This window comes from Rhodonellum psychrophilum GCM71 = DSM 17998 (genome assembly GCF_000381545.1).
Lineage (GTDB): Bacteria > Bacteroidota > Bacteroidia > Cytophagales > Cyclobacteriaceae > Rhodonellum > Rhodonellum psychrophilum.
Genome location: NZ_KB906675.1, coordinates 57,672 through 173,014, shown reverse-complemented (window position 1 = coordinate 173,014; position 115,343 = coordinate 57,672). Strand labels below are relative to the sequence as shown.

The 115,343-nt window shown below is 41.2% G+C and carries 91 protein-coding genes and 1 riboswitch (2 of these 92 cut by a window edge); of the genes, 40 read left to right on the top strand and 51 right to left on the bottom strand.

Going from position 1 to position 115,343, the window contains the following annotated elements; translation table 11 throughout:
• The 8 genes from F824_RS0106685 to F824_RS0106635 form a co-directional block, all read right to left on the bottom strand.
• On the bottom strand, nucleotides 1–752 hold the 5' portion of the coding sequence (locus F824_RS0106685; protein ID WP_019597096.1) for a sugar porter family MFS transporter. It extends 592 nt beyond the left edge of the window; 752 of the gene's 1,344 nt are visible here — the first part of the coding sequence; it begins with the start codon at nucleotides 750–752; the stop codon falls past the left edge of the window.
• A gap of 157 nt (nucleotides 753–909) precedes the next feature.
• Entirely contained in the window at nucleotides 910–2,418 is a 1,509-nt protein-coding gene (locus F824_RS0106675) for a glycoside hydrolase family 32 protein (RefSeq protein WP_019597094.1), read from the bottom strand.
• Nucleotides 2,419–2,607: 189 nt separating this feature from the next.
• Nucleotides 2,608–4,350, bottom strand: coding sequence for a RagB/SusD family nutrient uptake outer membrane protein (locus F824_RS0106670; RefSeq protein ID WP_019597093.1), 1,743 nt, complete (start codon nucleotides 4,348–4,350; stop codon nucleotides 2,608–2,610).
• A 12-nt stretch (nucleotides 4,351–4,362) separates the two neighbouring features.
• A complete protein-coding gene (locus F824_RS0106665; protein ID WP_019597092.1) occupies nucleotides 4,363–7,512 on the bottom strand; it encodes a SusC/RagA family TonB-linked outer membrane protein in 3,150 nt (1,049 codons plus the stop codon).
• A gap of 720 nt (nucleotides 7,513–8,232) precedes the next feature.
• On the bottom strand, nucleotides 8,233–10,992 hold the full coding sequence (locus F824_RS0106655) for a hybrid sensor histidine kinase/response regulator transcription factor (RefSeq protein ID WP_019597090.1): 2,760 nt from the start codon (nucleotides 10,990–10,992) through the stop codon (nucleotides 8,233–8,235).
• Nucleotides 10,993–11,210: 218 nt separating this feature from the next.
• On the bottom strand, nucleotides 11,211–12,503 hold the full coding sequence (locus F824_RS0106645; protein WP_019597088.1) for an acetyl-CoA hydrolase/transferase family protein: 1,293 nt from the start codon (nucleotides 12,501–12,503) through the stop codon (nucleotides 11,211–11,213).
• 7 nt (nucleotides 12,504–12,510) lie between these two features.
• Entirely contained in the window at nucleotides 12,511–15,156 is a 2,646-nt protein-coding gene (locus F824_RS0106640; protein WP_019597087.1) for a cation-translocating P-type ATPase, read from the bottom strand.
• Nucleotides 15,157–15,166: 10 nt separating this feature from the next.
• On the bottom strand, nucleotides 15,167–16,252 hold the full coding sequence (locus F824_RS0106635) for a site-2 protease family protein (RefSeq protein WP_019597086.1): 1,086 nt from the start codon (nucleotides 16,250–16,252) through the stop codon (nucleotides 15,167–15,169).
• Between the two features lie 358 nt (nucleotides 16,253–16,610).
• Here F824_RS0106635 and F824_RS0106630 point away from each other — a divergent pair, with 358 nt between their 5' ends.
• The 5 genes from F824_RS0106630 to F824_RS0106610 all read left to right on the top strand — a co-directional run bounded on the left by F824_RS0106630 (nucleotide 16,611) and on the right by F824_RS0106610 (nucleotide 24,811).
• On the top strand, nucleotides 16,611–19,991 hold the full coding sequence (locus tag F824_RS0106630; RefSeq protein WP_019597085.1) for a methylmalonyl-CoA mutase family protein: 3,381 nt from the start codon (nucleotides 16,611–16,613) through the stop codon (nucleotides 19,989–19,991).
• Between the two features lie 240 nt (nucleotides 19,992–20,231).
• The gene (locus F824_RS0106625) at nucleotides 20,232–20,648 is read left to right on the top strand and encodes an OsmC family protein (RefSeq protein WP_019597084.1); all 417 of its coding nucleotides are present in this window, start codon (nucleotides 20,232–20,234) and stop codon (nucleotides 20,646–20,648) included.
• On the top strand, nucleotides 20,645–20,884 hold the full coding sequence (locus F824_RS0106620) for a hypothetical protein (RefSeq protein ID WP_019597083.1): 240 nt from the start codon (nucleotides 20,645–20,647) through the stop codon (nucleotides 20,882–20,884). Before F824_RS0106625 ends, F824_RS0106620 begins: the two co-directional genes overlap by 4 nt.
• Nucleotides 20,885–20,888: 4 nt before the next feature.
• Complete coding sequence (locus F824_RS0106615; RefSeq protein ID WP_033405178.1) at nucleotides 20,889–21,914, top strand: hypothetical protein; 1,026 nt, start codon at nucleotides 20,889–20,891, stop codon at nucleotides 21,912–21,914.
• Between the two features lie 92 nt (nucleotides 21,915–22,006).
• Nucleotides 22,007–24,811 carry a PAS domain-containing hybrid sensor histidine kinase/response regulator gene (locus tag F824_RS0106610; protein WP_236613157.1) on the top strand — a complete coding sequence of 935 codons (2,805 nt, stop codon included), beginning with the start codon at nucleotides 22,007–22,009 and terminating at the stop codon, nucleotides 24,809–24,811.
• Between the two features lie 13 nt (nucleotides 24,812–24,824).
• Here F824_RS0106610 and F824_RS0106605 read toward each other — a convergent pair whose 3' ends face one another.
• The 4 genes from F824_RS0106605 to F824_RS0106590 all read right to left on the bottom strand — a co-directional run bounded on the left by F824_RS0106605 (nucleotide 24,825) and on the right by F824_RS0106590 (nucleotide 28,915).
• Nucleotides 24,825–26,141 carry a dihydrolipoamide acetyltransferase family protein gene (locus F824_RS0106605; protein ID WP_019597080.1) on the bottom strand — a complete coding sequence of 439 codons (1,317 nt, stop codon included), beginning with the start codon at nucleotides 26,139–26,141 and terminating at the stop codon, nucleotides 24,825–24,827.
• A gap of 84 nt (nucleotides 26,142–26,225) precedes the next feature.
• Nucleotides 26,226–27,491: a competence/damage-inducible protein A gene (locus F824_RS0106600; RefSeq protein WP_019597079.1), complete on the bottom strand. Its 1,266-nt coding sequence runs from the start codon at nucleotides 27,489–27,491 to the stop codon at nucleotides 26,226–26,228.
• A 141-nt stretch (nucleotides 27,492–27,632) separates the two neighbouring features.
• Nucleotides 27,633–28,418, bottom strand: a complete 786-nt coding sequence (locus tag F824_RS0106595) for an SDR family oxidoreductase (RefSeq protein ID WP_019597078.1) — start codon at nucleotides 28,416–28,418, stop codon at nucleotides 27,633–27,635.
• A complete protein-coding gene (locus tag F824_RS0106590; protein ID WP_026333540.1) occupies nucleotides 28,415–28,915 on the bottom strand; it encodes a dihydrofolate reductase in 501 nt (166 codons plus the stop codon). The genes F824_RS0106595 and F824_RS0106590 overlap by 4 nt, the downstream gene beginning before the upstream one ends.
• A gap of 14 nt (nucleotides 28,916–28,929) precedes the next feature.
• Between F824_RS0106590 and F824_RS27430 the strand changes: the two genes are divergently transcribed.
• A complete protein-coding gene (locus F824_RS27430) occupies nucleotides 28,930–29,067 on the top strand; it encodes a hypothetical protein (protein ID WP_019597076.1) in 138 nt (45 codons plus the stop codon).
• 185 nt (nucleotides 29,068–29,252) lie between these two features.
• Here the strand turns inward: F824_RS27430 and F824_RS0106580 are convergent, their stop codons facing one another.
• The 4 genes from F824_RS0106580 to F824_RS0106565 form a co-directional block, all read right to left on the bottom strand.
• On the bottom strand, nucleotides 29,253–30,179 hold the full coding sequence (locus F824_RS0106580) for a DUF4412 domain-containing protein (RefSeq protein ID WP_019597075.1): 927 nt from the start codon (nucleotides 30,177–30,179) through the stop codon (nucleotides 29,253–29,255).
• Between the two features lie 103 nt (nucleotides 30,180–30,282).
• On the bottom strand, nucleotides 30,283–31,209 hold the full coding sequence (gene fmt / locus F824_RS0106575) for a methionyl-tRNA formyltransferase (RefSeq protein WP_026333539.1): 927 nt from the start codon (nucleotides 31,207–31,209) through the stop codon (nucleotides 30,283–30,285).
• Between the two features lie 341 nt (nucleotides 31,210–31,550).
• Complete coding sequence (locus tag F824_RS0106570; protein WP_019597073.1) at nucleotides 31,551–34,493, bottom strand: S9 family peptidase; 2,943 nt, start codon at nucleotides 34,491–34,493, stop codon at nucleotides 31,551–31,553.
• Nucleotides 34,494–34,545: 52 nt separating this feature from the next.
• Entirely contained in the window at nucleotides 34,546–36,705 is a 2,160-nt protein-coding gene (locus F824_RS0106565; RefSeq protein ID WP_019597072.1) for a S9 family peptidase, read from the bottom strand.
• A gap of 151 nt (nucleotides 36,706–36,856) precedes the next feature.
• Between F824_RS0106565 and F824_RS0106560 the strand changes: the two genes are divergently transcribed.
• Nucleotides 36,857–41,182, top strand: coding sequence for a PAS domain S-box protein (locus tag F824_RS0106560; RefSeq protein ID WP_019597071.1), 4,326 nt, complete (start codon nucleotides 36,857–36,859; stop codon nucleotides 41,180–41,182).
• A 64-nt stretch (nucleotides 41,183–41,246) separates the two neighbouring features.
• Nucleotides 41,247–42,554 (top strand): hypothetical protein, encoded by a 1,308-nt coding sequence (locus F824_RS0106555; RefSeq protein WP_019597070.1) that lies wholly within the window; start codon nucleotides 41,247–41,249, stop codon nucleotides 42,552–42,554.
• Nucleotides 42,555–42,619: 65 nt separating this feature from the next.
• Here F824_RS0106555 and F824_RS0106550 read toward each other — a convergent pair whose 3' ends face one another.
• The gene (locus F824_RS0106550) at nucleotides 42,620–43,180 is read right to left on the bottom strand and encodes a RidA family protein (RefSeq protein ID WP_019597069.1); all 561 of its coding nucleotides are present in this window, start codon (nucleotides 43,178–43,180) and stop codon (nucleotides 42,620–42,622) included.
• Between the two features lie 231 nt (nucleotides 43,181–43,411).
• A riboswitch (SAM riboswitch) is annotated at nucleotides 43,412–43,513 on the top strand.
• A 66-nt stretch (nucleotides 43,514–43,579) separates the two neighbouring features.
• Here F824_RS0106550 and F824_RS0106540 point away from each other — a divergent pair.
• The 6 genes from F824_RS0106540 to F824_RS0106510 all read left to right on the top strand — a co-directional run bounded on the left by F824_RS0106540 (nucleotide 43,580) and on the right by F824_RS0106510 (nucleotide 51,716).
• Nucleotides 43,580–44,623: a homocysteine S-methyltransferase family protein gene (locus F824_RS0106540; protein WP_019597067.1), complete on the top strand. Its 1,044-nt coding sequence runs from the start codon at nucleotides 43,580–43,582 to the stop codon at nucleotides 44,621–44,623.
• Nucleotides 44,616–47,330: a methionine synthase gene (metH, locus tag F824_RS0106535; protein WP_019597066.1), complete on the top strand. Its 2,715-nt coding sequence runs from the start codon at nucleotides 44,616–44,618 to the stop codon at nucleotides 47,328–47,330. The genes F824_RS0106540 and metH overlap by 8 nt, the downstream gene beginning before the upstream one ends.
• Nucleotides 47,327–48,280, top strand: a complete 954-nt coding sequence (metF, locus tag F824_RS0106530) for a methylenetetrahydrofolate reductase [NAD(P)H] (protein WP_019597065.1) — start codon at nucleotides 47,327–47,329, stop codon at nucleotides 48,278–48,280. Before metH ends, metF begins: the two co-directional genes overlap by 4 nt.
• A gap of 178 nt (nucleotides 48,281–48,458) precedes the next feature.
• Complete coding sequence (locus F824_RS0106520; RefSeq protein WP_019597063.1) at nucleotides 48,459–49,313, top strand: hydroxymethylglutaryl-CoA lyase; 855 nt, start codon at nucleotides 48,459–48,461, stop codon at nucleotides 49,311–49,313.
• 79 nt (nucleotides 49,314–49,392) lie between these two features.
• The gene (locus F824_RS0106515) at nucleotides 49,393–49,956 is read left to right on the top strand and encodes a PepSY-associated TM helix domain-containing protein (protein WP_031326975.1); all 564 of its coding nucleotides are present in this window, start codon (nucleotides 49,393–49,395) and stop codon (nucleotides 49,954–49,956) included.
• A gap of 65 nt (nucleotides 49,957–50,021) precedes the next feature.
• Nucleotides 50,022–51,716 (top strand): Na/Pi cotransporter family protein, encoded by a 1,695-nt coding sequence (locus tag F824_RS0106510; protein ID WP_019597061.1) that lies wholly within the window; start codon nucleotides 50,022–50,024, stop codon nucleotides 51,714–51,716.
• 252 nt (nucleotides 51,717–51,968) lie between these two features.
• On the opposite strand, the gene F824_RS0106505 is transcribed toward F824_RS0106510, so the two are convergent.
• On the bottom strand, nucleotides 51,969–52,796 hold the full coding sequence (locus F824_RS0106505; protein ID WP_019597060.1) for a universal stress protein: 828 nt from the start codon (nucleotides 52,794–52,796) through the stop codon (nucleotides 51,969–51,971).
• A 146-nt stretch (nucleotides 52,797–52,942) separates the two neighbouring features.
• On the opposite strand from F824_RS0106505, the gene F824_RS0106495 reads away from it, so the two are divergent.
• Together F824_RS0106495 and F824_RS0106490 are read left to right on the top strand one after the other, a co-directional pair.
• Nucleotides 52,943–53,707, top strand: coding sequence for an SDR family NAD(P)-dependent oxidoreductase (locus F824_RS0106495; RefSeq protein ID WP_019597059.1), 765 nt, complete (start codon nucleotides 52,943–52,945; stop codon nucleotides 53,705–53,707).
• Between the two features lie 114 nt (nucleotides 53,708–53,821).
• Nucleotides 53,822–54,478, top strand: a complete 657-nt coding sequence (locus F824_RS0106490) for a Crp/Fnr family transcriptional regulator (protein ID WP_019597058.1) — start codon at nucleotides 53,822–53,824, stop codon at nucleotides 54,476–54,478.
• A gap of 122 nt (nucleotides 54,479–54,600) precedes the next feature.
• Here F824_RS0106490 and F824_RS0106485 read toward each other — a convergent pair whose 3' ends face one another.
• A complete protein-coding gene (locus F824_RS0106485; RefSeq protein WP_019597057.1) occupies nucleotides 54,601–55,218 on the bottom strand; it encodes a carbonic anhydrase in 618 nt (205 codons plus the stop codon).
• A complete protein-coding gene (locus F824_RS0106480; protein ID WP_019597056.1) occupies nucleotides 55,218–56,969 on the bottom strand; it encodes a SulP family inorganic anion transporter in 1,752 nt (583 codons plus the stop codon). Before F824_RS0106480 ends, F824_RS0106485 begins: the two co-directional genes overlap by 1 nt.
• 384 nt (nucleotides 56,970–57,353) lie before the next feature.
• On the opposite strand from F824_RS0106480, the gene F824_RS27935 reads away from it, so the two are divergent.
• The 4 genes from F824_RS27935 (at nucleotide 57,354) to F824_RS26625 (ending at nucleotide 62,354) form a co-directional block, all read left to right on the top strand.
• Nucleotides 57,354–58,196, top strand: coding sequence for a carboxypeptidase regulatory-like domain-containing protein (locus F824_RS27935; protein WP_022582122.1), 843 nt, complete (start codon nucleotides 57,354–57,356; stop codon nucleotides 58,194–58,196).
• Entirely contained in the window at nucleotides 58,127–60,562 is a 2,436-nt protein-coding gene (locus F824_RS26630) for an outer membrane beta-barrel protein (protein ID WP_236613155.1), read from the top strand. Before F824_RS27935 ends, F824_RS26630 begins: the two co-directional genes overlap by 70 nt.
• A 272-nt stretch (nucleotides 60,563–60,834) precedes the next feature.
• The gene (locus F824_RS25615; protein ID WP_019597054.1) at nucleotides 60,835–61,482 is read left to right on the top strand and encodes a Crp/Fnr family transcriptional regulator; all 648 of its coding nucleotides are present in this window, start codon (nucleotides 60,835–60,837) and stop codon (nucleotides 61,480–61,482) included.
• A complete protein-coding gene (locus F824_RS26625) occupies nucleotides 61,479–62,354 on the top strand; it encodes an alkaline phosphatase D family protein (protein ID WP_019597053.1) in 876 nt (291 codons plus the stop codon). Before F824_RS25615 ends, F824_RS26625 begins: the two co-directional genes overlap by 4 nt.
• Before the next feature lie 512 nt (nucleotides 62,355–62,866).
• Here F824_RS26625 and F824_RS0106445 read toward each other — a convergent pair.
• The 3 genes from F824_RS0106445 to F824_RS0106435 form a co-directional block, all read right to left on the bottom strand.
• The gene (locus F824_RS0106445) at nucleotides 62,867–63,319 is read right to left on the bottom strand and encodes a hypothetical protein (protein WP_139189647.1); all 453 of its coding nucleotides are present in this window, start codon (nucleotides 63,317–63,319) and stop codon (nucleotides 62,867–62,869) included.
• Between the two features lie 46 nt (nucleotides 63,320–63,365).
• Nucleotides 63,366–63,650 carry a YtxH domain-containing protein gene (locus F824_RS0106440; RefSeq protein ID WP_019597049.1) on the bottom strand — a complete coding sequence of 95 codons (285 nt, stop codon included), beginning with the start codon at nucleotides 63,648–63,650 and terminating at the stop codon, nucleotides 63,366–63,368.
• A 221-nt stretch (nucleotides 63,651–63,871) separates the two neighbouring features.
• Nucleotides 63,872–64,258 (bottom strand): hypothetical protein, encoded by a 387-nt coding sequence (locus F824_RS0106435; RefSeq protein WP_019597048.1) that lies wholly within the window; start codon nucleotides 64,256–64,258, stop codon nucleotides 63,872–63,874.
• A gap of 236 nt (nucleotides 64,259–64,494) precedes the next feature.
• Between F824_RS0106435 and F824_RS0106430 the strand changes: the two genes are divergently transcribed.
• Entirely contained in the window at nucleotides 64,495–65,205 is a 711-nt protein-coding gene (locus tag F824_RS0106430) for a galactosamine-6-phosphate isomerase (RefSeq protein WP_026333537.1), read from the top strand.
• A gap of 211 nt (nucleotides 65,206–65,416) precedes the next feature.
• Here F824_RS0106430 and F824_RS0106425 read toward each other — a convergent pair whose 3' ends face one another.
• The 8 genes from F824_RS0106425 to F824_RS0106380 form a co-directional block, all read right to left on the bottom strand.
• Nucleotides 65,417–67,879 (bottom strand): S9 family peptidase, encoded by a 2,463-nt coding sequence (locus tag F824_RS0106425; RefSeq protein WP_033405173.1) that lies wholly within the window; start codon nucleotides 67,877–67,879, stop codon nucleotides 65,417–65,419.
• A 230-nt stretch (nucleotides 67,880–68,109) separates the two neighbouring features.
• A complete protein-coding gene (locus F824_RS0106420) occupies nucleotides 68,110–69,309 on the bottom strand; it encodes a hypothetical protein (RefSeq protein WP_019597045.1) in 1,200 nt (399 codons plus the stop codon).
• A 48-nt stretch (nucleotides 69,310–69,357) separates the two neighbouring features.
• Nucleotides 69,358–69,489, bottom strand: coding sequence for a hypothetical protein (locus F824_RS28075; protein ID WP_019597044.1), 132 nt, complete (start codon nucleotides 69,487–69,489; stop codon nucleotides 69,358–69,360).
• 188 nt (nucleotides 69,490–69,677) lie between these two features.
• Nucleotides 69,678–69,935, bottom strand: a complete 258-nt coding sequence (locus F824_RS27425) for a hypothetical protein (protein ID WP_139189645.1) — start codon at nucleotides 69,933–69,935, stop codon at nucleotides 69,678–69,680.
• A gap of 568 nt (nucleotides 69,936–70,503) precedes the next feature.
• Nucleotides 70,504–71,184 (bottom strand): carbonic anhydrase family protein, encoded by a 681-nt coding sequence (locus F824_RS0106395; protein WP_022582388.1) that lies wholly within the window; start codon nucleotides 71,182–71,184, stop codon nucleotides 70,504–70,506.
• Nucleotides 71,185–71,186: 2 nt separating this feature from the next.
• Nucleotides 71,187–72,761 carry a SulP family inorganic anion transporter gene (locus tag F824_RS0106390; RefSeq protein WP_019597040.1) on the bottom strand — a complete coding sequence of 525 codons (1,575 nt, stop codon included), beginning with the start codon at nucleotides 72,759–72,761 and terminating at the stop codon, nucleotides 71,187–71,189.
• Between the two features lie 72 nt (nucleotides 72,762–72,833).
• Nucleotides 72,834–74,198, bottom strand: a complete 1,365-nt coding sequence (locus F824_RS0106385; protein WP_019597039.1) for a sensor histidine kinase — start codon at nucleotides 74,196–74,198, stop codon at nucleotides 72,834–72,836.
• Between the two features lie 229 nt (nucleotides 74,199–74,427).
• Nucleotides 74,428–75,171, bottom strand: a complete 744-nt coding sequence (locus tag F824_RS0106380; RefSeq protein WP_019597038.1) for a response regulator transcription factor — start codon at nucleotides 75,169–75,171, stop codon at nucleotides 74,428–74,430.
• 232 nt (nucleotides 75,172–75,403) lie between these two features.
• Between F824_RS0106380 and F824_RS0106370 the strand changes: the two genes are divergently transcribed.
• The gene (locus F824_RS0106370) at nucleotides 75,404–76,441 is read left to right on the top strand and encodes a zinc-dependent alcohol dehydrogenase family protein (protein ID WP_026333536.1); all 1,038 of its coding nucleotides are present in this window, start codon (nucleotides 75,404–75,406) and stop codon (nucleotides 76,439–76,441) included.
• A gap of 94 nt (nucleotides 76,442–76,535) precedes the next feature.
• Nucleotides 76,536–77,195: a DUF6629 family protein gene (locus tag F824_RS0106365; protein ID WP_019597034.1), complete on the top strand. Its 660-nt coding sequence runs from the start codon at nucleotides 76,536–76,538 to the stop codon at nucleotides 77,193–77,195.
• Between the two features lie 73 nt (nucleotides 77,196–77,268).
• On the opposite strand, the gene F824_RS0106360 is transcribed toward F824_RS0106365, so the two are convergent.
• Complete coding sequence (locus F824_RS0106360; protein WP_019597033.1) at nucleotides 77,269–78,498, bottom strand: DEAD/DEAH box helicase; 1,230 nt, start codon at nucleotides 78,496–78,498, stop codon at nucleotides 77,269–77,271.
• Nucleotides 78,499–78,723: 225 nt separating this feature from the next.
• A complete protein-coding gene (glgP, locus tag F824_RS0106350) occupies nucleotides 78,724–81,267 on the bottom strand; it encodes an alpha-glucan family phosphorylase (RefSeq protein WP_026333535.1) in 2,544 nt (847 codons plus the stop codon).
• Nucleotides 81,268–82,188: 921 nt separating this feature from the next.
• Here glgP and F824_RS27420 point away from each other — a divergent pair.
• A complete protein-coding gene (locus F824_RS27420; protein WP_139189644.1) occupies nucleotides 82,189–82,581 on the top strand; it encodes a hypothetical protein in 393 nt (130 codons plus the stop codon).
• A 244-nt stretch (nucleotides 82,582–82,825) separates the two neighbouring features.
• Here F824_RS27420 and F824_RS0106335 read toward each other — a convergent pair whose 3' ends face one another.
• The 8 genes from F824_RS0106335 to F824_RS0106290 form a co-directional block, all read right to left on the bottom strand.
• Nucleotides 82,826–83,983 (bottom strand): methionine adenosyltransferase, encoded by a 1,158-nt coding sequence (locus F824_RS0106335; RefSeq protein ID WP_019597028.1) that lies wholly within the window; start codon nucleotides 83,981–83,983, stop codon nucleotides 82,826–82,828.
• A 29-nt stretch (nucleotides 83,984–84,012) separates the two neighbouring features.
• The gene (locus F824_RS0106330; RefSeq protein ID WP_019597027.1) at nucleotides 84,013–84,459 is read right to left on the bottom strand and encodes a hypothetical protein; all 447 of its coding nucleotides are present in this window, start codon (nucleotides 84,457–84,459) and stop codon (nucleotides 84,013–84,015) included.
• A gap of 198 nt (nucleotides 84,460–84,657) precedes the next feature.
• Nucleotides 84,658–85,092, bottom strand: a complete 435-nt coding sequence (locus F824_RS0106325; protein WP_437438301.1) for a pentapeptide repeat-containing protein — start codon at nucleotides 85,090–85,092, stop codon at nucleotides 84,658–84,660.
• A gap of 138 nt (nucleotides 85,093–85,230) precedes the next feature.
• Nucleotides 85,231–85,698 (bottom strand): hemerythrin domain-containing protein, encoded by a 468-nt coding sequence (locus F824_RS0106320; RefSeq protein ID WP_019597025.1) that lies wholly within the window; start codon nucleotides 85,696–85,698, stop codon nucleotides 85,231–85,233.
• Nucleotides 85,699–86,052: 354 nt separating this feature from the next.
• Complete coding sequence (gene ric / locus F824_RS0106315) at nucleotides 86,053–86,778, bottom strand: iron-sulfur cluster repair di-iron protein (RefSeq protein WP_026333534.1); 726 nt, start codon at nucleotides 86,776–86,778, stop codon at nucleotides 86,053–86,055.
• Between the two features lie 224 nt (nucleotides 86,779–87,002).
• Nucleotides 87,003–87,437, bottom strand: a complete 435-nt coding sequence (locus F824_RS0106310; protein ID WP_019597023.1) for an RrF2 family transcriptional regulator — start codon at nucleotides 87,435–87,437, stop codon at nucleotides 87,003–87,005.
• Nucleotides 87,438–88,291: 854 nt separating this feature from the next.
• Complete coding sequence (locus F824_RS0106295; RefSeq protein ID WP_019597020.1) at nucleotides 88,292–89,110, bottom strand: universal stress protein; 819 nt, start codon at nucleotides 89,108–89,110, stop codon at nucleotides 88,292–88,294.
• Nucleotides 89,111–89,114: 4 nt separating this feature from the next.
• On the bottom strand, nucleotides 89,115–90,596 hold the full coding sequence (locus F824_RS0106290; protein WP_019597019.1) for a potassium/proton antiporter: 1,482 nt from the start codon (nucleotides 90,594–90,596) through the stop codon (nucleotides 89,115–89,117).
• A gap of 173 nt (nucleotides 90,597–90,769) precedes the next feature.
• Between F824_RS0106290 and F824_RS0106285 the strand changes: the two genes are divergently transcribed.
• A complete protein-coding gene (locus tag F824_RS0106285) occupies nucleotides 90,770–92,146 on the top strand; it encodes an MATE family efflux transporter (protein WP_019597018.1) in 1,377 nt (458 codons plus the stop codon).
• Between the two features lie 58 nt (nucleotides 92,147–92,204).
• Here the strand turns inward: F824_RS0106285 and F824_RS0106280 are convergent, their stop codons facing one another.
• Both F824_RS0106280 and F824_RS0106275 read right to left on the bottom strand, forming a co-directional pair.
• Entirely contained in the window at nucleotides 92,205–93,284 is a 1,080-nt protein-coding gene (locus F824_RS0106280; protein ID WP_019597017.1) for an MBL fold metallo-hydrolase, read from the bottom strand.
• 39 nt (nucleotides 93,285–93,323) lie between these two features.
• Complete coding sequence (locus F824_RS0106275) at nucleotides 93,324–93,557, bottom strand: hypothetical protein (RefSeq protein WP_019597016.1); 234 nt, start codon at nucleotides 93,555–93,557, stop codon at nucleotides 93,324–93,326.
• Between the two features lie 1,723 nt (nucleotides 93,558–95,280).
• Here F824_RS0106275 and F824_RS0106250 point away from each other — a divergent pair.
• Nucleotides 95,281–96,399, top strand: a complete 1,119-nt coding sequence (locus F824_RS0106250) for a Gfo/Idh/MocA family protein (protein ID WP_026333533.1) — start codon at nucleotides 95,281–95,283, stop codon at nucleotides 96,397–96,399.
• A 119-nt stretch (nucleotides 96,400–96,518) separates the two neighbouring features.
• Here the strand turns inward: F824_RS0106250 and F824_RS0106245 are convergent, their stop codons facing one another.
• The 4 genes from F824_RS0106245 to F824_RS25600 form a co-directional block, all read right to left on the bottom strand.
• Complete coding sequence (locus tag F824_RS0106245) at nucleotides 96,519–97,592, bottom strand: PAS domain-containing sensor histidine kinase (RefSeq protein ID WP_019597009.1); 1,074 nt, start codon at nucleotides 97,590–97,592, stop codon at nucleotides 96,519–96,521.
• Between the two features lie 593 nt (nucleotides 97,593–98,185).
• Nucleotides 98,186–98,635 (bottom strand): hypothetical protein, encoded by a 450-nt coding sequence (locus F824_RS0106230; RefSeq protein ID WP_019597006.1) that lies wholly within the window; start codon nucleotides 98,633–98,635, stop codon nucleotides 98,186–98,188.
• A 21-nt stretch (nucleotides 98,636–98,656) separates the two neighbouring features.
• The gene (locus F824_RS0106225; RefSeq protein ID WP_019597005.1) at nucleotides 98,657–99,790 is read right to left on the bottom strand and encodes a DEAD/DEAH box helicase; all 1,134 of its coding nucleotides are present in this window, start codon (nucleotides 99,788–99,790) and stop codon (nucleotides 98,657–98,659) included.
• Nucleotides 99,791–99,898: 108 nt separating this feature from the next.
• Nucleotides 99,899–100,459, bottom strand: a complete 561-nt coding sequence (locus F824_RS25600; RefSeq protein ID WP_019597004.1) for an NAD-dependent epimerase/dehydratase family protein — start codon at nucleotides 100,457–100,459, stop codon at nucleotides 99,899–99,901.
• Nucleotides 100,460–100,873: 414 nt separating this feature from the next.
• On the opposite strand from F824_RS25600, the gene F824_RS0106215 reads away from it, so the two are divergent.
• The 8 genes from F824_RS0106215 (at nucleotide 100,874) to F824_RS0106175 (ending at nucleotide 106,091) form a co-directional block, all read left to right on the top strand.
• Entirely contained in the window at nucleotides 100,874–101,191 is a 318-nt protein-coding gene (locus tag F824_RS0106215) for a hypothetical protein (RefSeq protein ID WP_026333532.1), read from the top strand.
• A 4-nt stretch (nucleotides 101,192–101,195) separates the two neighbouring features.
• Nucleotides 101,196–101,534: a hypothetical protein gene (locus F824_RS0106210; RefSeq protein ID WP_019597002.1), complete on the top strand. Its 339-nt coding sequence runs from the start codon at nucleotides 101,196–101,198 to the stop codon at nucleotides 101,532–101,534.
• A 132-nt stretch (nucleotides 101,535–101,666) separates the two neighbouring features.
• Nucleotides 101,667–102,254: a DUF5819 family protein gene (locus F824_RS0106205; RefSeq protein WP_139189642.1), complete on the top strand. Its 588-nt coding sequence runs from the start codon at nucleotides 101,667–101,669 to the stop codon at nucleotides 102,252–102,254.
• A 1-nt stretch (nucleotide 102,255) separates the two neighbouring features.
• The gene (locus F824_RS0106200; protein WP_022582289.1) at nucleotides 102,256–103,203 is read left to right on the top strand and encodes an HTTM domain-containing protein; all 948 of its coding nucleotides are present in this window, start codon (nucleotides 102,256–102,258) and stop codon (nucleotides 103,201–103,203) included.
• Entirely contained in the window at nucleotides 103,181–103,723 is a 543-nt protein-coding gene (locus tag F824_RS0106195) for a hypothetical protein (protein ID WP_019596999.1), read from the top strand. Before F824_RS0106200 ends, F824_RS0106195 begins: the two co-directional genes overlap by 23 nt.
• Nucleotides 103,724–104,603: 880 nt before the next feature.
• Nucleotides 104,604–104,897, top strand: a complete 294-nt coding sequence (gene tnpA, locus F824_RS0106185; RefSeq protein WP_019596997.1) for an IS66 family insertion sequence element accessory protein TnpA — start codon at nucleotides 104,604–104,606, stop codon at nucleotides 104,895–104,897.
• A 32-nt stretch (nucleotides 104,898–104,929) separates the two neighbouring features.
• Nucleotides 104,930–105,244: an IS66 family insertion sequence element accessory protein TnpB gene (tnpB, locus tag F824_RS0106180; RefSeq protein WP_019596996.1), complete on the top strand. Its 315-nt coding sequence runs from the start codon at nucleotides 104,930–104,932 to the stop codon at nucleotides 105,242–105,244.
• A 73-nt stretch (nucleotides 105,245–105,317) separates the two neighbouring features.
• Nucleotides 105,318–106,091: an IS66 family transposase gene (locus tag F824_RS0106175; protein ID WP_019596995.1), complete on the top strand. Its 774-nt coding sequence runs from the start codon at nucleotides 105,318–105,320 to the stop codon at nucleotides 106,089–106,091.
• Here the strand turns inward: F824_RS0106175 and F824_RS27115 are convergent.
• Nucleotides 105,985–106,458 (bottom strand): NAD(P)H-binding protein, encoded by a 474-nt coding sequence (locus F824_RS27115; protein WP_081624977.1) that lies wholly within the window; start codon nucleotides 106,456–106,458, stop codon nucleotides 105,985–105,987. The genes F824_RS0106175 and F824_RS27115 overlap by 107 nt on opposite strands.
• Nucleotides 106,459–106,880: 422 nt before the next feature.
• On the opposite strand from F824_RS27115, the gene F824_RS0106160 reads away from it, so the two are divergent.
• The 5 genes from F824_RS0106160 (at nucleotide 106,881) to F824_RS0106135 (ending at nucleotide 111,021) form a co-directional block, all read left to right on the top strand.
• Entirely contained in the window at nucleotides 106,881–108,197 is a 1,317-nt protein-coding gene (locus F824_RS0106160; protein WP_161629746.1) for a polysaccharide deacetylase family protein, read from the top strand.
• 239 nt (nucleotides 108,198–108,436) lie between these two features.
• Nucleotides 108,437–109,159: a class I SAM-dependent methyltransferase gene (locus F824_RS0106155; protein ID WP_019596991.1), complete on the top strand. Its 723-nt coding sequence runs from the start codon at nucleotides 108,437–108,439 to the stop codon at nucleotides 109,157–109,159.
• Nucleotides 109,160–109,781: 622 nt separating this feature from the next.
• Nucleotides 109,782–110,138, top strand: a complete 357-nt coding sequence (locus F824_RS0106145) for an iron chaperone (protein ID WP_019596989.1) — start codon at nucleotides 109,782–109,784, stop codon at nucleotides 110,136–110,138.
• 2 nt (nucleotides 110,139–110,140) lie between these two features.
• On the top strand, nucleotides 110,141–110,548 hold the full coding sequence (locus F824_RS0106140; RefSeq protein WP_019596988.1) for an SRPBCC family protein: 408 nt from the start codon (nucleotides 110,141–110,143) through the stop codon (nucleotides 110,546–110,548).
• An 11-nt stretch (nucleotides 110,549–110,559) separates the two neighbouring features.
• Nucleotides 110,560–111,021: a hypothetical protein gene (locus F824_RS0106135; protein ID WP_019596987.1), complete on the top strand. Its 462-nt coding sequence runs from the start codon at nucleotides 110,560–110,562 to the stop codon at nucleotides 111,019–111,021.
• A gap of 227 nt (nucleotides 111,022–111,248) precedes the next feature.
• On the opposite strand, the gene F824_RS0106130 is transcribed toward F824_RS0106135, so the two are convergent.
• Entirely contained in the window at nucleotides 111,249–112,121 is an 873-nt protein-coding gene (locus tag F824_RS0106130; RefSeq protein ID WP_019596986.1) for a TraB/GumN family protein, read from the bottom strand.
• A 100-nt stretch (nucleotides 112,122–112,221) separates the two neighbouring features.
• Nucleotides 112,222–113,421 (bottom strand): exo-beta-N-acetylmuramidase NamZ family protein, encoded by a 1,200-nt coding sequence (locus F824_RS0106125; RefSeq protein WP_019596985.1) that lies wholly within the window; start codon nucleotides 113,419–113,421, stop codon nucleotides 112,222–112,224.
• 41 nt (nucleotides 113,422–113,462) lie between these two features.
• Between F824_RS0106125 and F824_RS0106120 the strand changes: the two genes are divergently transcribed.
• Complete coding sequence (locus F824_RS0106120) at nucleotides 113,463–114,680, top strand: ABC transporter permease (RefSeq protein WP_019596984.1); 1,218 nt, start codon at nucleotides 113,463–113,465, stop codon at nucleotides 114,678–114,680.
• Here F824_RS0106120 and F824_RS0106115 read toward each other — a convergent pair.
• Nucleotides 114,658–115,343, bottom strand: partial view of a polyprenol monophosphomannose synthase gene (locus F824_RS0106115; RefSeq protein WP_019596983.1) — the 3' portion only. The gene runs 67 nt beyond the window's last position; 686 of the gene's 753 nt are visible here — the last part of the coding sequence; its start codon lies beyond the right edge, outside the window; it ends in the stop codon at nucleotides 114,658–114,660. The genes F824_RS0106120 and F824_RS0106115 overlap by 23 nt on opposite strands.

Below are 115,343 nucleotides of genomic sequence, written 5' to 3'. Positions count from 1 at the left end.
ACCGCAAAACCACTGATTTTTTTGAATCGAGGCGTAAACAATGTTCCAAAACCCATTTTTCCTCGGATTTCCTTGCTTTCGGCAATGGCAAGCGTGATTGCTTCGTCGACCCCTTCAGGATCGGTTTTGGTCAATATGGCCCTTGCTCCTTCAAAATCCTGTTTTTTGGTGATCAACCATCTTGGGCTTTTAGGGACTTTGATAATCAATATACTGTAAATCAAGGCAGGGATCGCTTCAACCCCCAACATCCATCTCCAGGCCTCGGCCAAGTTGGCCGTGCCGATCAGGTAGTTGGAGAAATAGGCCATCAAGATACCGAAGACAATGTTGAATTGATAAAGGGCAACTAACTGTCCCCTTCTTTTTGCCGGAGCGATTTCGCTGATGTACATCGGCGCTACAACCGATGAAGCACCAACGCCCAATCCCCCAATAAACCTAAAAACCATAAATGAGTACACCTCGGGAGCGAAGGCGGAGCCAAGGGCAGAGACCAGGTAGAGCAAGCCGATCCAAATCAGAGAAGTTTTTCTCCCAAAACGGTCTGCAGGAATTCCGCCAAACAATGCGCCCAATACCGTACCATAAAGAGCCATTGCCACGGCCAAGCCGTGGCTCAAATCACTTAATCCCCATAAAGCTTGGATGTCACGCTCGGCGCCTGAAATGACAGCGGTGTCAAAGCCAAATAAAAACCCTCCAAGCGCAGCCGTGATGGAAAGGAAAAGGACGTAATGTTTACTTTGCATGAATAATGATTATTTGGGTGAATGGCTAAAACTAGGGATAAGTCATGACTTTTTTAGATTTTCCATTCAAGAATGATTTATTTTTGCGGTTTTTGATAGAGGAAGTTCGTTTAGCCATAAGTTTTGATAAAAAAGGGAATGAACTCAATTCCCTTTTTTACCATATTGATTTGAGATAATGTAATTTGCTTTCATTCTCAAATCCAATCAATGTCACTTTGTTGTAAGGTGAATTTGGGAAAAGGATTTCGGTCAATACCAGTTCGCCACCATTCACAAAAATCTCCAAAGAGGACCTGTCCAAGAATATCCTGATACTTTGGATTTTTTCATTGGCAATTGGGGCCTGGTGTATCTTTCCGAAATCCCCTGAAAAATCCATTTTACCGGATTGGCTTCTGTCAAATGTCAAGACATCACCCTTCTTGGAAATAAGGACTTTTTCATTTGCTGCATTGCTGAATTCGATGCTGAAATCATTGGCCTTGGGTATAAGTTCCAATTCCACCAATTCTTCACGCAGCGCTATGTTTTCCCCTTTAACAGTTTCAGTGGAAGATCGGAGTTTTTCCAATTCCTTTATAGGCTTGGACGCTACCAAGAAATCATTTCCTTTTTTTATCAATTCCAAAGATCTTGGGACAGTCATGGCAGATCTCCAATTTTCAGTCGGGACCACATTGGCATATAGCCAATTGCTCATCCAGCCGATCATCAATTTTCTTCCGTCCGCTTTAGGGATATTGGACCAGGTAACCCCTGCATAATTGTCTGCACCATAATCCAGCCATTTGACTTCGTTGCTTTCTACATTGAAATTGGAGCCATCAAAATCACCGATGAAGTACTGTGTCGCCGAGCCTCCATTGGGTCCGCCTGGATTGATACTTACAAAAAGCACCCATTTCACTTCTCCATCTGCTGTGGTCAGAGGAAATAAATCAGGGCATTCCCAAACGCCGCCATAAGCGCCCCAAGATGGGTTGAAATCACTCTCATGCGCCCAATCGATAAGGTTTGGTGATGAATAAAAACTGATCCTATCCAAGACAGCCAAAGCCATGATCCATTGACCTGTTCCATCATTGGATTCTACCCAGGAAACTTTTGGATCTCTGAAATCTTTGATGCCTGGGTTTTTGAGAATGGGGTTGTTTTCGTGTTTGGTCCAGGTTCTTCCCCGATCCGTGCTGTAGGCGATACCTTGAGTTTGATAATCGTCTCTTTTGGCTTTTTCTCCTTCGGGATCATGATAGGTGTAGATCGCGACCATGGCTGGGTTTTCGGATGTTCCCAATCCACTGGTATTGTTGTGGTCCACAACTGCTGATCCTGAGAATATATAGCCGAATTCATCCGGGAATAAGGCGACAGGCATATGCTCCCAATGGACCATGTCTTCAGAAATGGCATGTCCCCAATGCATCGGGCCCCAAATGGTGGAGTCGGGATAGTATTGATAAAAAAGGTGGTATTCACCGTCCAAATACACCATTCCATTCGGATCGTTCATCCATTGGGAAGGAGGTGAAAAGTGAAATTGGGGACGGTAGGCCTCGTTGAATTCCTTAGTGTTTTCATTAACCAGTTGGGAACCCTGTTGGTTACAGGAAAGAACCAAAACCAAGCAAACCAAGGTCAAAATATTGGTGAAATGTTTGATCATCTTTACGTTGTTTAAAAGTGTTGGAAAAAAAGCTGCTATCGTTATCCCCATAGGATTTCGATAGCAGCATTAAGGGATATAGGTTTGAGAATTTAGATTTTCTTTTGGATTAAGGGTTATTTAACCACCAACAAACTTTTCCGGATACATTTGAAATTGAACTGTATGGGATAAGTATAACGATTGGTTTTAATAGCCTGGATTTTGTTTATAAACTCCTTTGGTGAAATCAATTTCACGTTGGGGGATGGGATAATATTCATCCCTTCCTGCTGTAAATTTGGCATTGGCCAAGAAGTCACGTTTTATTTTTTCCTTATTCAAATAAGCATTCAATACCTCAGCGGCTTCTCCCCATCTTACCAAATCAAAGAATCTTTGACCTTCCATACCAAACTCAAGTCTTCTTTCGAATTTCAGGGCTTTCCAGGCATAATCTTTATTTGGAAATGATTCATAAAGCCCTACATTATAGATATTGGAGGCTCCTGCAGCTAAAGGGCGTTCGGCACTGGCAGCGGCTCTGGCCCTGATCTCATTGATAATCGGCAAGGCTTCATTCCAACGGTTGAGCTGGATAAGAGCCTCTGCTTTGAACAATAAAACATCGGCATACCTGATAAAATCTATATTCTTGGACGTTCCTATAAATGGTCCCTCTTTTCTGTAACAGGAACAGTCGGGAGCTTGCTGCTCTTTCATATTGCCGAAATAGCCATATACACCTGGATCTCTGGCCCAGCTGAAATTATATACCATATCACCAGACTGGTTTATGGTGTTTTTGTATTTAAATGGCCTCCCAGGAACTCCAACTGTATGGTCAAGTCTTGGGTCCACTGTCACCCCAGCAGCCAGAGGGGTGGTGCCGTTCGGTAATACCGTGTTAAAGATGTCCTGATCATTGAAATTATCCAATAAGGGTAGCCCGTTGGAACCGGTCTTGAATGCATTTACCATATTTTGGCTGGCCAAATGGAATCCACAGCAACCATACAATCCTGTTCCATGCGGAGAATTTAATCCTGTAACGTAACTTAATCTGCTTACTACAGTACCGTCATTGATGGAAAACTGAACTGCCCAAATTGATTCAGGTCCGTTGTCAAATCCATCAAAGAAATTGTTTCCAAAATCACGCTCCAAGCCACCAACGACCTGATCAGCAAAGGAAATCACCTCTTCTAGTCGAGCGGTATTGATATTGACCACGCGGTGTTGTTCATCCTGTTCATAGGCCTGATACAAGCGTAATTTAGCCAAATATGCTGCTGCTGCACTTCTGTTTGCTCTCCCTACCTCATCCTGAAACTGTGGTAAATTGTTGTAAGCAAAAAGAAAATCCTCAGCAATTTTATTCCAAAGATCATCGTTCGAAACATCATTGGTCACTTGCGCTATTTCTTCCTGGGCTAATTCCTCGGTAATATAAGGAATTTTCTTGAACAGGGTTTTGAGCATAAAGTGGGAATGTGCTCTTAGAAAGCGAAGTTCTGCCTGTCGAATTGTCTTTTCGGCATAATCTTCAGCAGGGATGGAATTGATCACTGATAATGCGAAATTAGCTCTGGAAATGGCTTTGTAATAATTGGTCCAAGTACGTGGAGCCATCCAATCCCCTTGGTCTGGAATGGTAAGGTTATATTGTTCATACCGATCGATGACATCCACATCCCCCCGGCCACCGCCTCCTTTGTAAGCGTCGTCAGAGCGGACACTGCCATAAACCCAAAGACTGGTCAAAGGCCCGATCATTTCATCATTTCCGATACCTGCATAAGCGGCAATTACCAATGACTCCGCATTTTGGGGAGTTGCTACATTTTCACTCGAAAGCACACCTCTTGGCTCATATTCCAGAAAGTCACCTGAACATGATCCCAAGACCGCGGCCGCCAAAAGCGCTATATTTTTTAATATGTTGTTTTTCATGATTTTTGGAAATTAGAAGTTTACATTAAGTCCCATTGAAAACACCGTAGGTACAGGTATCCTGTCCACATTTGTTCGCTCAGGATCAGAACCGATGTAGTTTTTGGGAGTAAACCAAATTAAATTTTCTCCCTGTAGGTATACCCTAGCGCCGCTCACAGCTCCCCATTTGGAGATAATTGATTCAGAAAGGGAATAACCGATCTGTAAATTCCTGATTTTGAAATAGGAATTGTTTCTATAAAGATAATCTGATGTTCTTGTGTCATTGAATGCCAATGATGTAGAAGGGATATCTGTATTGGTGTTGTTTGGCGTCCAGGCGTTCAATACCCCCAAACCTGCATTTTCACGACCGGACACGAAATTGTTCCAGAAAATATAGGGGTCGAGCCCAATCCTTCCAGCTACCCCTGATCCAAATACAGCGAAATCAAAGTTTTTATAGCCCAAATTAATACCTATTCCGTATTCCAATCCTGGCAATGTGTTTCCTATAAAATCCCGGTCGTCTGCATCGATTACCCCGTCATTGTTTAAATCCATAAATTTTATTCCTCCTGGTCTGGCTCCAACCTGGGTTGGGCTTGAATTCACTTCTTCCTGACTTTGGAACAAACCATCGGTTTTAAAGCCAAATATTGAAAATTGTGATTGGCCGATGATCGAGTTTTCTGCAGTACCAGGGAAAGCAGCCCTGACTTCCTCAGGCAAAAAGGTGATCCTATCTTTGAATGCGCCGAAGTTAGTGCTTACGCTTAAGGAAAGTCCGTTTTCATAGGTCTTGGCATAGTTCAATGCCAATTCCCATCCCTTGGTTGAGGTGGAGGCGCCATTTAAAACCCTTTGTTGGCCCTCTCCTATGGCAGAAGCAATGGGAGGTCTTGTCAAAATGTCGCTGGTATTTCTAGTGAAAAAATCAAAAGAACCTGTCAGCGCAAAATTAAAAAGACTAAAATCAAGTCCTAAATTCCATTCCTTGGTTGTTTCCCATTTTAAATCAGGGTTTTCAGCCTGAACGGACACAAAGCCTGAAGGGAGATTTCCTGTGCCATTTCCATTGATGTCATAAGCCGTTCCCACGTTGTAATAGTATTCGAAAAATCCCCCGATAAATTGGGATTGATTGGAACCATATCTGGATTCGTACAAACCAAAACGTGCCAGATCGCCGATTTCTTGGTTTCCGACCTCACCATAACCTGCCCTAAATTTTAAGTCAGAAAGTTTTTTGATGTTTTTCAGAAATGCTTCCTCACTAAGTCTCCAACCAATGGTGGCCGCTGGAAAAACACCATATCTGTTGTTTTTTCCAAATCGTGAAGAGCCATCTCTTCGAATCGTAAACGAGGCAAGATACTTGTCTTCCAAAGCATAATTCAATTTCCCAAATTGGGATAGTAGTCTGCTTCCTGTCACTCGACCAGTATTGGTTTTGGCTCCAGTGGCTGCGTCAAGAACAAAATAGGATTCTGTTTCCACGGCAAACCCATCAGCCATTGACATGATGCTTGAAAAGTCATCCTTTATGGACTCGGTACCCAATAAGGCATCAAACCGATGTTTACCCACACTCAGTTTGTAATTCAGGATATTGGAAAACACCAAACTTGAAAACTCATTGGTATCATGAATCAATCTGTTGTTGTTCCTTGTGATAAATCCATTGTTGACTTTCGGTTCGATGTCTTTCCTATGAAAAGCATTGTAATCTATCCCTAAACTGGATTTAAAACTCAGGTTTTCCAATATTTCCCACTCCGCAAATACATTTCCATAGAAGTTGTTTTTACGGTTGTTGTCCCATCTATTGAGGTATTGCATCAATACAGGGTTATTTCTGTCCGAATATCCTGCCCCAATTGGGCCTGCAAATTCGCCATTGTTGTCCCGAAGAGGTATGGTGGGCGCTAGGGTAATCGCTAATCCGGGAGTTGGCGCATTTCCAACATCCCCTGAAGCCAATGTTTCTTCAGAAGTTGAAAACTGGGAATTTACACCAAACCTCACTTTATCATTGAACAACCAGGTGTTCGCATTCAACCTTCCGGTATACCGCTCGTAACCTGTGTGTTTTAATACGCCCGTATTTTTTAAATGGCCAAGATTGATCATCAATGATGATTTTTCTGAATTGGTGGACACTGTCACTTCATTATTGAATACATAGCCTGTCTTGTAGGTTTCCTTCTGCCAGTCGGTATTACCAGAAGGAACATTTGGATTTCCTCCCACAAATGGTCTGGCGGAAACACTGTTGAGCACAGGGTTGTTGAAATCCCCATTCCAATCAAAATCATAGATCTCGCCATATCCACTTGTAGGGTCTGCTCCATCATTGACAGATGCCCTCCACAATACTTCCCCGCGCTGCAAAGAATTTAACATGTCATACCGTTGGTTTTTTTCGGAAAGCATGGAGACATTTGAGTTCACAGTTACCGTAAGCCGATCTGCCCCGGAGGCTTTGTTTTTGGTGGTCACTACTATTACCCCATTTGCAGCCCTTGAGCCGTAGATGGAGGAAGCAGAGGCATCTTTGAGTATTTGGATCGACTCAATTGCCTCAGGATTTAAGCTTGCAAACACTTCCTGACGCTTTGTCGGTACACCATCAATGACATATAAAGGATCATTGTTACCTAAAGTAGAAGTACCTCGGATCAGGACCCTACTGCTCGTCCCGGAAGGGTCACCGGATTTTTCTATCAACAGGCCAGGTACCCGGCCCTGAAGGGCTTGCATGGGATTACCAGAGCTCATGCTTTGGCCTTTGATGGGTTCCAGATTTACTGCGACTATGGCGCCGGTCATGTCTGCTTTTCGCTGAGTACCATATCCGACGACAACTATTGCTTCCATTTCCGAGATATCCTCTCCAATCGAAACATTAATAATGCTTCTGTTCCCCACATTTTCCGTCAGTGTTTCATATCCAATGAAGGAAAACAGGAGCGATTCTGTAGGCTCAGCAGCAATGGAATATGTTCCATCAATGTCTGTTACCGTCCCTCGGACAGTTCCCCGAACTTGGACGGTTACTCCTGGGATGACTTCCCCGGTGGTTTTGTCAGTCACCGTTCCTGACACCATTGCCTGCTGGGAAAAAGCAGGGACAGTGACCATCAAGGCGATGATGATTAGTAAAATTTGTCTTTTCATGATTTTAAGGGGTTTATCATTGTGGAAAATTGGTTTTTATGTTCAATAGATTTGGAATGAGTACAGTAGTTGAATTTTTTTTGGATAAGGTGTGATTGTCCACTTGCCGTGTATCTGTCTTGAAATATTTCGAATGGGATTACCCCTACTGGGGTGCAAATGGAAATTAAAAAAAAGGATAAGGTGAAGACCGGTGAAATTTGGATAAGTAAGATTTCAGTGATCAGAAATAGGTGTGATAAACAGCCAAATGATACAATCAGCATCAAAAATCTTTTTCCAGTTTTACCATTTAGGAAATCACACCAAATTCCGAAAATGAAATTGGAACAGCCAAACAATGTTGTTCCAAAAAATGATTCTTTACTTAAGGAGACCACCCCTTTGATGTAAAAGTCGTGGAATGCATTGAGTGTTCCCGCAAGTGCGTTTATGAGTCTGATTGGACCCGAAATCACAAGGGTACTTAAGCAGATTAAAAATCCGCTAAGTGAATATATTGTAGAATAATATATGGTTTTTTGGCTCATGGTTTATTGTTACCTCTAAACTATGAGCTTTTAAAAAAATTAAATTTTAAACCCGTTTCCAATTTTTATAAAATCGTTCCAGGGATCTATTTTAAAATAAAAAAGGCTGTTTAAGCGCAATGCAAACGTTATAAAAGATTTTAAATCGTCATTTATATTTTCATTTTTGTTTCAGTGTTTCAAAATTGTTTCATTTTTTTCCTTGGGTTTGGTTTTCGCGATATTCGGATGGGGTTATTCCAAATGCATTTTTGAATACGGTGGAAAAATATGCAGCAGTACTGAAGCCCACTTTAAACGAAATATCAGCGATGCTTCCGGAATCATTGATCAATAAATACTTCGCTTTTTTGAGTCGAACCTTGGTGATGTAGTCGTTTACACTGTAGCCTAAGACAGTTTTTGTCTTCCTATACAGTTGGCCTCTGGATAACCCAATTTCTTTGCAGATTTCATTGACACCAAAATGGGGATTGCTTAAGTTCTCCTCAACCAACGATGTAAAAGCTTTATTGAATTTCTTGTCACTGTTCAAAGGATTTGTTTCCCTTGGCAATTCGTGCAGGAAATGTTCCTTCAATTGGTTTCGATTGGATAGGATTGTTTTAATACGCTCCATGACAAAGGAAATACTGAAGGGCTTGGTGATATAATCATCAATTCCTGTCTTAATTCCTTTTAACATATCCTCTTCGCTGGATTTGGCAGAGATTACGATGATGGGAATTGAGGAAGTTTGGGGTGTTGCTTTCAGTTTTTTTATCAGTTCCAATCCATTCCCGTTTTTGAGCATGAGATCACAAGTGATTAAATCTGGAATTTCATCTAAAGCAATTAGAAAAGCTGATGAAGTATCCTCAGCTTCCAAAATCCTGTAGGACGTTTGGAGTTTATTTTTGAGGTAGTTTCTGATTTCCAAGTCATCCTCAATGATCAAAACAGTATTTTTCAAGTCCGGTGGCTCATTTTCAATGGGGAATGAGTCGTCTTGTTCAGGCAAAAATGATTCAAAATCAAGAATTTGATCTTGAATCAGGTCCGAGAACAATTCCTCAGGTTCAAAATGGCTTTTACCCATTTTGAACCTGAGTAGGAATACCGTTTTTTCACCCATTTCTGATTTGAGGTCAATGGTCCCATGTTGAAGTTCTACGAGCTCTTTGGATAAAGCGAGACCCAGACCGGAACCGGTTATTCTCGTCCCGGATTTCCCTTGGTAAAACCTGTCAAAAGCATGTTCGGTTTCTTCTTTGTTCATTCCGGGTCCGGTATCTTCCACTGTAATCAAAACTTCATGTTTCAAGGGATCTTCTTCTACATTTACCAAGATTGTCCCTTTTTTTGGAGTGAATTTGAACGCATTTGAAAGAAGATTGAACATTACTTTGTCCATCATGCTTGGATCAAACCACAATTTGATTTTTGGATTTTCGCACACCAGACGGAAATGTATCTGATTGTCTTTTGCAGATTTATTGAACACAGACATGATTTCCTCCAAAAACGGGGGCAATACCTGCTCTGAAACCTTTAATTGTAATTTCCCAGAATCGATTTTCCGAAAATCCATCAATTGATTTACCAGTCTGAGCAACCGGAAGGTGTTTTTACGCACCATCAATAAATCGTTTCTAAAGGGCGCGGCATCTTTGCGATGGATCAATTCCTCTATCGGCCCTTGGATGAGGGTAAGTGGCGTCCTGAAATCATGGGAAATATTGGTGAAGAATTCCAATTTGTATCGGGTAGCCTCTTCGGCTTTTTTGGAAAAAGACAAGACTTTTTCCTTCTGCTCATTGACTTCCTTGTTTTTTCGCTGCAATTCTCTGTTTATTTTTTGTTTATCCTTAAGGGATTTGAAAACATATGCCAATGATACGATGGCAATAAATAGGGTTATTCCAAACACAATCAGCAATCCTCTTTGACTTTTGTAAATTTTCAATTGACTTTCGATCATTTCCATTTGCCTGAAAATGCTGGATTGTTGATTGATGATCCGATCCGTCTGCTGTTTCATGATCCGGATGTTGGAGGCATCTACTGCGGCGGTTTGAAGAATATTCTCTTTTTCAAAGGAATCTCCAGCCAGTATTTTTGCGGCAACTTCAATGGCTTTATCCCCACCGGTTGGATAAAAAAAAGTGGCATCCAATACCCCGTCGGTAATGGCCTGAATTCCTCCGTAGGGCCCGGGAAGTGCATCGACCCCCACAAATATTTTGCTCGGTAAATTCAGTTCCCGCGCAATTTCATTGGCTCCAATCGTCATGACGTCATTGTGCCCGAAGACCAAGTCAAAACCAGGGGCATTGGCCTGAAGCAAATATTCCTTTAGTCGTATCCTTGCCGTGTCCTTTTCCCACTCGCCATCTATTTGGGAAACGATTTTGATTTCTGATCCTTCAAGGGATTCCATCAATCCCCTGTGCCTCTCTTTGGCAGGGGAACTTCCTCTTAATCCCCAGATTTCAAGAATACTGCCTTTTCCATTGAGCAGGTTTTTGATGTACTGCCCTGCTGTAATCCCGATTTCGTAATTATCACCGCCTATGTAAGCTGAATATAAGTTTGAGTTTATTTTTCTGTCTACGACAATCACCGGAATACCGGATTGATACATTTCCTCTACAATAGGTGTAATTGGACTGGACTCATTGGGGGAGACTATCAGCAAATCCACACCTTGCCTCTGAAATTCTAGGATTTGTTCGATTTGTAACGCATTGTTGCCTTGGGCATCCTTGATCTCCAAACTTAAATCAGGATAAAATGACAGTTCCCGGAACATTTCTTCCTGCATGGTCTTTCTCCAAGCATCATTGGTTACACATTGTGAAAAGCCTATTTTAAATTTTTTTTCTTGTGGATTTTCACAGGAGCAAAATCCAACAATCAACAAAAACTGAAGAAAAAGCATTGGGAAATGTTTTGCCAAGGATTTTTTCATTTAATATTTTGGGTTTTTATGCATTTTCATCAATTCCATTTCAAGTTCCTGAAAAATTTCCGTTAAAAAAAAATGGCCTTTGAAGAAAAGATCTTCGAAGGCCATTCAAAATGGATTAAAATTAATATTGCTTATTCCGAGTTTGAAGTGAATCGAGCGCTCGAGTTTGAAAAACCCAACTTTCCCTTCAAACAAGAGGTGCTCATCCCGTTATTTAGTTACCTCACAGGGTAAAGAAAACTGCCAAACCTTTCTACAATTGATCTTTCGAGACTTTCGCGGTGGTCTGGATGTGCGATGCGCATCAGTTCGTAGGCACGCTGGCGGAGATTTTTACCGTAGAGGTAAGCGACTCCATATTCAGTGACCACATATTGGAGGTGGGCTCTTGTGGTGACGACGCCCGCACCTTGTTTGAGATAGGGGACGATCTTGGTGTCGCCTCTTTTGGTTGTGGAGGATAGCGCCATGATGGGTTTTCCACCTACAGATAAGGATGCCCCACGCATAAAGTCCATCTGTCCGCCTACGCCGGAATAATGATAACTTCCAATCGAATCCGCACAGACTTGGCCGGTCAAATCCATTTCAAGACAACTGTTGATGGAAATCACCTTTGGATTTTTTCTGATAACTGCGGTATCGTTGACATAAGCTGCCTCATGGAAGGAGAATTCCGGGTTGTCATGGATGGTCTTGTACATTTCCTTCGTGCCTATGGCAAAGGAGGAGACAATTTTTCCAGGATGTTTCTTTTTGTAGGAATTGGTGACCGCTCCTGAAAGCATCAATTCAATCAAGCCATTTGAGAACATTTCTGTATGGATACCCAAGTCTTTGTGTCCTTTAAGTCCCTTCAATACAGCATCGGGAATGGCGCCAATCCCCATTTGTAGGGTAGACCGGTCTTCAATTAGTTCGGCAATGTACTGACCGATCTTGAGCTCTTTTTCAGTGATTTTGTCGGCATAATTTACTTCTGGTAAATCCTCGTCAACAGCCACTGCGGCATTGAAGCGGCTAAAATGGATATGCCCGTCACCATGGGTACGCGGCATCTGTTTGTTGACTTGGGCGATGATGATCTTCGCTGTCTCTATGGCTGGCTTGGCAATGTCTACGGATACGCCCAAGGAGCAATAGCCATGGCCGTCGGGTTCGGAAACATTGATGATGGCTACATCCAGAGGGAGGATATTGTTTCTGAACAAGTGCCCGATTTCACTTAGGAAAATCGGGACATAGCCTCCTTGCTCTCCGTTGACCGCCTGTCTCACATTCTCTGAAACGAAAAGTGAATTCATAAAGAAACTTCCCCTACAATCCGGAGTGGCAATCGGCATGGCGCCCAAGGTGGAAATGGAAACCACTTCTACATTTTCCAATTCTCCTTTTCTTGCGGCTAGCGCATGCAGTAAATAAGTGGGGGTAGCGGCACTTCCGTGGATAAATACTCTTTGGTGACTTTTTACTAGTTTGACAGCTTCTTCGGCTGTGGTGTATTCGTACATGGTATGATTATTTTTTGATTTGAATCAGTTTATAAGTTTCTACTACCCAAAATGTCATGGATCCAAGGGAAGCCCAAAGGATGAATTCCACAGCCCTTACGGGGCGAAAATCAAATAATTGAGAAAGAACAGGCGTTTGGATAATCAGGATTTGGATGAGAACAGAAAGCAGAAAGGCCAAATTTACCCATTTATTGCTGAATAGGCCAATTTTGAAAGTAGAACCTCTTAAGTTCCGCATATTGAAAACATTAAACAATTGTGAAAAACTCATGACGATAAATACGATCGTTCTGGCTTTTTCAATTCCTTCTGGTAGGTACCATTTGAATGCGGTAATGGCCAATCCAGTCATTAACAAAATATTGATCACGAGTAATGGGAAAATCCTCTTACTAAGAATATTTTCTTTAGGATTGATTGGCGGCGAAGTCAGTTCGTTTCCCTGGCCTTTTTCTGTTGCCAGCGCTTTGTCACACAAACCATCCGTGACCAGGTTGATCCATAAAATTTGCGTGGCGGTCAGGGGCATTGACAATCCTAGGCTTACTGCCGAAATCAAAGTGAAGATTTCAGCTAAACTGGTTGTTACCAAATAAAAACTCGTTCTCCTTGCATTATTGAAGACAATTCGGCCCTGCTCGATCGCATGGACGATTGTTGAGAAATTGTCATCCGCCAAAACCATTACCGATGCATCTCTTGCAACATCTGTCCCCATAATACCCATGGAGACACCTACATTGGCTTGCTTAAGCGCTGGTGCATCGTTGACGCCATCTCCTGTCATGGCGATCAGTTCCCCTTGTTTTTGAAGGGACTGGGCGATTTTAAGTTTCATTATCGGACTTAGTCTTGAAAACACATCCGCTTCCATAACGGCCTTGTCTAGCTGTTCTTCATCCATTTGTTGAAGCTCCGTATCCGTATAGACTTTTTCTCTTCCCGGCAGTACAATGCCAACCTTTTTGCCAATTGCCAAAGCTGTCGCGGAATGGTCTCCAGTAGCCATGATGACCCTTATTCCGGCCTGATGGCAGGAGTTCACTGCTTCCAGTACTCCGGGTCTTGGTGGGTCAAGCATTCCCGCCAATCCAACAAATTCAAAATTATTGTGGTGATCTTGGTTGAGGTGCTCTGATTGTTGTGCCATTGCCAGCACCCTAAAGCTCTCTTTCGACCATTTTTCAAATTTATCCTGGATGGGCTTGATGGTAATGTCATTCAATTTTTGCAGACTTCCCCAACTGTCATGAAAGGAATTGCATTTGGCCAAGATGGCTTCCGGGGCACCAATTATGAACCGCGTTTCAGTTCCGTTTTTCTCGACTATCGTAGACCGGTATTTCAGTTCAGCATCAAAGGCAATATCTTCTTTTATGGGCAATTGCTTTTTTTGGCCAACTTTATTGGCCAATACCAAAAATGCAGCCTCTGTGGGATCCCCAGTCACTTGGTATTGTCCACTTTCTTTTTTGGAAACAGCTGTTTGGTGACAATGGGCAGCAATTTCAAAAAGTTTGTAAAATGACTTGACGTCTTCATTTTTAGCCAAGAGGTCACCTTTGCTCTCCCATCCTTCCCCGGTCACCTCAGCTTCTTCCACTCCAGGAATCCATATTTTTTTGATGGTCATGGTGTTCTGGGTAAGCGTTCCTGTTTTGTCCGTGATAATTGTGCTCACGGAACCAAGACTTTCTGTGGCAGAAATTTCGCGGATAATGGCATTCTTGTGGGACATGCGATAGGAGCCAACAGCCAGTACAATTGACAATACGGCTGGCAACCCCTCAGGGATGGCGGATACCAATGCTGCAATGGAAATCAACAATACCTCACTGACCTCTACCTCCAGAAAAAAATAACCAGCCAAAAATAGCAGGATTGCACTTGAAATGGCGATATAAGCCATTTGTTTGGCGAGTTGATCTGTTTTTATCTGAAAATTTGTCTTTTTGGGAGTGATGGTTTTAAGGGAACTGGCAATATCACCGATCTGGGTTCTTAGGCCTGTACCCGTGACAATTGCTCTTACAGAGCCGCTTGCCAGATAGGTGCTTTTCCAGACCATATTGGTTTTTTCACCCAGCGAGATGTTTTCAGGAAGTTTTTTATTTGTTTTTTGCACCGGAAGGGCTTCTCCCGTAAGGGAAGCTTCGGTGGTTCTCGCATTTTTAAACAGCCAAACCCTCGCATCAGCTGGAATAATATCTCCCTCCTCCAAGGCGATGAGATCACCTGGGACCAATTCCTTTGAGTCTATGGTCTGTAATTCTCCTTCTCTTACCACCTTGCACTTTGGAACAAGAAGACTTCTCAAAGCTGCCACTGCACCTTCCGCTTTGTATTCCTGTACAAAGCCAATGACCGCATTGATGAGTATTATTCCCAGAATGACATAAACATCCAAATAATGCTCCGTGAAATAGGATATCGCGGCAGCCAGCAATAAAATATACACCATCAAATTGGTGAATTGCTTGAGGATTATTTTCCAAAGCGGTCTTCCTGCCTGATCAGGGATTTCGTTTTTCCCAAACACCTTCTGCTTTTCTTGAACATCCGCAGGACTTAGCCCTTGATCTGATGTGTTCAATTCTTCAAGCAAATCCTGGATGTCAAGGGTATGGGGTTTTGTTTGAAAAGGTTTCATTTCAATTTTTTCATTTTAAAAGTGCGGATTTTACCAAAATAAACTCCGAGATGTTTTCTTGATCCAAAATCGCTAAAAAGTGTCCGTTTTCAATTACAAATACCACTTTTTGGTTTTGAGTTGCCATTTTTCTCCATGCTTCGTCAAGGTCTTCCTCGGTTTCGATTTTCAAAGGGGATTGATTGGCGACTGACCCAACGTGGGTGTTTTCATTTCCTGCCTGAAGTCCTCGGATTATCTCATCCTTGCTGAGGGTCCCTACGGCAACATCGTCTTTGACGACCACAAAATGGGTGGCTTGGCTACCTAATAATTTTTCGATGGCCTTAGATAGCGGAGCATCAAAACCAACCAACTGAAAGTTCATCATCATTGCATCCTTGACCTTGAATCCCTTTAAAATACTTTCCTGGGTGGTGTGGCTTACTTCTGCCGCAGCTCCCAAGAAGATAAAGATGCCAATGAAAACCAAAATAGGATTGTTGAACAAGCCATAGAAAACAAAAACGATGGCAATCATCTGTCCAATAGTTCCAGCGATTTGTGTGGCTTTTGCCCGCGGGAGACGAATCGCCAAAAATGCACGGAGAACCCTTCCACCATCCATAGGAAAGGCCGGCAAAAGATTGAACAAAGCCAATATCAAATTGGCAGAAGCAACAAAGAGAACGAAAGTATTGGCATTGATTTTCAGTTCCTCCATATTCAGTTGCTCCAAATTGAAGCCGGTAATGCTGAGGATAATGGTAAGGACCAAGAAAATTCCAATATTGACCAAAGGTCCGGCAATTGCAACCCAGAGCTCTTGTTTGGGGTCTTCAGGGAGTTTTTCAAGCCTTGCCAATCCACCAATAGGCAATAGCGTGATGTCTTTGGTGGAAATCCCAAAGCGCTGAGCTGCCAAGGCATGGCCGAATTCATGAAGGGTGACGCAAAAAAACAGTGTCAAGACAAAGCCGATTGTCCATGCAATGTCCACAGCAGGAGCACCCATCCTCACATTCGAGATCACAATCCACAGCAGCAAAAGAGAAAAAGTCCAGTGGATAAAAACCTTGACATTTCTGTACGTTCCCAAGTAAAGTGAAAGCTTCATAACTTAAAAATTAGGATTTTGAAATTAATAGATTCAATATAAGTCTTTTACTGCTTTTGTACTGCAAATTTAAGCCCTTATTTCCCCCCATAATATGATAAAAGTCAGCTAAGAAGTTGATTGAATGTTTTCACTCCGCATTGTGTCATCTATTAATTTTTTCAACCATTCCCGTATTTATTTTTAAGATGGGATGGAATTTTGCTGAATTTCAAAGCATTGTTTTGAAATCCGTAAGGAATGACTTTACCCAAACGTTTGATTTTTCTTATATTCGCAACCCTAAACAAAGATTTAATTCTGGGCGTTGTTCCAGAATAAGTCCATTTTCATTGTGCCAAATTAACCCAAGTATAAAATGTCAGTGTCTCAAGAGATTTATAAACCCAAAAACCACATCCGATTAGTCACTGCAGCATCCCTATTTGACGGGCATGATGCGGCGATCAATATCATGCGCAGAATCATTCAATCCACCGGTTGTGAGGTGATTCATTTGGGCCATAATCGATCTGTACAGGAAATTGTGGACTGTGCCATTCAGGAAGATGTCCAGGCCATCGCCATTACATCCTACCAAGGTGGGCACGTTGAATTTTTCAAATACATGCACGATCTCTTGAAAGAAAGGGGTGCTGAACGGATCAAGATTTTTGGAGGTGGTGGAGGAACTATCCTTCCCGAAGAAATTCGGGAATTGCACGAATATGGCATCACCAGAATATATGCACCCGATGATGGAAGATCCATGGGACTTCAGGGCATGATCAATGACCTGGTGGAACAATCCGATTTTCCGGTCGGCCAGGACCTGCCTGAAAGTTTGGAACTTAATAGCAATGACAAACAGGCGATCGCCAAAATTATTTCCGCAGCAGAGAATTTTCCGGAACAAAGCAAGGAAATGCTCCACTCTATCAGGGAAAAAGCTGCCAAAAGCAAGACACCGGTTCTAGGAATTACCGGTACGGGAGGATCAGGGAAATCCTCCTTGGTAGATGAGTTGGTCAGGAGATTTTTGATTGACTTTAAGGGAAAAAATATTGCCATCATTTCTGTGGATCCATCCAAAAGGAAAACAGGTGGGGCACTATTAGGCGATAGGATTCGGATGAATGCGATCCATCATCCAAATGTCTACATGCGTTCCCTGGCCACGCGCCAATCCAATCTGGCGCTTTCCAAATATGTGCAGGATGCAGTGGACATCGTCAAGGCTGCAGATTTTGATTTGATCATCTTGGAGACTTCCGGAATCGGCCAATCCGATACAGAAATCATCGAACACTCTGACATGTCTCTTTATGTAATGACACCGGAGTATGGGGCCGCGACGCAGCTGGAGAAAATAGACATGTTGGATTTTGCAGACATCATCGCGCTGAACAAATTTGACAAAAGGGGAGCCCAGGACGCCCTTAGAGATGTAAAAAAACAATACAAACGCAACCACAATCTTTGGGACATCGCGGATGAAGCGCTTCCTGTGTTTGGAACCATCGCTTCTCAGTTCAATGATCCGGGCATGAACAACCTCTACAAGGCGATCATCCATGAATTGGTTGCCAAAACAGGGGTTGATTTGCAGACTTCCTTTGAGGTTTCCCTAGAGATGTCAGAAAAAATCTACATTATTCCCCCCGCTCGAACCCGCTACCTTTCGGAAATTTCTGAAAGCAACAGGGGGTATAAAAAATGGGTGGAGACGCAAAAGGAGGTTGCCCAAAAACTGTTCAGCATCAAGAAATCGATGGAAGCCATCGAGAATACCTCCGTGGCGGATAAGGACCGTTTGATCAAGGAACTTGCGGAAGTTTATGCCGAGGTAGAACTGGAACTCGATCCTAAAAACAAAAAATGGCTGGAAGAGTGGCCTGCCAAAGCCAAAAAATACAGCGAAGAATATTACACTTTCAAGGTTCGAGACAAAGAAATAAAAATCGCATCCTATTATACTTCGCTTTCGGGATCCCATATCCCCAAAGTCTCCCTTCCCAAATACGAAGCTTGGGGAGATTTGTTGAAATGGGGATTGACGGAAAATGTTCCAGGTGAATTTCCATTTACCGCAGGGGTATTTCCTTTCAAAAGAGAAGGCGAAGATCCTACCCGGATGTTTGCAGGAGAAGGCGGGCCAGAGCGGACCAACAAACGTTTTCACTATGTATCCAAGGGGATGCCTGCCAAAAGGCTTTCCACCGCCTTTGACTCGGTCACGCTTTATGGCGAGGACCCGGATTATAGACCTGACATTTACGGGAAAATCGGAAATTCAGGAGTCAATATCTGTTGCCTCGATGATGCAAAGAAATTGTATTCAGGCTTCAATCTTTCCGATCCGATGACGTCTGTTTCCATGACCATCAATGGACCAGCCGCCACGATGACTGCATTTTTCATGAATGCGGCCATTGACCAGCAATGTGAGGTTTATATCAAGGCAAATGGCTTGGAAGAGGAAGTCAATGCAAAAATCGAGAGTATTTACCGCCAAAAGGAAACTCCAATACCTCACTACAACGGTACCATTCCAGAAGGAAATGATGGATTGGGCCTGATGTTGCTCGGCGTTACGGGTGACGAAGTATTGCCCAAGGAAGTCTATGAAGAAATAAAAACTTCCACGCTGATGAAGGTGAGGGGAACGGTTCAGGCAGATATCCTCAAAGAAGACCAGGCTCAGAATACCTGTATATTTTCGACCGAGTTCTCTCTCCGGCTGATGGGAGATGTACAGCAATATTTCATTGACCAAAAAATCAGGAATTTCTATTCGGTATCCATTTCGGGTTATCACATTGCGGAAGCAGGAGCCAATCCGATCACCCAATTGGCCCTGACTTTGTCAAACGGTTTTACCTACGTGGAGTATTATGTCTCCAGGGGAATGGATATCAATAAATTTGCACCGAATCTATCTTTCTTCTTTTCCAATGGCATTGATCCTGAATATTCTGTCATCGGAAGGGTGGCAAGGAAAATTTGGGCCAAAGCGATGAAGATGAAATATGGAGCTGATGAAAGATCCCAAATGCTGAAATACCATATTCAGACCTCAGGAAGATCCCTGCATGCGCAGGAAATTGATTTCAATGACATCAGGACCACTCTTCAGGCTTTGTATGCGATCTATGACAATTGCAATTCATTGCATACCAATGCGTATGACGAGGCGATCACCACGCCAACCGAAGCTTCAGTAAGAAGGGCAATGGCGATCCAGTTGATTATCAACAAAGAACTTGGTTTGGCAAAAAACGAAAATCCACTGCAAGGAGCATTTATCATAGATGACCTCACCGAATTGGTGGAGGAAGCTGTTTATACAGAATTTGACCGGATCACCGAAAGGGGAGGAGTGCTGGGAGCGATGGAGACCATGTACCAAAGAGGGAAAATCCAGGAGGAAAGTCTTTATTATGAAACCTTAAAACATACGGGTGAATATCCAATCATCGGTGTGAACACTTTCTTGTCTGCTGATGGCTCTCCGACCGTTACTCCGGGGGAAGTCATCAGAGCCACTAATGAAGAGAAAGAAACCCAGATCGAAACCCTTAAAAAGCTTCATAAAAAGAACGAAGACAAGGCGGAACCCCACATGGAAAAACTCCGCGTTGCTGCCGTTCAAAATCAAAATATCTTTGAAAAATTAATGGAAGCATCCAAATACTGTTCCCTGGGTCAAATCACCCAAGCCCTCTACGAAGTGGGTGGACAATACAGGAGAAATATGTGATCAGACAAGGGAAACCCTTAGGGGAATTGGCATTTGCAAATTATGAATCCAAGAGAATTCATGAAAAGAAATTTCGAATAGGATTGTGAACACCTGGGTATTAAATCCGTTTTGAAATGGATATTACTTTTGGAAGTTTAAATTGAAATACAAAAGGGGGATAGATTGAAAATCTCCCCCTTTTTTCTATCTGTTATTATTAAATCATCAACAACATACTTATAAAAAATCAACGATACGATGTCAAAAAGAAACGTTACTGTCCGAATGAAAGCGGACTATGAATATGAATCCGTCAACCAACAGGGGAATAAGGTTAGTATCGATATGTATGATGCTCCACAAAAACAAGCTCAGTCTCCAATGGATCTATTGCTGTCGGCTTTGGGAAGCTGTGCCTCTGTAGATGCGGTGCTGATGATGAAAAAGAAAAGAAGGACACTTGTTGATTTTCATGTTGAAGTAGAGGGAGTACGGAATGAGGGGATACCCTCTTATTACACCAAAATTCATTTGAAATTTGTATTGGTTTCACCTGATGCCACCGATGAGGAATTTGCAAAAGTAGTGGCTTTGTCTGTTGAGAAATATTGTTCCGTAGCTTCTTCTCTCAAATCAGAAATTACATTTTCTGCACATGTTGAAAGGCCATTATGAGGGTTATAAAAGAATTCAGTAAAGCAGAAACCAGAATTTCTGTTTTTTCCTGGAACAACAAATATATTGTCAAATATGAACAAGGGGCCCTGGAACAAACCTTCAAAGTATCCGAAATGGATATTTTGGAGGAGTCCGATCTTGATCATTTTTTTGAAGGAAATTTCTTTGACTTGGTTTTAGAAAGGTTTAAAGAAATGGGAGAAACTCTTCGGAATGAAATCGAAAATTTTTAGCTTTATGAAAAAGCATTTTAAGATGAAAAAATGTCCTTATTTTATATTGATTGTTACTCAATTTATATTTTTTTCATGTGGATTTTCCTCCAATAATAAGGAGGAATTCAGTCACAGGGATGTGGATTCATTTATAGCACTATTGGAATTCGATTTAAAGGTTTTAGAAGATGAGATCATCGCGCTTGCCCGCGAAACTGAACAGCTTTATGAACACAAAGAGGAAATCATCAGCAAGTCAAAGAAAAACCCATTAACCATAGAAAATGGTATTGCAAATGCGGCACCCAATGGGGACCCCAAGAGGAGTACGCTTTATATTTCAACTATGGCAAAGGACAAGGAAGGCCTTGAGGATTTGATTTTTTTAACAGATTCACTGGATTATAATTTTAGGGAGATTGTCAGGAGGCACCAGGTAGTTTCCCAAGTTTACTTCAACAGCCATTTGCAATTAAATCGATTGTTTCCACCCTTTGATCCAGCCAGTTTGATTTTACCAGATTTGGATATTACCTCTTTTAATTTCTATTATAGGGCAGATTTGACCCACAACCCTGATAAAGGTCCTGTCTGGCTGGAAGAAATTTACTTGGATCCAGCAGGCAAAGGTTGGATGATTTCGTTGCTTCATCCTGTTTATTATCAAGGAGAATTGCAGATGGTTTTGGGATTTGACATCACGGTAAATGACATTTTGGAATTTTACCTAAACAGGTATTCCAATCAGATTGTGATTATCGATGAAGCAGGGACAGTAGTAGCAGGAAAATCTAAGGCCATTGAAGCATTGTCTTTGCCCCCATTGATCAATCACACCTACATCCAAACCATCACCTCCAATAATTTCAGGATGGAGGATTTCAATCTTTTCAAAAGCAAAAATAAGGAAGTGAGGAAAATGGCTACCCATATTATATTGACAAAAGGAAGCGATTTTTTGCTTAAAGAGGGGAAAGAAAGTGTTGATATTCGGGCAAAAAAAATGAATTTGTTTAATTGGTATGTGCTGGATCTTCAGTTGAAATGAGGGATCAATCCATTTCTATAGCGCAAAGAATTTCAGGACCTTTTAAATGGTTCGTGGCACTCGCTTTTTTCGTAGTTTTTTTAATTGTTTTTTTGGGGTATAGTTTTTTCCAGGCACTTTCTGAAAATCAATTGGAATCCAGAAATGAATTCCTTGCCAAACAAGTGGAATTTGCCTCAAGAGACATTCAGAAAACCTTCAGATCTATGGATCAAGACATGGTTTTCTTCGTTGAAAATCTTGAGGCATGGACGTATGAGAGAACATCCAATGAGCAATTGGCTTTTGAGAAAAGAGCAAGACGAATTTTTAATAATCACAGGAATTTGGTCGACTCGATCATTGTTGTTTTCCCAAATCATGTCCTATCATTCCATTTCGACAAAGGAAATAATTTCGTAAGAACCTTTCACAGCGGATTGGAAGAAATCCCCCTGAATCATGGAAATGAAATCAGATTCAAATCCCAAAAGAACAATCTTCAAATAATTACCAAAGTCAATACCAACAGGTTTTTGAGTTCCGAACTCAGCAATTTTTATTTGGGAGCTTCGGCCGAAAAATTGGTGTACATCGATGGTAAACTATTGGGTTTTTCTGAAATGAATCTAAGTCCGGGTTTTATTTTGGATGATTTAAGTCTAGAAAAAATCACCAATGATATACGGGAGGGGATAAAGGGAGAGTATGAGGGAGAGTTTAACAATAGCTTGACGGGCAAAAACTATAGAGCGGTCATTCATCAATATCCTTTTGATTTCCATCCTTTTGACAAGGATTTCGCAGTCATTTTTATCCAAGATAAAAAACTAATTACCTCAGGGATTTACGTTACCTATATCTCTCTTTTTTCCGGTCTTCTCCTTCTTCTGATTTTTGTCATCGCCATTCTTTTCCAGTTCAACAGGAATACACAGGTGGCCAATAAAATTCTTTCGCAGAAAGCCGATGAAATCAATGAACTGTTTAGAAGGCAAACCTTTCTCCTCCAAGAATCCAAAGGGTTTATTTATTTTCAAGATGCAAAGGGGGAAATGACCAGTGTGGGAAAGGAAGTAGAGGGTGTATTGGGATACCAGCAAAAGGAGTTTATCAAGAATTTTAAGGACAAAATTTCCCCAAATTATATCCAAGAGCTCAATCTGCTTATTGATGAATCCATAAAAAACCTTAAAGAAGTCATTGCTTTTGAATTTGAAATTCAAAAGAAAAACGGAGATTGGATTCGGGTAAAGATTTTTGAAAAACTCCTTTATGATGAAAAGGGCGCTTTTTTGGGGAATGTTGGTATCCTTACGGATATCCAGGAAAAGTATCTGGCAGAACAGGAGCTCATTAAAAGTGAAAATAGATTGAGGGCAGTGCTAAAGAGTTTACCTGATATCATTTTCATTTATAACAACTCCGGAATTTTTCTGGATTACTACATACAAGACCAAAGTGTTCTTTTTTCCCCAGCACCTGAATCCTTAGGAAAAAGCATCCTAGAGGTTTTACCGACTCCATTGAATACCCATTTTATGGGATTCTTTGAAAAAACCGTTCAAACGGGTAAGATTCAAACCGCAGAGTTTGAAATCATGACCAAACTGGGAAAAAAAATGTTTGAAACCCGGTTGTTTAAACTGGATGATGACAGGGTCATGTCCATTGCAAGAGATATCACGGGGCAGAAACTTTGGGAAAAAGGATTGAAGGATGCTATCAAAGCTGCAGATCAGGCCAATAAGGCCAAATCTGAATTTCTTGCCAATATGAGCCATGAAATCAGGACGCCACTGAATGGGCTCTTGGGTATCATTGGTTTATTTGAAAATACCCCCTTGACCAAAGATCAGAAGGATTTTATTCAAATCATCAAAGATTCAGGGGATTCACTTTCCAAAATCATCAACGATATTTTGGATTATTCCAAAATAGAGGCTGGGATGATGGAATTGAAAATGAGTGTTTTCCATTTCAAAGATGAAATCCAGAAAATAATAAAGGTTTTTTCAGGACTATCTATCAAAAAAGACATTGAATTGACGTATCAATATGAGGGGTTGATTCCTACCTTCATCGAATTGGATAAGGAGAAAATCGATCAAATCTTATACAATTTGATTGGAAACGCACTGAAATTTACCCCTCAAGGAGGGAAAATTCATGTTTTGATCACTGGAGAGCCATTTTTGGAAAGCAATATTATACTCCATTTTGACATAAAGGATTCTGGAATAGGGATTCCCAAAGACAAACTTCAAATTCTGGCGCGACCATTTGTCCAAGTGGATGGAAGCAATACCCGGGAATTTACCGGAACAGGGTTGGGACTGGCCATCTCCAAAAATTTCATCGAACTGATGGGAGGGGAGTTGAAGGTAGACAGTGAGGAAAATGTTGGCTCTACTTTTTCCTTTAATATTTTGGGGAAAATCTTCACGAAAGAATCACTCATCATTTCTGTAAAATCCTTTGCAGGAAATACCCCGGACTTGGATTGGAAAAACATGGCCGCAAAATATCCACTAAAAATTCTTTTGGTGGAAGACAATGCGATCAACCTTCAATTCATGCAAATGCTCATGAATCAATTGGGCTATGACATTGAAATAGCCAAAGATGGATATGAAGCCATCGAAAAAGTAGAGAAATCGCCGCTTGATCTCATCTTCATGGACATCCAAATGCCTAGACTAAACGGCTTGAAGGCCACGCAAATCATCAGGAAAAAGGCGGGAGGAGAGGCATTTAAAATAGTCGGTCTTTCAGCAAATGCTTTTCAGGAAGACATCGCGGAGGCCTTGGCTTCTGGGATGAATGAATATTTGACAAAGCCCGTGAAAATCCCTGAGATTGCCAAAGTGATACAATCTTGCTTTTTCGAGCTTAAAAAAACAAAGGGGGTCATTTGACCCCCTTTCTCGATTATAGTTCAGTGTTCAAATCAAAAGCTTCCAGATAATCCGCAACTCTTCTCACAAACATTCCGCCCAGAGAACCATCGACAACACGGTGGTCATAGGAATGGGAAAGGAACATTTTATGTCTAATGGCGATCACGTCACCAGTAGGGGTTTCTACCACTGCCGGTTTTTTGGTGATGGCACCTACGGCAAGGATAGCGACCTGAGGCTGCATGATAATCGGAGTGCCCATGACGTTGCCAAAGGACCCTACGTTCGAAACGGTGTATGTACCACCGGATAGCTCGTCTGGAGAAAGTTTGTTGTTTCTGGCACGTAGTGCCAAATCATTGATTTTTTTGGAAAGTCCCGTCAGGTTATACTGATCGGAATTTCTGATGACTGGGACAATGAGATTTCCGGAAGGCAAAGCCACAGCTACCCCAACATTGATGTCTTTTTTCTTGATGATTTTCTCTCCGTCCACCGATATATTGATCATTGGAAAATCCTTGATGGCTCGGGCAACTGCTTGGATGAAAAATGGCGTGAATGTGAGGGCCTCACCTTCCTTTTTCTTATAGGCATCCTTGACCTTGTTTCTCCACAAGACGATATTGGTCACATCCGCCTCTACAAAAGAAGTGACATGCGCAGAAATACGCTTGGAATCGATCATTCTCTGCGAAATCATTTTTCGCATCCTGTCCATTTCGATGATTTCATCCCCCGCAGAAATACCCACCTCTACCCTTGGCATTGGCGCACTCGCAGAAGGCTTGACGACTTGGGTGATTGCAGGGATTTTTATGTCTTCCCTTGTCCTCAAGTATTCTAGAATATCCTGTTTGGTGACACGGCCTGATTTACCAGTTCCTGAAATGGAAGAAAGCTCCATTTGGGAAATTTTTTCATTCTTGGCTATACTCAGAACCAATGGGGAATAGAACCTGTCATCTCCAAAATTATTCGGCTCTGGATTTTCTTGTGACAAAATTGCGGCTGTATGGGAAGGTGCCGCAGCGATCAATTCCGATTTTTCCACTGAAGATTCGGTTGGCGTGGAGGTTGTCGGAGTCGTACCTGCGCTTCCGTTTGCCTCGGTTTCAATGACTGCAATGGGAACACCCACAGCCACTACTTCTCCTTCTTTGGCCAAAATCTTCTTTAGAATACCTCCTGCAATTGCTGGGACTTCTGTGTCAACCTTGTCTGTGGCCACTTCCAAAACGGATTCATCCTGTTCGATAAGATCCCCTTCTTTTTTTAGCCAGGTAAGGATTGTCCCCTCTATGATGCTTTCTCCCATTTTGGGCATTACCATTTCTACAAGTGCCATAATACTTTTATTTAATTGGGTTTATTTCCGACTTTTAAAATTAAATTTTATTTTATGCATTACAAAATCCTTCAAATAAAATTTTTATTCTGTTTTTTCCAAAATGCATGTTCTGAATAAGTTGAGCAAAGCCACTCCAGTCAATTGGATGTTGAGCATTCTGTCTTGGGTGAGTTGGAGTTTTTTGGTCACTGTCCTTCCCTCAAATGCACAAGCTATCCAAACTGTCCCCACCGGTTTTTCGGCCCAGCCTCCACCGGGACCTGCTATGCCACTACTCGCCAATCCATAATCCGCTTGGAACAAAGTACGGATGTTTTCCGCCATTTCGATGATGGTCTGCTCACTCACAGCGCCGAATTCTTCCAGTACCTTTTCATTCACACCCAAGATCTGATTCTTAAACGTATTGTGGTAGGGCACCACAGCACCTTGGAAATAAGCGCTGGATCCTGGGATGCTCGTAATCAAATGGGAGATGTAGCCGCCGGAACAGCTTTCGGCCAAGGCTATTTTTTTGTTTTCCTGTTTTAAAAGTCTTCCAATTGCCTCTTCAAGTGATTCCTGGTCATACCCGTAAATGTACTTGTCGATAAGTGGTTTTACTGTTTCTATTTGAAGATCAACTTCGTTTTGTAAAGTTCTCAAATCATCCCCAAAAGCGGTTAAGCGCATTCTTACCTGGCCCAAGGAAGGCAAATATGCCAGTCGTATGTGGGAGGGCAAGGATTCTTCCCAATTTTTGATCAAGTCGGCAAGCCAGCTTTCTCCTATTCCCACAGTTCTGATGACCCTATGGAAGATGGTCGGCAATTCAAAAAGTGATTTGACTTTTGGAAGAACAAAATCCGTCATGAGTTTTTTCATTTCGTGAGGGACTCCGGGCATGGACATCCATACACATCCATTTTCCTCAAACCACATTCCCGGCGCAGTACCGACTTCATTGGGTACATACTGGCATTTGGTCGGAAGGTAGGCTTGCATTTGGTTGGTGAGGGTCAATTCCCTACCCCTTTTTTCGAAAAATGTGCGAACAGCTTCCAATGCCTCTGGCACAAGTTCAGTCCCGCATTTGAAATACTCCGCCAAGAGGGGCTTGGTCAGGTCGTCATTGGTAGGTCCCAGTCCTCCAGTCATCAGAATGATGTCTGCCCTTTGTTCCGCCTGTTGAAAAGCAGATAAAATATCCGTTCTGTTGTCGCCTACCGTCGTTCTTCTGACAACCCGTACTCCGATCAAATCCAGTTCTTGACTGATCCAATGACTGTTGGTGTCGATGATTTGTCCGTAAAGCAATTCATCACCGATGGCTATTATTTCTGCTTTTATTTCTCTTTTTGGAGACATATTGTTTGGCTTTTAAGGAGCGGTTATTTGGGATTTATTCTGCGCAAAATAGTGCGTAAAGATGCAGCAACTTGCTTTTGGATGATTCAAGAACAATTGGTTTAGACTGGGAAAGGAGTAAGCTTTACATTTCGAACTCTTTTACCTCACTTTTGCTTTTTTGATCAATTTGGAAAAGAGCGCAGGGAAAAAGCGTTTGAGATGAATGGCCAAAGTTTCCTTTCCTCCTATGTACACCTCTTGCTTTTTATTGTCAATGGCATTTTTGATAGCTTTTGCACAGGCTTCGGGGGACATTCCGTTTTTTTGTGCCTCATCCATTTGGTTGAGAGCCGTTCCATTGCCCGTCAGGGCGTTGAGAGAGACATTGGTCCTGATAAAGCCGGGACAAATCATCGTCACAGCGATGTTATCTTTGAAATGTTCGGCCCTCAAGGAATCAAAAAAACCATGAAGTGCATGCTTGGAAGCCGCATAGGAGGATCTAAACGGGGAGCCGAATTTCCCCACGAGACTTGTTACCACTGCAAAATGCCCTTTTTTGTTTTCGACAAAATGGGGTAAAAGTGCCTTACTCAAGCCAATCGTTCCAAAATAATTCACTTCCATGATTTTTCTGTCCACTTCCATTTGGGTTTCCAAAACCAGGGATCTTTGGCTTATGCCGCCATTGTTGACCAGTACATCGACGCTTCCAAACGCCTCAATAGCCAACCGGCAAGCTTCCCCAAATGTTTCGGGAGCAGTCAGGTCCAATGGCAACACAAATATATTTTCGGGTGTAGGGCAATCGTTTTTTAACTTCTCCAATAATTCCTTCTTTCTGGAGGAAATGATCAAACGGTTTCCATCTTTTGCATATTTTTTCACCAAAGCTTCTCCTATACCGGAAGAGGCGCCGGTAATCCAAACGACGGAAGTATTCATGATTGAATTTTTTTATAGGTCACAAAATCGAAATCATAGTCATTTTTCTCGTCTTTCTGGAAGTGTACTTCCGAAATCCTTTCCCATATTTCGGAGTCAATTTCCGGAAAAAAAGCATCCCCTTGCAGTTCGACATTGATTTCGGTGACCAAGAGCTCATCGCACAAGGGCAATGCCTGCTGATAAATTTCGGCACCTCCAATGATGAATACCTGGTCAAATTTTCTTGAAATACAGAGTTGAATGGCCTCCTCTAGGCTGTGTACCACAAAATGCCCTTCGGGCAATTGATATTCCTTGTTTCGGGTGATTACGATGGAAATTCTATTGGGAAGCGGTTTTCCCATGGATTCGTAGGTCTTTCTGCCCATGATGATGGGAAAACCAGTGGTTTTGCCTTTAAACAGCTTCATGTCCGAAGACAATCTCCAGATAAGCTGGTTGTCTTTTCCGATCACGTTATTCAGTGATTTGGCAACGATGATTGATATTTTCAAAATAAGATTGCTTTTTGGCGACAAGATACCAAGGTTTTCCAACTCATAAAATCAAAACCTTAAGATTGGGCGTAAAAAAAGCCAAAATCAATGAATCGAAATCCATCGCTTTCCTGAGTTATCAGTTGTGGGAATTGGCAGGAAGTGAATAGGCCTATAAATTCGAAATATGCATTGCGTTTCATGTAGGGGTTGAAACTGTAAGAGAATCAGACAATTTGGAGGATAAGGCGAAGTGCCAATTTGATGAAGCCAAAAACAGTGCGCTACTGACCGGTTATTTAACCATTTCAGGCTGTAATGGAATTGGCAAGGCATATCACGGGTTATCATCTGCTTATTGATATGCGGAGCCAAAAACACTGGGATATTCATCCATATTAAAAACCAAAGGGGCATTATCGTCCAGTGCAAGAACCTTCATGGTAGAAACCGTTTTGTCTTTTTTACTTAGGAAATGCATTTCCAACATATTTCCCTCGGGTAGGTCTTTGAAATATCTGTCATTTTGACTTTTCATTCTTTTGGTCAAATAAGGATTTTTCCCTCCCCAAAAAGCGGTGGTTCCATGAACAGGTTTTTCTGTAATCCAAAAATCAGCGGTTCCGTCCTCATTTTCCATTTGGTATTCCGCGCAGCTATGGCCAAGAATTACCTTGGACCTCCCGGTTTTTTTGAACGAATAATCTTCCAGGGCTGTGGTATCTGCCAATGTTCCTTCTGGCAGACCCGCACTCATTTTCTCAAAATCAAAGCCATAGGCCATCCTTGATCTTTGTCCCTCGCTTTCGATAAGGATGATGGTGGCATTTCGGTTGAAATCGTAAATCATCACCGAATTCCCCTCACCCTTTTTCTTTTCCGGATTTTCTATTTCCATTCCCATGAAAGCCTCATTGGTAGAAAAAAAGGATTTGATCTGGACCGGATCGATATCCCTGCCTTTTTCGTCTTTTCCTGTGATTTCCATCAAGCTATATCCTGTAAAGGAATAGGAGGGTTCTACCTCCACATCCGCCTTGATCCCGCTGAGGATTTTGCCAAAATCCATTCCGCTGACGCTGTCTTCCGGGTACATGTCCCTAAAGACTTTTTCCATCTGCCTCATGGCCATTTTTTCTGCCTCAGTTTCCACTTTTTTTTCAACAGCTCTGCTTACTCCTCTATTGGCAGCATCCTTGATCTTTCTGAGAATCTGGGCAGAGGATGAAAAAGGTGTGACAAGAAAAAAAGCAAAAATGAAAAAAATTGAAAGAGTTCTCATATCCAATTGATATCTAGTTTCTTAAAGTTAGAGAATCTAAATATAAAAAGCCACCCTCATTTCGGTTAATTCATAAAAAATTGGATGTTTTCGATTCGTCCGTCTATTGAAGTTTGTTTCCCCTTAAGAAATCCTCTATAGCCATCCTTTTTTTTCCTTCCAGCTGAAGCTCCTTGATCTCCAGACAGCCTTCACCGGTTTTGAATACCAAATGGTGTTTGCCATCGGTTTTGAATTGTCCTGGTTGGAGATCTTGGAAATCCGTGGACGCTACATTGGAACGGAAGATCTTACAGTTTTTCCCCTCAAGGAGGGTCCAAGCGGCTGGGTAAGGGGAAAGTCCCCTGATCAGATTGTGGAGATCAATGGCCGATTTGGTCCAATCGATTTGGCAGGTTTCCTTGAAGATTTTTGGAGCATGATGAAGCGCAAGGGATTCGTCCTGTATTTTTGGGAAAATACTGTCCTCTGCTACGGCTTGAATGGTTTTGAGAACCAATTTTGCCCCTTTGTGCATGAGCCTTTCGTAAAGTGTTCCAATATTGTCCTCGGGCAAAATCGGTTCTTTTTCCTGAAAAATGATGCTCCCTGTGTCGATTTCATGTTTCAGGAAAAAGGTGGTGACTCCTGTTTCCTTTTCTCCATTGATGATCGCCCAGTTGATGGGCGCAGCTCCTCGGTAATCGGGCAGTAATGATGCGTGGAGGTTGAATGTGCCTTTTGGAGGCATGTTCCAAACTACTTCTGGCAGCATTCTGAAGGCAACTACCACTTGAATATCAGACTGATAGCTTTTTAACAGTTCCAGGAATTCAGGGGATTTAAGGTTAGTTGGTTGCAGGACAGGGACTCCATGATGGACGGCAGCTTCCTTGACGGGGGAAGGAATCATTTTTTGGCCCCTTCCTTTGGGTTTGTCGGGAGCTGTAATTACGGCAACTACATTCCAACCATTGTTTATCAATATTTCCAAGGGGGGCACCGCAAACTCTGGTGTTCCCATATAGATGATGCGAAGATTTTGATTCATTTTTTTGATGCTTGATTGAAATCCCCACAAGAATAGGAACAATTATTCAGGAAGGAAAATAGGGAGGTGATTTCATTTCTTCCAGAGTGAAAACAAAAAAGCCCCTGAAAAAAACAGGGGCATTTTCATTTGGGTTTTACCCTCTTTAGAACTTAAACACTCAATGGAGAATTTCCATTAAAAGTGTTCAAACTTATGCATTTTAAGGTCAACAAAAAATACCCACAACAGGGTATTTTTCAATGTGTAAAATGTGTTTTATTTTATTTTTACAGTGAATAATGACAAATTCGAAAACCCAATTCCAAAATTTGGTTTCAATTTTTAATTGGAGAGGGCATTTAGAAGGCTCTATCTTCAAGGTGGCTCTCTAATTTCAGTCTTTCGATACCTTTTTCCATCCAATTGGGAAGGACAGCTCCTTTGAGATGGAAATCGAAAAATTCCATCATCCTCACACTATAATCTTTTCTGTTTTCGAGCTTGGCGAGGCCGTGGTTTTCACCTTTATATTGGATAAGGATGACTGGTTTTTTCAGTCTTCTCAATGCGTTGTAGTATTCAATGCCTTGGGTGAAATCTACTGCGCCATCTTTGTCATTGTGTAGCATCAACAAAGGCGTGTTTACATTTTTGACATGATATACAGGTGAATTCCGAAGATAAGAATCCCAGTTTTCCCATGGTGCACCTTTGAATCGGCCTTGGGAAGCCTCAAAGATGGACATGTTTCCACCACCCGAATTCCAATAAATGAGGTCATACATGGAAACCATGTTCGTCAGTGGAGCACCTGCCGCTGCCGCCTTGAACATGTCTGTCTGAGTGATCAGGAAAGAAGTCTGATATCCGCCCCACGAATGTCCATGGATACCGATATTGGTTTCATCAATGATTCCGGTTTTGATGGCCTCTTTGACCGCGGGAAGGACACACCAAACGGCAGACATTCCGGGGTCATCCAATTCATACACGATATCCGGGACAAAAACCGCATAGCCATTGCTCGTGTATACATTGGGATTCCAACCTGTACCACTAAATCCAGGATTGGAATAGGAATGCAGGTTTTGGGATAGTTTTTCGTAATAATAAATCAAGGTCGGATATTTCTTCCCCTCTTCATACCCGGCTGGAAGGTACAAGGCTCCCTGTAAACTGTCCCCTTTGTCTGTGACGTAATCAATTAATCTAACACCAGAGGACCATTTGAATTTGGAAGCTTCCGGTGCATTTTCCGTCGTGATTTTCGGATTTGACAACGCAGCATCCGTCACATAAAATTCTGTAGGTAGGGTGAAGGTTTCCTTGCTGAAAAGATACACATCAGCGGACTTCGCCTTGGACAGCCTGTTGATGTTGGCATCTTCCCAAATCAGGGATTTGGTACCGGCAAGGAGCTTGGACTTTCCGGCTTCCAATCGAACAATTCCACTTTTCTTGGTCCGTTCTCCATACATTCTCAGGTATTGGGCTTTGGAAAGGTCAATCCCTTTTTCTTCCGGATCCAGCACAAATCTAGATTGGTATCTGATTTTCTCTCGCCTTCCGTTTTGGGTGAGATTGATGGCTTTTTCCTTTGGGGACAAGGGGACCTGCCAAATATCCCAGCCATCCCTCAACAATACATATTTGCTGTCTGCACTCCAGCCCAATGGGGAAACCAATGGTTTGACCACATTGTGATCATCCTCCGTATCCACAAAGGTTACCGCGATATTCTCCGTCAGGTTGCTTTGCATACCCGTTTTCAGATCATAGCTGTAGAAGTGTCCATCTTTTCCGAAAAGAAGCTGTGTGCCATCTGGGGAAGATCTTGGGTAAGATGCATAATTGGGGAGGTAGAATTTTTCGAAAATCGCTTTTCGTTCTCCAGTTTTCAAATCCACAACATAAAAATCCCTGTAATTTTGTCCATCAAGATTGATGTCCAGTTCATAGGCTTGCAAATCTTCGCCCAAAGCAAAATTATGCTTGGGAAGGATATTCAAATCCTTTAAGCTGCTGTCTTGAAGGATAAGATTTTTGGCACTTGCCAAATCATACAAGGCCCACAAACTGTAATTCTTGTCTTGGTTTTCCAGAACCTGCTGTCTCGATTGCAGGCGACTGTCCTGCCAATGCCAGATCGTCATGTCTGGTTTGGTGGGGTCATCCTTGGAAACCATTGGTTTTGACTTTGTCGAATCCATTTTGGCAATAGCCTTTTGAAGGTCCGCTACCGATTTGATCGTTGTGTCACCTTTGATCAATGCGATTTTTTTATCTTCAGACAAAGCAAGGGTATCCTTTGCTTCAGATTTCTTTTCTTCTTCTTTTTTGGCAAGTTCCAAGCGATGTACGCCATACATCAATCTGGTCAAGTCCTCAGTCCAAAGCGGTTTTCTGTTGGGGCTGATCGTGTATTCCTTTGGGAAATCCAAGGAATCCTTCTTGGGGTCATAGACAGTGATCTGAGGATTGGCAAGGTTTTTAACACCGATTACCTTACCATGGTCCTGCTTGTATTTCTTATCTTTTACCAATTTGAGAAGGGCAAAGGCATCTCCTTTTTCGGTCCAGCTAAGTGAACGGTAGGTGGCTGTGTCACTTTCCAAAACTTGTGTGTTTCCTGTGGAAATGTTCAGCAGGTACAATCCGTTTCCGGACTTGTTCTCGGCATCAATTGTATACGCCAAATGACTTCCCGGTTTGTTGAAGCCAAACTCCAAAACGTTTCCTATATTTTGTCTTTTCCCACTTGCCAAATGCACCATCAGCAAATCGGAACCTTTGGCATCACCGTTTGCGCCTTCTTTGCCGAGATTAATGGCCAAATGCGTGGAGGATTTACCGTTGAAAGAAAAACTACTCACCTTCTCGATCACGGTTTTTTTATCCATCAACAAATCGATCAAGATTAGTTTTTCGCCTAGGGGTTTGCCCTTGCTTTTTTCATTGGCTTTCTTCTCTTTGTCTTTTGGAGATTCTTTGAAAGCGATCCATCGTCCATCATCAGAGAATGAAATGCTCGGGTTGCTGGAGGATCCGATGGGATACCTCTTTTTGCTTTCAGGATCGCCTGCTTTCTGGAGCAACAGTTCTCCGTCACCTTCTACAGGAGAGAGAATGTAGGCCAACCATTTCCCATCAGGGGACAGTTCCACTGAATTCGGAGACATGGATTTCCAACTTGGGATGTCCTTCCAGGCAATGGGTTTGGGATCTTGATTGGTCTTTTCCTGTGCGAAGGTGGAAATGGTCACGAAACACAAGATGAGTGGCAATAATAGATGTCTTCTCATGGATTTTTATAATTGGGTTTCATTGAAAGTAGCCATTTTTTTTGGGTGGATTTTATGGATGCTGAACATATCGCTCAAAGAATTCAACAATTCTTCCGATACGGTCGATTCTTCTATGAACCGCCCCTGTCCTTGATAATTCATGTCCTTCGCCGGGGTAGCGCACGTATTCCACAGGTCTACCGAGTATTTTAAGGCTTTTGTATAACAATTCAGATTGCCTGACACCTGTTCGCAAATCCGCATCGGAGTGCTTGATAAGCAAGGGTGTCTTGATGTTTTGGACGTATGTCTGCGGACTGTTGTAGTCCAATATTTCTTTGACACCCTCTTCCCAAGGATAACCGAAATGATTGGGAACCAATCTCCATGCATTTCCTTCGCCCATGAAGAAAGTCAACTCATAAACACCTCTTTGGGAAAATGCTGCCTTGAATCTGTGGTCATGGCTCACGATCCAAGCAGTCAAATAGCCCGCATAAGATCCGCCGGTAAGGAAAAGTTGATCCTTATCGATCCAGTTGAATTGTGCTTGTGAAGCTTCCAAGGCGCCCAGAACATCTGCTGCAGGGCCATCTCCCCAATTTCTATAATTTCCCTTTTGGAATTCCTTTCCGTATCCACCACTTCCTCTTGGATTGGCATAAACCACTCCATATCCTTTGGCAGTCATCACTTGGAATTCATGCCACATGGAAGCTTCTCCAGGTCCCCACATTGCGGAAGGACCCCCATGCATTTCCAATACGGTAGGGTAGAGGACTCCCTCTTTTTTGTCAATGGGTTCCATTACCCAATAGTCGATCACAAAACCATCTTCGGTATTGAGTTTGTGCGCAGAAGGCTTTGATATTTTTTTGCCTGCAAGCCAACCCTCATTGAATTTTGTGATTTGGGTTGCATTTTTATTCAAGAGATCCGAAGTAAACATTTCGGATGGGTTTTCTATTTTGGTGAGAGAATACACCAATTTCTGTCCCTTGAGGTCAAAACTGGTCACGCCAACAGGACCAGAGATGATTGGAGCGATTTTGGAATTTTTTATTTCCACATTCCACAGAGAAAAACCTCCTGAATTCGATCCGGTGAAATAGATTGATTGGCTGTCATCGGCCCAAGCACCATTGGAAATACTTCTGTCAAGGGATTCGGTCAACCATTTGAAACCGGTTCCATCTGGCTTGATGATGCCGAGCATGCCCATGTTGTAACTTGGTTCATCCAAATTTTGGCCTCCAAAGAGGATCCATTTACCATCAGGAGAAAAAGTGGGGTTTCCAACCCTGTGGTTTTCCAAAGTGAAAAGCACGGAAGTGGTTTTGTCCGAAGGGTTGATTTTCCAGATTTCGGTTTGGTTGGTGAGGTCGGGATGCTCGATGTTCTTCAGGGAAGAAGCGAGTACATAACTTCCATCAGGGGCCCAATCGGCGGCAAAGAAATTTTGGAATCCATCCGTGATTTTTTCGCTGGTGCCGCTGGCTATATCAAATATCCCCAAATGACTAAAAAGCAAATCGGGGTTCGTATCCGATTCACCTAAAAAATTTAACCTGTCAATTACTTTTGGATCATTCTTGGAGGTGTTTTTTGCCAAGTAAGCCCGGAGTTCCTCAAGGGTTCCGTCGGGATTGGCTTTGATTTCCTCCTTTGCCAATCCTGCCTCAATTGCCTTATAATTGGGCTCGTCACCATATGCTCTACCTGGCCTTTGGTTATCCCAATCGGGTTGACCTTCGAGCGCCCACATGGGGATAGTGGAGGTAAAGAGGATTTTTTTTCCATCAGGTGACCAAACAGGATTGGATGCACCATACTTTTCTTGGGAAATCACTTGGCTTTCACCGCCCTCCAAGGGCAGAATCCAGAGTTGCGATTTGTTGTCTTTGGGTCTTGAATAAGCAACCTGCTTTCCATCGGGAGACAATGCAAAAGCGGAAATGTTGTATTCGGATGAAGTCAATGGCCTGGAAACAAAGGGGGCAGTTAGGTCTGAGACCCAAAGTTGGGATTTATAGGAATACTCACCATTTCCCTTTTCCTCGACAAATTTTTTCAGGAAAAGAACCTGATTGCCTTTTGGGGTGATTTCTTGGTTTGTGGTAGTGATTATTTTGGCCAAATCTGTGATCTGGATCAAATCATTTCCTTGACCAACGGCGATATGCCAAGTCAAGAGGAAAAGAAGGAGTGAATTTGTAAATTTGTGCAACATTATTTTAATTTTAGTTATAAGGTTTTTAATACCATTGATTTCTGTAATATTGGACTTTATACCATGGATTTTATTTAGATTTGGTAGTCACCAACACAATCACTAATATAGTTCATCAAATTTAAATAGCACCTATCACCCAGAGTTGAACATGAATGTTTTTCAAAAATTTGATATTTCCAGTTTTTTTGATGAAATACAGGATCCAGTTCTGATTTTTTCTGAAAATGGGACGCTTTTTTTTAATAAATTTTACATCGAATTCATTGGGGATTCCATTTTGAAATGTGAGGCCTTTTTTGACAGTGAAGCTATATTGCTAGAGGTTTTGGAATTTTTCCGCAATGGAAAAATTCCGTCAACCGAATTTATCAAATCCATTTCCTTCAAAAGCCGAGAGGAAATCCGCTACAAATGGTTTTTCGTCAATCTTCCCTCCCATGACCAAGAGCGGATGTTCATCCTCAGGGGCAAGCGGCATTTTTCGGTTGATGAATTGATGAAAAAGGAAATGTCGAAAATTGTCCAACAAGAAAAGCCAAAAAATGACCTGGATTTTGTAAACAGTATCCTTAGATATAGCCATGATATGGTGGCTATTTTGGATGGGGAAGGAAAATTCAAGTTCATCAGTGCTGCCGTTATTGAAAAATTGTGTTATTCTCCAAGCCAGGTTATCGGGACCTCTTATTTGGATTTAGTGCAAAATGGACTCATCGAAATTGAATCGGGGAGTTTTAAGGAGGTATTGAATAGTAAGGAAGAAATTGGGGTTGATTTTTGGTTATACAAACCCAATGGACAAAAAGTATTCATTGAAAGTTTTGCCCGGAATCTGCTGGATGATCCACAGATCGAGGGAATACTTTTTAGTGCCAGAGATATTACAGACTTCAAAAAGGCTAAAAAATCACTTGAAAAGCGCTTTGAACTTGAGAACCTGATCAACCAAATTTCTGCTAAATTCGTCAATTCGAGCATTGAGGGGATCGATGCGGTTTTCAGCGAATCTCTTCGAATGCTGGGTGAATTTGAAAAGGCAGACAGGTCTTATATTTTCTTGGTTCACCATGATCTTCAGGAAATAGAAAATGTGTATGAATGGGTATCGGAGGGGATAGCTCCAGAAATCGATTATCTAAAGCGCCTTCCCATCACGTCACAGAATCTTACAATCAAATCCTTGGAAAAAGGAGGGATATTGATCATTCCGGATGTGGAATTGATGGATCAGGAATTTGCTTACGAAAGGGATATTTATATCGAACAGGGGATTAAATCTGTAATCCTTATTCCCATATTTTCAAAAAACATTTTGATTGGTTTTTTTGGACTGGATGCGGTCCGAGAAAAAAAAGCCTGGCATGAAAAAGATGAGTATGTCCTTAGGCAGCTGGGAGACATTTATGCCGGTACCTTTATCAATCGCTTGATCAACAAGCAGCTTGAGAGAAACAAAAACCTGTTGGCCTCAACCGAAATTCTAGCAAAATCAGGTTCGTGGCGGTTCAGCAACTCAAAAAAACGATTGTTTTTTTCAAAGGGACTTAACAGGATATTTGACCTGGACGAAACGCAACAATCCGCAAAGGTCTATGAGTTGGTGAAAAGGATTCACAAAAAGGACAGGTTGTCTTTGTTCCAAAACTTGAATACCGCAATCAATGGACTCAGCGCAAGTTCCGGCGAGTTTTTGTTGATCGGAGACGGAGGCAAGGAAAAATTCATCAATTACAATATTCAAGTCAGGAAAATCCAGTCATCGGAAAATGTTGAAATTTATGGGTATTGTACGGATGTGACCCACAAGAGAGGTGCGGAAAACTATCTCAAGCTTCAATCCCAAATTTTGACTCAGGTAAATGACCCGATTTTCGTGACGGACCTTTCCCTTAAAGTCATCTATCTCAACAAGGCCGCTTTCAATGAGTTTCAAATCGAAACTGACGGCAGCTTGGATCAGAAATTAACTTCCTTTTTTGAATTTTTGATTCCGGGAGAGGGAGACCTTTCGGAGGTTATTGAAAAGGTGTCTGCGGAGGTGAATTTCAGGGGAAACATGAACATCAAAACCAAAGAGGGGAAGATAGATCCGTATGAGGTTTCCATTCAGGTTTTTCTAAACGATGACCAAGAGAAGATAGGGTACTCCTATCTCTTCAGAAATCTGTCACTTGTTGTAAGACAGGAAGCTTTGGCCCAAAAGGCCAAAATGATTGTGGAAAACAGTCCCGCAGTTTTGTTTACAGTAGACCCCAGTGACCATTTCAGGATCGTCTACATTACCGAAAATATTAGCCAGTTCGGTTACAGTGCAGACTTCTTGATGCAATCGAACACCAGTATATTGGATTTGATCCATCCGGATGATGCGAGGGACATTCTTCATCATTATTCAAATGAAAACATGAATGGGGCTCCTTCATTTTCGGGTGAATACAGGATTCGAAACAAAGATGGCAAATATAGATGGGTAGAGGACAAAACCAATAAGGTGTATGATGCAGCAGGAGAAATTCTGCTGCATCAGGGATTGTTTCAGGACATTACCGAAAGGAAAAAAAGCAAGGAAGAAATCCTCAGAAGCCAACAACAATACCGTGTATTGGCTTCCAATATTCCACTGACCAATGTGTTTTTGATCGATAGGGATTTACGTTACATCGTGGCGGAAGGTACTAATTTTGCCAATTGGGGATTGAAATCCAGTGATTTTGAGGGGAAAACATTGGCTGAAGTCCATAAGAAAAAACTCAATGAAATCCAGCCTGCGGTAACAAGGGCATTGATCAAAAAGGAAATCATCCACAAAATCCTGGTGATCAAAAACAGGATCTACGAATTCACTGTCAGGCCCATTATTTATGACCAAGAAGTGGAGTATGCATTGGGTATAGTTAGGGATATCAGTGAAGAATCCAGGGCAAAGGAAGACCTTAAAAAAAGTGAAGAAAAATATAGAAATCTAGTGGAGGAATCCACCGAGATAATATTCTCCTTGTCATCGGATTTGATCTTAACGTATGTTTCGCCTAACGTTTATCAGTTTTTGGGACACCATCATCAGGATGTAATGGGGATCAGTTTAAAGGATTTCCTGCATCCAGAAGATCTCTCTGTTTTTGGTGAAAAACTCGCGACTGGCATCAATTTTTTTGAGGAAAATCAATATCTGGAATTCAGGTTGCGTCACAAAAATGAAGGCTACCGGATATTCAGTACCAATGGTAAATCCATCCAAGATGAAAAGGGGAAGTTCAGGCATTACACCGGTATTGCCAGGGATATAACCAAGCTTAAAGAAGCCCAAAAAGAGCTCTTTTTTGCCAAGGAGAGGGCCGAACAAGCCAATAAAGTCAAGTCCCAATTTTTGTCCATCATGAGTCACGAAATCCGGACTCCGATGAATGCAGTGATTGGGATGGCCCACTTGCTCATTGAGGACAACCCCAGAACTGACCAACTCGAAAACCTCAGGACCCTCCAGTTTTCTGCAGAAAACCTCCTCGGCCTGATCAATGACATCTTGGATTATAGCAAGATCGATTCCGGCAAAATCGAACTGGAAAAAGTCAACTTTGATCTCAATAATTTGATGACCAGGATTCTTCATTCCTATTCCTATCAGGTAAGGGAAAAAGATTTGGAAATCATTTTTGACGCAGACAAATCGATACCGAAAATATTGGTTGGCGATCCCGTAAGACTTGCACAGATTATCAACAATTTGGTATCCAATGCAATTAAATTCACAGAAGCTGGATTTGTCAAGATTTCCCTGGAGATGGTTTCCCAAACTGAAAATGAAATCAATGTTCGCTTTGATTTGTTGGATTCCGGAATCGGGATTCCTGTTGAAAAACTGGAATCGGTTTTTGAGGCATTTACCCAGGCAAGCGCTGAAACTACCCGTAAATACGGAGGTACTGGATTGGGATTGGCCATTGTGAAACGACTTGTTGAGCTGTTTGGATCGGAAATCAAGGTGTCAAGAAGAATGGAGGGGGGTACCCATTTTAGTTTTGAAATCAATTTTGAAAAACCAAAAAAACTCACCAAGGTTTCAAATGACATTGTCCGTGATGGGAATAAAAACCTGAAGAATGCTGTGATCATGGTGGCGGAGGACAATATCGTCAACCAGATCATGATCAGGAAATTCCTCAAAAAATGGGAAGTACAAGAAGTCGTCATGGCAAATGACGGAGTGGAAGCCATGGAGGAATTCGACAAAAAACACTTCAATTTGATTCTACTGGACTTGCAGATGCCCAATAAAGATGGGTATGAAGTGGCGGAATATATAAGGAATCACCCTGATAAAAGCAGAAGAGATACCCCGATCATTGCACTGACGGCATCTTCCCTATTGGAGGTGAGGGATCAATTGGAAAAGGTGGGCATGAATGATTATATCCCCAAACCGTTTAGTCCCGACGATCTTTATGCCAAAATTCTTAAATACCTCAAAGTTTAAAATCCTACACGAATGGCAACGTTTGTAATGGAATAAGTTTAATTTTGAGGGTAAATTGAATGGCATGAAAATGAGGTTGTTTTTGTTTTTGTTTTTTTTCTGCATTTCGTTGGCCGAGGCACAGAAGATGCCCAGCAATAGATCCAGTGTTTATTTCACTTATGGAAACACAGGTGCAAATCTTCGGGAGTTTAACCAAATGCTTGACCAAAAGGGGCTTTCTCCCATGCGGAAGGCATATCGAAATTTTGGCTTTGGGTACCAAACCCGATACAACGACTTTGTACTCGGACTCGAGCTATTTCAAAACAACGGACCGAAATCCCTTTTCAATGGCTATGAGTTGGATTATAGAACGACGAGGGTATTCTTGAATGTAGGCTATTCATTTACCGAAGAAGGTAGATTCCAGTTGATTCATTACATGTCCTTGGGGTCTGGATTCATGAATTTCCAGATGATTAGGGGGGGGGCGGAAAAAACCCTTGATGGTTTCCTCCAAAATCCCGCCCATGGTTTCATTCTCAGGGACGGGGATATCCATAAAGGAAGCCAACATTTTGCTGGATTTCTGACAGAAATCGGTTTTCAGTTGAGTTATGATATAGAAATTCCCGGAAGGGAGGAAATGGTGCAAGTTATTAGCAAGTTCGGCTATTCCTTCAGTCCGTTTGAAGATTCATGGTTGATGAAAGACATCGCTTTTGGAAATGCTCAAAGTGGGCCGTTTTTGAGATTTGGGGCAGGAATCACGCTCCCAGACCATAATTTTTTTTACAAAGATGCCTCTCTGGGACTTCACCTAAGTTATGGATTGCATTTTACGGAACCTGATGTTTTGAATGCGGCTTTGGTGGAAAATGGGTATCGCCCTTTTGAGGGAAGACCCAATAACCTGGGGTTGAAATTATTAGGGGAAAGCAAAGGCCTTCTGTATGGAATTGATTTTTATAACCTAGGCCTCAGTGGTGCGGCTACGGAATCCTCTAACCATACCTTGAACAGTGTCAGGGTTTACCTCAATGGAGGACTTAAGTTTTTCGAAAGAAGAAACCTTGAATTGGGGGGATTGGCAGGATTGGGATATGCAAATCTTCGATACACACTTACTTCCACCGACAAACCGGATTTCCCGGCATTGTTCGAAGAGCCTGATAGGGATGGCCATCTTAAAGCAAGGGGTTTGATGGGGAAACCAGAGTTATATGTTGCATATGGGATTCCCTTGACAAACAAGAATCTCTTCAGTATGATCGTATCCCTTCATGGAGGTTATGAATTGCCCTTGGGAAATTATTCCCTTGGCGGTGTGGGGATGTCAAGTTATATGGCTAACCCATATCTGCAGTTGAGCCTCGGTCTTAGGCCCTAAGTTTTTGTGTCAACAAGAAATTTAAAAAAAGCAAGTCTTCAAGATAGGCAACTTAAAATGTTTTTTTAGTCCTCAACTTCCACGATTAGCTCAACTTCCACTGCGATATTGGAGGGTAATGCATTCATGCCAACCGCGGATCGGGCGTGTTTTCCTTTTTCTCCAAAAACATCTACCATTAGGTCAGAAAAGCCATTCATTACCTTGGGCTGCTCCGTGAAATCTGATAGGCAATTGACCATTCCCAAAACTTTAACGATTCTTTTTACTTTATTCAAGTCTCCAAGCTCCGCTTTAAGGACCGCCAATTGGTTGATCCCAACAAGCCTTGCCGCTTCCCGTCCCTCTTCGATACTCAGGTCAGTCCCTACTTTTCCGGTGATGGAAGTGCCATCTGGTTTCGAAGGACCTTTACCTGACAGAAAAATCAAATTTCCAACCCGAACGGCATTCACATAATTGGCCACAGGAACTGCCGGTATGGGAAGCGTGATGCCCAATTCTTCAATGCGCTTTTCGGCATCCCAGCCATTTGAAGTCGATTTTTCAACAGTGGTGACTGCCGTGGGCTCAGGGCTACATGCGAGTAGGCAAATAAAGGAGAAAGCAACCAAAAGGTTTTTCATAAATCAAGGGGTTAGGTTTTTCAGTTTGTTGTCCATGTAATAATAAAAAAAAATATTGATCTCTTTGGCATTTGATTTTTATAGGCCATCAAACAATAGTAAAATGGATGGTTTGCAAGAGGTGATCGATGGGTTTGTGAATTTTTCAATATCGCATAAAAAAACCCTGAGTATAAAATATTTTCTCGAAAGAGATACAAAATTCAATTTTTTTTGGTTTACATTTGAGTTTACTTATCGAGAAAGACCGAGGGAAGGGCCCTATGACGTCTTAGCAACCTGAAAAAACAAGGTGCTAAATCCCTTTTCGGAATAGCCGGAAAAAGATGAGTGGTTGATAAAGTTTTTGCTTTTTTCTACCGGTTCTTGCTCGATTTAGTTTTTATATACCAGAGCAAAATGAATAAAACCGATCTATTACTTTCGCAAGCCAAAAAGAAGATATTGATTTTGGATGGTGCCATGGGCACCATGATTCAACGATATCAATTGTCCGAGGAGGATTTTAGAACTCCCGAACTGGCAGACCACCCCAAATCCCTCAAGGGAAACAACGATTTACTTTCCTTAAGCCGACCCGATATCATCAAAGCCATCCATGTCGCATACTTGGAAGTGGGTGCTGACATCATCGAAACCAATACCTTCAGTGGCACTTCCATCGCACAAGAGGACTATGGATTGCAACACCTTGCTTACCGACTCAACTATGAGTCGGCGAAAATCGCCAGTGAGGCAGCGGCGGAATTTACAGCCAAAAACCCCCGCCAGCCTAGGTTCGTCGCAGGAGCAATCGGGCCCACGAACAGGACCGCTTCTATTTCTCCTGATGTCAATGATCCTGCATACAGGGCAGTCACTTTCGATCAGCTCTCGGATGCCTACAAGGAGCAAATCAGAGGATTGCTGGATGGAGGAGCGGATATACTTTTGGTCGAAACCATCTTTGATACATTGAATGCAAAAGCGGCATTGTTTGCCATTCAGGAAGTTTTCGAGGAGCGTGGTATGCCTCTTCAACCAGAGGAAGGTGGGATTCCGGTCATGGTGTCTGGGACGATCACAGATGCTTCTGGCAGGACCCTAACAGGTCAAACCACGGAAGCTTTTTTGATTTCGGTCTCCCATGTCCCACTTTTCAGTGTGGGTTTGAACTGCGCATTGGGCGCCAAAGAATTGAGGCCCTATTTGAAAGTATTGGCTGAAAAAGCACCTTTCTATGTAAGTGCATATCCAAATGCGGGGCTTCCCAACGAATTTGGCCAATACGATCAGGGAGCTTTGGAAATGTCCGCACAAGTTGAACAATTCCTGAAAGACGGCTTGATCAATGTCCTCGGGGGTTGCTGTGGGACAACACCGGACCATATTGCCGCCATTGCCCAAATCGCCGCAAAGTATGCGCCCAGAAAATTAGAATTTTCAACGACATCAGATGAGTAATCTTAGACATCAAAATGTAATGAAGCTTTCCGGGTTGGAGCCTTTGGTCTTCACTCCCGAAATCAATTTCGTAAACATCGGAGAGCGGACCAATGTCACCGGTTCGAAAAAATTTGCCAGACTGATCCTGAATGGAAATTTCGACGAAGCCTTGGAAGTGGCGCTGGATCAGGTGAGAGGTGGTGCCCAAATTCTGGATGTCTGTATGGATGAAGGGATGTTGGATGGTGTTGCTGCCATGCAGAGATTTTTAAACTTAATCGCCTCAGAGCCCGAAATCAGCAGGATTCCCGTAATGATCGACAGTTCCCGTTGGGAGATCATCCTGGCGGGATTGAAATGTGTGCAGGGAAAAGGAATTGTCAATTCCATTAGCCTAAAAAACGGAGAAAAAGAATTTATATCTCAAGCCAAAACCATCAAGAAATTCGGTGCGGCTGTGGTGGTGATGGCCTTTGATGAAAAAGGTCAGGCCGATTCATACCAAAGGAGAATTGACATCTGCAAAAGAAGTTATGACATCCTTGTCAAGGAGGTGCGTTTCAATCCACATGACATCATCTTTGATCCGAATATTTTTCCTGTGGCCACAGGAATGGAGGAGCACAGAACCAATGCCCTCGATTTTTTCCATGCCACTCAATGGATCAAACAAAATCTTCCCGGTGCGAAGGTCAGTGGTGGAGTCAGCAACGTGAGTTTTTCTTTCAGGGGCAATGACCCAGTGAGAGAAGCCATGCATTCCGCCTTTCTCTATCATGCCATCAAGCATGGAATGGACATGGGAATTGTGAATCCGGCCATGCTGGAAATCTATGATGACATCCCAAAAGACCTGCTGCAAAAAGTGGAGGATGTACTCTTCAATCGATCCGAGGATGCTACGGAACAATTGTTGGCCTTCGCCGAGTCCGTAAAGGCAGGGGATAAAAAAGAAGTGGTCAATGAAGCATGGCGCGAAGATCCAGTAAGCAAAAGGATCGAACACGCTTTGGTGAAGGGGATTCTCGATTTTATTTTGGATGACATTGAAGAGGCAAGAATTGCCTTTGGCAATCCACTTAAAGTCATCGAAGGCCCATTGATGGATGGAATGAATGTAGTTGGAGACTTGTTTGGTGAGGGGAAAATGTTCTTGCCCCAAGTGGTCAAATCTGCCCGGGTAATGAAAAAAGCCGTAGCCTATCTCGAACCATTTATGCCCAAAGTTGGGGATTTGGATTACAATGTCGAGCAAAGTGCCGTTAAGAAGATCCTTTTGGCGACTGTAAAAGGAGATGTCCACGATATTGGGAAAAATATTGTGGGTGTAGTCTTGGCTTGCAACAGTTACCAGATCATCGATCTTGGTGTGATGGTTGATGCTCAAAAAATCATCGACGAGGCAATCAAAAACAAAGTGGATATCATTGGGCTAAGTGGTTTGATCACTCCTTCCTTGGACGAGATGGTCAACGTGGCCTCTGAATTGGAAAGGCAAGGATTGAAAATCCCCTTGCTGATCGGTGGGGCAACTACTTCCAGGATCCATACTGCGGTGAAAGTGGATCCTGTTTACAGCGGTATGGTGATCCACGTCGCTGATGCCTCCAAATCGGTACCCATTGCCGGCGAGGCGATCAGCGAAGAAACCCGTGAAGCCTTCCATCTAAAGACAAAAGAAACCTATCAGCAATTGCGGGTGGAACATGAGGCCAAACAACAGGTGAAACAAATGGTGTCCTATGAAGAAGCCAAATCCAATCCCAGTTTCATTGATTGGGAGAATTATGAACCCTTTGTGCCTGCCCATTTGGGAGAAACTGTTCTGGATAACTTGGACCTTTCCTTGCTCAGAAAATATATTGACTGGACACCTTTTTTCAGCACCTGGATGCTGGCGGGAAAATTCCCGAAAATTTTGGAGGATCCCATCGTTGGGGTGGAGGCCACAAAACTTTACGAGGAAGCCCAGAAAACATTGGATAGGATCATTGCCGAAAAATGGATTCATGCAAAAGCGGTGATCGGACTTTATCCTGTCCAAAGAAAAGAGGATGACTTGGTTTTGTTGGAAAAAGGGAATGAAACTGCGTTTACCTTTCATTTTCTTCGCCAGCAGGGCAAGAAAGGGAAAGGTGTTCCCAACCGATCGCTTGTCGATTTTATCCATCCCGATAAGGTGGATTATTTTGGGGGATTTGCCGTGACAGCAGGTTTGGGGATCGAATCCAAATTGGAAGAATTCAAAATTGAAGGCGATGATTACAATGACATCATGCTCAAAGCATTGGCAGACAGACTTGCTGAGGCAGGAGCCGAATATATTCACGAATTGGTCAGAAAAGAGCTTTGGGGATATGACAGTCAAGAAAACCTTGGTAATGACAGCCTGATCAAGGAGGAATACAAAGGGATAAGACCAGCCCCGGGATATCCAGCCTGTCCCGAACACTCGGAGAAAAAAACCCTTTTCGAACTTATGAAAGTCGAGGAAAAAATCGGGATTTCCCTTACCGATAGTTTCGCGATGTATCCGACCTCCTCGGTGAGTGGGTTTTATTTCGGACACCCGGAAAGCAAGTATTTTGGATTGGGCAAGATCGGGGAAGATCAAGTGGCGAGTTACGCCCAAAGAAAAGGGGTAAGTAAAGTGCAGGCCGAAAGATGGCTTTCCCCAAATCTCGCCTACACACCTTCATTAAAAGTTGAAATAAATAGCTTATGAAAATCAATGAATATATCCAGCAGGCAAAAGAAACCCTGTTTTCTTACGAAATACTGCCCCCTCTAAAGGGGCAAAGCTTAAAAGACCTTCTGGAAGGGATCGCCCCTTTGATGGAATTCAAGCCGCAATTTGTGGACGTGACTTACCACCGTGAAGAATTTATCTATAAAAAGCATCCCAATGGATTGTTGGAAAAGGTAAGCACCAAGAAACGACCTGGAACAGTGGGGATTTGTGCGGCTATCATGAACAGGTTTCATGTAGAAGCGGTGCCTCATTTGCTCTGTGGTGGGTTTACCAAGGAAGAGACTGAAAACGCACTGATTGACCTCAATTTTATTGGTGTTCAAAATGTATTGGCCCTCAGGGGGGATGCGCCTAAAAATGAAGGTAAATTTACACCAGAACCCAATGGACACGAATATACCACAGATCTGGTCAAGCAGATTATCGGGATGAACAATGGCAAATACCTGCATGAAGAGACTGAAACAGGTTTTCATACTGATTTTTGTGTGGGAGTAGCAGGTTATCCCGAGAAGCATTTCGAGGCACCCAGCATGAAATTTGACCTCAAACATCTGAAGGAAAAAGTGGATGCTGGTGCAGAATATATCGTGACTCAAATGTTTTTTGACAATCAGAAATTTTTTGATTTTGAAAAAAAGGCAAGAGAGGCAGGCATTACGATCCCTATTATTCCCGGGCTCAAACCCATCACTACTTTGGGCCAAATTTCCATGTTGCCGAGGACTTTTTTCCTTGATTTACCGGATGATTTGATGGATGAATTGGAGAAATGCAAGACCAATGCGGATGTTAAACAAGTGGGTATCGAATGGGCCATCCAACAAAGCAAGGAGCTTGTTGCCAATGGCACACAGGTGTTGCATTATTATACCATGAGTAAGGCGGATGCAACATACAGAATAGCTAAAGAAGTTTTTTAGATTTTTCCCCACCAAGATCAATTCTCCTGTTGACCTTTGGTAAGGAATGTTTTTGAAAAGCCTGCTTTCATTAGGAAACGAAGGAAAGCAGGCTTTTTCTCATTTTTCGCAACCCTTGGTGAGCATTAGATTTTTTGGTCCATTATGAAAAATTGTCCCAAAATCATACCTTCGGACCATGATCAAGATAATTGAATGCCCGAGGGATGCGATGCAGGGAATGCCTGGTTTTATAGATACTGCCATCAAGGCAGCTTACATCAACCAGCTCCTCCAAGTGGGTTTTGACACCATAGATTTTGGGAGTTTTGTCAGTCCCAAGGCGATTCCGCAGCTACGGGATACGGCCGAGGTATTGGACCAACTGGATCTTTTTGAATCCAAATCCAAACTTTTGGCCATTATTGCCAATCTGAGGGGAGCAGAGGAAGCGATCTTATTTGAGCAAATTGATTATTTGGGATTCCCCCTGTCCCTTTCCGAGACCTTTCAGCAAAGAAATACCAATAAATCCATTCAGGAAGCCTTAATCGAAGTTGAGAAAATCCAAAACCTTTGCGAAGTTAATGGAAAGACCTTAGTGACTTATCTGAGCATGGGATTCGGCAATCCTTACGGGGATCCTTACTCCCCAGACTTGGTTGCCGAATTTGTGGAAAAACTGAATAAATTGGACCTAAAAATCATATCCTTTGCTGATACCATAGGTGCAGCAACGCCGGATTTGATTAAGGATTTATTTTTGGTAAACAAAATGGCCTATCCAAATATTGAATTTGGAGTTCATTTGCATACAAAAGCTACAAGTCTGGCACCCAAGATTGAAGCAGCGTTAGCCGCTGGTTGCAAAAGGTTCGATGGGGCCTTGAAAGGTTACGGTGGTTGCCCGATGGCCGAAGATGATTTGGTGGGAAATGTGGCCACGGAAGTTTTGGTCGAATTGCTCGAAAAAAAGGGTTTCGATCTTGGATTGAATAAAATAGAGTTTGGGGAAGCCCTTAAGATGGCCAATGTGATTTTTCCAATAGGTTAATCTTAGAATACTGCCGTTGGTAGGAATGAATTTTTACCATGTGTTTATTTGGGATACATTTCGAATTGAAAATGTTGGAATGAACAAAACCTCAAAATTAGCTTTCAAAACAAGGATTTACAGAAATATTCACAAATGGATCAGTATCCCATTTGTGATTTTTCTTTTGGTGATAGGGACAACCGCCATCTTATTGGCTTGGAAGAAGCAGTTGGAATTGGTCCCAAAGACCCAGGGAACGAGGGTAGAAGTGCGGACACACTGGATCAGTTTGGATTCCATGATCATCATCGGACAGGAGTACATGCGGGACAGTTTAGGCAAGACAGCCGAAATCGATAGGTTAGATGTAAGGCCGGGCAAAGGGATTGCGAAAGTGGTTTTCAAAGGCCATTTTACAGAACTCCAGATCGATGGGTTTACCGGAGAGATACTTTCCGTCAAGCAAAGAAATTCGGACCTGATCGAAAAAATCCATGACGGAAGTATCATTGATTTTTTGATTGACCCAAACAGTGAAAGAGCAAAATTGATCTACAGCACGCTCACCTCACTTGTTTTGATTTTTTTGTGCATCAGTGGTTTTTATTTATGGCATAATCCAAGAAAAATAAAAAAAATTAAGGCCCAAACCACTCAATGAAACGCTGGTTTTTCAATATTATCCACCTATATTTTTATATTTGTTTGGTACTGTAACCAACAGACATGCAAGAGGAGATATTTGATTTTTGGAAGTTTTTAGCTGGAATTGGGGTATTTCTCTGGGGGATGAATCAACTTGAATCTTCCCTGAAGGAACTTGCAGGCAGATCATTTCGGAATATCCTTCAGAAATGGACTGAAACTCCCTTGAAAGGGATTTTGGTCGGAACGCTGATCACAGCCGTACTCCAAAGCAGTTCCTTGGTGACCTTGATGGTACTGGCATTTTTGGGTGCGGGTGTGTTGAATCTCCGAAATGCAATCGGGGTGATTTTTGGCGCAAACCTTGGGACGACTCTCACTGCTTGGGTAGTCGCTACTTTAGGCTTTAAACTTAGTATTGCCGCTTTTTCCATGCCTTTTTTGGGATTGGGTAGTTTGGTCTATCTGTTTTTTTCAGATCGCCCAATGCTCAAGAATATCGGAGCCTTTGCCGTGGGTTTTGGGCTTCTTTTTCTAGGCTTGGATTTTATGAAAACAGCCATTGAAGATGTGGCCGACCAGATAGACCTCAGTGAATTCGCCACCTATGGATTGTGGATTTATTTTGTGATCGGTATCGTCGTGACGGCATTGATCCAATCCAGTTCGGCTATGGTGGTTATTATCCTGAGTGGTGTCAGCGCGGGGATCATCGGACTGCCCGAGGGAGTGGCCCTGATGCTGGGGGCAAATATAGGTACAACGATTACGGTGATGATAGGGTCATTGAACGGTGCCGCCGACAAAAAAAGGCTGGCTTTGGCGCATTTTATTTTCAATATCGTTACAGGAGGAATCATTTTCTTATTTATTCCCCAACTGATTGATTTTACCTTGACCGTTTTTTCCATCGAGGATCCATTGATTGAAATCGTGCTGCTCAACACTTTTATCAATCTCTTTGGCATCTTGATTTTTTATCCTTTCATCAATAAATTCGAGTCTTGGCTGAAACAAAGGTTTAAGGAATCAGAACCGCAAGGTTATTCCACTTATATCAAGAATGTAAGTATCAAAGTGCCAGAGGCGGCCATTGCAGCCATGGAAAAGGACATTGCATTGGGTCTTGAAAAAACCATGGATTTTATTGTCAAAGTTTGGGATGGTTCCGAAAAAAACGGGTCAAATATGACCATTTGGAGGAAGATTATCCAACAGCCCTATGATTTGCTTTCCCAATACCAAGGCATCAAAAGTCTGGAAGATGAATTGACTGCTTATCATTTGGGGATTCAGGAAGAAAACTTATCCCAAGAGGATGCCAAGAAAATGACCTCTTTGATGCTTTGCCTGCGTACCTTGGTGTATTCAGCCAAAGATATCAAGGATGTGATGCACAATATCCGAGAAATGGAGGATGCGGAAGACAGGTTGGTGAAAGACCTTTATGTCGAACTAAAGACCTATAGTTTTGACTTTTTGGTAAAACTAAAAAAATATATCAAAACCGTTCCGGACTTGTCTGTCATTCCGAATTGGATTGGTGAAAATGACAAGAAATACCAGGCTTTGATCTCTAACCTATTTATTCATGTAGGGAAAAAGAAACCTGAGATCCCCATTTCTAGCCTAACCAACGTCATCAAACAAATCATCTCGAGTTTAGACAATCTGGGGAGTGCCGTCATCCATTGGAAACATTTGAAAAAAGAAGTGATCGATTCGAAAATTGAAGAGCAACCCAAAGAAACTGTTTCATCCCCATCAATTAAATAAGGAAAGAGAATTGTTTCAGGGAATGGATTCTTGATCATCGGAAGGATTAATCGCTTATGGATGATTGGTCGAAAAATCAATGCACTTCCAAAAAAATGAACACCTCCATTCTTCCTAGTGGCCGAATAGAGGTGAATCTTTATATAACAGGTCTTTTCGCAAAATCAATTCAGCGAAAAGTTTGAAGGTTAATTTTTCGTTTGGCTTACAGCCTGACCAAATGCACTGCTCCAATGGCAAAGACAAGTCGGTTTAGTTGAATTTAACACTCAAAACCGGGATTTCAGATTTGTAAAGAACGGTTTCGGTGACTCCTATCAGGTATCCAGAGGCTAATTTCCGATTGTTGGTGGCAATTCCAATAAAACCCATTTTGTTTGTGTCAGCGAATTCCACAATTCCTTTTTCGGCCTCTGTATGGTTGAAGATGTGTTTGTGGATCACGATGTCTTCCAATCCCAGGGCATATTTTTGCATCTTTAGCGACGCATCAGGCGAGTTGGAAAATTTTTCTGGGATGTTGATGTAGACAAAGTGAACGGTGCAACGCAGCTGCTTGATGAGGGGCAGCATCCGGGTAAACGCAGGTTTGGATTCCTCATTAAAATGAGAGGCAAAAACCATTTTTCGCAGATCATTCCCTGACATGGTTTTCTTCACCGCCAAGACTGGACAGTTTGCAAATCGAAGGACTTTCTGGAGGTTGGAGCCGATGAATTTTCCTTCCTGAAAACCCTTTCCATACGCACCGATGACAATAAGGTCCGCGGCTTGTTTGTCTGCAATGTCCACAATGATTTCGTGAGGAATTCCGACCTCGACCACTGCTTCTATTGGAACGCCAGGTGACTTGTGCTCCAAGATAAATGCCTTGAGCTTGTCCTTGGCTTCTGCCTCTAAATCCAGAATGTCTTCATTTTTCCTTTTCTCTTTATCTGGAAGACTCTTCCAGTCCAGGCTGGAAACAATTACATTCACGCAGGTGATGCTGCTGTTTCCCTTTGATGCAATTTTCAAGGCGCTCAAAAGTGCATACTCAGAATATGAGGAAAAATCGATTGGAACTATTATCCTTTTCATGTTATGGTTCTTTTGGTTTTTGTGTTGGTAAATTTCCTAAAAATAAATTTTGAATTTCATGATGAAAGTCATTTCAAAATGTGATATTAATTATTTGAATATAATAATATTTTTTATAAATTTAAGGGCAATTAAACTAACTATTGATGACTTTAAAAGATAAAATAGCTGTTATAACTGGTGGGGCTGGTGAGATTGGTTTGGCTACAGCTAGGAAATTTCTGGATGAGGGGATTTCCGGGATTCTTTTGGTGGATATTGAGGAGGAGAAATTGAAATCTGCAATAGAGAAATTGAATGGCAAAAGGGTTTTTTATTTCGTGGCAGATGTTAGCTGCGCAGGTTCTTCAAAAGCTTACATTGACAAAGCCATAGATAAGTTTGGAAGAATTGACATTTTGTTTTTGGATGCCGGTAAGGAGGAAGCGGTCAAATCGCTGTCCAAATACCAAGAGGAGGTTTTTGACAATGTGCTGGGGGTGCATGTCAAGGGAGTTTGGTTGGGACTGAAGTATGCATTTCCTTACATGCAAAAATACGGGGGAGGATCTGTGATTATCAATTCTTCGATCGAGGGATTGAAGGAAACCACAGAGTTAATGGCCAATACCACTAAAAAACATTCCAATTTGGGGTCAATTCGGGTAAAGGCATTGGAAGGTAAACCCAATGTAATCCGTATCAACTCGATCTTTCCAAAGCCCCTTGGGAATAAACTCATCAAGCCTTTCGATTCTGTTTTTTCCCCTAATACCTGCGGTGAAGTTAAAAAAGGGTATCAACAGCGGATTCCCTTGGAGTACTATGCCACAAACGAAGATATTGCAAGATTAGTCACTTTTTTGGGTTCTGACGATAGCAAATCCATATCTGGCGCCACCTACATGGTTGATAGGCGTTCAAGAGCCTGATTGCCAATGGGATGTTTTTAATGGGGGAGGGAAGAACTGTTTCCATTTTTTTTGTGTGACTATTATCACTAAATTGAGTTCTTGGTCGGACTTATTTTTAGATAAATTATCAATATGGAATTAGAAGATTTAAAACAAAAATTACCCAATATCACTGACCCCAACCTTCTCAAGGCCATGTTGGAAAAAGGCACTATTCATGTTTTTGAGTCTGGAAAAGTAATCTTGGCGCCAGGTCAATTCGTCAAAATGGTTCCTGTGGTGCTAGAAGGTGCCATCAAGATCATGCGGATGGATGAAGAAGGGAAAGAATTGTTTTTGTATCATCTTGAGGCTGGTGAAACCTGTGCGCTTTCCCTCACCTGCTGTACGGCCTCCAAACCGAGTGAAATCAGGGCTGTGGCCGAGGAAAGAACCGTTTTGTTGGGGATTCCCGTCCAAATTCATGAACAATGGACAGATGAATTCAAGCAATGGAAGGAATTTGTAGCCAATACCTACCAAAGACGCTTTCAGGAATTGCTGGTAGCACTGGATGCCGTCGCCTTCAAACGGATGGATGAAAGGTTGATGCGGTACATTGTGACCAAAATGAAACAGCAAAAGTCCAATGAACTGAATACCACCCACCAATTGATCGCCAATGAATTGGGAACTTCAAGAGAGGTGATCTCCAGACTTCTGAAACAATTGGAAAAGAAAAAATGGATTGAATTGGGAAGGAATGTCATCTATATTAGAGACGATTTCGAAGAGTTGATCAGTCAATAAATAATTAAAACCGAAATTTGCATTCCGTTTCCCAATAGGATTGAAACGGTATGCATATTTCGTGTTAAATCATTACCCATAAGAAAATAAAAAATCCGGTTTTGACAGACCGGATTTTTTATTTAGTGAACAGCAGGAATGATATTGTATTTTTTCTTGAGGTCATGGACGATCCCAGTGGAAAAATCAAAAACCCAGGCATGCAATCGTATCTGAAGACCTTTGTCCAAAGCATCCCTATAAACAGAGGTCTGTTTGATGTTGGCGATTTGCTCCAAGACGTTTAGCTCCACCAATCTTTTCAAACGATCCTCTTCATCTTCAATCGCTTTCAACTCTGCGTTGTAATGCCGAATGACGTCCTTAATGTTGGCTAGCCAGTTGTCAATCAATCCATTGTTTTTGTTTTCATAAGCCGCCTTGATGCCCCCGCAACCATAATGTCCATAGACGATGATGTCGCGGACCTCCAAACTCTCTACTGCATATTGCATCACGGATAGAAAATTGAGGTCAGAATGCGAAACTACATTCGCAATGTTTCTGTGGATAAAGAGCTCACCCAATTCGGTACCCAAAACGGTGGTTGGCGATACCCGGCTATCCGAACACCCGAGAAGCAAAGCCTTAGGTTGTTGGCCTTCCTTTATTTCTTGAAAATAGTCTTGATTTTCCCCCAAAACTGTTTTCACCCATTCTCGGTTGTTTGCGAAATATTTATCAACGTCAAGTTTGCACATTATTTCACATTGGTTTGAGTGGCATACGGTGTATATTTTTCCAAGACATCTTGCTCAATTGCTTTTTCAAATGCAGAGACAGCTGTGTTGTCATCGATGAAAACATGGTCTGCACCGACGGATTCCAAAATGGCCCACCTGTTCAGAACGTCTCTTACCGGGCCTTTGATTCCAGTCATACACACATCAGTCCCTATTTTTCTCCAAGACATGATCCACTCGTTGAGTTCGTGCGCACCTGTACTGTCAATGTTAGGAACACTTTCCATATTCAGGACAATCATTTTGACCTTCTCTTTTTTCTCCAGGAGCCAAAGGTTCAATTTGTCTCTTATAAATTCTACGTTGGCAAAATAAATAGGGCCATCTATCCTGGCCATCAAGACATCTTCCTTTTGCTCAAGGTTTGAAAACCGGGTAATGTTTCTAAAAACATTTGTGCCCGGCACGCGTCCCAATTGTGCCATATGTGGTCTGGATGCACGATAGATCACTACCACGAGGGAAAGGACCATTCCGGAAATAATGCCGGTTTCTATTCCCATAGTCAAGGTGATCAAAAAGGTAGCGACCAGCATGGCAAAATCCGATTTGTCCTTGTGCCATAAATGCACAGGTTCCTTGAAGTCGATCAAACCTGATACGGCCACCAATACTACCGCTGCCAAGATTGCACTGGGTAGATTGTAAAACAAACCCGTAAAGAAGAGTAGCGTCAACACGATCAATATAGCACTGAAAATCGAGGACATCGTGGTTTTTGCGCCAGCATCGTTGTTAACAGCTGTTCTGGAAAAACCACCGGTAACAGGGTAACCCTTGAAGAAAGCAGCACCAAAATTGGCCATACCTAAAGCGATCAATTCCTGATTGGAATTGAGCCTGTAATTTTTATGTTTTGCCTGAATGGTTTTCGCTACCGCAAAACTCTCGGCAAATCCGACAAGGGAAATGGTGAGCGCTATCGGCAACAAGGTTTTTAAGGTTTGTAAGTCAAAGGAAGGGGAAGAGAAGGAAGGTAATCCACCTGGAACATCCCCTACGATTTTTACGCCCTGTGCAGTCAGGTCAAATCCCCAAACCAACAAAATACCCAAAACCACCGCGACCAAGGGTGCCGGAAAACTTTTGTGGATTTTTTTGCCAAACTTGATGATAATGATCCCCAGAACACCAATTCCAAAAGTAATCCAATGGATGTCACCGATGTTTTGGTAGATGGCCACAATCATTTCCTGGACGTATTCAGTACTCGGAAGGTTGATGCGGAAAAGATGCTTGATCTGACTGAGACCAATGATGATCGCGGCTGCCGAAGTAAATCCACTTATCACGGGATGAGAAAGGAAGTTGACTACGAATCCAAGTCTGAGCACGCCCATTCCAAATTGGATCAATCCTACCAAAAATGCCAACGATAAGGCATACATCAAGTATTGTTCGGGCGAGGAAGCATTTAGACTAGCAATCCCTGCCGCAGTCAATAAGGAGACCATGGCTACTGGACCGACGGCCAACTGTCTGGAGGTCCCAAAGATCGCATATAAAATCAAGGGAACTGTGACTGCATAAAGCCCGTGAATGGGTTCTAGTCCAGCCAACATTGCATAAGCCATTCCTTGTGGGATCAGCATGATGCCCACCGTAAGACCAGCGGAAAGGTCTCCCTGCAAATCGGACTTTTTATAGCCGGGCAACCAATCTAAAATGGGTAGAAAGGTTTTGATTCTATTGAGAACTGTGTTTTTCATATTTTTTTCGGCACTATGAAGTTAATGAAAATTAGAATAGCATTATCTGTATCCTAAATTCTGATACAAAATTGAAAAGATAAACGCGCTGTTGAAGTGATATTTGTTACAAATCCGCTTTCCATCCTAATAAATGGGGAACCAAGTTAGCGGCCATGGCCGCTTTGATGTTTTTGAAGTGTAGTTTCCTTGGATCTGTTTTTCCTTCATTTGGGAATTTTCATTTTTGGAATCGGTCCTTAGTGATGGTTTACCGTGATGAAATCATTCCAAATAAAACTCCCTGTTACCAAATCTTTAACAATCCTTCACATGTTAATATTTAACATTTTTAGGAATTCAGGAAGGTGATTTTTGCTGCTGTTTTACAAACCAACCTATTTTATGAAACAGAATTTCACCTTTCTTTACCAAGTAAAATCAATGGCCAATTGGAAGGCTATCGTTTTTGCATTATGTATCATTTTTGTATTCCATGATGAAGGACTTGCACAAGCCACCAATTCCACCTTTAGCGGATTGGTTCTAGATGATGTTGGACAACCCTTGATCGGGGCATCGATCTTGGTCATAAACGAATCAACAGGATTTCAGACAGGAACGGTGACTTCCCAGGACGGACGTTTCAATTTACAGCAAATGCCATTGGGTAAACCCTATTCTCTCCAAGTGTCTTTTATCGGGTTTTCCACGCAAAGATTTACTGGATATGAATTGAATCTGGGGGATAGGATCAATGTGGAAATCAAGATGGAATCGAGCAATAGAGAACTCGAAGAAATAGTGATCACCGGAGAGGGATTTCAAAACCAAATCGAAAAATTGGGAGCTGTCACCTCCATTGATGCCAAGCAAATCAAAAATCTTCCCATCGAAGGAAGAAATTTCACCAACCTCACGGCATTATCGCCTTTGCAAGGTGGGGGAGGGCTCAACCTTGGCGGACAACGGGGGACTTCCACCAACGTCACTTTGGATGGGGTGAATGCAAGAAACCAACTTACAGCTGGTCAAATTGGACGTGGTCCCTACACCGTCTCCATTGAAGCGATCCGGGAATTTGAAGTTGCCACCAACTCCTATGATGTCACTCAGGGAAGGCAAGCGGGAGGCGCCTTGAATGCGGTCACCAAAGCAGGTACCAAGGTACCAATACGATGGAAGGATCGGCTTTTGTGTACCATAGAAATGATAATTTGGCCAGTCCAAACGACATCCGTGGAGTGAAGAGAGAAGTTACTTTCAACAATACGCAGTGGGGTTTCAGTCTTGGAGGCCCGATAATCAAGGATAAAGTTCATTTTTTCACGGTTTTTGATCGTCAGGATGCAGGAGATCCCGTGTTTATCGGCGATATCAGAGGCGAAGACGATGAGCGCAGGCTCAGGATCAGAAAAGATAGTTTGGATAAATTTGTGGACATTGCCCGAAGACTTTATGGGGTAAGCAATGATCAGCAAATCGGGGAATTTTCTCGGAAAACGGTCGCCAATACTATCTTTGCCAGGATAGATTGGCAGATCCACAATAGAAATAAATTGACGATCAGAAACAATTATACGGATTGGTCAAACCCTTTGAGTGTGAATGACAATACCGCCATCAATTTGTCAGAGGTTTATGGTGACTTTTCTTCCAAAGAAAATAGTCTTTTGGTCTCCTTGAGATCCATGGTGAATGCTTCCACCACCAATGAGCTCAAGGTCCAATTCCAACATGCCGAAAGGGCTTTCACTGCGAATACCCAATTGCCTTTTGCCAACATTCCGCGCGCCATTGTCAGGGTAGTTTCCCCTTTTCCGACAGCAGCCAATCCAAATGCTGTCCAGACCACCAATGTGCAAATCGGGGGGCAACGGTTCACTCCCGAGACCAACCTCGAAAGGCAGCTTCATTTTGTCAATACCACCTACATGCAAAGGGGTAAATTCAACATTACCTTGGGTACTGACAATATGGTGACCTATCTGGAAACTCTGCTCAGCAATGAACAAAACGGCAGGTTTTTCTACAATAGCCTTCAGGAATTCGAAAACAATACGCCTTTCCGATATGCAAGGGAAGTTCCTCTCAGGGGATTGCCAATCGTGAAGCAGACTGTGCTGGATTTGTCATTGTTCGGACAAGTGGAATTCAATCCGCACAAGGATGTCAATACGGTTTTTGGGCTCAGGTATGACGCAACCCTCTTCATGAACGATGCGGCGTATAATGAAACGCTTTTCAATGAACTGGGAATCAATACAGCAGTGAAGCCAGCCGATTTCAGGAATCTTCAACCCCGTGCACAGATGACCTGGAATATCAAGGGACAGGATAAGAACGTGATCAAATTTGGAGCAGGTTTGTTCTCTGCCCAGCCACATTATTATGCCCAAGTAAACAATATTCAGAATTCTGGAAAATTACTTGCCGCCATTGATGTTCAGGGAGATTTGGTTCCCGAGGCGGATTTTGTAGGGTACAGGAATGGTGTTCAAGCTCCGGGGATTCCCGAAGGTGCTTCCTTCATTTCCACCATCAATGCGATCAACCCGGATTTTAGGGTCCCCAATACCTTTAAAGCCAATTTGAGCTACAATAAATTCATGGGCAGCCGATTTAGGCTTGGTGCCAATGTGCTTTTCAGTCAGACCTTTAACAATTATGTTTATCTGGAAAGAAACTTGGTGGACAATCCCTATTTCAGGTTGGCCAATGAAGCAGATAGGGGAGTGTTTGTGCCCGCCAATACCATCGGAACCAATGGACAGACCAATTGGCTGAATTCAAGAAAATCTACCAATTTGGGTAGGGTGTTGGAATTGAATTCCACTGCAAAAGCCTATCAGTATGCCTTGATATTGGATGGAAGTGTCAAAATTGGGAAAGACGGTTATTTCACCGCATCCTACACCTATAACCAGGCGTTCGACAATTCTTCCTACAATTGTTGCGTGGCAAATACGTCCACCTTCCTTCCCGTAGTGGATGATTCCAGAAAGCTGAATTGGGGATACTCTGACAATCAATTCAAGAACAAATTGGTATTGAACGGCGCTTCACCGACCTGGAAAGGATTCGTGCTTGGTGCTTCATTGGTCGGGATAGGCGGTTCCAGGTATTCATTTTTGGTCGCCAACGGATCTTTGCAAGGGGACTTTCCTTTGAACAATGCCTTGGCTTATGTTTTTGATCCCAATGACCCCAACACACCCGAAAATGTACGTACCGGTATCAATGCTATTTTGGATGATCCCAACACTTCGGAAAGTACCAAAAAATACCTAAGGGACAGTTTTGGGAAAATTGCCAAAAGAAATGGTGGTGAAAACCCCTTTTTCTACACCATGGATTTGCGCTTGCTCAAGACCATCAAAACCTTCAAGTCGCAGTCACTCGAGCTATCAGGGGACATCTTCAACTTCATGAACTTGCTTGACAAGGAATGGGGTGTAAACAACAATCTGAACGGAGGAAGAAATCTCCAAAGCATCAGAGGTTTTGATCAAGCCACGCAGCGGTACAATTACAATGTGGAATCCGGGGTCGGGATTTTGCCCATCAACGGAACCCCTTGGAGAATTCAGTTGGGTTTGCGCTATTCTTTTTAAATCCCTAAAACAGAGAGCATCCTCTTTGAAAATATCATCCCAGGAAGGCGACCATCGATGATGGTAAGCTTTCTGGGATTTAAAAAATCATGATCCATGAATCAATGGGTAAGAATTGGCAATGAAAACCCCATGTTTTTAATCTTGGGGAAACCTGGGGGCACGATTGTTAATAGCAGGTTAAAGGGAGGTTAAGTTTTAGAGAAGTCCTAAAAAGAGTACTTAAAAACAAGAGAATTATGTCCAAATTTATACTGCATTCATAGGCGGAAATGGACCTGAAAAAGTACATATTGGAAGAGGTCAAACCTCAACACAGCAACGCTGTCTTGGGAGTACGAAGATTTCAAAAAGGGGAATACATCTACATGCCTCCGACAAAGCCCAATGAGGTCTTTCAAATGGTTTCGGGTGTAGTGAAGATCGGGAGTTACACCATTGATGGCGATGAAGTCTGTTATGATTTTCTTTTTCGGCAAGAGGTCTTTGGAAATTTAAGCTACTTGAATGGTCAGTTTTTTGAATTTGCAAAGGCGGTGACGGATTGTGAATTGACCACCTATGACCTCAGTTTCTACAAGAAAATTATCGTTCATGATCACCTCGTTTCGGAGTGGTTCAACAGGATGGTGGTGTCCAGGTGGTGCAAAGTGGAAACCAAACTGTTCAAGATTTGTACGCTTTCTCCAATGGATAGAATTCTTTCTCTTTTTCAGGAAATGGATCAGAAAATAGAAGATTCCAATGGGAAATTCATTCACCTGCCTTCTTTGATGACCGATTTGGAAATATCCCAACTGACCGGACTAACCCGACAGACCGTCGCCAAGCTATTGAAATCCTATCAACGGGTTTATGGAATGCCTTTGTTCAAAACCAAAAAAATAAAGTCTTTAAACAATCAATCTTTGCAAAAATGATCAAAACCACAATATTGACAATCCTTTTGATGGGTTCTTGTCTGTTCAATTTTTCCCTAGCCCAAAATCAAAAAACCAAGAAATTGAAGGTGGAAACCATCAATTTTGGTTCCTGCAACAAACATGACCTTCCGCAGCCTCTTTGGAATCCCATCCTTCGGGACAGCCCGGATGTATGGATATGGTTAGGGGACAATATCTATGGAGATACGCATGACATGGTGCTGTTGGAATCAAAATATGATGTCCAATCCAGTATTCCCGAGTATCAAAAGCTGAAGGAATCCTCCCATATCATCGGCGTTTGGGATGACCACGACTATGGAATCAATGACGGCGGTGTGCACTATATGCAGAAAAAAGAATCCCAAAAAATCATGTTGGATTTTTTGGGAGAGCCTTCGACAAGTCCAAGAAGGAATCAAGAAGGGGTATATGCTTCTTATGATTATGGGATTGGGGAAAATAAAATTAAAGTGATCCTTTTGGACACCCGATACCACCGAGATACGCTTTTGAAGGAAGATAAAATGTACATTCCCAATGAGGAAGGTTCTCTTCTTGGAGATGCGCAGTGGTCCTGGTTGGAAAATGAATTGAAGACAAGTGATGCAGCCGTCCACCTTATAGCCGGGGGCATCCAATTTATTCCTACGGAACACCCCTTCGAAAAGTGGGAAAATTTCCCCAAAGAGAGGCAAAGGCTATTGAATCTGATCGCCAGTTCAAAAACCAAAAACCCGGTTTTATTGAGTGGTGACAGGCACATCGCTGAAGTTTCTCTCCTAAAGGATGCTCGTTTTCCGGCAGGATTGTATGAAATCACTTCAAGTGGCTTGACACATACTTGGAAGGAATACCGAGAGGAATAGAATCCCTACCGAGTCGGAAATATGATTGCAAACCTTCATTATGGAACCGTGAAATTCGATTGGGAGGAAAGAAATATGGTCTTTCAAATCAAGGGGGAAGAAGGTCAGGTTTATTTGGAACAAAAAATTCAAGTGCAATAAACACTCCTGAAATTCCTTGGTCTGACAAAAATGGAACGCTGAAGAGTATTTATCAGGAAAAATTTTAGGATACATGGAATCCTTCAACCCATTTTATGCATTGTGAATGCCTTTCAATACTTTATTTGTCTGATAATTAGTCAGTTGTTGACTTTTATTGACTTCACCATATCGGTGTCAGGAATTGGTCTCCCAATTGTCTGATTTTCTTTCAATTTCAATCCCATGTGGAAACCTATTGCATATTTCGGGTCCAATTGGGTTTTAAATCTTAAAAAAATAAAAAAGGAGCGGCCAATTATTGCCGCTCCTTTTTAATAAAAAATACCCAACCAAATAATCAAAAAAAGGGTTGAATCGCTGATTTCTAATTATCTTTTGGAAATTGCAGCAATTGATTTTTCAAGTTTATCCAGATCCTGGTCTAAGCTGATTTTGAATGCTTTCAGGTTTTGACCGTTGTCTACTCTGTAATTTAGGATTTGGTTATTTATCCTTGCGTTTTCTGCCTGTAAGTTGTCCAGCTGCTTTTCGTACTCTTTTCGTACTTCCGTTTTTTGGTCTTTGGCCTTCACTTTCAATTCCGCAATTTTAAGCTCATTTTCATTGATTCTATTGTCCCATTTGGACTTAAGATCAAGGAATTCACCAGAGTCCATACGGGCTGTTTCGAGATCTTGCTTTGCTTCTGCAACATCCATTTTTTCATCCGCTAAATTCTGTTCGGCCTTTTCGATTTTTTTCTCCGTGGAGTTCTCACAGCTGATCATTGTTCCCAATGCCACTGCACCTACGAATACCATTTTGAGGAAGTTTGCTTTCATAATTATTTTTTTTGGTATAATATTAATGTGTGTATCCTTGTCCCTGTTATTTGTATTTACCTTGTTCCAACTTATCATTCACCTCGTGGGTAAATTGGTTGAAATTGGTTTTGCTTTTTTCAATGACACTTTCGGTGGTTGAAAGCAAATCATCTGCTTTCTCTTTCAAGATATCAGAGACAAAATTAGCCAGATCCTGTGCACCAACAATGACTCTTTCTCTGATCTTGTTCTTCTTGTAAGGAATAAGCATTACGCCAACAGCAGCTCCAAGAAGTCCTAAGGTAATGATGGTCCCTAGCGACTTCCCATTGTTGTTTGAGTATTTCATAGTGAATATATTTTAGGGTTGTAATAAAAAGATGTTGATTTTCAACATGACAAAGTTGAGAAAAGAAGTCACTCAAAAAGTTACAGTAAAGAGCGCTTTTTTTATATAATTCACTTGTTCTGGCTGCAGTTTTTAGCGACTACATAGAACCAAAGCAAAAATCTTGGCTTTGGGCCAAAAAAGGTCGGCAACTCTCCAATATTCAAATGCTTTATTGAAGTTTAGGTCATTGAATTTTTGACCATAAATCCCTTTTCCTTGTTTAGAAGGGGGAAATTAACCTTTTGTACCCCCAATAAATACACAATAGCTCCAATCAACAAGATAAAAAATCCGATGTTGAAGATGTTCGAATACAGATATTCGTTTTCAACCACTCTGTGTTCTTGGTTCAATTGGGATGTGCTGTGGACAGCCATTAAGTTGAACACTTTGAGCATAATGATCAGGAAGCCCAATTGTGAAATGAGGATCCCTGTTTTTTTCAGGATGTTCCTATTGAAACTGGGGAAAGCAAATTGATAAAAATATCTTGGTGAGGAAGCATTCGATTTCTCTTTTTGCACCTTCTGCTTTTTATCTGCGGAAGTAGAAAACTGATTCATCATTTTATAAAATTGGTTTTATTGTAATAGAACTGCAAAGTTCGAAAACAAAAAGAAATTTACTTTACAACTTTTTAAGAATACATTACATAAATTACTGAAAAGAGAATACGAAATACATTATTGATCAACAAAGATGATTTTGCCTTTTTAAGATGTGATTTGTGTAAATTTGGGAGTATTTAGGCCTGAAACACAGATCCATATTGGAAACAAACAATCAAAAAAATCTTAATCCTATGAAAATAACCTACTTTGATGACAGTTCAAAAATGAGTGCATTTGCATCACTTATGGTTCTCAATGAGTTGAGAAAAAAGCAGTATTTGCTGATTGCTGCTGCGACTGGAGGGTCTCCTGAAGGCCTCTATCAAATGCTGGAGAAAAGATATCAATTCGATCCGGAATTATTTGAAAAACTCAGGGTTTTGAAACTCGATGAATGGGGAGGAATTCCAATGTCTGATCCAGGATCCTGTCATTCCTACCTCAACGAGAAGGTGTTGAAACCCCTTCATGTCAGCTCAGACCGGTATTTGGCTTTTGATTCAGCTGCACCGGATCCAGCGGAAGAATGCCGGCGGATCCAAGAGGAAATTGACCATACGGGACCAATTGATTGCTGTATTCTGGGTTTGGGGAAAAACGGACATATTGGTTTCAATGAGCCTGCTTCAATCTTGCAATCCGATTGCCATGTTGCAAAGCTAAGTGCCGAGACCATTGACCATCCCTTGGTTCAAGCGATGTCCCAAACCCCAAGTTTCGGAATGACTGTAGGAATGAAAGGGATTATGCAATCCAAAAAAATACTGTTGCTCATCACGGGAAGCGGAAAACAAGAGGCGATCAAAAAGCTTATGGAAAAGGAGATTTCCACCCAATTGCCGGCCTCATTTCTTTGGCTTCATGGAGATGTAGAATGTTTGATCGACAAAACGAGTTGCTAAAGAAAACATATTTTCGAGTGTTCTCACAAGCCTGTTTTTGCGTTAGTGAAAAGTTGTTTTCTCACCAACAAAAATTGGAATCGATAACGAATTGAATCTATCCCTACTTTTTGATTGGAAAATCGGGTCAATAGATGAAATAGGATTCTATAAAGAGGGCCCTCCAAGTAAACAAAAAAATCCAGTGGTGATCACCACTGGATTTTTTTGTTTACTTAACTAGCGCTTTTTCTCTTTGGACCTCCAGCATATCCACCGGTGGGGGAGAGTTATCGCCCAATAAGTGCTGGACGAAATAATCGCCCATTCTCCAGAAGAAATATTCTGTCATGTCGCCAAATCCATGTCGCTGTCCTGGGAGGATGATGAAATCGAAGCGTTTGTTGGCCTTGATGAGTGCATTTGCCATTCGGATTGTATTGGCCGGATGGACATTGTTGTCTACATCTCCAGTGACCAATAAGAGCTTTCCTTTAAGGTTTTTGGCCAAATCAGGGTTTTTCTCGATCTGATAGACAAAGGTAGTGTCTCCTTTAGGCGAAATCTGCTCTTTCACGCCGTGGTGCTTCTCCGACCACCAACGGTTATAGATGTTGTTTTCATGGTTTCCGGCACTGGACACCGCGACCTTAAAGAAGTCTGGATAAACCAACAAGGCCGCAGTGGACATGAATCCACCTCCGGAATGTCCGTGGATACCCACTCTTGACTTGTCGATAAAAGAATGCCTGTCAGCCAATTGCTCGACACCTGCTTTTTTGTCCGCCAATCCATAATCCCGAAGGTTTCCATACCCATAATTGTGGTAGTATTTAGACCTACCTGGATGTCCACCTCTGTTGCCCAAAGTCACGACTACAAAACCAAATTGTGCCAATCGATCAACACGATCCATCCCTCTGCCAAAAGCCTTGTTGACGGCTTCCGTTTGTGGTCCCGGATACACATATTGGATGATCGGGTAGGACTTGGTGGAGTCAAAATCAAAAGGTTTGTACATCACCCCATAAAGATCCGTGATTCCATCATCGGCCTTGAATTGGAAAGGCTCTGGAAATTTGTAGCCTGCGGCAAACAATGCGGATAAATCAGTCGCTTCCAAATCCATCACCTTGCGGCCACTGGCGTCATGCAAGATGGAAACGGGTGCGGTATTGACCCTGGATGAATTGTTGACAAAATAACTTCCCTGATCGTTTAGGTTAGCGTCATGGTTGAAATTCCCGTTGTTGAGCAGCGTGACAGCACCACCGTCCAATCCGACACTGTAAAGATGGGTGTAGTAGGGGTCTTCTCCTTTTTCACGGCCATTGGCCACAAAAAATACTTTTCTGCCTTTTGTATCCACATTTTCAATGCCGTCCACATGAAAAGCACCGGTTGTCAGTTGCCTTTTAAGGCTGCCATCTGCTCCATAAAGGTACAAATGACCCCATCCATCCCTTTCTGACCAATGGATGATTTCTCTCCCGTCATTGATGATTTCTGGTTTTACGATTTCTATATAGGTGTTGCTTCTTTCTTCTACAACTACCTCTTTTTGATTTGTCGTCAGGTTCCATCTGCAGATGTCAATTTTTTTCAAGTCTCTGGAACTTAGAGAAAAGTAAAATGAATCCTTATTTCCCAACCATTTCACAGGCTTGAAGTCATCATCCCTTGCGTTTTTCGGCAAACTTTCTGACCAAAGACCCAAAGATTGGTCCTTGTAAGTGCCCACGGGCAGGACATTTAATTTCTCAGTTGTGAAAGAATAATGTGCAAGCTCTTGTACCGGCTGTTCTTTTTCTCCCGGCATGGCATATTTGTAGGTTTCCAAAGTGGGTCTGGGATTTCTGGAATTGTGCAATACCCATAGATCTTTTACTTTCCGGTTGTCTGTTCGCGAAAAAACAAACTGCTTTGCGTCTGGTCCCCATAGGATGCCGGCTCTTTTTCGTTTGTCCTTGTTTTTTTCTTCTTCCTCGTTGTCTTCTCCTCTTCCGCCACTGCCATAATCAAAATCCTTTTCCCCGTTTTCAGTAAGCTTGTGCTCCACGATGGTACTGTCTTTTTCATCTTTCACGGCTTTCAGGAAATTCTCCTTGTCCATCCAGTAGAGATTGTGGTTGCGTGCGAATACCACCTTGGAGGAATCCGGGGCAATGTTTGCCCAAGCCTGACGCTCTGGATCTTTAGCGGCATCCTTGATTTCGGTGAGTTGTCGATTGGACAGGTTGTATTGGAAAACAAAGGTCTTTTTTTCCAAGGAATCCTTGGCACTCTTGTTTTTTTCCTTGATTTCAGCCCAATCCTTTTTCAGGACCTCTTCAGTGCCTTTCACTTTAAACCTGATGGTGTTTTCATCTTCCATGAATTTCAAGTTTTCCAATTTCAGGTTTTGTCCATCAAATGGATCCTTGACGATCTTGGTGATTTCCATGGCCAGTTTATCCCTGTCAAACAATTGGGTTTTTGACTTTTGGACAGGATCTACTAAGTAATAAAATTTACCTTCTGGGGTTTCGTACTCATACCAGAATTTGTTTGATTTCTTTAGCCAATGCGGATCCACAGAGGTGGAGAAAATCATTTTTTTAAGCTTTTCGGGTGAAAATCTAGCGGCAAGCTCATAGTTGCCTTTTTCTACGTTTTCCTGTGCAAATCCCACCTGGAAAAGCAAAAGGAAACCCATAACTGTTAAACTTTTTTTCATATTCATGTCAATTTCAGACTTCGAAACTAAAACAATCATAGAATATTGGGGAACCATTGGTGTAAAAATCGCAAATTTAAGAGGGAGCCAGGTTACCTCCGGCAGGTGCTGCAACCCATGAAAAATCAATGGAAAAAAACCAATGGTATTCAACCTTAAGTATTCCGGAATTTTAACTACATGAAATTTGAATTAATGGATATTCTGGGCTATTTGAGAATCTTTCTTTTTACTTTTTTTGCCATGTTCACCAAAGCATGTGCTTTGGAAAGCAGTTTTGATTTCAGACTTAACTTCTTTTCAATTTTGCGATCCAAGGCAATATTTAAGATTTGGAGGAGCTCCAAGGAAATCATCCTGTAAATTTCTCTTTGAAAGTGCCTGGAATTTAAAGTCAATTGGGATTCGTGCGTCACTATTTTCCGCAGGTCCAAAAGGTGACAGTTTTCGGTTTTTTCCACAAAGCCGTCCAAAACACCATTCATCAATTGGTGCCGCATTTTCACATTTTTTCCCAAAGATTTAGGATTCTGGACTTCAGCGCCATTGATGAAGACGATGGGGATATGCGATGGTATTTTATTTCTTATCTGTTTTAGATTTTCAAGAAAATGATCCGGGCTGATTTGACCCAAATGCTTAAATTCAGAGGCAAAAACCCCTAAATTCTGTTCATTGATGGAATTCAATCCTCGGGGATTGACTTTTTTGACGATGTCTGGATGCGAATTAATGTCAGTCCAGTAGGAATGATAGCCCCCATAAGGCAATATCAAATTCTGCTTTTTTTGTGCATACAATTCTTGGGTAAAGTCCATGTGTAGGCTGTATACCAAGCAGTCATAACCAAGGCCAAACACCTTGGTTTTGTAGAAATCGGCATCAACAAATGGGATGTGTGCACTTTCCTCCAGATATCTTTTATCCTCGGGAGAGATAGTCAATGTATCTATCAGGACTTGGGAATGCCCCTGATGAATGGCAAGATTTTCCTTGGAAACATAATTCGTCTCCTCCTCAACCGCTATTCCATTATTTTTGAGATAAAACAGCATTTGGGTGAATTCGCAACCTCCTCTGAAAAGGATTTTGATTTTTGATTCCCCATTTTTTCTAACGGGAGGTTCTTGCTGTTCTTCCTCAGACGTGATTTCCGATATCCAGTCTGGAAAAGAGCCATCCAAAGTCTCGGCTACCTCAGGAATGATGTCCAGTGATGGGAAGTTTAGTTTTGAATACACATACTGGGCGATACCAAGGTTTAGAATTCTGCAGGAAAAAACGAAATGCTTAAGATGATGGGTTTGACGGTCTAAACTGTAAAAACCCACTACACAATAATCCCCATAATTGTCCTTTACTTGGATGACGGCTGAGGAATAATCACCGTCATTGATCAGTGCTTCCACTTCGGCTGACCCAGATCTTATTTTGGTAAAATTATGTTGGTTCGTCCGTTACAATAATTTCAAAATCCTTTCTTTTTGGTCTGTCAAATCCGTGATGAAATGAATCCTTATGTTGGAAGCTTTTAGGAATTCGATATTGCTATTGAAGGAGGTCATGGCGATGGCTTTTTCTTCAAGCAACTTGTACTGCTATAATCTTGAATCGGATTGATCATCTTTCCCTTTGAATGCAGGATGATCTAGGATTTGTTCCGTAAAGTCGGGCAGGTGGATGTTAAGATTTGGATTGTAGAATTATGCTTCTTCCAAATTCAGATGATTGTCGTCCAAAAACAAAACGTTGACATCCCGAAGCTGACATTGATGGATTACATTTTGGATAAGGACTCCTTTTGGTTGCCATTCGATAGCGGGGGAAATGAAATAATCCCAAATCCCAAATTCAGCCAGTTTTTCTTTGGCTTGCTCATAATCGTTTTTGGAAACAAGGCTGTTGAAAATCCCTCTTTCGGTGAGGGTTTTGACCAGATGTGTTTTTTTTCAATAGGGCTTACGCCTTCCTTTGAAAGCGTACCTTTCCAGAAGGTTTCATCTAGTTCCCCAATCACCAGTTTCAAATTTTCCATTGCAATGTTATTTTATCACAACAGAGACCTTGAAAAATCGCCTTTTTTCGGATGCTGAAGAATTGAATTTTCACTTTACTCAATAAGCCGGTATTTAGGCAAAAGCTTCTTTGGGTCGATCAATGGTAACTATCTGTTTTGGGAGATAGTCAAAGACCCAATTGACCTAAATCATTAAAATTATACAGTGATAGGGTAAACAATACGCTTAATCAAATTTACAGATTTGAAAAGCTATAAAAAATGAAATTTTTTTAAGGTATTGTTCCTTGTTTTTGGATCCTCGGAATTGATCGAATTGCTATTGACTCTTGCCATGGTGAAAAAAATTCAAAAAAATATACTCTTCTGAAATGCGATTTTTCTAAAAAAATCAATGATCGAATCCGATAAATCTCAAACCAATTCTAAACACAAGGCTCCAAGAAAATAATAGCATTCTTTATGCTATTATTTTCTTGGAGCCTGAATCAAAGCCAATTCTCATCAATATGATTTTTGAGTTTTCCCTATTCTCGCGAAAGAATTTTAAAAAAGAGGTTTCCCTCCCCAAACAATCAATTTTTGCCTAATCGTCTTGGCGACGGGTCGATTCAATGTTTGAATGTGTGATCAAGGTGTCCTCATAAAATTCAACCATTCCTGTGTCCAAGTCATGCATGGCCCCAATGATGGCAATTTTACCCTTTTCGATCATTTGCTCGAGGATATAACTTCTCTCGATGATGGCTTGAACCGATCTCTTTACGCTAATGGTCGCCACATTTTCTACAAAAACTGCATTGGAAGAATTCCTTTGGCTTTCGTCAAGCGTTTCTTTTTCCAGATATACAGCTGTTTGAAGCTTTGCAAGTAATTCGGTTAGGTTTCCCATTTCCACATGGTCACATGCCCCTTTTACCGCTCCACATCGGGTATGTCCCAACACCACCAATAGTTTGGAGCCGGCGAGTTTACAGGCAAATTCCATACTCCCGATAATGTCGGTATTGACGATGTTACCGGCGATCCGGATGGAAAAAATATCTCCCAAACCTTGGTCAAAAATCAACTCAGCTGAAGTCCTGCTGTCTATGCAGCTCAGGATGGTGGCGAAGGGCCATTGTCCGTTTCTGGTCTGATTGGCTTGTTGAAGCAAATCTCGGTTGGCTTTGAGGTTGTTCATAAATCGCTCATTTCCTTCCTTCAAAATTTCCAAGGCTCTCTCTGGAGTTATACTCGATTGGTATTCTTTGTCGATTGCTTTCATCATTAAACTGATAGTACGTGAGTTTGATTTTCTATTTTATAAGCATCCCTAAAACCAATGAGGGTTACCGTAATGTTTTTGTCTTTTGCGCCTATGGCAATAAAATCCTTGATCAACTGCAAAACATCAAAGTCGATATAAACCGTTTTGGAGGCGTCAATAACAATTTTACTGTTTTCTGGCAAATGTATGATGGTCTGTTTTATCGCTGCTTTGTTTAGAAAAGAGACTTCTTGTGCCAGTTCAATATATACAGTTTGCCCTTCCACATGATCTTCATTCTTGAAGAAATATGCCAATTTTAAATTGCCTTTCAAAATAAAAAAGACACTTACTACCAATCCGATTCCCACACCTTTCAATAAATCGGTGGCTACTACCGCCACAACTGTTACCAAAAAGGGGATAAATTGAAATTTTCCATTGTCCCACATGTGTTTGAATACGGTTGGACTGGCCAGTTTATAACCCACCATGATCAGCACAGCGGCAAGACTGGCCAGTGGAATCTTGTTCAGGATAAAAGGGATTGCCAATACTGCACCTGCCAGGAAAACACCATGGGTGATGGCCGCCACTTTTGTTCTTCCTCCTGATTTAACGTTGGCAGAAGATCTTACGATGACAGATGTCATGGGTAGGCCTCCGATTAGTCCGCTCAGGATGTTTCCGATTCCCTGGGCTTTCAGTTCGGTATTCGTGTTGGTAAATCGTTTCAAGGGGTCAATTTGATCGGCGGCTTCTATGCAAAGCAATGTTTCTATACTGGCCACTACGGCTATGGTTATCCCAATGATCCAAACATCAAGATTGCCGATTGCGGAAATGTCCGGAGTGGCAAATTGTCCAAGGAAATCATCCAAAGTAGCCGGGATCGGAAGATTGACCAAATGCTCCTGACTGATGTCAAAAGGAGATCCCGTTCTGATAAAAAATTCGTTCATCAAAGTTCCGACCACCACGGCCACCAAAGCACCGGGAAGAAGTTTTAATTTTTGAAGGAAACCGATCTTGTTGAAACTGATCAGGATCGCCATAGAAACCACCGTGACCATGATGGCCCCAATATGGGCAAAATTGACTGCATCTTTAATATCGGAAATCAAATGACTGGAGGAGCCGTTTTTGTCAATGAAGAAAAATTCTCTCTCGTGGATGACATCATAGCCGATCGCATGGGGAAGTTGGGTCAATATGATGATGATCCCAATGGCAGCCAACATTCCTTCGATTACATTGGAGGGGAAATAATTGGAGATGGTACCAGCTTTGGCATATCCAAGGGCAAGCTGGATAAAGCCGGCAATGATTATGGATACCAAGAGTGCTTCAAAAGACCCAAGGCCGATGATTGCCGCTAAGATGATTGCAGTAAGGCCAGCTGCTGGACCTGAAACACTTAAATTGGAATTGCTCAGAAAGCCTACGACTATACCTCCGATGACTCCCGAAATGATCCCCGAAAAAAGAGGGGCTCCACTGGCAAGCGCAATACCTAGACACAAGGGGAGGGCTATCAAAAATACAACTAGGCCTGCTAAAATGTCTGTTTTAAAATACTGGGAATTGAATTTCATTTATTTATGGTGCTGATTTGATCTTCAAAGATCCGAAAGAGCACCTTAAAATGGCCTTAAAAAGGATAAAGATTAACTTAAAGGCAGGGTGATCGTGAATTTATTTGATATCAAATCTTCATTGCTGTAGACGACTTCTCCTTGGTGCATTCTCAATATTTTCCGGATAAAAACCAAGCCCAAACCAAAGCCTCTTTTTCCTTGGCTGTTTTTCCCCCTGAAATAATGCTGATAGATATACTTTTTTTCGTCTTCATTGATTACCGGGCCCTTATTGATGAATTCAAGTTGCAAAAGTTTTGCCCGGGGAATGATGTTGATTTTAGCTTTGTAATCATCGCTGTATTGAATACAATTGATCATCAAGTTGGACAAAGCCGCTTTCAACAACCTTAAATTTGCCGGGACCGTTAGTTTTTGCTCGTCTTCAATGGTTTCGGCATACTCAATGGAAAAATGGAATTCGGGGTGAAGCACACCAAACTCCTCAGCCAAGTCAAAAATCAGTTCGTCCACCCTTATTTTGGTCAATTTTGGAATACTTCCCGATTCCGTTTTGGAAATCTCCATCAGGGAATTGATGATTTTGCTGAGGTTTTCGGTATCCTCTTTTTGGTTTTTTATGAGATATTTGATTTTCTCCAAATCGGATTCCTGTTCGATCCTTTCGAAATTTGAAACCAACACCGCAATGGGCGTTTTCAATTCATGGGAAATATGTTGGACTGCATTTTTTTGAAAGGAAAAAGCCTCGTTCATGCGTTGCATCAGTTCATTGAACCGCTGTCCCATGATGGCCACTTCATTCTTGCTTCCGGCGGTCACGATAGGATTGAATTTGACTTCAAAATTAAAATCCTTGATTTGTTTGGTCAGGGAGACGATAGGGTCCGTGATCCTTTTTGAGAGGAAATGTGACATCAGGATAATGATCACCGAAATCACGATGAAAGTGAACGAAAAAATAAACCGCAGGTAATCCAAGTAATGAAATCCAGCCAAATCATGTGCCTTACTGATGCCGTAATAGACCAAACCTTTGCTTACAATCTTAATTCCAAGGATTTCAAATTTCCCTTCTTTAAGCTCTACTTTGTCCACTTCCTGAGACAATTCACTCAGAATATTTTGGGTAAAGGTGATTTGTGACCGCTCTATGCTAGAGTAGATCAGTCGCTGGTTTGCGTCAAAGATCAATATCTTTTCATTGTAGTATTCGTCAATGGAAACACGGTCCATCGTACCGATCAGTTTTTCATCGATTTCCCTGATTTCTCTTAAAAAATTCAGTGTTGTTAGGATTTTGTCTTGCTGCTGCTGTTGGAATTCTTCCTTCCGGTAATCGTAAAAGAGCATGTAAATGAAAACCAGGGTGATTCCCACCAAAACAATGGTCACCACGGAGAAATTCCAGATTATTTTTTTCCTGATGTTCATTTAACCCGTTTTATGCATTACGAACTCCATTTAATATTTTAAATTACTGATAATCAATTAGGTGTTGACTATTTTTGACTTCACCCTATTGGTGTCAGGAATTGTTCTCCCAGTAGTCTGATTTTCTTTCAGTTTCAATCCCATTTGGAAACCTATTGCATATTCCATCTAACTTAATCAAGTTAGATGCTTTACGTTACTTTTTCGATGTCTTAGAATTCGGGTTTAATCATCCCGCTATGGTTCCGGTGTTGTCTTCAAAAAAGTAACCAAAGCCTATTTTGGTTTTGATCGAGTTTTGCCCAAAGGGTTTGTCAACTTTCTTCCGCAAAAAGTTGATGTATACCTCGATGGTGTTGGAGTTGGCATCAAATGAGGTTCCCCAAATCTCGGAGATCAGGGATTTTTTGGCCACCAATTCCCCTCTGGAAAGCACCAGCCGCAAAAGGATTTGGTATTCTCTTGGCGTGAGTTGGATCTCAATCCCCTGACGAGTCACTTTTTTGATTTCTGTTTGGATTATCAAATCTCCCATGATGATGGTTTGGGAGACCTTAGCGGCATTTATATTCGTGCTTCTTCTCTTGATCAGGGAATTGATTTTCAAGACCAATTCCTTCATAAAAAATGGCTTTGTCAGATAATCGTCTGCACCGGATTCGTATCCCAAGACCTTGTCTTCGATTTCATCAAAGGCAGTCAGCATCAACACTGGTGTTTCCTTGTTGTATTTTCTGAATTCCTGGCACAAATCATATCCGTTTTTGTAAGGCAGATTGATGTCTAACAAGACGCAGTCATAATTCGATTTGCGGAGCATTTTGGACGCCAACAATCCGTCAAAGACCGTTTCTACCTTCATCTGTTCCTCCATCAAAGCATCCTTGATATTCCTGTTCAATGCAGGGTCGTCTTCTACGAGCAAAATCCTTTTCAAGTCCTGATTCCAGTGGGTGAATTGTAAAGTTAACATTTAATTTCTGTATGCTTGGTATTTGAAAATGATCTCCTGCAGCCCGGGAACTCTCGGGAGGTTTTCGTCACCAGGAAATAGATCAACCAAAAAGGTTTGAATATTCTTAAATGGAAAAAGGAATAAGTCAGTCATTTTCGTTACCTTAAAATATTGAAAAACAATATTTTAATTCCTTTTGGCGCCGTTGAGGAGGTGATTTTTTTTCTTACTTTTGAAGATTTAAAAAAAAATGAAAGCCTGGCTTATCCAAAATATTTCGGATCTAGCACTAGAAACAAAGCCTTTGCATCTGGTGGATATTCCTTTGCCTGTTCCAAAGAAAAATCAGATACTGATTAAAGTGCGTTGCTGTGGGGTTTGTCATACGGAATTGGATGAAATTGAGGGAAGAACACCACCTGCCTATTTCCCGGTGGTTCCGGGTCATCAAGTCGTGGGAACAGTTGAAGCGTGTGGGGTAGAGACCTTTCGATTCCAAAAAGGAGATCGGGTGGGTGTCGCATGGATATTTTCCGCTTGCGGGAAGTGTGAATTTTGCTTGTCGGGATTGGAAAATCTTTGTCCTGATTTTAGGGCCACAGGAAGGGACGCCAATGGGGGATATGCGGAATATATGGTGATTGATGCTTCTTATGCTTTCAAAATCCCAACTGATTTTTCAGACCTTGAAACGGCCCCTCTTTTGTGTGCGGGTGCGATTGGGTACAGGGCATTGATGCTTGCAGGACTTTTGGATGGGCAGATACTTGGGCTATCTGGTTTTGGTGCATCTGCGCATCTGGTTTTGAAAATGGCAAGATACCTCTATCCCGAATCCAAAATATTTGTTTTTGCCAGGAATCTCCATGAGCGACAATTTGCACTTCAACTTGGTGCAAATTGGGCTGGGGACCATTCCGAAGTTCCGCCAAATAAGCTCAACGCAATCATCGATACCACTCCGGTTTGGAATACGATAGTACAGGCATTGTTTCACCTAAAACCTGGTGGAGGACTGGTCATCAATGCGATCAGGAAGGAGTCGACTGACCAGCGGGCACTCTTACAGATCCGCTACCAGGATCACTTGTGGATGGAGAAGAATATCAAAACCGTAGCAAACATCACAAGATCGGACGTTGAAAATTTTCTGGCTCTGGCGGCATCGATCCCCATCAAGCCTGTGGTGGAGACTTACCCTTTTGAAAAAGCCAATGAAGCTATCATGGATTTGAAACATAAGCACGTGAAAGGTGCTAAAGTGATTGTTTTCCCAATAGAGGACTAAAATTAAAAAGCATATTTTACCTGCGTTGGCCAATCCCCTTGTTTTTGCGCGCAATTGTTAAATAGTCCCATTTTCAAACCGAAAAAAAGAACGGATGCGTTTCTCTGCTGAAGCAAGTTTTGGAGCCATTATTGTCCTTGGAAGTATCGGTGCAATAGCGGTATCAAAGGTGAAAACACGTTCTCAATTTGCATTTGCTGCTATTCCCTTGATGTTTGCCTTTCAGCAATTGTCAGAAGGGATTTTATGGATAGCATTGTCAGCACCAGGCCATAGTTCTTGGAGCCATTGGTCCGCTTTGATTTTTCTTGTATTTGCACAGGTGGTATGGCCGGTTTGGATTCCGGTTTCAATTTTTCTACTTGAAACAAATAGGTTGAAAAAAATGGTGCTCGGTGGATTTATGGCAATGGGTTTCACCGTTGCCCTTTATTTATTGTATAGTATCCAGGAATATGGTTTCTCGGCGGAGATTAGGGGGGATCACATCAAATATACACTGGACTTTTCCAAGGTACTGGTGACTTGGAGTGCTGTTTTTTACTTCATCCCCATCGTGTTCAGTCCATTTGTTTCCAGTACCGAGGGGATGCCATTACTGGGTCTGGCAAACCTATTTTCTTTTTTGCTAGCCGAATTGTATTTCGAAGACCACTTGATTTCGGTTTGGTGTTTTTTTGCAGCGCTACTGAGTGTGATGGTTCTGGGTGTGATCATAAAGATGAATGCAAAAAAAAATAGACCGGAAGGATAAATTCCGGTCTATTTCTCAAGTTTATAAAACAATGTCTCAAAAAAGCAGACATTTTATTTTATCATTTCTCTCCCTACCTTTTTGAAGAATTGTTGTGTGCAGGTTTTGGTCTGGAATGGCCAGCATTTCCTCGGCCTTGTTGCTTGGGGGCCTTCACCGGATTGTGATCCATCAAAGGGAAAGGATGGTCCTCAATAACAGGGATTTTTTTGGCGATCAATTTTTCGGTGTCCTTGAGATAGGCTTTTTCTTCCGCATCACAGAAAGATATGGCCGTACCTTTTGCACCAGCTCTTCCTGTCCTTCCGATCCTATGTACATAGGTCTCTGCGATATTGGAAAGCTCATAATTGATGACATATTCCAATTCATCCACGTCAATTCCCCTAGCGGCGATATCCGTAGCCACCAATACACGCGTGGTTTGGTCCTTGAAATTGGTCAAAGCGCGTTGTCTTGCGTTTTGGGATTTGTTTCCGTGAATCGCTTCAGTTTTGATGTTGTGGCTGACAAGCATTTTCACCACTTTATCAGCACCATGTTTGGTGCGGGTAAAGACAAGCGCGGTTTTGATTTTTTTGTCCTTGAGCAATTCGACCAACAAGGCGTTTTTGTTTCCTTTGTCTACAAAATAAACGCATTGGTTGATGATGTCAACAGTGGAGGATACCGGTGTAACCGAAACTTCCAAAGGATTATCCAGAATGGTATTGGCAAGTTTGATGATCTCTGGTGGCATGGTGGCCGAAAAGAAAAGCGATTGTCTCTTTTTGGGTAGCACGGCCAATAATTTTTTGACATCATGGATAAATCCCATGTCCAGCATCCTGTCCGCTTCATCAAGTACAAAAATCTCCACCTCACGAAGGGAGACATATCCTTGATTCATCAAGTCCAAAAGTCTTCCAGGTGTAGCGATTAAAATATCTACGCCTGCATTCAGCTTTGCGACTTGTGGGTTTTGGTTTACGCCACCGAATATCACCATCGAGGTCAATCCAGTGTGTCTTCCGTAGGCTTTGAAACTTTCGTCAATCTGTATGGCCAATTCCCGGGTAGGAGTGACGATGAGGCTTCTTATTTTTCTTTTTTTGTTGAATGTTTTGTTGTTGGCCAAGCGCTGAAGGATTGGGATGGCAAAAGCTGCCGTTTTTCCCGTGCCTGTTTGGGCACAGCCCAAAAGGTCATTCCCTTCCAAAACGATGGGTATGGATTGCGCCTGAATCGGGGTAGGAGTAGTATAACCTTCCTCTTGAAGGGCCTTTAAAATAGGTTCAATGATGTTTAATGATTGGAATTGCATATATGATAACAAGTGTGAAATAAGATTTTGTACCGAATCCAAACAAAAGCAATCGGTAATTTCCTGCAAGTTAAGACAATTATACTTGGAATCCTTTTTTCGGTGGCGATGCCGAATCATAGGTAAAAGCATTCATGGCCAATATGACTTTGGAAAAAGAGATGATAATTGGGTTGGGGGAAGACTTCCTCGTTTTTGAAAATCATTCAAAAACGAGGAAGTCCATCACCTTTGCCAGTGAATGAGATTGATCTCTAGGGGAACCGTCAATCCCTCTAAGTTGGGGATGATTCGGGCCGTAAAGTCGTCTGCCGGTCTCGATGTGATGACCTCTGCCTGGTAATACAGCCCTTCCGACTCTGGATTCTTGGAGTTTGGTTCCATTTTTATCCTTTTGGGCGCACTCCCATCGATTCCATCGGCAAAGAGTTCCAGCATGATTTCATATGGTTTTATTTCACCCAGATAGACCTCCGCTTTAAAGAAATATCCATTTTGAATGCCGGAAGTCTCTACAATTCCAAATTTCAGCTGGTGCCATTTTTCCTCAAGTTCCTGTTTTTGCTGGATCAGTTTGATTCCCAATTTTCCATTATCGGCTGCTCGTCTCAAATATTTTTCAGCTGCGGGCAAGTAATATTTCCCGGTATATTCTCGGACGGTACGATTTGCCGAAAATCTCGGGGTCAGTTTTGCCATGCTGTTCCGCATTCGTTTGATCCATGCCGTCGGTATACCATTTGGGTCACGGTTGTAAAATGTCGGTACCACTTCCTTTTCAAGTAGATCATAAAGTTCTTCCGCTGCTTTTATATCCCAGATAGGGTCATCCCCATGATCCATCTCATCGCCTATTGCCCAACCCACATCCGGTGAGTATGCTTCCGCCCACCAGCCATCCAGTGAGGATATGTTGATGCCGCCATTGACCAATACTTTCATTCCGCTTGTTCCGGAGGCTTCCCAAGGCCGTTTTGGGGTATTGATCCAAACATCTACACCGCGGACCAGATTTTCGGTCAAGGACATGTCATAATCATCCAAAAAGACAACATGGTGATGCAAGTTGTTTTGGTTGATGAATTGGATCCATTTTCGGATCAATGCCTTTCCGACTTCGTCAAAGGGGGCTGCCTTCCCCGCCAAAACCAGTTGAACGGGTTGTGTGGGGTGGGTGAGGATCCTGATCAACCTCTCCGGGTCGTGCAAAAGCAGGTTTGGTCTCTTGTAGGGGACAAAACGTCGGGCAAAACCCAAAGTCAAGGTGTTGGGATTGAAAACCTGTCTGGCAATCTCAATCATTTCCGTCGGCCTACCGGAAATGCTCAACTGCCGTTCAAATTGATTGCGGGTAAAATTGACGAGATTGCTGCGGGATGAATTGCGCATTTGCCAAAGCGTTTCATCCGAAACGGCCACCATCTGCTCCTCCAAATTCCCAAGATTTCCTCGCCATCGGTCTTTTCCACAAGTTTGGGTCCAGATTTTATCCGAAATCTCAGAATCCCAGCTTGGCATGTGCACCCCATTGGTGACATGTCCAATCGGGACCTCTTCCACCGGCCATCGGGGGAAAAGATTCATAAACAGTTTTTTGCTTACCTTTTCGTGTAAACTGCTCACCCCATTGATGGCTCCACAACCACGGATGGCCAAGTAAGCCATCTTGAAATCCTCTGTTTGATCCTTTGGGTCCCATCTTCCGAGGGCCATCAATTCTTCGAAATCTATGGACAGTTCTTCCTGCGAATAGGACCCTAACATTTGTTGCATCAACGAGGGTTTGAAATGGTCAAAACCGGCTGGGACAGCGGTGTGGGTCGTAAATAGGTTTCCCGATCTCGTTACCATCAATGCCTCCTTAAAGGAAGTGCCTGTTTCCTTCATGTAATCATTGGCGCGCTCCAAAACCAGAAATGCAGCATGCCCTTCATTCATGTGACAAACCTCTGGTTTTATCCCCAATGCGCGGAGCAATCTCCAGCCACCAATCCCCAGAATCAGTTCCTGTTTCATCCGAAGGTCAGCCCCTCCTCCATAAAGTTCATTGGTGATTCCTCGATGGACGGGAAGGTTGGCGGCATCGTTGCTGTCCAAGAGAAAAAGCTTCACCCTTCCTGCCTGAACCTGCCAAGTTCTCAGCCAAACAGGATATCCGGCTATTGAGATCTTCAATCTCAGCCATTCGCCGTTTGGCAATCTCAAGGGGGTGATGGGCAACTGCCCAGGGTCATTGTAGGGATAACGTTCCAACTGATTGCCATTTTTGTCGATTTCTTGATGGAAATAGCCTTGTTGGTAAAAAAGTCCGATCGCCACTACGGGAACACCCAAATCACTTGCTGATTTAAGTTGGTCACCGGCTACATTTCCCAAGCCTCCTACATAAATCGGAAGCGCATCGCTAAGCATAAATTCCATGCTGAAGTAAGCAACAGCAGTAAGTTTGACATCTGGGAATTTTTTATGGAACCAAGCAGGGAGGGTATTGGCCTGTTCCTTTGCTTGTAAAATTGAATCCAGGTTTTCGCGAAAACCGGGGTCAGACAACAATTGCTCAACCCTATCCCGTGAAACTGTCTGTAAAACCACCCAGGGGTTATTGGTAAGTTCCCAAAGGTCTGGATCAAGCTGTTGCCATAATTTATCCGCTGTATGGTTCCATGACCACCTCATGTCAAGGGCAAGTGCCGCCAGGGAATTGATTCCTTCGATAGTGGATGGTAAAAAACCATACAATTGATTGGTGCTAAAAGTTTGTTCGCTCATCGGATTGGTTCTATATAAAACAGAAGATTTTTTTCCTCTTCTGTTTGGTGTTGTTTTCAAAGAAAAAATCTAGTCAATGCCAATGATTTGGCATCAAAAATAGCGGTATTGGAGGCTCCCAATTCATTGTCACCATCAAGTGGATACTATAAAGTGATTTTGGGCATTCTGAAATCAACTCAAAAACACCTTGAGTCAAATTTTACTGAAGTGATTTTAATCGATTGGGAGAGCGATTTCTTCATTTCTATTTTTCAAATTCTATATTCTCTAAGTTTAGATTTTTTATGATTACAATTAATATTGAAATAGTTATAAAAATACTACTTTAATATTTAATAGGTAATCAAAATATGAAATAAAATTTATTTTCTGTCAATTGATATGGAATGGTGGTGATTTTTGTAAGAAAAAACATGAAAATATTTTTTAAATCATTTTAAGGATAGCCGTTAAAATTTTATTTTGGTTATATTGCTTCAATTCAAAAAGTAATATTCAATCGGATAATATTGTGCCTTTGAATTTGAGTAATCAGTTAATACCAATGCTGTTGGGTGAATTTAAGAATTGAATATTGATCTGGGGGTTACATTTTTTGATCAAAAATAAATGAATATACAATTTTCGTTTCTGCCCAATGGAGGTAAATCAAATCGTGCTGCAATCGGTTTGACCCTATTGCTTTGCATAATTTTAATTTGTGGCTTATTGATAGGGAAAGCGTGGGCCAATGCGCCCTACACTACACTACTCCAGCATCCGATGACGCTCTTGGAGTCCCCCTTGTATACGGGGATTTTTTTTCGGATTGGTTGGTTCTTTTGGTCTGTGTCGATAACAATATGTTTTTTTGTATCCAAGGTTCTTTCCAGTCGGGCAGGAAGAGCCAGGATGAGTCGGTTTTTATTTGTGTCCGGTATGTTAACATTGATTTTTTTCCTGGATGATGTGTTTCTTATCCATGAACAAGTAGCAGCCTTTCTCGGTATTTTCAGGATATTCATTCTTCCAGGTTATGGGGCATTTTTGATGTTGTACCTTACCGCCTATCATTCGTTGATTCGTAGGACCGATTATAGCCTATTGGGCATCTCTATGTTTTTCTTTGCTGTTTCTTTGACGATTGATTTGATGCAGTTGGGATTTTTTGATCCAGTGCTTTTTGGAATGGTGGCAAAAATGATAGGCATTGTGAGTTGGATGGTTTATTTTTTTCGATTGGCGAAAAATGCGCTACTTACCCCCACTATCCCAATAGCGAATAAAAGGGATGGTGTTTCCAACGAAATACCACACTATCATTATAATTGAGGGGCCACTGGCCTTCATTTTATCCTCTTCAAAACGTGTTTCTTCAAGAATTGGAGGGTAAACCCGAACTATTCATTAGGATTTTTAAGGGTAGGGAAAAAAACCAGACTATTGGGAGAGTAAGTCGTCTAACCAATATGCTGAAATCAAAAAACAGAAAACACAGGAAGGTTATTGTGCAATTGCCGGCTGGAATGGAATTGTTGATCCATAAGCCGGGGTGAAATCAATTTTCTGGAAGTATTCAATCTTTGAATTCAATGATTCTTCTCCAATATCGGGGAAGTTCCAGGAGTTTCTCCTTTACAAAATCATCAAGATTGTCCGGATTTGAATTTTCGTAATCTATCTGGATATGAAGCAGTTGTGGTTCAGTGATGGGTTTTCCAATTTGCGATACTATATAGATATATGCCTGGCTCGCAAAATGATTTTCCACGAGGCTTCTGCTCAAATCCATGGCGAAATAATTGTATATTTTTCCAATATGACTGACAGGGTTTTTTCCTGAGGCAGCCTCGAGGCTCATGGGGCGATAGGGGCTGATCAATCCGTTGATGCGGTTGCCTCTGCCCACCTGGCCATCGTCTCCACTTTCCGCACTCGTCCCCGACACGGTCAGGTAAATGCTTTCCCGTTCATAATCATCGGCAGTATTGATGTCTATCGAGCATTGGCCCAGATTCAGCGTTTCCTTCAGGTAGGTTTTTACCTTTTCGATTTTTGAAATGTAATCCGATAAATCAGAAATATGTCGGTCCACCATCGCGATGGCGACAGTGAATAGTTGTTCACTTTGATTTTTGACGCCCATGACTTTAATGTCTTCTCCAATAAATGGAAATTTCACCTTTGTTAGGGGATGGTTCAATAAGCGCTCAATTTTCAGGATGTTGTTTTCCAAAAATGAAAGTGGATAGTAGCCGACTCCAAACGAGGTGTCATTGGCCAATGGGATTTCGCCTTTCCCAAACCTGTTGAACAACTCGACCAATTCAATACTTCCCTTTCTGATCTTTGAAATGATTTGGATGTCGGTTTCCACATTGAGATTCCTGATGTTTTTCGCGAGCCACTGCTTGGCGGTTTGGATGGCAATTTCTTCCACGGGAACCGATTTATCCTGTGCCTGATGGGTGGCCCGGCCGGCGATGACCAGAGAGATGGGTTGAAGGATTTTCCCACCATTAAATATAGGTTCGGATTGACCGCCGATCAGAAGGGCCTTGTCCACATTGTGGTGTTGAATACTTCCGAATTCAGTCAAGTAAAAGCGGCAAAGTGCTCTTGAGATTTGTTCGGTGATTTGATCACAAATGGTGTCAGGATGACCCAATCCTTTGGTTTCGGCCACCTCAAAGCTTTTTGAATAAAAATTCTCTCTGGAAATCAGGATGGCCATCGTATTTTCTTTAATTGACTTAGGGGAAGTTAATTTTTATTGGTTATTTCTGGATGTCTTATTACTCCTCCTGTATTTCCTGTTTGTTGGGCAAAAAACAATGTCACCAAACAAACCGCCAGGGTTACGATAGAAATCATTCTTGAAAAGGATTTCTTCTTCCAATTGGCCCACACTCCCAGAAGAGATACCGCACCTAGGCCGTAGGAAAATAAGCTGAAAGTTTCGGCAGCTTCTTCATGGATTTTAATGGATTCCTCATTTATCCCAGGCATCTCCTCCACTATTTCCTCGGCACCCTCTCCGGTTTGGAAGGCGGGAATGGTGCTCAGTGCACCCAAAACAAAAAGCAAATATGCAGTCCGCTGGACTATTTCAGAACGGACGACCAATCCACCAATCAAAACCAAAAGGCCTACTATCGGTATAATTATCGGTAAATGATTGAAAACGAGATGCAAATGGGCTTGGTTCATATTCTTAAATTTACAAAATAACCATTGATTATTGACAGGTTTAATGAATCCAATTGCTGAGATCCATTATACAAAAATAGAAGTTAAAACCTGCAGAATATTTAAGATAGTCTTAATATTGTCTTAAAAAAACTTGAAATAAGAATTGAAGAATTTGGGGATTGAGGTTGAATTTAAAATTTTTAATGCACCATTTAGTCACTCTATCTTGATATCATATTTGTGCAAAAGTCCTTCGATTCCTAGAAGGGAGAATTTTGCTTTTTTAATGGTGTTTCTTTCTGGATCGATGCTGTAATTTGACGCGGTGGTGAAGTCCACTTCTTTCAAAATTGTATTGTTAAAAATGGCATTTGTCAAATCCGTTTCGGAGAAGGAGGATTTTGACAGATCGCTTTCAAAAAAATCCACATGCCGCATGGAGCATTTTATAAATTGGGTTTTTGGTAATTTTTTTCTGGTAAAGGAACAATAATCCAACGAGCAATCTTCGAACTTTACCTCAAAAAGGAAATCCAAACATTTACTGAAATTCACGCCCAATATCTTACAGTCCTTGAAGGATACATTGTTCATTTGACAATGAGGGAGTTTGCACAGTGAAAAGTTGCAGTTTGTGAAGATACAATCCATGAACTTTGAGGATAGAAAAATCCCATTCGAAAAATCGCAATTCTTAAATAAACAGTTTTCGAATTCCCTGTTTTTGGTTTCCATTTCGGCGAAGGCCAAATTGATAAATGTGTGATCTTCGTAGATTAGTTTTTCCATTTATTTTTTCCAGAATTCATCCATCGGGTTTTCCTCGAAAGCAGTCTCAGTATGGTTTTCAATGAGAGCTTTCATTTGTTCTTCAGTGGCAGATTGCTGAATGACATTGAACAGTTCTCGCTCTTCAAAACGGATATGCTTTTCCAATTCTTCTTCGATCAAACTTAAGGACTTTTCGATTTCCTTCTCCTTGTGAAACAATCTGGCAAGTCTACGGTGTTCCCCGATCGCTTTTTTGACCAACTGATGTTCCAATCCCAGTATGGGGAAGAGGAAATCTTCCTCAATCTTGAAATGGGGTTGAAGATAATTCAAAAAAAACCAATCTGCATAGGACTTTATTCTAATTACCGGAATCTCAAGGGAAAATCCCTTTCTGATTTTCCAGCACAACAAAAGGCTGTGGTGGTGCTCCCTGCTTAAGGGTTGGAGTTCGATATTCCTTTTAAGTGGCTTTTTGTCAGTCATGATGTTTAACCCGTTTTATATACTGTGAATGCTGCTCAATACTGTATTTATCTTATAATTAGTCAGTTGTTGACTTTTGTTGACTTCACCGTATCGGTGTCAGGAATTATTATCCCAAATGTCTGATTTTCTTGCAGTTTCAACCTTCTTAGGAAGCCTAGTGCATATTTCTGGTTTAAATTAATCTTGAGTTTTCAAAATTTTCGCAAAATCAATTTTTTCAAGCCAAAGACTGACTCCTTGATGTTCCTTGACAGGTAAGCGATTATAAAACAAGAAATGATCACTCTGAAGGCAACTTTTGGTTTCTCTCCTTAGCGTCATTTCTTATTTTTATTTGAAACCCACGGTGGATTATCCGTTCAATTCTTTTTCCATTGCGATGGATTTGGGAAATAAAATATTGTTTTCCAAATGGATGTGGAGGTGCAAATCCTCTTCAAATTCCCTGAGCAAAGCATATGTCACTTGATAAGTACCGCATCCATCTTTTGGAGGGGTAAAATCATTGCTCAGCGCAGCGATTTTCCTGAAGCGGTCACCTTCCACTTCATGTTCATGCATCATCATTTGAACCGGATTGTCAATTTTTCCGAAATGGGGTTTTTCCAGTTTAGAACTGCTTTGTTTGGCCTGCATCATTTTTCGTACGAAAGGGAACAAAATGAATTCTTCTTTTTTCATGTGGGCGGTCAATTCGCCACCTGAATGTTTAAATTCCTCGGCTATTTCGAACAATTCAGGATGGACCTTTCCATGTACTTGACAGAGTTTCTCCAAATATTGGTTCAAAATGGGGATTTGGGTAGAGACATAACTGTGGTGCTTTTTCTCGATGTAATCCGCCAATAGATCCAGTGGCCATGATTTGTAATTCTCGTTTTCTTCTTTTCCCAATTCTTGCAAAGCCTCAATTTCGCGGATTACCACAGCCGGATCTACGTTTTGACTCTCGCTGGCTTCCTGAATGCTTCGGTTGCCTTTACAACAAAAATCAATATTGTGATTCTTAAAAACTTGAGCGGTTCTGTAATCCGCTGCTACCATTTCTCCGATTGTTTTTAACTGTACTGTTGTCATATTTTTATTTTTTTTTTTTGAATATTTTTGTGAATTCCAATGAAATAAATTCATGATTAAATCATCAGAATAGTCTTCACTTGAAGAAAAGAGGCTGTTCTGATTTTGAGAATTGAAAATTCCCCCAGTATTTTGACGTCCTGTTTTGGGTTGTTTTGCTGTAAATTCTCTTGATTAAATAAATAATATAAGATGCGAATATCCTTTAAAGTGGTAATTTTTTTTTAACGCTTCAGGAAAGTAAGCCCATCGTGCAGTCCAGTGGCAAAACCCAAGAGGCTGGTTGTCTCCATCATGGCTTTCAAATCCGTCCTGATCTTTGAAAATTGTTCATGTAGGGGACAAGGGAAACTTGAATTGCATTGACTCAATCCCAATCCGCATTCTACGAAAATGTGATCCCCATCTATCGCATTTACGATTTGGATTAATTTCAAGGAATCCATTTTCTCTCTCTCAATCAGAAAACCTCCCATTTGTCCCCTCACGGATATGATGATTCCTGCGTGAACAAGTTTTTGGAGAATCTTGGCCGTAAATGCCTCGGGTGAATCTATTTCCTTTGCGATGTCTTTGAGGCTTACACGATTTTCATTTATCGATTGCAAGGCAATGTAAAGCGTTGACTTGATACCGTATTGACAAGTTTTTGAAAACATTTCTCTTTAGTTTTCTCAAATGTAAGCATAAATATTTAATCGGACGTTTTTATCCGATTAAATATTTATGCTAAAATCAGTAAATGTTATAAGCTTTTTGAAAATCCTTGTAAGAAATGAATTTCAATTGCTCCTTATTTTTGCTCATCAAAAAACCCGAATTCTCAGCAGAACTCGGATAGAATCTGCCAAATCAAAAAGTGAAAGAGTAGGTTTTTTTATTTTTGGAATATAATTAGATTGCATTAAGGATTGTGTGCCATAGATTAACAAACTAAAAAAGGAAAATATGAATAATATGTTCAAAGGATTGATTGCAGGTTACGGTGCCTATAAGTTGGGCGGAGGATGTTTTGGAACCATTTTGGTTTTTGTCATCATTTACTTTTTGCTTGGCCAGTGCAGCTAAAGTTTAGCTGAGGCAATTGGGGTTGCCTTTTAATTCAACCAGGTCTTGTGAAAAAATTTTTTTTAAACTCTAATTTTTCAAGCCTTGGAAAACTTTAGGTGAGTTTTCCAAGGTTTTTTGTCCGAAAATCAACGGCTATACTCGAGTTCATACCGAAGTATCCAAAAATACCTTTCTGTTAAATCCGAAATATGCATTCCGTTTCCAAATGGGATTAAAATTGCAAGAAAATCAGACTATCTGGAGACCAATTTCTGACGCCAAATACGGTGAAGTCAAAAACAGTCAGCATCTATTGAATTATTGGTAAAATACAATCTTGATTTGAGTTCGTAATGCATAAAATGGGCTAAAATATCGAAAAAGTGCTCTTGAATATGAGGAAGCAACACAAACTTAAATTTTGTAGAATTCTATGACGGCCTCCAAAAATCTGTTTTTTTCCTTAAGGCAAAATGACCAATGGTGTTTCCCCAGCATAAACGAGTTCATTGATCATAAACTTCCGAAAAAGCTGATCTGTCCATTCTCTCGATCCTTTTTGAATGACAAGCAGTTCCTTGGTTTTGTTGTTGATCACCAATTTGATTTTTTCAAAGGCATCTGTTCCCTGATAAATTTCAAAATCCGTTATGTATTTTTCCCCAAAAAGTAAGGTCAAATCCCTCAGTTGTTTTTCCATTCCCAGCGTTTCCTCGTTGTCTTTTGCAAAATAGAAGAAAGTGATTTTTTTGGATTTTCCTCCCGTGAAATTCAGAAGTCTGTTCAATTCCAAAATATTCAAAGGATGATTTTCGCTCACTGCAACATATAAATCAATGGGCGAAAAGCTTGAAATATCTTTTGGGATCGCAACCATTAGATTATTGATGTTTTCTATAATTTGGATAGTGGTGCTTCCGAGGAAAATTTTCTTTAGAAACCCAGTGCCTTTCATTCCGGTAAAAATCAAATGTTCAAAGGGTTCTTCCAGAAAATTTTGAAGAGAAAGCAACAAATTGGTTTCGGAAACAGAATATTGAACATTGGCGTTTTCGGGCAAAGTACTTTTTGACAAAGTTTTGAGCTTGTCAAGTGCTTTTTCATTGATCATTTGCGCAATCGAATGCCGCGTCTCATTGTCAGCAAGGGCTGGGGATACTATTGTTGTTTTGTGGTAGAGCAGTAATTTTGCATCCACCAATTTTGACCAATCATAGGCATACTGGATGAGATTGGCTGAATGTTCCGAAAAATCAACTAGGACGATAAAGCGCTTTTTCATGGTTTTATAGTTTAGTGGTTAACATTGGGATTTGTAGGCAATCATAAACTTTCTCAATTCCTGCTTGCGTGTCAGAAAGCACAATCAAGGTGTCATGGTCCTCTATGACCGTCGCACCATTGGGCGTGAGGAATTTTTCACCCCTTTTGATCATGGCAATGATTGCCGTTTTGGGGAACTGCAGATCGATGATTTTTTTTCCAACGGCATATCCCAATTCAGGAATTTTAATTTCCACCATTGCTGTTTTCACCCTTTCAGATAGAAACATGTCCGTGGGGGCAATGGGCTTGACTCTTTCCGGTAAGGCCACATGCAACCATTTTGCGATGAGGGTCAAAGTGGTCCCTTGCAACAGAACCGAGGTCAGGGAAATGAAAAAGACGATGTTGAAAATCATTTCCGCCTTGTCGATTCCAGCCAAAAGGGGATAGGTGGCAAACACGATCGGCACTGCTCCCCTCAAGCCTACCCAAGATATGTAAAACCTCCTTCTGATTTTCATTCTGAAAAAAATCAGACTCAAAAACACACTGACGGGCCTTGCCACGAAAATCAGGAAAAGTGAAATGAGTAATCCAATTCCTGCAACTGGGACAATGTGTGAAGGGAAAACCAACAAACCCAAAGTGAGGAAAAGCACAATTTGCATCAGCCAAGCCAATCCGTCAAACATTTTCAGGATCGTTTTTTTATGCATCAATTCACTGTTTCCCAAATAAACCGCACACAAATAGACCGCCAAAAATCCATTTCCCCCTATGAAATCAGTTGCGGAAAAAGTGATAAACATCAAAGCGATTACGAGAACTGGATATAGCCCTTCAAAGTCGAGGTTGATTTTGTTGATAACATATTTGCTAATCCTTCCAAAAAGATATCCCGCCAATGCCCCAAAAATCATTTGTTGGAGAAACAATGGAATGATGGAAGTGATGCCGAGGTCCTGATTGATGACCAAACCCAAAAACGCGATTGTCAAAACATAGGCCATTGGATCGTTACTCCCACTTTCAAGCTCAAGGGTGGGACGTATATTTGACTTGAGAGCCAGGCTCTTGGAACGAAGTATGGAGAAAACAGCAGCGGCATCCGTGGAGGAAACGATGGCGCCCAATAGCAAACCTTCATAAATGGTGAAATCCGTAATTGCCCAGACAAATGTGCCCAATGAAACCGCAGTAAGAAGGACGCCAATGGTCGAAAGTGAAATACCCTGCCACAAAACTGGTTTTATGGATGTCCAGCTCGTATCCAATCCCCCCGAAAAAAGAATAAAATTCAGCGATACTATCCCGATGAATTGGGCTGTTGCGGGATCATTGAAATTGATTCCACCAATTCCTTCAGAGCCAGCCAAGATGCCAATCAATAAAAACAAGACCAATGTTGGGACACCGAATTTATAGGAAGTTTTGCCAGCGATGATGCTGATAAAGAGCAATAAAGAGCCAATTAATAGGATGTTTTCAATGGTTAAGGTCATCGGTCATTATTTTACTAAGGTTTTCTGCTTTTCTATTTGCATCCAATATAGGCAAAATCAATTGTTAAAATTCTAGAAAGAAGTCTTTAGGGGTCTTTAAATAGCCGGTTTAGACCTAATTTTCCGAAACCACTTTTTGAAATTTAAAGTACATTTGTGGTTCAATCACAGTTATGTTGCAGCTACTAAAAGATGCCCTAGGTGGCAAGGAGCAGGATTATACAAAAGTCAATTTGAAAACAGGCATTGTCTTGTTGGCAATACCCATGATTTTAGAGATGCTGATGGAATCACTCTTTGCGGTGGTCGATATCTTTTTTGTGGGAAGGTTGGGTGAGCATGCTGTGGCCACGGTGGGACTGACAGAGGCAGTAATTGTCTTGGTGTATGCCATCGGTATGGGGATCAGTATGGCGGCGACGGCATTGATCTCAAGAAGGGTAGGGGAAAAGGAGTATAAGGAAGCCGGAAATGCGGCCTTCCAGTTGCTTGCTTTCGGGGGTGTGGTATCGGTTATCTTGGGTTTGTTGGGATTTTATTTTGCCGAAGACCTACTCAGAATGATGGGGGCTGAGAACGAGGTGTTGGCAATAGGTGTTGAGTATAGTAGAATAATATTCGCTGGAAATACGGCGATTATGCTCCTTTTTTTGCTCAATGGGGCTTTTCGAGGTGCTGGGCAGCCGCACTTGGCCATGCGGGCATTGTGGATTTCAAACGGTTTGAATATTGTTTTTGACCCCCTGTTTATTTTTGGCTTGGGAAGTTTTGAGGGTTTTGGGTTGACAGGCGCAGCCATCGCCACTACAGCAGGGCGAAGCGTCGGGGTAATTTATCAATTGTACCATCTGTTCAATGGGAAGCATAAATTGGTTATTTTAAAGGAGAATTTGACGATCAATTTTCTGGTGATTAAGCGAATCGTCAGTATTTCTGTTGGGGGAATGGGGCAATTTCTGATTGACTCGGTGGGTTGGATTGCGCTCACGAGGATGGCTGCCGAATTTGGTAGTGTGGCAGTGGCTGGTTTTACCATTGCCTTTAGGATTTTGCTTTTCACGCTGATGCCAGCTTGGGGCTTGTCCGGCGCTGCTGCCACTTTGGTGGGACAGAATTTGGGCGCCCAAAAGTACAGGAGAGCTGAAATTTCAGTCTGGCTGACGGCGAGGTACAATGTGATCTTCCTCGCTTTGGTCACCGTCCTTTATTTATTGGCGGGAGATGTATTGGCAGGTGTTTTTACCGACACGGATGCTGTCCGGGAATTGGCGGCAGATGGCTTGAAGGTGATCGTTTTGGGTTATGTGTTCTTTGCCGTGGGAATGGTCATGACCAATGCTTTCAATGGTGCCGGAGATACAAAAACCCCTGCACTGATCAATATTGGGGTTTTTTGGGTGATTGAAATTCCCTTGGCTTATTTTTTGGCCTTTGTGTTGGGATGGGAAATGATGGGGATTTATATCAGCATTGCCTTCTGCCATTCCCTGCATGCGGTGGTGGCGTTTTATATCTTCAGAAAGGGGAAATGGAAGTCCGTTAAAATTTGATTTGTTGAAGGTTCAGGGGCCAAGCTCTAGGCCCGTTGTTCTTGTTCAAAGGATTTCTTTATTTTCCAACCAAAAGGTTTTTTCCCAAAACTACGCGGAGAAGTTCCCCCTCGAGTTTGGATTCATGTTCGATCAACACATCCAGGGGTTCCATCCTCGGTTCATCCGAAAGATCAAAAGTCCCAAAATGCATAGGGATAAAATAGCGACCCCCCATTTCATTGAAAGCATCAATTGCATCCAATGGGCTGATATGGGCTTGGTTCATGAACCATTCCGGCTTGTATGCGCCAACTCCCATCAAACAATAGTCAGGCTCGCCAAGGGCAGTACTGATGTCTTTGAAATGAGGTCCGGAACCACTGTCCCCCATGAGATAGATGGATTGTTGGTTGGTCTTTAAATAAAATCCACCCCATAGACTTACATTTTCATCGAACAGCCCCCTTCTCGACCAATGTCTGCTGGGCACATAGGTGATCTCAAAATCCAAACCGGGAATGTCAAACTGCTGGTACCATCCGGCTTCCTGAATCATTTGACCTTTCGTCCATGAAATAATCACATCCTTCATGCCAAGTCCTGTCAAAAATGTGACTCCAGGATTGATTTCGGAAAGGTATTCCAAGGTCTTCTCATCGCAATGGTCCCGGTGACTGTGTGAGAGCAGGATATAATCCAGAGCAGGCAAATTATCCAGAGAGATCGGCAATTTGCTTTCCCTTTTTAAAAATAAATTGTCAATTAATACAGGATCGGTAAGCAGTACTTTCCCGTTGATTTGCATGAGATAGGTTGCATGACCCAACCAAATGAGATAATCGGCATCGCCCTGAAGTGCGTCGTTGTCAACTTTAACAGAAAGCCGTCTGGTTTCATTTTTCTTCTCTTTCTTTTGGGGATTCTTGCTGGTTTGCCATTTCAGCAGGTCTCCAAAACTGGATTTAAAAGGTTGATAAAGGTTCTGGAAATTCCCTTTTTCATCTATCGGCGTACCTTTCCAATTATTCAAACCGGAGATGGTATTTAATTCGGGATTGGAAATAAAAGTCATTTTGTGCTCTTTTTCAGGATTGTTGAAATAGAAAAGCGTGAAAATTGGAATCAGTGTGAGGAATAAATATTTTTTTGATTTCATAATGTCATTAACCCAACCCAGATCCCAAGCACAAAGTTTCTAAGCACTCATCAAATAGCCAATCAATTCTGATGGTGTTTCTACTTGATTTGCCTTTTCATCTGCCAATTCTTTGTTCAAGCCGTACTCCAATTCGAATACCAAGCCCGAAACAAAGATTTTGTCCATATCCAATTCCCTGTAAAAATTCGCGGATTTTCTCTTGCCGGTAAGTGGGATGCCATAAGATTGGAAAATCCCGATGGCTTTTTTCATTGCTGAAATGTTTTTCATGGGTATAGTGATTAAAAGGGTTCAAATAAAAACAAATGTAGAAAATTCAATCTTAATTTAATTAACAATTAAACAACCTTATTTTTTAAAATTTGTTAAACATTAATTGGTAAAATTATATTTTATTTAAAAAATACAATTTTTATTGATAATATCGAATCGGGATTTGGTTTTCTAGAAGCCATTCTTTAACTGGAAAAGGGCAAACATGAACATTGAAAACTTATTCTTTTTATCAATATTCACCATTTACGTTTGCATTGGGAATAAGGTTTAAGTTCCAATTTGGTGCATGGATTGCAGCCGCATAAATGGGGATAAGGATCTAGAAACCAATAAGAGGAGTAAGGATTTCTGGAGTTTTGGGCAGCGGAATTACAATCCAAAAAATGTCTTGCATATGCTTCTTTATTTGATCCATTTGAGAATTTTGAAACAAAGGAATGGTCAATCAAAAAATTGCCTGTGCCCTTGCCGATCTTCAAACTCCCAGTAAAAACCCCTGATTTTTTATTGGGATGAAAAGACAGTCTAAGGAAAAAACAATATTGATGTTTTTGAAATTACTGAGAACAGAATTCATTTATTAAATACTTATTATCAGTGTATTATATTAAAAAAATGTGTCCATGCTTGACAAGTAGAAGTGGGCGTCAGCGGAGGATTTCACCCAGTTTTTGATCATTATTTTTAAAAATACCCAAAGATCAGGAAACAGATTTTTATGGATTCCTTGCCCATTTTCAAACACTTCGTTTCCTCATATACAAACCAGCGGGATTAGCATTTAGGTGAGATGTTTCTTTGGCAATTGAATTTCAAGATTTGGATGGTGACTGCGTTTCCTTTAACCCGAAATATGAAATAGGTTTCCAAATTGGATTGAAACTGCAAGAAAATCAGACTTTTGGGAGAAAAATTCCTGACTCCAATAAGGTGAAGTCAAAAATAGTAAATAACTAAATGATTATCAGAGAATTATACTATTGAATTGAGTTCGTAATGCATAAAACGGGTTTAATAATGGTGAGGTAGGAATCCGTTTTTATGGGTGATGTACCACTTTGATCTTCATTTTTAAATTATGTTAAATGATCATCTGCTATCGTGCCATAAAAAATATTTTAGAAGAAAAGGGGTGAATCTCGAAAGCTTTCGGGACGAAGCTGGAAGAAGCCTCCAATAAAGATTTCGTTTAAGGGTTTTTTGAATTTTGGTGGTTACTGGTAATATTGCGGATGGACATTGCGTTAAAACGGAAACATGCATTAGGTTTCCCAATTGGGTTGAGGTTGCATGAAAATCAGATTATTTGGAGAATAATGCATGTTTTTAAAAAATTGAAGTCAAAACACCAAACGAGGACTGATTATCAATCCATTTCAGGCTGGAATAGAATTGGCCATGCAGAACTCGGGTAGAACTCGGGTGAAATTGGTTTTTTCGGTTTATAAATCCGATAGCTATTTGAAATAGATTTGTTTGGTTTTTGTATCTTTCTAGTCGTTCCTTTCCGGAAATACAAAGTCATTCGGATCTACCAAGAAAACAATGACATTTGAACCTCTTTTTCTCTTTTAATTCTTTTCATAATTTTAGTCGGATCAATTTTCATACTGACTAATTTCTGATTTTATAGAATATTTGTTCCATGTTTTTCAATGATTTTGGTATAAATGTCAATCGACAAGCCTGCCATGATGTTAAACCTAAACTATTCAAAATGAACTCACGAAGAAACTTCTTGCAAAAGCTTACGCTTTCAGCCGTAGCACTCCCTATTTTATCCAGTTATTCCGCAAAAAACCAAGAGGCGATCTCTGAAAAACCTTATAAGGGAAAAATCCTTCGGGTGGCCATCATGGGGCTGGGAAGTTATGCCACAAGGGTGGCAGAGGCAATGGAATCCTGCACCAAGGCCAAATTGGTGGGGATCATCAGCGGGACTCCTTCCAAATTCGAATCTTGGCAACGCAAGTATGACATTCCCGACAAAAACTGTTACAACTACGATAATTTTGATCGGATCAGAAATAATCCGGACATCGATGCCGTCTATATCATCACGCCCAATGGCCTTCATCGCGATCAGGCCATTCGCGTTGCCCAAGCCGGAAAACATGTCATTTGTGAAAAACCGATGGGGTTGAATGCCAAAGAGGGAGAAGAAATGATTGCCGCCTGCAAGTCTGCCAATGTCAAATTATTGGTGGGATATAGGATGCATTTTGAGGCCAATACCCTTGAAATTATCCGGATGAGGAAAGAGGGGGAATTGGGGAAAATCATGTTTTTTCAAGGATTGTGCGGCTTCAAGATAGGTGATCCAAGTCAGTGGAGGTTGAATAGGCAATTGGCAGGAGGTGGAGCCATGATGGACATTGGAATCTATGCCGTGAACGGATCCCGGTATATGGTCGGAGAAGAACCCATTTGGGTGACTGCGCAGGAAACCAAGACAGACCCGGTCAAATTCAAGGAAGGTGTGGACGAAACGATTCAATTTCAATTGGGCTTTCCTAGCGGTGCAGTGGCTTCATGCCTTTCCACTTATAGTATGAACAATTTGGACCGCTTTTTCCTAAATGGAGAAAAAGGATTTGCCGAACTCCAGCCTTCTACAGGATATGGACCGATCAAGGGCCGAACAAACAAAGGCCCTTTGGAATTGCCGCATATCACCCACCAAACGGTACAAATGGACGAAATGTCTGAGATAATTTTTGAAAATAAAATCCCAACGGTGCCTGTTGATGGAGAGGAGGGATTGAAGGATTTGAAGATTATCGATGCGATTTATCTAGCCGTCCAAACCGGACAAAAAGTGGAGCTAAAGGATTGATCCAATCTGCTTTCTTAAGGAAAAGTTGGCAATGGGACTGGTCTTGATTCCTTAAAGCGAGGGATTGTGGATTTTGGTTTTGAGAACAATTGGAAAATCATCAAGCCCAAAATCCGCAATCATTCTCCAAAAGAAATGATAAAAGAAGCCCCTTCATTGACTTTGCTTTCGACTTCTATACGACCACCCATGTTCGATACATGGTTGTAAACCAAATAAAGCCCGATGCCGTGGCTATCGATGTTGTTGTGGAATTTTTGGTTCAATCCAAATATTCTGTCTTTTACTTTATTCATGTCAAAGCCCATCCCTTCATCTGAAAAAACCAACTGCTTGACGCCATTGAATATTCTGGTACGAATGGAAATACTAGGCAGGGTGTCCGGTTTGGCGTATTTAATCGAATTGGTGATCAAATTCAAAAAGATGCTTTCAAGGTATGCCTTGTTGAAAAGAATTTCATCAAATTCAGAAAAATCAACAGTTAGGGAAGTTTTGGAATTTGAAATCAAGGAACTGATGGAGTCCAGGACTTCATTTAGGGAATGGTACAAATTAAGGTTTTCTTTCTGGGCGTTTAGGGATTCTTTTTGACACAAAACATCGATATAATCGTTGATGGTTTTATTCAGATTTCCACTGATGGATTTCAGGTAACCCAAAAGCTCCACCGTTTCGGCATCTTGAATTTTGGAGAAATCCAAAAGGTTGAATATGGCGGTGAAATTATTGATCGGTGATCTGAGATCGTGTGAGGTCGTATAACTGAGCTGTTTGAGGTCCTTGTTTGACTGGGTCAACTGGGCCAAAAGTAAATTTCGGCCCTCTTCAATCTTCTTTTTTTGTGTGATGTTTTTGGCAATGGCAAAGACAAGTTTTTCGGAATCTATGGACATCGAGGTCCATGAAAGCCAGATCACTTCTCCACTTTTTGTCAAATAGCGATTTTCAAAATTGAGCAGTGGATTGCTTTTTTTCAGCTCTTCCCTCACTTTGGAAGTAAAATGCTGGTCTTCGGGATGGACAAATTCATTGATTGGTTTGGAAAACAATTCCTCCTCGGAGTACTCCAGCAATTTCGAAACAGCAGGATTAATCCGCTTAAAAAAACCATCATAACCAGCTACGCACAGCAGATCCGGAGACATGTCGAAAAACAGTTCTAGTTTTTTTGAAAATTCAGAGGGATCCATTGTGGGGAATTAGAATTATGTAGGTGGTGACTTTTCTTTTAACCCGGAATATGTATTCCGTTATCTATTGGGTTTGAAACAGCAAGACAATCAAACCACTTGGAGATTAAGGACTGGCACCAATTTGGTGAAGCCGACCCCAGTAAACAAAGTCTTATTGTTAAGCGGTTTCACGATGGAATAGAATTGGTAATGCATAACACGGGTTTAAGATTTGAAATGGCTCTTTACATTTGATTCGATCGGGTTTATTTCCGTTTGAAAGTTAAGGATTAATTTTGGGAGGAAATATCGATTCAAAATGTGTTTTGGAAAAAAAAAACCATAGACAATGAGCTTAAAATGCAAAATGCATGTTTCTGACAACCAAAAACAAATAATAGTCACCGTAAATTTTAATCTGAAATATGCAAGAGGTTTTCAAATGCGATTGAAAAGGAAGGGCAGTCAAACTATTTGGAGAATAGCGCATTTTGCCTAAAAGGTGAAGTCAAAAATTGTAAACAAAGACCGATTTTTGGGTGATTTCAGGCTGGTATAGAATTGGTAATCTATTACTCGGGTAAAAGTGGATTTCTGCAGCAACCAATGTGTCAAAGGATTCCTTGGATCACAAATTCCCTTCCTTGGAAAATAGCCTTTTCACCAATTTTTTTACCCTCCAAGAGTTTCCCGATGGGGGAGGCCAAAGAGAGGACGAAATAAGCGCGATCCGCCAGAGTAACTTTTCCTACCGGAATGGAAATAAAATAAATTCCCTGATTGGTCTCCACCAAACTCCCGAATTCAACCCGTGTATAAATTTTTTCGAGGTTGATTGCGGAAAGTTCATTTTTCAGCCGATTGGTTTGATTCAATTGCTGCTCCTCCTTATCCAACTCCATTTGCATCATGGCCCTTCCGGTTTCATATTTGTCCCCGGCGCTGCTTTTGGTGTCGCTGTTTTTTGCTGTTCTCAGGGAAGCGATAGCGGCTGTTGTCACCTCGATTTTGGCAGTAAGCATTTCCTGCAATTGCCTGTAAATACTTTCCTTTACTTCCATTTTACAAGATGTGAACAAAGATTACAAATCAAAATTTCCCGAATCAATCAGGTCTACCCAGCGGCCCATTTTTTTCTGGATTACTTTGAAATGATGCCTGTCTTCTTCGCAAATCAGTGAAATCGCCTGTCCGGGAGTTCCTGCACGGCCGGTTCGCCCGATCCTGTGGATGTAATCCTTTGGAGACCTCGGCAATTCATAATTGACCACAAATGGCAGAAACTTGATGTCGATGCCCCTTGAAGCCAAATCCGTTGCCACCAAAACGCGAAGTTTTCCCGCCTTGAATTTTGTCAATGCATCCGTTCTTGCCCCTTGGCTTTTATCGCCATGGAAAGCTTGGGCATCAATCCCGTTTTTCTTCAGCTTCACTGTCAAATTGTCCGCTGCCCGAATGGAAGAGGTAAATACCAAAACCTGATTCCAGTTTTCCTTCTCGATCAAATACCGAAGCAAAGGTCCTTTTTTTTCCTGCGAAACAAGGTAGGCAGATTGGGAAATCAAATCAGGTGTAATCGTTTCTTGCTCGACTTCAATGGTGACAGGATTGTGAAGCAGTTTGGCAATCAGTGATTTAAGAGAGTCTTCGGTTGTCGCCGAAAAGAGGATATTCTGCCTTTTCTTGGGCAACAATGCAAAAATTTCTTCTACCTCATCCCGGAAACCCAAATTCAATACCTTATCGGCTTCATCGAGCACCAATATTTCAATATCCGAAATCTGCACTGAATTTTTGGATACCAGATCCAGTAACCTGCCCGGCGTCGCCACCAAAATCTCTGTTCCAAAGAGGTTCAGCATTTGGGGATTGATCGAAACCCCTCCAAATACCGCCATGGTCTTGATCGATCTTGGCAAAAATTCGCTCAAACCTTTGATCACGGTGTCCACCTGTGTGGCCAATTCCCTTGTAGGTACCACCACCAAAACCCTAACACTTCTGCTTTTGGTAACTTCCTTTTTGATCAGGAGTTCCAAAATAGGGAGCACATAGGAGGCTGTTTTACCGGAGCCTGTTGGCGCGATGCCCAAGACATCTTTCCGATTTAAAATCGCGGGAATGGCTTTTATTTGGATCGGGTAGGGTTCTTCGTAACGTGCCTTTTTGATGGCTTCCAAAAGGTATTCCGATAAACCGAGTGAGGAAAAATTCATTTTCAAAGATTTAAGAGACAAAGTTAGGACTTATTTCCATGGAGTTAATCCTAATTTTCGGGTTAATTCGTTTTGAAGGCAATTGAATATTGATTTCATGGAGTTTAATTAATCCGATCTAAGGCAATTTTTCAATCCCATTTCTATTGGAGTTGCCTTCAAATTGTACGTGTCTTCTATTTTGGAAGAATCAAAACAATAATCCTGATCCAGTTGGTAGCTTAGCTCTGAAACCTCTTTCAGCAGCGGAATAAATGGAGCCAAAATCCCAACCATAAATCCCGGCAAAACCTGCAGCTTGGGCGCGACGCTCCATTCCTTCGCCAAAATATTGACGATTTCCTGACCTGTGGGATACTTTTTTGAAGTGGGAAGGTGCCACACTTGGTTCCAGGCATTTTGCTGTTGGGCCAAAAATGCAGTCGCCTTGGCAGCATCCGGGATATAGGTGAAGGAATGTTTTTTGTTTTTGGAATAAAGCCATTGGGCAGTTTTCCCGGCTTTCATCCGGTTGATGACGGATTCATTGAGAAAGCTGAGTTTTGCATTTGGACCGTAAAAATCCGCGGCCCTGACGATCATCGCTTTTAATTTTCCGACAGCGATTTGATCCAATATCATTTGAGCGATTTGAGCCCTGACTTTTCCTTTTTTGCTCTTAGGATTCATCGGTGTTAACCTTTGATACCCATGTGTACAAATAACAAGAAATAATAATGTCCGGGAGAAAATTTGAACAAAAATACAAAACTAAAAAGCTTTATAGCATGAATTATAAACTTCTATAGTCTTAACTAAACGACATTGATTTATTGTTAGGCTATGTCATGTGATAATTTTTTTTCAAAACTTTTTTTCACGGAACAATATTCTGATTTTAAAATAATAAAATTAAGTATAGAAATATAATTATAATAATATCTAATAATACAATATTAAATACTGATAATGCGCCTCAAGAGAAATTTTCATTTGATTTAATGATATAAAATATTTGGAAATTAAAAAAGAATTAAATACTTTTAAAAATAAAATTTATTTTAATCTAAAATTAACAGAAATTATGAAAAAAATCACATTTTAATGAAAACAACCAGTATAGGATTATTGGTAATGTTTTTGTTCGTTACATCCTATTCTAATGTATCGGCAATAGGTCACACTACTACATCCACAGTAACTTTAAATGCTTCCGAAGGCATGAGTTTGGATGACATCTGTGGAGTTGCAGGAGTGGGATTAATAGTTGCAGTTGTTGGAGTGGGAATGCAAATGGTTTCATCTGCATATGATTTAGGAACATATATAGGTCAGCGTGCAGCAGAAAGTATTATAACTTATGATACGTCATTTGAAATTTTTGAACAAAGTCCTACTAATTTTAGCCATTTTGATATTTAATATTATGAAAAAATTTAAGAAACATACCAAGCTAATCGCATACTTATCGTTAATTTGTTTTCTATTCCTAGTTTCTACACCTCACAATACAGCATTCGGAGCATATGAGTATTCAACTACTCAATCTGATTTCTATAGTAATGATATCGAGCAAGCTGGTGAACCAGCAGCAGTTGCAGTGGCACTTGCAGTTGGTGCAGCGTTTGTAGTTGCGTCCGGAGTCGCATTTGTTGTTGGAGTTTTTGATGGAATTAGTGGTAGAGGTGAAATTATAAGCCAAGAACTACATCCAATTGAAAATTTAATTTATAATCCGATTGATTTTTCAGGGTTTGACATATAAATAATTTATTATCTTAAATTTATTATTCGGCCATCATGATCATGGTGGTCGATACATTTTCTCATGAAATATATAGTTTATTTAATGTGGATTATATTAGGGATACATTTTCTAATCATATCGGCTTACCACATGCCTGACAATCCTATAAAACATCAATATAAAAAACAAATAAATGCTTATATTAACCCATTTTTTACACAAGAATGGAAATTATTTGCACCTAATCCAATAGCCAGTAATATGAGCATTCTTTATCGCTTTTTAAATTATAAGGATGGTCTAATTTCAGATGATACAGGGTGGTTAGATCCTTCAATTCCTTTTATTGAGGAACGTAGAGATAAATTTTGGTCTCCTTCCCAAAGAGTTTTAAAATACTTTAGCTCTAGCTACATGAATATAATAGAAACTTATGATAAAGCATCAGAATATTCTTTAAAAATTGATTCTATTAGTCAAGATTCTGTGAAAACAAAAATAATTATTACAAAAATGATAGAATCATCTCTTGGTCATATAGCTGTAAATACCTATGCGAGATTTATATTAAATAAAGTTTCTGAGGAGAATAACTGGACTAATACTGACTCAATTTTATTCCAATATAAAATACTAGATTCCTCTTTTCCAAGGTTTTCCAAAAGAGAAGAAGATTATTTCGATCTAAGTAATTATACTTTTCGGGAGTTGAAATCCGAGTTTTCAAAAATCAAATAATATGAAAAACACATCGGGAAATTATTCTCTTGGATTGTCAGCTTATAGAGTTTTCATAGGAATATTAATTCTAAAAAATTCGATTTTTTATTTACCAATGGCTGAACAACTTTTTGGAGGAGATGCTATTGTACCAATTGAATTTTTCTGGATAAATCTTACATCATATAATTTATCATTTTTAGCCTATCCATTCGAATTACAATATGCACCTCAATTATATTTAATTACATTGATAGTTTTAAGTAGTTTATTTATTTTTGCAATTGGGAAAAGATTTGTTGGAGCAATTTTATTTATAGGTATCTTAGTATTAGGGTATAGAAATAATTTAGTTCTTGATGGATCAGATAATGTTATAATGGTAACTATGCCTTTTCTTTTAATTTCTAATGCTTTCAATCATCTTACATTAACTATTAATAGACAATATATAAATTTCAGTAATTTAATACCTGATGTTATAATTAAGAATATTTTAATGATAGGACATTATGGTATTATGATTCAAATTTGTATTGTGTATTTTTTTACAGCTTTGCATAAATTACAAGGAGAAGTTTGGTTAAATGGGACTGCAGTATATTATACTATGCGTGTGAATGAATTTAGAGCTACGGATTATAATATTCTTCTTACAAAAAACCACTATTTTGTAGTCTTAAGCACATATTTTACTGTATTTTGGGAATTATCTTTTGCTTTTTTAGTTTGGGGAAAGTATTCAAAATATATTATTTTGTTTTTAGGAGTTATTCTTCATTTGGGAATATGGATATTTATGAGAATTGATAATTTCTCATGGGTTCTTATAGCGAGTTATTTCGTTTTCATTTCTAATAAAGATTATTTTAAAATTTTAAGGTTTATTACAAAAATAAATAATTCAATAATAAATACATTAAATTCTAAATTTATCATTTCAAATGAAACTAATAAAGATAAATAAAAACCTTATAGAAATTACTCTACTTATAAGTATAGCTTGTTTAATTATATCATATTCTTTAAGCTATTGGATTGCATCTGATGGTTTTACTATGATGGAAACAGCACTTTACTCATTAATTAACCCAATTACATTTTTTATTGGAACCATTTTTAGTATAGCTATAATGATGCCAACTGTACTTAAAGATGAAAAATCTGAAGATATAGATTCTAAATGGTATGTCTATTCTTTATCTATATTTGTATTAACAATTATCATTGCTACTTTAATTGATGCATTTTACTTTTATATAGTGGATGATTCAATATCTATTGCATTTGCAGAAGGGCTGGCTAGTTTTGTTGAAAGTAATGATCAGGAAACATTAGATTCATTAGATATATTAAAAAGGCTTCCACCATTTATACAAGGATATATTCAAAATTTTACGATTATTTTTATTGCTTGCTTTGCGTCTGTTCCATTTGTCTTTAGTTCAGTTAAAAAAAAGGAAATTAATAAATCTAGTAGATTATAAAATTATACTTTATGAATTATAGAATTAATATTATTAACCCACATTTAAAAAAGTTTGTTATTCCAGTTTGTTGGTTAGGTTTTATTCTAATTTTAATAATATATAGTGGTAGAATTTATTGGTTATTATCAATCCCATTATTTACTTTTTTATTAATCATTACTATAGGGAATTATGTAGTAAATAGGAAAATTTCAAAAATGTATAAATGTAAAAGCTCTTCAGAAAAAATTTTAATTTTAAGAAATTTGTTATTATTCAATAAAAATTATATGAATAGTTATTATATCTTGATAGGACTTTATTTTTCTATGATTATTTTTTTTGGACAAATATCAACAATCCAATTAGCTATGTCATATCTGTTGCCTATGTTAATAGTATCAATCTATTCTATACGTAAAACTCGCATAGATTTAGATAAAAAAATAAAAATATATAATATTAAATTACTGTCGCCCGACTAAAATACGAAAATCAAAATAAAGTTCTCTAATATCATTTTAGAGGACTTTTTTGTTGGAGTTCAAAAAGTACCCCCATCCTGTGAGGAATAATTGGGTTTGCACGTTTTGAAGGTCTTTTTGAAATATACTTTTAAAGTAAGCTTCGGAATAGAGTAGAAATTTTTCTAGACTGACATAGGAACATAAATTTTTTGCTGCCACCATGACCATGGTGGAAAAATCCTCCGTTTCTTTTATTCGCTTGTGTATTACTGTAAACAAGAGATTAAGAATTAACGCCACCCATATCTGGATTTTGATTCCGTTCTCACTGTCCGACAAAAAGTATTTGAGCTCAAAGTTCTGATTGATTTTTGTATCCGTCCGATAAACCCCATATTTTCTAGTTTTTGATTTGTTCGTAATGTTGCTTCATGAAAAAGATTAGCAATGACGAATATTACAAGCTGTTCACCAAGTGGCAGGGATCAGGACTAAGCAAAGCTGCATTTGCATCAGAAGCAAGTATTTCAAGAGTATCTTTTTATTATTGGTGCAGGAAGTTTGAAGGGCAACAGGATGACTCTCTTTTTGCTTCAGGTTTTTCTTTGGTTAATCCTGAGATGGTTTTCCAGAAAGATCCTATCCTCAAAATCAATTATCCTTCAGGAGTAAGTATCGAATTTTTCGGAAAAGTAGATATCACCACTATCAAAGAACTTCTTTGATGCTTGCACTATCGAGTTCTACTAGATACTTTATGTACAAAGAGCCAACTAATATGCGCTTCGGCATCAACTCACTTTCAGGTCTTGTTCGGAACAAACTTGGCTTTGATCCGATGAACGGTGATGTTTTTGTATTTATTGGCAAGCGTTCCAACCAGATTCGCATACTCCAGTGGGATAGAGACGGTTTTGCGATGTATATCAAACAACTTGAAAAGGGCACTATTGAACGTCCAGTACTCTCTGGAAGCGCAATCACAAGTAGCCAATTGAACCTTCTCTTACAGGGGGTAAAACTTGAATCGGTGAGCTACAGGAAGCGATATGACGCCTTAAAAAGAGTGTAAAAAAGATGCTTTTAGCGTGTAAAAATAGCCTCTAAATGTATCTAAAGCCACTTTTTTATGATATCTTTATGTCATGGAACACGGGGAAAAAGACTACAAAAAGCTGTATGAAGAAGCCCTGTTGACCCTATCTGAAAAAGAAGAAATTCTTATCCAGAAGGAAGAAATAATATCCGATCAGCAGTTCGAACTTGACAAACTCCGCAGACATCTTTTTGGATTCAAGAGTGAAAAACGAGCAAACAACGTAGGGGATGACCAGCTGGGACTTTTTGAACTTGGCACCACCAGATCAGTACAGGAAGAACTTTCCGAATCAATACCTGTGGTAGAAAAGCCTGCTCCGAAGAAAAGAGCAAAAGGTACAGGACGTATGTCTCTTCCCGAAGAACTCAGAAGAGAAGAAGTATTGATCCAACCATCCGAATCTACAAAGGGCTGTGTGATCATAGGAGAAGAAGTGACAGAAGTACTTGAGGTAGTTCCTGCATCATTCTATGTGAAGCGCTATATCCGCCCCAAGTATGCCAGGCCAAATGGCGAAGGCATCATCATCGGAACTCTTCCTGACAGGGTGATAGAAAAAGGAATTCCATCCGAGTCGGTAATCGCCCAGATGACTGTTGACAAATACGTCTATGGGATGCCGCTCCACAGACAGATCGATAAATACACCAAAATGGGTGTACGCATCCCTGCTTCAAGTGCATCGGATTGGATCATGAAAGGCTGGTATCATCTCAAACCACTATGGGAGTTACTCCGACTAATAGTAACCAGCCAAAAATACCTACAGGTAGATGAGACACCAATAAAGGTTCTAGACAGAGATCACAAAAACGTGTAGTTTCGGTAAGATGGCCCACATGCATCGGGTCATAGCAATACATGTTGTCGAAAAAGACCAGCTTGGCATTGTGTTTCATGCAGGCTTGGATGGTGTTTTTCATGATGATGGGCCACTGTTCCTGCCAAAGTTTTGTCCGATAGGTAATCCCAGCTACCAGATAGACGGTGTCTGATCCGGCCACAGCCGCATCTACCTGATTCTCCAAAAGCAAATCAGCTTTCATGATTTGGTCGGATTCATTGATTTTGTTGGGATTTCTGCTGACCAAGCGGATATGGTCCGTGTACATTTTCAGTTCTTTGGCCAGTTGGGTCCCGATATTGCCTGTTGAGCCCAAGATGGTATGAAGTGATGGTGAAGACATAGACATTGTGGTTTTTGTAAAAAATGGAGTTGTCAATGTATTTGATGCTTAAAGATATCGAATATTTTGTTCCCGAATTTGAAGGGGAGTTTTGATTTTATTTATCCAAATCAATTTTTTGCCATGATTGGATGAGGATAAGAAATGGCCAAGGAGGAAAATCTCCTACATTGGGGCTAAGAATCTGAATGGATCCGATTGATCCCAAAACCTCAGCACCTTGTCCCTAAGTCTTCAATGTTGCACTTTGTGGTGTTGTCATTGAGGATTTTTCGGGCAAGTACTCACTGAATTTTTGACGAATCTTGGTCAAAATAGCCTTTTATAAAAATTAGATGCCAGAAATTCAGGAGGTAAGCGTGTTTTCCTATCTTTACTTGCGAAGCACCAATCCAAAAATTATGACCAAAATACAGAATATCATGAAATTAGGAACCCTGCTATCCGCAGGTTTATTTTTTGGATGTAATTCAAGCACAATGGATTCCCAAAACATTGGAAAAACAGAGGTGCTTCCTTGGCATGAAGGAAAAAAACTGGCAGTTTCCATCACCTATGACGATGGTACCTTGAATCAATTCAGAAAGGCCATTCCGATCATGAACGATCTCGGAATGCATGGAACCATATTTATCAATACCGGCGAAATCCCAGGGTCACAGTACCCTGCAAAATACATCGGCAGGGACATATTGGAAATCATTGCCGAAACTTCCAAAAGGAAAACCACCGAGGAGAACTTGTTCGAAAGGGCCACTGCCATTCGATTCGTGGATCTGGAAGGAGCAGTGGCTTACCATGATCAAGCTGGAGCTCTGTTTGAGCGGGGAAGGGTAGAGGAGGCATGTGCCTTGATCGATAAAGGATATTCAGAAATCCGAGTGAAAAATATCCGTCAACTCAAAACCCCTCAGATCATCGATGGGGAAATGATCGATTGGGAAGAAATCAGAAAATATGCAGACCAGGGACATGAATTTGGGGTGCACACCATTTCCCATCCCCGATTGGCGGTGTTGGACGAGGAGAACCTGATGTATGAATTGATGAAATGCAAAGAGGACATCGAAGCCAATTTGGGCAAGGCGCATACATTTTCGGCGGAGTGTCCTTTTGGAACAGAGAATGAGCGGGTGATGGAGTATGCACTGAAAGAATTCCCGGCCTTGAGGAACAGAATGCCAGAATCCTATTTGCACGAAATCAACCGCTCCGGAGATTTTGATCCAACCTACAATGAAAAAGCCTATACACAATGGCAAAGAGGGCCTTTGAGCAAGACCACTTTGACAGACAAGAAAACTTGGATCGACCAAAGCCTTCAATCCGTCAATAATCCTTGGTTGGTTTTGGTTTACCATGGTATTGATGGAATCGGATGGGAACCCCAAAGCAGTGACAGCATCAAAGCCTATTTTGAATACATTCATGATTTGGATAAAGATATTTGGGTGGGGACCTTTGGTGAAGTGACCAAATACATGCGAGAAAAAATGGCATCGAAAGTGACTGTGACACCGGGCCAAGACAATATTCAAGTGGAATTGACCCACGATTTGGGACCCTTGTATGATTTTCCCTTGACCCTCAAAACCTACGTTTCCGAGGATTGGGAAAAGACTCAGGTGAAGCAAGGGAATGACGTTCAGGAATTAAATGTAATCAAAGATGAAAATGGTTCTTATATTATTTATCAAGCTTTTTTAAACACGGATAAGGTATTGATTTCCAATAATTAAAGCATATTTATAAAGATTTTGATTTAATGTAATCTACGTTTTGTCCTATTTTTAAATTTGATGTTTGGAGTGCGTGGAGGTGGATTGGGAATAGGAAATGTCTTCAACAATCTTGATTGGTATTCTCCGTAGAGTAGAAATCCTTTCAATCAAGTACAAACATTAAAAGTATTTGTTGGGTTTTAAAAGAACGATTTCCTCAAAAATCCACTTCGACATTGACAGTAAATCTAAAATTCATGAAACAACTGACAGTGCTTTTATCACTCTTTCTGAGCATCACGCTTTGCTACGGCCAAAGCCAGCAGCTGGAAAAGAAAGTTGAAACTATTTATTCCTACAAAACCCCAGCTCCAGATGGAACTGGAAAAGTATATATGGGCCGTGAGATTTCCTCCATCATGAATTTTATGGGGATGAGTTGGTTGGAGCGGGCAAGCCGGCCGGAAGAGGAAAATACTGGCTTGGCGATCAAAAATCTTCCCATTGACAAAAACAGTTGGGTGGCAGATATCGGAGCGGGATCCGGATATTATACTTTTAGGATTGCACCGAAGGTTCCGGAAGGAAAGATTTATGCGGTGGAAATCCAGGATCCTGCAATCCAATACCTGAACGAGAAGAGCAAGACTCTTGGTTTTGACAATGTGATCACGGTTAAAGGAAGTGAAAAATCTCCTAATCTCCCTGAAAACGCCATCGATTTGGCCATCATGGTAGATGTTTACCATGAGTTGCTTTATCCGCAGGAAGTATTGCAGGAGATCAGGAAATCGCTGAAACCAGATGGAAAATTACTCCTGATTGAATACCGAGCGGAGGACCCAAAGGTGATGATCAAAAGGCTGCACAAGATGACCGTAAAGCAAGTTTCTAAGGAATTGGGGGCCAATGGTTTCCGTCTCGTCGAAAATGGACAGTTTATGAAGATTCAGCATTTTTTGGTTTTTGAAAAGGAATGAGTGATAGGTTAATTATTGTTTTGACTGACGGTCAAGAGTGTTTTTACCCCTTTAAATCGTGATTTGAGATTTGGAAAAATTTGTTGTATAGGAAGTTTTTTTGTGGGGGGCATTTTTATCAATTGATCGAAGGACTTTTAAAATCCCATCGTGATGACAGAAATCTTAAACTTGGATTTCAATTTCTGGGATAGGGGGTGACGTATTCAAAAATCCTTTAGGTTTGGAACAAATATTTTCCCACTGCAATGCATTTTTAGAATTCCATTGAATTCAATAAATCTGACAGAAATACCCATTGTAAAAAACCGGGGATTTATGGAGAGAATTCTTTTTTGAAATTTTCAAAATTCAAAAATGACCGTGTTTCATTTGCGCATTTTCGTTAAATTTGAATAGATACATTTCCAACTTAAAAAAGTCCAGGTATTTCAATCTGCCGGGATTTCAAAAAGGCATAAAAGCAGATGTAAGATTTCATTTTCTGTCGTTGGGCGATAATTTTTGATCTGTTTTTTAGATTGTCCAAAACCGGATAAAAGGGCATTTTTATTTCAATAAGAAAAATTTTAATAAGGGTAGTGAAAATCCAATATTCACAATAATCCTTGACCCAGAAAAAATGGACAAAGAAATCCAGACTGTTGACGATTATATCGCTGGTTTTCCCGAGGAAATTCAGGGGAAGCTGAAATCTATTCGGCAGACCATCAGGGAAAATGCTCCTGCAGCGATCGAGAGTATGGCATACGGAATGCCTGCCTACAAAACAAACAACAAGCCTCTCGTGTATTTTGGAGGCTTTGACAAGCATATTGGCTTTTATGCCACACCTACCGGACACGAAAAATTCAGGGACAAACTCTCCGGCTATACACAGGGAAAAGGATCCGTTCAGTTTCCACTGGACGCGTCTTTACCATTGGATTTGATTGCAGAAATCGTGAGATTTAGAGTTATCGAAAACCAACAAAAATAAAGATGGAGAGAATATTGGTTCAGGCCACCATTTTGGCTGATAGGGAAAAAGTTTGGGATTACTATACGCTTCCTGAACACATTACGAAATGGAATTTTGCCACAGATGATTGGCAATGTCCGAGGGCAAGCAATGACATGCGCGTCGGTGGAAAGTATTCGGCGAGAATGGAAGCCAAAGACGGTAGTTTTGGTTTTGACTTTGAGGGCATTTATGATGAAATCAAAATTGGTGAAAAATTCACCTATACTTTGGGAGATGGCCGGAAAGTCACGGTTGCTTTTCAGGATCTTGGCGACACCACCCATGTGACCATCAATTTTGATCCAGAATCAGAAAATTCAATTGATTTGCAAAGGGAAGGTTGGCAGGCCATTCTCAATAATTTCAAAAAATATGTTGAATCCTAAACTCCAATGCTATGAAAAAACTATATTATAAAATCGAAGTGAATTCCTCAGCCGAAAAGGCATACGCAACCATGTTGGGACTTGACAACAAAGAAACCTACCAGCAATGGACAGGGGAATTTAACCCAACATCCACATTCGAAGGTTCATGGGAAAAAGACAGCAAAATTCATTTTCTAGGAACAGATGAAAATGGCCAAATCGGTGGAATGGTTTCCCTGATCGCGGAGAACATCCCCAATAAATTTGTTTCCATCCAACATGTTGGCGTACTCAGCGGGGATGATGAGATTTTGGAAGGACCAGAGGTGGAGCAGTGGACTGGAGGTTTCGAAAACTATACCTTTGAAGAATCAGACCACAAAACAACCATCACCGTGGATCTGGACGTCGCAGAAAGCCACTTGGAGTATTTCGAGGAAACTTATCCAAAGGCATTGAAAAAGTTGAAAGAAATCATTGAGAAATCTTAAACCCGAAATAGGCAATAGGTTTCCAAATTGGATTGAAACTGAAAGAAAATCAGACTATTGGGAGAATAATTCCTGACTCCAATAGGGTGAAGTCAAAAATAGTCAACACCTTATGGATATTAGTGAATTACAATATTGAATTGAGTTTGTAATGTACAAAACGGGTTAAATCCTGTAGGCAGTATCTTTTGAAATCTAAAACTCCTGTGAAGTGAATTGTAAACCACTCAATTCACAGCTTCCACCGTATATCCAGCTTTTCTGAGCAGAGAAATGACTCCCGTTTCGGAGGGGAGATGTCCCGCACCGACGGCGATGAAAGTTGAACCTTCCTCAATGTGGTTTTCGATCAGGGGAATCCAGTTTTTGTTTCTGTCGGTAAGCAACTGGTCTCCGAATTCCTGGAAAACACCATTGTCCGTGATGATGCCGTACAATCCGTCAAGATCCTGCTCAAGGTATTTCTGGGTCAGTTCGCCGAACTCTTCCATGCCATTTTCATCGACCACCATTTTGGCCAATTCATCAACCTGGAGTTTTCTTGGGATATTGTCGAATATGCCCATTTGAAAACCAACGGTTTCCAATCCTTTTATTGACATTTCCTGCTCCTTGGCTTTGTCCATAAAGTACATTTCATAGCTGCTTTGGGCTGTGCAGGGAAGCATTTTGAGCATGACCATCGAGGAAAGGACGAAAGGTTTAAATATCCCAAACTGATCAAGTCCTGCGCCATAAGCTTCCAACAGGAATTTATCGAGTGCAACGATTTGTTCCGGCTCCATTTCTTTGGAAATGTTCTTCATCCCAGGGTTCATCGAGGTTTTCTGCATCTCCATCATCATGTTGGGATCTCCCAAATCAATTTCAAGGACCAATTTTTCACTTTCCTTCAATGCATTTTCTATCCGGGCATCCATAAAGAAATCATCCTCACAAATGACATGGATGGTGCCAAACAGATACGAATCCTGCTTGAGATTCTTTCCGGAGATTTTCCAAAGCAGGGATTTTTCTTCGGTTCCTAAAGTGAATCCCTGATGGATGAATCCTAAAAAGAAAACACTTATAAAAAGGGATTTTTGAAGAGTAATGCGCATGAATTTAATTATTGATGATGAAGACCTTTTGTTACAATCCCGAAAGGGATATTTTATTCGCTTGTTGAATGGTGGGGATAATATTTAACTCGGGACAAGCTCAATAGATCAAATACTTCGCCCTCATGATCTTATACGCATCCAAATCTTTTTGCCAACCCAGTCTTATTTCTGATTCTGGCTTTCCAGCCAAGATGTCCTTCCTGAGTTGGTCATTGCCGGCAAGCTTGTCGAAGAAGTTGTTGAAAAATTTCTCCTTTTTGCCGGACACCTGATATGCCTCCATGAGGTATTGAAGGGTGAACTGATGGTCCAGGGATTCATTTCTCAGGTCCCTGCCAAAGCATTCCTTGTTCTGCTGCGGGGGTGTTTTGGACATGCCCACGATGCTGACGGGCGTGAAGCTGAAGTCCCCGTATTTTTTATCGGGAAATCCATAAACCTGAAAAGGAAAATAGGTGCCGCGGCCAACGGATACATCTGTTCCCTCAAAATAACAGAGGGAAGGATAAAGTCGGATAGCGACATCGTTGGGCAGGTTGGGGGAGGGTTTGATGGGCAAGCTGTAAGCTTTGGCATGGTCCCAATGTGCAACAGGGATCACCGTGATATCACTCTTGATTCCGCCTTTCAACCATCCTTCTCCATTGATCATTTTTGCCAATTCACCGACGGTCAACCCATGGACCACTGGGATGGGATGCATGCCCACGAAACTTTCAAATCCCTTTTTCAATACCGGACCATCGATATAATTGCCGTTGGGATTGGGTCTATCAAAGATGAGAAGCGGCATTTTGTTCTCTGCACAACTCTCCATCAGGTAATGGAGTGTACTGATGTAGGTGAAAAATCTAACCCCAACATCCTGAAGGTCATAAATGATGATGTCCAAGTCCTTCAGCGATTCGGCCGATGGTTTTTTGTTGTTTCCATAAAGCGAAACAATGGGAAGTCCCGTGCTCTTGTCAATTTCGCTGTTGACAGTTTCTCCAGCATCGGCATCCCCTCTGAAGCCATGCTCTGGTACAAAAACCTTCACCACGTTTATGCCTTCCATCATCAGGAAATCCGCCAGGTGCATATTGTCTTTTGAGGAGAGGATACTTGTTTGGTTGACCACCAAGCCCACGCGCTTTCCCTCCAAAAGTGGCAAATACGCTTCCGGTCTATCGGCAGCTGGCAAAATAAGGGTATCCTGCTTTTCAACTTCCTTCATGGGGACTTTTTCCGGGCTTTTGCAAAAAGCCATGAATTGAAGTAAAAAAGTCAAGAGAAATGTTATTTTAATATGCTTCATGTTATTTTGCGCTAGATTTGCACCAAATTAAATAAACTTCATTGAACCTTTCCTATTTCATTGCCAAAAGAATCAGCTTTAAACGTACAGGAGGCTTCACGGGTACCATCCACAGGATTGCGGTGGCGAGTGTCGCCATCGGTTTGGCTATTTCCCTGATATCTTTCATGATCTTGGGCGGTTTTCAGAATGAAATTTCGAACAAGGTTTTTAGTTTTACCGGACATTATCAAGGCATGAAATTCATGTCAGGAAATGCTTTCGAAGAATCACCCACTTCCACGAAGTCGGATTTTTACCAAAACTACCCTGAGGTCGATTTTATCAAACATGTTCAGGTCTATGCCCATAAACCTGGTTTGCTCAAAGGTGACCAGGAAGTTGAGGGTGTCCTTTTGAAAGGCGTCGACAAAAATTTTGATTCCTTGACTTTCAAGGCATCCATCACCAAGGGTAGATTCATCCATTTTTCGGATTCTTCCGCCAGCAATGAAATCCTCCTTAGCAAAAAAGTGGCCAACAAGCTGCTTTTGGATATTGGAGAAAGCGTCACCATGTACTTTGTCCAGGAGCCCCCAAGATTCAGGAGATTTGAAATCGTGGGTTTGTACGAAACCTATCTGGAAAATTTTGATGACAAAATCCTGATTGGGGACATCCAAACGATTCGGAATCTCAATGGATGGACAGATGACCAAGTGGGCGGTTTCGAGATTTTTGTGGACGATCCCTCCAAATTGGATGTCTACATCGATCCTTTGTATGAGATCATGGATTATGACCTGAAGTTGATCAAGATCACGGACAAATACCTGGAGATTTTTGATTGGTTGACCCTGCTCAACAACAACGTGTACGTTTTTCTTGGATTGATCTTGTTTGTGGCGGCCTTTAACATGGTGTCGATTCTTTTCATCTTGATCATGGAAAGGACCCAAATGATCGGTATCCTGAAAGCCGTCGGCGCAAAAAACTCCCAAATCAGAAAAATATTCGTGTGGAATGGCATCCGGATCATTGGTCGGGGACTATTGATCGGCAATGCAATCGGATTGGGACTCGGCTTTTTACAAGACCAATTCAAACTGATCCCCTTGGACCCTGAAAGTTATTATATGGCTTTCGTACCGATTCATTGGAATTGGCCGGTATTTATCGCGATGAATCTGATGATCTTGCTGGTTACCACACTCGTGCTTTTCGTGCCGGCAATGCTCATCAGCAATATCAAACCCATCAAGGCAATTCGCTTTGATTAGGTTTGTAGCCTTTGAAGATACTTTTCAGTTTCAAAAATATCACGCCCAGTACCGCTTCGCGAAAAATGTTTTTGCTCATTTTGGAGGTTCCTTTGGTTCTGTCCGTAAAGATGATCGGTACTTCCACGATTTTGAAACCTAATTTCCAGACGGTAAATTTCATTTCAATTTGGAAGGCATAACCGATAAAACGGATGCTGTCCAAATCAATCGCTTCCAACACTTTTCTTCTGTAGCATTTGAATCCTGCAGTGGTATCTTTGATGGGGATTCCGGTGATAAACTGGACATATTTGCTCGCCATAAAAGACATCAGGACCCGGCCCATCGGCCAGTTCACGACATTCACTCCTGTGATATAGCGGGATCCAATTGACATGTCAAATCCTTCTTCTGCGCAAGCTTTGTAGAGTTTGATAAGGTCCAAGGGATTGTGTGAAAAATCAGCATCCATTTCAAAGATGAATTGGTAACCGGAATTCAAGGCAAATTTAAACCCTTTGATGTATGCGGTTCCCAATCCCAATTTACCTTCTCTTTGAATCATGTGAAGTCTTTCCCCAAATTCATTTTGGAGCGCCAAGACTTCTTGGGCGGTCCCGTCAGGGGAATTGTCATCAATTATCAATAAATCGAAATCACCTTCCAGTTCCATTATGGAAA

Excerpts from the sequence above, each read along its gene's own strand:
- F824_RS0106155 (WP_019596991.1), top strand. The coding sequence starts at position 108,437 with ATGAAACAACTGACAGTGCTTTTATCACTCTTTCTGAGCATCACGCTT.
- F824_RS0106600 (WP_019597079.1), bottom strand. The coding sequence starts at position 27,491 with ATGTCTCCAAAAAGAGAAATAAAAGCAGAAATAATAGCCATCGGTGAT.
- F824_RS27425 (WP_139189645.1), bottom strand. The coding sequence starts at position 69,935 with ATGGAAAATTTGAAACTGGTGATTGGGGAACTAGATGAAACCTTCTGG.
- F824_RS0106175 (WP_019596995.1), top strand. The coding sequence starts at position 105,318 with ATGGAACACGGGGAAAAAGACTACAAAAAGCTGTATGAAGAAGCCCTG.
- F824_RS0106655 (WP_019597090.1), bottom strand. The coding sequence starts at position 10,992 with ATGAAAAAATCCTTGGCAAAACATTTCCCAATGCTTTTTCTTCAGTTT.
- F824_RS0106505 (WP_019597060.1), bottom strand. The coding sequence starts at position 52,796 with ATGAAAAGGATAATAGTTCCAATCGATTTTTCCTCATATTCTGAGTAT.
- ric (WP_026333534.1), bottom strand. The coding sequence starts at position 86,778 with ATGACAACAGTACAGTTAAAAACAATCGGAGAAATGGTAGCAGCGGAT.
- F824_RS0106515 (WP_031326975.1), top strand. The coding sequence starts at position 49,393 with ATGAACAAAACCTCAAAATTAGCTTTCAAAACAAGGATTTACAGAAAT.
- F824_RS0106195 (WP_019596999.1), top strand. The coding sequence starts at position 103,181 with ATGAAACTAATAAAGATAAATAAAAACCTTATAGAAATTACTCTACTT.
- F824_RS0106390 (WP_019597040.1), bottom strand. The coding sequence starts at position 72,761 with ATGAAATTCAATTCCCAGTATTTTAAAACAGACATTTTAGCAGGCCTA.
- F824_RS27115 (WP_081624977.1), bottom strand. The coding sequence starts at position 106,458 with ATGTCTTCACCATCACTTCATACCATCTTGGGCTCAACAGGCAATATC.
- F824_RS0106645 (WP_019597088.1), bottom strand. The coding sequence starts at position 12,503 with ATGTACGAATACACCACAGCCGAAGAAGCTGTCAAACTAGTAAAAAGT.
- F824_RS0106145 (WP_019596989.1), top strand. The coding sequence starts at position 109,782 with ATGGACAAAGAAATCCAGACTGTTGACGATTATATCGCTGGTTTTCCC.
- F824_RS0106245 (WP_019597009.1), bottom strand. The coding sequence starts at position 97,592 with ATGGATCCCTCTGAATTTTCAAAAAAACTAGAACTGTTTTTCGACATG.
- F824_RS0106445 (WP_139189647.1), bottom strand. The coding sequence starts at position 63,319 with ATGAAAGCAAACTTCCTCAAAATGGTATTCGTAGGTGCAGTGGCATTG.
- F824_RS0106625 (WP_019597084.1), top strand. The coding sequence starts at position 20,232 with ATGTCAAAAAGAAACGTTACTGTCCGAATGAAAGCGGACTATGAATAT.
- F824_RS0106565 (WP_019597072.1), bottom strand. The coding sequence starts at position 36,705 with ATGTTGCACAAATTTACAAATTCACTCCTTCTTTTCCTCTTGACTTGG.
- fmt (WP_026333539.1), bottom strand. The coding sequence starts at position 31,209 with ATGAATCAAAATCTTCGCATCATCTATATGGGAACACCAGAGTTTGCG.
- F824_RS0106275 (WP_019597016.1), bottom strand. The coding sequence starts at position 93,557 with ATGAAAAACATTTCAGCAATGAAAAAAGCCATCGGGATTTTCCAATCT.
- F824_RS0106570 (WP_019597073.1), bottom strand. The coding sequence starts at position 34,493 with ATGAGAAGACATCTATTATTGCCACTCATCTTGTGTTTCGTGACCATT.
- F824_RS0106280 (WP_019597017.1), bottom strand. The coding sequence starts at position 93,284 with ATGAAATCAAAAAAATATTTATTCCTCACACTGATTCCAATTTTCACG.
- F824_RS0106135 (WP_019596987.1), top strand. The coding sequence starts at position 110,560 with ATGAAAAAACTATATTATAAAATCGAAGTGAATTCCTCAGCCGAAAAG.
- F824_RS26625 (WP_019597053.1), top strand. The coding sequence starts at position 61,479 with ATGATCAAAACCACAATATTGACAATCCTTTTGATGGGTTCTTGTCTG.
- F824_RS0106310 (WP_019597023.1), bottom strand. The coding sequence starts at position 87,437 with ATGTTTTCAAAAACTTGTCAATACGGTATCAAGTCAACGCTTTACATT.
- F824_RS0106140 (WP_019596988.1), top strand. The coding sequence starts at position 110,141 with ATGGAGAGAATATTGGTTCAGGCCACCATTTTGGCTGATAGGGAAAAA.
- tnpB (WP_019596996.1), top strand. The coding sequence starts at position 104,930 with ATGTACAAAGAGCCAACTAATATGCGCTTCGGCATCAACTCACTTTCA.
- F824_RS25615 (WP_019597054.1), top strand. The coding sequence starts at position 60,835 with ATGGACCTGAAAAAGTACATATTGGAAGAGGTCAAACCTCAACACAGC.
- F824_RS26630 (WP_236613155.1), top strand. The coding sequence starts at position 58,127 with ATGGAAGGATCGGCTTTTGTGTACCATAGAAATGATAATTTGGCCAGT.
- F824_RS0106425 (WP_033405173.1), bottom strand. The coding sequence starts at position 67,879 with ATGGGTTTCCTTTTGCTTTTCCAGGTGGGATTTGCACAGGAAAACGTA.
- F824_RS0106295 (WP_019597020.1), bottom strand. The coding sequence starts at position 89,110 with ATGAAAAAGCGCTTTATCGTCCTAGTTGATTTTTCGGAACATTCAGCC.
- F824_RS25600 (WP_019597004.1), bottom strand. The coding sequence starts at position 100,459 with ATGAATCCTAAGAGCAAAAAAGGAAAAGTCAGGGCTCAAATCGCTCAA.
- F824_RS0106320 (WP_019597025.1), bottom strand. The coding sequence starts at position 85,698 with ATGACTGACAAAAAGCCACTTAAAAGGAATATCGAACTCCAACCCTTA.
- F824_RS0106380 (WP_019597038.1), bottom strand. The coding sequence starts at position 75,171 with ATGTTAACTTTACAATTCACCCACTGGAATCAGGACTTGAAAAGGATT.
- F824_RS0106335 (WP_019597028.1), bottom strand. The coding sequence starts at position 83,983 with ATGGCCATCCTGATTTCCAGAGAGAATTTTTATTCAAAAAGCTTTGAG.
- F824_RS0106560 (WP_019597071.1), top strand. The coding sequence starts at position 36,857 with ATGAATGTTTTTCAAAAATTTGATATTTCCAGTTTTTTTGATGAAATA.
- F824_RS27420 (WP_139189644.1), top strand. The coding sequence starts at position 82,189 with ATGTTAACATTGATTTTTTTCCTGGATGATGTGTTTCTTATCCATGAA.
- F824_RS0106325 (WP_437438301.1), bottom strand. The coding sequence starts at position 85,092 with ATGGATTGTATCTTCACAAACTGCAACTTTTCACTGTGCAAACTCCCT.
- F824_RS0106635 (WP_019597086.1), bottom strand. The coding sequence starts at position 16,252 with ATGAAGCTTTCACTTTACTTGGGAACGTACAGAAATGTCAAGGTTTTT.
- F824_RS0106200 (WP_022582289.1), top strand. The coding sequence starts at position 102,256 with ATGAAAAACACATCGGGAAATTATTCTCTTGGATTGTCAGCTTATAGA.
- metH (WP_019597066.1), top strand. The coding sequence starts at position 44,616 with ATGAGTAATCTTAGACATCAAAATGTAATGAAGCTTTCCGGGTTGGAG.
- F824_RS0106605 (WP_019597080.1), bottom strand. The coding sequence starts at position 26,141 with ATGGCACTTGTAGAAATGGTAATGCCCAAAATGGGAGAAAGCATCATA.
- F824_RS0106225 (WP_019597005.1), bottom strand. The coding sequence starts at position 99,790 with ATGAATTTTTCCTCACTCGGTTTATCGGAATACCTTTTGGAAGCCATC.
- F824_RS0106160 (WP_161629746.1), top strand. The coding sequence starts at position 106,881 with ATGAAATTAGGAACCCTGCTATCCGCAGGTTTATTTTTTGGATGTAAT.
- F824_RS0106550 (WP_019597069.1), bottom strand. The coding sequence starts at position 43,180 with ATGAAAAACCTTTTGGTTGCTTTCTCCTTTATTTGCCTACTCGCATGT.
- F824_RS0106440 (WP_019597049.1), bottom strand. The coding sequence starts at position 63,650 with ATGAAATACTCAAACAACAATGGGAAGTCGCTAGGGACCATCATTACC.
- F824_RS0106630 (WP_019597085.1), top strand. The coding sequence starts at position 16,611 with ATGTCAGTGTCTCAAGAGATTTATAAACCCAAAAACCACATCCGATTA.
- F824_RS0106125 (WP_019596985.1), bottom strand. The coding sequence starts at position 113,421 with ATGAAGCATATTAAAATAACATTTCTCTTGACTTTTTTACTTCAATTC.
- tnpA (WP_019596997.1), top strand. The coding sequence starts at position 104,604 with ATGAAAAAGATTAGCAATGACGAATATTACAAGCTGTTCACCAAGTGG.
- F824_RS0106555 (WP_019597070.1), top strand. The coding sequence starts at position 41,247 with ATGAAAATGAGGTTGTTTTTGTTTTTGTTTTTTTTCTGCATTTCGTTG.
- F824_RS0106480 (WP_019597056.1), bottom strand. The coding sequence starts at position 56,969 with ATGAAAAACACAGTTCTCAATAGAATCAAAACCTTTCTACCCATTTTA.
- F824_RS0106435 (WP_019597048.1), bottom strand. The coding sequence starts at position 64,258 with ATGATGAATCAGTTTTCTACTTCCGCAGATAAAAAGCAGAAGGTGCAA.
- F824_RS0106290 (WP_019597019.1), bottom strand. The coding sequence starts at position 90,596 with ATGACCTTAACCATTGAAAACATCCTATTAATTGGCTCTTTATTGCTC.
- F824_RS0106595 (WP_019597078.1), bottom strand. The coding sequence starts at position 28,418 with ATGAATACTTCCGTCGTTTGGATTACCGGCGCCTCTTCCGGTATAGGA.
- F824_RS0106365 (WP_019597034.1), top strand. The coding sequence starts at position 76,536 with ATGCGTTTCTCTGCTGAAGCAAGTTTTGGAGCCATTATTGTCCTTGGA.
- F824_RS0106675 (WP_019597094.1), bottom strand. The coding sequence starts at position 2,418 with ATGATCAAACATTTCACCAATATTTTGACCTTGGTTTGCTTGGTTTTG.
- F824_RS0106670 (WP_019597093.1), bottom strand. The coding sequence starts at position 4,350 with ATGAAAAACAACATATTAAAAAATATAGCGCTTTTGGCGGCCGCGGTC.
- F824_RS0106640 (WP_019597087.1), bottom strand. The coding sequence starts at position 15,156 with ATGAAACCTTTTCAAACAAAACCCCATACCCTTGACATCCAGGATTTG.
- F824_RS0106215 (WP_026333532.1), top strand. The coding sequence starts at position 100,874 with ATGAAAACAACCAGTATAGGATTATTGGTAATGTTTTTGTTCGTTACA.
- F824_RS0106580 (WP_019597075.1), bottom strand. The coding sequence starts at position 30,179 with ATGAGAACTCTTTCAATTTTTTTCATTTTTGCTTTTTTTCTTGTCACA.
- F824_RS0106430 (WP_026333537.1), top strand. The coding sequence starts at position 64,495 with ATGAAAATAACCTACTTTGATGACAGTTCAAAAATGAGTGCATTTGCA.
- F824_RS0106395 (WP_022582388.1), bottom strand. The coding sequence starts at position 71,184 with ATGAAAGCAATCGACAAAGAATACCAATCGAGTATAACTCCAGAGAGA.
- F824_RS0106385 (WP_019597039.1), bottom strand. The coding sequence starts at position 74,198 with ATGAACATCAGGAAAAAAATAATCTGGAATTTCTCCGTGGTGACCATT.
- F824_RS0106210 (WP_019597002.1), top strand. The coding sequence starts at position 101,196 with ATGAAAAAATTTAAGAAACATACCAAGCTAATCGCATACTTATCGTTA.
- metF (WP_019597065.1), top strand. The coding sequence starts at position 47,327 with ATGAAAATCAATGAATATATCCAGCAGGCAAAAGAAACCCTGTTTTCT.
- F824_RS0106490 (WP_019597058.1), top strand. The coding sequence starts at position 53,822 with ATGGAATTAGAAGATTTAAAACAAAAATTACCCAATATCACTGACCCC.
- F824_RS0106620 (WP_019597083.1), top strand. The coding sequence starts at position 20,645 with ATGAGGGTTATAAAAGAATTCAGTAAAGCAGAAACCAGAATTTCTGTT.
- F824_RS0106370 (WP_026333536.1), top strand. The coding sequence starts at position 75,404 with ATGAAAGCCTGGCTTATCCAAAATATTTCGGATCTAGCACTAGAAACA.
- F824_RS0106285 (WP_019597018.1), top strand. The coding sequence starts at position 90,770 with ATGTTGCAGCTACTAAAAGATGCCCTAGGTGGCAAGGAGCAGGATTAT.
- F824_RS0106130 (WP_019596986.1), bottom strand. The coding sequence starts at position 112,121 with ATGCGCATTACTCTTCAAAAATCCCTTTTTATAAGTGTTTTCTTTTTA.
- F824_RS0106250 (WP_026333533.1), top strand. The coding sequence starts at position 95,281 with ATGAACTCACGAAGAAACTTCTTGCAAAAGCTTACGCTTTCAGCCGTA.
- F824_RS0106540 (WP_019597067.1), top strand. The coding sequence starts at position 43,580 with ATGAATAAAACCGATCTATTACTTTCGCAAGCCAAAAAGAAGATATTG.
- F824_RS0106615 (WP_033405178.1), top strand. The coding sequence starts at position 20,889 with ATGAAAAAGCATTTTAAGATGAAAAAATGTCCTTATTTTATATTGATT.
- glgP (WP_026333535.1), bottom strand. The coding sequence starts at position 81,267 with ATGAGCGAACAAACTTTTAGCACCAATCAATTGTATGGTTTTTTACCA.
- F824_RS0106495 (WP_019597059.1), top strand. The coding sequence starts at position 52,943 with ATGACTTTAAAAGATAAAATAGCTGTTATAACTGGTGGGGCTGGTGAG.
- F824_RS0106230 (WP_019597006.1), bottom strand. The coding sequence starts at position 98,635 with ATGGAAGTAAAGGAAAGTATTTACAGGCAATTGCAGGAAATGCTTACT.
- F824_RS27935 (WP_022582122.1), top strand. The coding sequence starts at position 57,354 with ATGAAACAGAATTTCACCTTTCTTTACCAAGTAAAATCAATGGCCAAT.
- F824_RS0106205 (WP_139189642.1), top strand. The coding sequence starts at position 101,667 with ATGCCTGACAATCCTATAAAACATCAATATAAAAAACAAATAAATGCT.
- F824_RS0106330 (WP_019597027.1), bottom strand. The coding sequence starts at position 84,459 with ATGAACCAAGCCCATTTGCATCTCGTTTTCAATCATTTACCGATAATT.
- F824_RS0106665 (WP_019597092.1), bottom strand. The coding sequence starts at position 7,512 with ATGAAAAGACAAATTTTACTAATCATCATCGCCTTGATGGTCACTGTC.
- F824_RS0106510 (WP_019597061.1), top strand. The coding sequence starts at position 50,022 with ATGCAAGAGGAGATATTTGATTTTTGGAAGTTTTTAGCTGGAATTGGG.
- F824_RS0106520 (WP_019597063.1), top strand. The coding sequence starts at position 48,459 with ATGATCAAGATAATTGAATGCCCGAGGGATGCGATGCAGGGAATGCCT.
- F824_RS0106360 (WP_019597033.1), bottom strand. The coding sequence starts at position 78,498 with ATGCAATTCCAATCATTAAACATCATTGAACCTATTTTAAAGGCCCTT.
- F824_RS0106485 (WP_019597057.1), bottom strand. The coding sequence starts at position 55,218 with ATGTGCAAACTTGACGTTGATAAATATTTCGCAAACAACCGAGAATGG.